This is a genomic window from Salinimicrobium gaetbulicola, assembly GCF_042676025.1.
In the GTDB taxonomy this organism is placed as follows: domain Bacteria; phylum Bacteroidota; class Bacteroidia; order Flavobacteriales; family Flavobacteriaceae; genus Salinimicrobium; species Salinimicrobium gaetbulicola.
Genome location: NZ_JBHTJP010000032.1, coordinates 229683 through 345025 on the forward strand (window position 1 = coordinate 229683; position 115343 = coordinate 345025).

Sequence of the window (115343 nt, forward strand, 5' to 3'; positions counted from 1 at the left end):
CGGAATCATCGGGTTTATTACGGGTGGGGTTAAATTGTTTGTCATCCAATTCCGGGACATCCAGGTCTGCACCTGCATAATCTATAGGTTCATCCCGATCCTGAAAATATTCTCCTTTCTTTTCATCCTTACTTTGATTATTGAGAACTTCTTTATCTTCAGAAGTTATTTCAGGATTAAAAGGAAGGTCTTTAGATGATTTTTGATCTTGATCCTCATTCTTTTTTGGCATTTCTTCTTTCTTTGTCATAACTCAAGTTTTGTTTTAAAATAAGTAATAACAGTGCCTTAGGCAATTAGGATCGGGTTAAAGTGGAGTTAAATACTCGAAGAAGTGGACTATAGTTTTTAGAATCTATCAGAATTATTTCCGGAATTAGTAATTTAGGTCAAATTTTTGATGTCTGTGAGTTTGTATTATTGGACTCAAATTATTCGGGATGAAAAAAAATATTCTTTTTAGTGCCATATTTCTTCTATCTATGTCTCTCATGGGGCAGGTAGACCAATCAACTACTACTGTAAAAGCTCCTGATGGTTTATTGACCTCACCTCAAACAGGTGACGAGAGTAAAAGCCTATTAAGAACTAACGGTAACCACAGCCTGAGTAACAAAAGGGGACTTCTCAACTCCAGTTCGGTAAAACTTGGTGAAGAAAAAGAACCTTCCTTCAGTATGCGTACAGATAACGGTTTAATGACTTTTAAACCGAAAGATTTCGCGCCAAAAGCATTCACTAAAGACAAGGAGATCAAGGCTGAGTACCATAAAGATCAGTATTTGGGCGATCTAAAGACCGGTGGTGGTTTTGTAGAGCTTTACTGCAGGGATCATGAGTATGTTGACGGAGACAGGATACGTATCTATGTAAATGGAGAAATGATCCATAATAATATAGCGCTTGGTGCTGGTTATCATCCAATTTTGGTAAGGTTAAATATGGGGTTCAACAGCATAGAATTTGAAGCCCTTAACCAGGGAACATCGGGTCCAAATACCGCTGAATTAAGGATCTTTGACGAGAATGGAATGGAAATGGCTAAAAAAGAATGGAATCTTATTACGGGAGGAAAGGCTAATTTGATCGTGGTAAAACAGTAAAAAATAAAAAAAACTCCCGGCACTCGGGAGTTTTTTTTATACCTGACCGGTAGGAATATCTTCCATAGATTTGACATTTTCATAAGTTGATCTCATTTCTTTTAATTGTCTTTGAAGCACCTCTTTAATATGAGGCGGAATTTTATGTTTAGACAGTTTATCTTCATATTCCTCGATACTTTGCTTTTCACCCTGTAAACATTCTTTTAATAGCGTTTGATCTGTGTCCTTGCCAATTGAGCTTTTTAAGTTGAGCCAGGTTCTATGTAAGGATCCTGTCAAACTTCCTTTTTCTTTTGGTTTTGCGTTCAATGAGTGAATTAGTTTATCCAGTTCTGTGGTATAATGATCTCTTCTGACAACCTGTTTTTTCAGAAATTGCTTTAAATCATTGTTTTCGGCACGTTCCACTGCAATCTTATAATCTTTAGCTGCGTCATAATTCTTCTCAAGAAGGACCTGTAAACAATGTACTACTTGATCATGACTTCGTTCTTTTGCCGATTCTCTGGTAGTTTTCATGGCTTAAGAATTTAAAAAATAATTAATAGGAAATATACATTTTATATAGGCTAATTAGAATGATAATCGTCATTTTTAGCTTATAATTAACTGAAATACAGATAATAATAACCCGGCAAGTTTGAGGGGTTGTTCCAGATTAAATTTTGTAATTTTAATATAAAATCCAACTCATGAAGAAAGTATTGGTAGCCATTGATTACAATCCTGTTTCTGAAAAAGTAGCTCGTGCGGCACTTGATCTTATTAAAAATATGCCTGCTGAAATATGTCTGATCCATGTACTTGCGGATGTAAGTTATTATGGAGCGGAGTTTCCAACTTTCATGGGGTACGACGGGTATGCAGGGGCAGGACCCGATTTTGAAATGGCATTGGAAATGAGAAAAGTGGCTGAAGACTTTCTTGAAAAAGCGGCAGCGCATATTGATCACCCAAATGTATCCACCTACTTGGCCGAAGGAGGAACGGCAAATGCAATTTTAGCTTATGCTGAAGAATGGAAAGCAGACCTGTTGGTAATGGGCACACATAGCCATTCAGGACTGGAAAAGCTTCTCATGGGCACAGTAGCCGAAAAAGTAATAGAAAAAACAAAAATTCCGGTTTATCTGGTACCCGTGAAGAAAAATTAAACCTTCATTTTTGGAGACCTTGAGTATCTTCCATTAAATAATTGGCTTATATTCTGTGAAGTGAGAAAAGAAATCTTAACTTTGCGCATATTGTATCTACTGAATACTTTTTTAGGCAAATCTTCTTTCCGGTTTTTTTCCAATAAATTATTTAGTATTTTCAACTAAATCTATTCATTAATTAAAACCTTATAAGTACCGAATGGCTAAATCACAGCAAACATATAACAAAACCGAAAAGGAAAAGAAAAAACTGAAGAAGCGGGAAGAGAAGAAGAAGAAGAAAGAAGAACGCAAAGCCAGTGGAGGCACAACTTCAGAGTTTGCTTATGTAGATCAATTCGGAAATCTTACCGATACTCCACCAGATCCTTCTGATAAAGTTGAAGTAGATCCTGAAAGTATTGAAATAGGAATTCCTAAAAAAGAAGATTCGGAAGAAGAAGAAAACGACTTCAGCAAAGAAGGTAAAGTTTCCTTTTTTGACCATTCTAAAGGGTTTGGTTTTATTCTTGACGATCGAACTCAAGAAAAATATTTTGTTCACGTGACCGGTCTTATTGATGAGATCCAGGAAAATGACAAAGTAACCTTCGAGCTTGAGAAAGGCCAAAGAGGAATGAATGCCGTAAGAGTAAAGAAGCTATAGACCTCACGAAAATATAAAACAAAAAAAAGCGGTGGAATTTCCACCGCTTTTTTATTTTCAATAAAATTCCGAAACTAGGATTTCATCCAGGCATTTCTCAATTCGATTTGCACATCACTTGCATTGAGTATTTCAACAATGCGCATACCGGGAGCCGTAGGTTCTACTATTTTACCTTGTAGTTCTATTTCATCCCCATTCCTGATAACCAGCATATTGATCTCTTCACCCGTTTTCCACTGCATTGACGTAGTGATAAGGTCATAAATATTTTCTCTTGTATATCTTGTACCATTGATCGATTTGATCATATCACCTGCTTGCAGGTTCAGGGCATTATGGAAAGAGTTGAAATCAATATCATTCCTCATGGAAATGTTACCTGACTGGTTTATAGTGATATAAGGAGTTTGATTATCTTTTAAGAAATATCCGGTTTTCACCTGATCTTCCTTAAACTGAAGTCCCACTTTTTCAAGGAATTCATGATAAGGAATTGGAGTAGGCCCACTTACATATGTATCAAAGAATTCCCTTATCTCAGGATACGTCAATTTCACGATCTCATCAATAAGTTGATCATCTTTAAATGGTCTGTTCTTACCGTATTTATCGGTCAGTTTTTTCATTAAATCAAGGATACCCATTCTGCCTTCGCTTAATTCCCTTAGCCTGATGTCAAGGGCCATTCCGATTAAAGCACCTTTTTGGTACACATTGTAATAGTTACTTTCATATTTTTCCTCCAGGATATTTTCACTCATTAGAGTAAAAGGCATGGTGTCATCAAAATTCCTGGCGGTATTTATCTTGTCATTAATACGGTCATAAAAATCCTGTTGGTTTATTAAGCCCTGATTGACCTGGAAAAGATTTGCAAAATATTCGGTTACGCCTTCATACATCCATAGGTGCTTAGACATTTTAGGATCATTATAATCAAAATAATGGATCTCTTCAGAATGTACACCCAGAGGAGTTACAATATGAAAGAACTCGTGTGAAACGATATCGATAAGACTTTCTTCCAGCTCATTTGGTCCCATTCCTTCAGGAAGAACGACCACGGTAGAGGTGTGGTGCTCTAAAGCCCCAAAATTTCCAGCATCTCCATCACCCGGGGTTGGAGACAGGTACAAAAGGATCGCGTATTTATTAGTGTCGTCAATATCTCCTAAAAAGCGCTTTTGAGCAGATACCATTTTCTGCATGGCAGGTTTAATATCTTCTGCAGAAAATACTTTGTTAGGAGAATAAACGTCAAGTAAAACTTCCATTTCACCCACTTTGAAGCTGACTGTATCAGGAGTGGCATACATTATAGGGTTATCTGTAACTTCGAAATAACGGTTCAATTGGTAAACATCAGTAATGAAATTGCCATCTTCCGCAGGAATACTTTGGGAAATATTTAAAGCCGTGCCCGCAATTAAGTCAGCTGGTCTTTTGATCTCCAACCTGTATTTTTCCTCTTTCATGTCTTTGAAATAACCAACAAAGCCATGAAGGTTCAACAGGAAATTTTCATCCTCTAAAATATTGGTTCCGGCCATGGAATAAATTCCGCCTTCTCCGGGAATGTCAAAAGTATCATTAACCCAATAGGTTATCTTATCCAGCTTTTTAGCGTTTGGAATTGTCCAGCTATTCTCGTCAACCTGTACAACTTTCAGTTCATTTCCTTTGTAGTCATAAGCTTTTAGATCCTCAGAATATTTCCCGAAATTGGAAGTTGAGTAGGTTCCTGGAACAGTTTTGGGAATGTAAAAGGTGGTGCTTTCTATAGTGAAAGCGGCTGGGTCAATACTCACCATAACTTTATCGTCCTTAACATTTATGAGGTCAAGGGTAGTGATAATGGGCTGCTCTTCAACAATTCCCGTTTTGGAAGTTTTACAAGAATACAAGGTGGCCGAAAGTGCCAATACATACAGAATTTTCTTCATTTTTCTAATCATTTATTATAGGACTACTTTTTAGGCAGGCCGTTACAATTCCGTTTAAATAATCAAAATTTTCAAATTATCAGGTTTCCAAATATAGTTGAATTCTGCTTTATGATCTTCCTCATATTTTGGACGATAAAAGATTGAAATAGCAAAAAAACATATTAAATATTGATAAATTTATAAGAGTTATTTCTTAAATTTAAGAGACGCGTTAATTGGAAAAATATGGTATCATCTTCTATCCTAAACTATCCTGGTTTCTTTCCATATTTCTGCGGATTCTTTTTAACCCTTGTTCCACTTAAAATTCATAAAGATGAAAATTTACGATGATAAACACATCAAGAACATTGTCTTTGTCGGTGCTCACAACAGCGGAAAGACGACCCTGGCAGAAACCATGTTGTTTGAAGCCGGATTGATCAACAGGCGTGGTGCGGTAGAAAATAAAAATACGGTGTCAGATTACCACGAGATCGAACATGAAAAAGGGAATTCTGTATTTGCTACACCATTACATACCGAATGGCGAAATTATAAGATCAATATCATTGACACCCCTGGACTGGATGATTATATAGGAGAGATCATCTCTTCAATTCGGGTGGCCGATACTATTGTGACCGTTTTAAACGGGCAGTACGGCGTGGAAGTGGGAACAGAGATCATTTGGAATTACATCAATAAATATCATAAACCAACGGTTTTTGTAATTAACCAGATCGATCATCCAGGGATAAATTTTGAGGAAAGCTTTAAGAGCATTCGCTCCCTGGTGGGCAATAATGCCGTTAAGATCCAGTATCCTTTAATTGTAGATGGCGCACAGTGCATCATTGATGTCCTCAAAATGAAAATGTATAAGTTTTCTGCGGAAGGAGGGAAGCCACAAAAATTAGCTATCCCCAAAGACCAAATGGAAACTGCGAATACCCTGCACAACGAACTGGTAGAGAAAGCGGCTGAAAATGATGAGGAATTAATGGAATTGTATTTTGAAAAAGGCACTTTGAACGAGGATGAAATGAGAAAGGGGATCAAGGCCGGAATGCTGAATTACGATCTTTTCCCTGTTTTCTGCATGTCTGCTCTGAATGATATGGGCAGCGGAAGATTAATGGGCTTTATTGATAATGTGGCACCCTCTGCAGCTGACCTAAAATCTGAGCAAAGTGTGCAAGGAAAAGAAGTACTTCCCGATAAAGATAAATCTCCTGTTTTGTTTGTTTTCAAGACCGTACATCAACCAAACCTTGGTCAGATCACCTTCTTTAAAGTTAAAAGCGGAGAAGTTAAGGTAAATGACAAGTTGGTAAACCAGAGGAACGGGGAAACTGAAGTTTTGAACCAACTTTTTATCATGGACGGGAAGGAAAGAAACCCGGTGCAAAAACTTACGGTTGGAGACATAGGAGCAACCTTGAAGTTAAAATACACAGAAACCAATGATACTCTCGGAGTACAGGATGCGAATGTCACCGTAAAACCAATTCAGTACCCTCAAACAAGAATAAGAAGAGCAGTTTTTGCTGAAAACACCAAAGACGAAGAGAAACTAAGTGATGCTCTTAAAAAGATCAAAAGTCAGGACCCAACCGTAGAATTATCATTTTCAAATGAATCCAGGCAAATGATCATTGCCTGCCAGGGAGAACTTCATTTAGCCACTATTGACTGGCTTCTTAAGAATATCTACGGAGTAGAAGCGCGGTTTGAAAAGCCTAAGATCTCGTTCAGGGAAACTATCCAACGGGCTGCTGCTTCCAATTACAGGCATAAAAAACAATCAGGAGGTTCAGGACAATTCGGAGAAGTTCACATGAAGATCGAACCATGGGAAGAGGGCATGCCTGAGCCTGAAGGATTTAATATCCGAGGGAAAGAAGAAATTGACCTTCCATGGGGAGGGAAACTGGTCTTTTATAATTGTATCGTGGGAGGAGTGATCGATCAAAGATATCTGCCATCCATTATGAAGGGTATATTAGAAGTTATGGAAGAAGGTCCTTTAACAGGATCTTACATTAGAGATGTTCGCGTGATGGTCTATGATGGTAAGATGCACTCGGTTGACTCCAATGACATTTCCTTTAAGATCGCTGGGGCACATGCCTTTAAAGAAGCCTTCCTTAATGCCAATCCAAAGCTTTTGGAGCCAACACTTGACCTTACGGTAAAAGTTCCTGAGGATATGGTTGGAAATGTCATGACGGAACTACAGACCAGACGTGCGATCATCCAGGGGATTGAAAGCTCAGATAATAATCAGATCCTTAAATGTATTGCTCCTGAAGCTGAACTATATGGTTTCTCAACAGACCTTAGGTCACAAACCAAAGGTAGAGCCACATTCACAACTCAGTTTAACGGATACCAGGCAGTACCACCGAATATTCAAAACGAATTAGTAAACAAGAAAGAACTTGTGAAATAAACTTTTAAAGAATGGAATTTTTCAAAATACTTGACCTCAAAACTTCCGAAGAAGGAATTCAAACCCATTTGACCCTGGAAAATCTGGATACATATAGCAGTGATCTGTTTCCGCTTCAAAGCTCAGAATCAGACAGGGTTCAAATAGGAGGGATCTGGGGTGAGTTCACCCTTTTATACCAGACTATTGCCGGGGGAGTGCGTTTTGCACTAAAAGAGTGTCCTAATGCGCTAGCCTGGACTGTGACTACCGGTCTTCCACCTGAGAAAGACAAGGTAGTTATCCATTTAACGGTTAACAGGAAAGAAAGAGAGCCGGAATTCTTAGAAGAGATTCAGGATTTCATGGAAGATCTTTCCGAAGGCCTTTTAAAAACCTTTAGCAAATATGAAACTACGGTAACATCTTAAAATATCCTATACCTTACAATAGGATTTAATAACCCGTATCCTTGCAAACAAAGATGCGGGTTATTTATTTTCTCTAACTTCCCTCAAAATATAAATAAATGACTCTGAACTTAAATTTATTACAGGCTCAACTGAACGAAATGAAGCAATATATCTCTGAAAAGGATGTGAAAAAGCCCTCAGTTTCAAGTGCGCCGGTGGACTGGCATCTTTCTCACAGCCTCAAGGTGATCAACAATATTATCACAAATTTAGAATCATCTGATCCTGAAGATTTCAAAAAAGAATTCAGTTTTTGGAAAATATTGATATTCCTTACCCGAAAAATTCCGCGTGGGAAAGCTCGGTCCCCTAAAGTGGTACTTCCTCCGGATGAGATCACTGTCAAAGACCTGGAAAATGAATGGACAAAGGCAAAACAAAATGTTCACCTTCTAAATACCTTTCCCAGGAAAGCACATTTTGAACATCCATATTTTAAACATCTCGACAGGAATCAAACCAAAACCTTTTTAGAGATACATACCGAACATCATTTGAAGATCATAAGAGAAATTCTGGAAAAATAGATCAATAAAAAATGGCACCTGATAAAGTGCCATTTTTTAACTATTCCTTTTGGTGACTTAACTTGGGATTAAGCTTATAGAGATAAGACCAGGCGTCATCTACAGACGATCGGAATTTAGATCTCATTTGTTCCATTTTTTCTTTTCCGTGTGCTTTTTCATAAACTGACCACGGAGCATCAAATGGCTCATCCAGTTGTGAAAAATTCTTGTAAGGTGTGGCCACCATATAATCTGGTGAATCCATTCCGCCACCCACAAAGTCATACCAAACTCCCAAGGGTTGTCCTTTTTCATTTTTGTATGTACCGGAAACATCCTTCACAACATCCATAAAATCTGTGGAATTGTTGGTTCTGAAAAAGGTCACCCAAACAACCGAAGTGCTGTCTGAAGCAGTTCTACTGTATTCGGGCATGGTCCATGAAAGATTAAAATTCATATTCTCAATGTGAGGGAATACATCATTCTTAAAAATACTCATACAAGCTTTATCAGCTTCGGTTTGGCCTTCATCCATTTCTGCCCATTTATCCATGGTATAGGTAACTGCTACCACGCCCGATTGTCCCTGCATGCGATTCCACACATTCCACGTGTCGGTACCTTTATTTGAAAGGTAGCAATCCTTCCATTTTTGCATACCATCGTTGAATTCCTGTTGATGATTCATTTTGACGGTCAATTCGACCATGTTTAAAAGTTTCTTGTTTGTTTCCTGTCCTAGAGAAAGTAACGGGAAAAGGATCATTAAAATAAATACTCTTTTCATTATTTATAGGGTTTGGTTAATACTCAAATTACTTCGGAGGGAGGAAATTGGAAGGGCAGGGGGAGGATTCTACCTTTATAAGGTACTACAAACCAGTCGAAAACGGAAATTTTTGCGACTATAGACTAAAAAATCTGTTAAGTGGTAATTTTCAAATGGCGGCTGAGAGATTTCCATAAAAAAAGCAGCTCGAAAGAGCTGCTTTTTAAGGTTATTGGTTGAAATAGATATTAGAAAATATAACGTAATCCAACCTGAGCCTGCCATCTTGATTCCAGGCTAAAGTCATATCCAAAGGTTCTGGTTTGATCAGTTCCGAAGGAATAAACTGGAACATTATCATCTCCAACAGTAACACCAATTGGCTGATCGTTCACTGGCATTTCAATTACACCCCAATCAGAATTCAATAGGTTTCCGAAGTTAAGGATGTCTAAACTTAACTGGATAGTGTTTGTTTTTTGACCAACCTTAAAGTTGTAATCCTGAAGTAACTTCACATCCCATCGACCTCTCCATGGGCTAAGGATACCATACTTTTCAGCATAGTTTCCACGATTCTCGCTTAGGTAATCGTCTTGCTGGATGTAAGCCTCCATAGCCTGTCTTTGAGCTTCCTGCTCTGTAGCATCACCAGTGAAAGTATACTGCTGTAATTCAGTTGGAGTAGGAATATAGATTAGGTCATTTAAAACAGACCCGTCATTGTTGATGTCTCCTGAATATGTGTAAGTGAATCTACCACCTTTTGCATACTCATAGAAAGCTCCGATTGAGGTACTCCAACGGTCATCTTTTCCATAAGTGAACTGCTTGTTCAATTGTCCAACAATACGATGCTGGTCACCATATCTTGACGGAGTTAAAACTGCTGTGTTCACGTTTCCTAAAGCAGGGTTTCTGTCAAATGCGTCACTTGAGATCTCTGCATCTAAAGAACTGGCGTCTTCAGCTTTCAAATAGTTATAAGCGATACTTACGTAGAAGTCTCTCATAATGTTCTTGGCTGCTTTAACAGACCAGTTATAAGAGTATCCTTTATCTGTGTTGGTGAACACATACGCATTGGTTGTTCCTCCAAAGTCATTCACAGCCTTGTCTGAATCTAGGTAGATCAAGCGGTTATCAACACCTTCCAGGTTTCCGGTAGGAGTTCCTAAACCGTAATTTCTAACGATCTGAGCATTCGCGTCTTTCGTGTAGATATAATCTGAAGTAATGGTAAGACCATTGTCAAATCTATAATCAATTCCGAAGCTGGTTCTCCATACCTGCGGGTATTTGAAATCTGGAGCAGTGGTCTGGTAAAAATAGAATGCTGGGTTAGCAACCTGGTTTCCGATCCATACGAAAGGAAGTCTACCGGTGAAGATACCTGTTCCTCCTCGAACCTGAAGGCTTTTGTCTCCTAATGCATCCCAGTTGAATCCAAGTCTTGGAGACCATAAAAGGTCATTTGCAGGAAGTTCTAAACTGTTCAGTTTTACAGGCTCACCATTCTCGTTATAATAAGTGATGTTAGGCTGGTAATCACCTACACGATCAATATTTTCCTGGATCTTATCTTTTGTATCAAAGTACAATGGCTTGTCAACCCTCAGTCCGTATGTGAAAGTAAAATCCTCAGTCAATTTCCATCTGTCCTGTGCATAAAAAGCAAGCTGACCTACATTGGTTTCAGCTAATGCCCAGCTTCCTTCAGCGTTTCTGGTGTCAAACACATTTTGAGCGTTTGCAAGAGCTTCAGATAAAAGGCCATTTTCAACAGCTTCCTGGAAGCTACCTCCCAGATTTGCTGGGTTAGTTCTTACGCTTGTGAAATCAGGTCCAAATACACCAACGCCACCGTTCTCATTAAAGTAAGTATAAGCACCTAAGTTGAAAGAGTTATCAAACTCAAAGCGCTCAAAACTACCTCCCAAAGTAAAGGTGTGCTTTCCGGAAGTGATGGTCAGATTGTTTGTAACCTGGTAAACATTTTGCTCTAAGCGGTTATTGATAGAGAAAGGTTCATGACCAGCAATGATGTATCTTACACCATCTTCCTGAATGCTGATAGCAGGAGCAGGAGATGAAAAAGGATCACGGCTGTCGTCAAAGAAAGTATAACCAGCCTGGAACTTGTTTGAAACATTATTCCCTAAGGAAGAGTTCAATTCTACTAACCAGGAGTCAATGTTGTTATTAATGGTATATCCTGAATTTCTAAACTGAAGGGTAGTAAGGTCTGGACCTCTACGACCAATAGCTTCAGGGTTTGCCGGAAGATCTCTGGATGCATTCAGGAAGTTATAGATAACTGCCAAACGGTGATCCTGGTTGATGTTCCAGTCTAGTTTTATAATACCTTTAGAAGATTCTGTATTGTGAGTATACCCTTCGTAAGGACCTGTTTCATAACCTAAAGTTCTTAATTGGGTCGAAACATAATCAAGGTCTTCCGCAGAAACTCTTGAAACGTTTTCTCCGGTTAATCCCGGACGGCTGGCTACGAAGTTCGAACCAAGATCTGAACGGTCATCACGCTCATAGTTTGCGAAAACGAATAGTTTATCTTTAATGATAGGTCCTCCAACGCTGAATCCGTACTGAGCTTGTTTAAGGTCCGGTACAATGATCTCATCACCGGCAACTTCGTCTCCGGTCATTTGCTCATTACGGTAGAAACCGTAAACAGTTCCTTCTAATTGATTGGTACCACTTTTTGTAACCGCATTTACTGAAGCACCGGTAAACCCTGCCTGAGTAACATCATAAGGAGCAGTAGAAACCTGGATCTGGTCAATAGCATCCAAAGAAATAGGCTGCGCATTGGTTTGACCTCCAGGAGTAGCTGCATCAAGTCCGAATGGGTTGTTGAAAATAGAACCATCTAAACTAAAGTTGTTGAACTGGTCATTTCTTCCTCCAAAAGAACCATTACTGGAAGCAGTTGGTTCTAAACGATAAAAATCGGCTGCAGATCTTGAAATGGAAGGAAGAGTTTTTAACTCTTTTCTACCAATATTGGTTTCTGCTCCTGTACGCTCACTATTGATCACCTGATTCTTTGAGGTAGTGATAACCACTGCATCTAGCTCTGTAGCATCAGCAATCAAAGAAAGTTCAATATTATAGGTTTGTCCAAGATTCAAATTGATTCCTTCCAGAACAGCTGTCTGGAATCCAACATAACTTATTGTTACTGTATAAGGTCCACCAACTCTAAGGTTCAAAAGGTTGAATGCACCGTCAAAATTTGTTACCGTACCATATTGTGTTCCGGTAGGGGTGTGAACAGCAGTAACGTTTGCTCCGGGTAATGGAACGTTTTCCTGATCAAGGATAACCCCGCTAATTTCGGCAGTCGTAACCTGGGCTCCGGCTGTCAAAATGTTGATAAACGCTACTACAAATAGTAGGAGAAATTTTTTCATGTTTGCTGTGTTTGTTTGTGTTAATTGTTCTTAAAAAAGTTGTGCAAAAATACCTATTCATTACTATAATACAACCATTTAGAGGAATTTTTTTGATTGTCTGAATGCCACTATCGAAAATTACTATGATTTATGTCATTTTTTGATCTCTAAAAGTTAACATAATCGGTAGATGTTCATTTTTTTCGTATTTTAAAAGCCTGAAATACAACCGTTTAAAGAGGTTTCAATATGAGAGGTTTACTGATATTTTTTTTAGCCCTATTTGTAGGAGGATGCCAAAATAAAAAGCAGAAATCCTCCGGAAATGGTGCGGAGAAAATTAATGTAACCTCAAAATATTCCTGTGTACCTGCTATCAGCGATACTTTATGGTATACTTCCGAAAATAAAGCACCATTATTTAATAACCTCGGTGATCACCATTTTCCTATAACCACTAAAAGCGAATTAGCTCAAAAGTATTTTGATCAGGGTCTGGTACTAGCATATGGGTTTAACCATGCCGAAGCCGCCAGGTCCTTTTATTATGCTACCAAACTTGATCCCGATTGCGCGATGTGCTACTGGGGTTATGCTTATGTATTAGGACCTAATTATAATGCCGGAATGGAAGAAGGAAATTATGAGAGAGCCTATAAGGCCATTGAAAAAGCCGAAGAACGAGCAGGCAAGGTCACTGAAAAAGAAAGGTCTTTAATAAAGGCACTTTCCAAAAGATATGTAAAGCTACCTATTGAAGATCGGTCTTCATTGGACGAGGCATACAGTGCAGCCTTGAAGGACCTGTCAAAGAAATATCCAGGTGATACCGATATTAAAGTTTTATACGCTGAATCCCTGATGGACCTGCATCCATGGGATCTCTATGATAAAAAGGGAGATCCAAAAGAATGGACTCCGGAAATCGTGAACTTGCTGGAAGAGATTATTAAAAATAATCCAAGGCATCCCGGAGCTCATCATTTTTATATTCACGCTACTGAAGCTTCCAAAACACCACAACTGGCCTACATTTCAGCCGATGCTTTTGACAAAGATCTTGTGCCCGGTGCCGGGCATTTGGTACACATGCCTTCTCACGTATATATAAGGACAGGTGATTATCATAAAGGAACACTGGCGAACTTAAGAGCGGTAAAAGTTGACAGTAATTATGTTACGCAATGTCACGCCCAGGGTGCTTATCCTTTGGCATATTACCCTCATAATTATCATTTTTTAGCGGCAACCGCGGCTTTGGAAGGTAACAGGAAATACGCGATGTTAGGCGCTAAAAAGGTTTCCGAGCATGTGCATCCAGATCTTATGAAAGAGCAGGGATGGGGCACTCTGCAACATTATTATGTCATTCCGTTCTATGTGATGGTAAAAATGGGGGATTGGAATGGCATTTTAGACTCTGAACTACAAACCTATGACCTTCCATATCCTGAAGCAGTACGTCATTATGCCCGCGGAATGGCATTTCTAGGGAAAGATCAACCGGGGAGAGCAAAAATGGAATTGGAGGCCCTAGAAAGAATTTCAAAGAACCCGGCCCTGGCTCAAGTGAACATCTGGGAGATTAATAGCGTTGATCATTTGGTGCAAATTGCCCGTCGAGTTCTGAAAGCTGAAATTATTGCTTCGGAAACATCAGATTATGAAGCAAGTTTTGCCCTTCTAAAGGAAGCTGTTGAGATAGAAGATGCATTAAATTATGATGAACCTCCTGATTGGTTCTTTTCTGTTAGACATCACTTAGGCGCGGTACAAAATGAAGCGGGCAATTACGAAGATGCTGTAAAAACCTATTTTGAAGATCTTGAAAAACTTCCGAAGAATGGTTGGGCTTACCATGGTCTTGCGAGAGCCTATAAGGGATTGAATGACCCGGAAAAATTAACTGAAATTCAAGAGCATCTTAAAGAATCCTGGGAATATGCCGATATACAAATCGATAATTCCAGGATAAAATGAAGATCGCAACCTATAACGTCAATGGTATCAACGCGAGGTTACCCGTTTTACTTAGATGGCTGAAAGAATTTAAACCAGACATTGTTTGCCTTCAAGAGTTGAAAGCTCCACCCGAAAAAATACCTGAAGATGCAATTTCTGAGGTAGGATATAATGCCATCTGGCATGGTCAGAAAAGGTGGAACGGGGTTGCTATCCTTGCGAAAAATCTCGAAATTGAAGAGATCCAAAGAGCGCTTCCGGGTGATCCTGAAGATGAACAAAGCCGATATATTGAAGCATTAGTTCACGGTCTCCATATTTGTGGACTTTATTTACCGAATGGTAATCCTGCTCCTGGACCTAAGTTCGATTATAAAATGCTTTGGATCAAACGTTTCAAAAAAAGAGCTAAAGAACTAATAAAGGAGAATAAGCCGTGTATACTCATGGGGGACTTCAATATCATTCCTGCAGAAAAAGATGTTTATAAACCGGAACGTTGGGTAGATGACGCATTGTTCAGGCCAGAGGTGCGTAAAGAATTTGAAGAACTTCAAAAACAGGGCTGGATTGATGCCATTCGGTTTCTTCATCCGGAAGAGACAATATATACGTTCTGGGACTACTTTAGAAACGCATTTTCCAGGAATGCAGGATTAAGGATCGATCATTTTTTGCTGAGTCCCGGACTTGAAAAGCAGGTTAAAAGGGCAGGGGTGGACCTCGAAGTTCGGGGCTGGGAAAAGACCAGTGATCATGCTCCGGTATGGATGGAACTGGAAAAGAAGTAGGGGACGGACTATTCAAAACTTCATTGACCTTATCCTTCATCAGTCATAAATGGCCTTTTATCTTAAACCTTAACTTCCTGTAGTTTAATTGAAAGCATTACTCTAATTTTAAAATAGATTGTAAATCAAATGTTTAAAAAGCGATGCGATCTATTTAATTTCTTTTTACTCCCTCCATTTCCTCCCAAGTCCATAATATCCGGATCACCGATCCAAAATAGAATTATTGATAAAAATTTAAAAAAATGGCACAAAGAACGATTTACGTGAGCAGGTTAAATTCAAATTCCACTCAAATTAAATTAAGGGATAGCGAGGGGCACAATCCTGGAAATGACCAATTAACTACCCTTGTCGATACAAATGACACGGTAGTGTGGGAACTAGATACTAACAGTGGTTTAACTGCACTTACCCTGGTAAAGAAAAAATCAAATTCCCCTCATGATCTTTTATCAATTCATCCCCATCAAAATACTGATGGTACTTGGTCTGCTACAGTAAAGTCTACTTCACCTGGCATTGGAAAAAGAGAAACCTATAAAATAAAGTATACCATAGGTAATGAGGAATATAAAGATGATCCGGTCCTTCAAATGAAAAATTAATATATGTTTAAATGGAAAAAGGCCTGTTTGATTACGGGCCTGTTTTACTTTTTATTTTTTTCAGCAGCCTCCCAGAATAGGGAACGGGTCAATGAGCTTATTAATCAAATTTCTTCGGATAATGATCTGGAAGAATTAGTTATCCTGAAAGAAAAAACAGAAAAAGAGGTCAATCCTGACTTAAGACTTGAATATGCGGAATTACTGATTAAAAAAGCCGCTGAAGATTCACTGTTGAATTTCCTTCACAGCGGATATTTACAGAAAGGGAATGCCCTTCAGTTAAAAGGTGATTATGCCAAAGCGCTTGAAGCCTTCTTTCAAAGCCTGGAATTAGCTTACAAGATAGGTGAGCCTAAAGGAATTGGGGCCTTGATGGTATCCATTGCCGATACTTATAATATGTCGGGAAATTCTACGACCTCACAACAATATTATAAGAAAGCAATAGGCATATTACGCACCACAAATGATTCAGTCACCTTAGCTTCAGGCTTATTAAATGCGGGTGATGCTGCTTTTACTAATAAAGATTATGCGAAGGCTTTAGAATATTTTGAAGAATCGGGCCTGATTTTTAAAGAGATAAATTATCCATTGGGAATTGCATACAATTTAGGCAATGTGGGAATGGTGTATGCAGAGCAGGGAAAACATGAATTGGCGAAAAATAATATAAATGAATCCATAGCAATCCTGGAGGAACTAAAAGATTATTACCCCATCTCTGTTTTTCTAAGATATATGGCAGATATCTACGCGAAACAAAATGATTTACCAACCTCATTTTCTTATGCTGAACGCAGTTTGGATTTGGCCATCTCTAATGGTTTGAAAGATCAAATAAGTGAATCAAATCTGCTTTTGGCAAATCTTAGTTCACAGGCAGGAAATTATGAGAAAGCCTACAACTTTTTCAAAGACCATATCACATATAGAGACAGTATAACAAATGTGCAAACTGTCCAGCAAATGGCCGAATTACGTGCTGATTCTGAAGTGTCCCAGAAACAGGCAGAAGTAGACTTACTGGCACAGCAAAAAAGAACACAAAATATAATAGTATTGGCCATTGCAGTAGCCTTATTTCTTCTTTCACTTATTGCCCTGGGATTATATCGGCGTAATAAATTTGTAAATAGGACCAAGAGAGTTATTGAAAAGGAAAAAAAACGCTCAGATCTTTTACTAAGGAATATTCTTCCGGAAGAGACCGCTCAGGAATTAAAAGAATATGGAAAGGTAAAATCGAAAAGATTTGAATCTGTCACAGTCTTGTTCACTGATTTTAAGGATTTCACCATGTATGCCGAGACCGCAACTCCCGAAGAATTGGTAGAAAGTGTGGATTACTATTTTTCCAATTTTGATGATATTATAGATAAATATGGATTGGAAAAGATAAAAACCGTTGGGGACGCATATATGTGTGCCGGAGGTTTGCCGTTTCCTATAAGAGATCACGCATTGAATGTAGTACTGGCAGCACTTGAAATGGTAGAATTTGTAAGCCGTGCCAAACAAAATGTGGAAAGAAATATTCTAAAATTCGATATAAGAATTGGTATCAGTTCAGGTCCGGTGGTAGCCGGGGTGGTTGGGAAAAAGAAATTCGTGTATGATATCTGGGGTGACACTGTAAATATTGCCTCACGAATGGAATCAAATTGTGGTACCGGGCGGGTCAATATTTCAGAAAACACATTTGAATTAATTAGGGATCATTGTCAATGTGATTATCGAGGAGAAATAAAAGCTAAGAATAAAGGAATGATGAAGATGTATTATGTTAGTGGGATTGAAATAAAAAAGGATGAAAGCCATAGTATCCAAAGCCCAATAACGGCATGAAAGTTAATGTATACCCGGACACCCCTCAGGAGACTCTGGGACCAATAGGCCGGTCCCTTTAATTAAAAGACCTTTTTAGAGACCTTCTTTTAATACCAAAAACTACTTCAATTTTTATTTTTCTATTCTCAAAAATTCCCCTCAAAATGAAATGTAATACCCTTGGCCAAAAATGATCCTGAAATTGCCTGTAGATTGCATTTTAGCGGAAATGTTTAATAAATAGGATTTATAGCTACCTTTAATGATAATGGAATTTTATTAAAAATTAATAAATCAAAGGATCAGGTTATATGCTAAAAAATGTTTTATTGGAACGCGAAATATACGCATCAGAAGAACATAAAATGATGCAAAAGATGATCCGGGATTTCATCAATAATGAGATCCTGGATCAAACAGAAGAATGGGAAAAAAACGGTATGGTTAACCGAGAAATCTGGTTGCGAGCCGGAGAATTGGGTTTGCTATGTATCGATATGCCTGAGGCCTATGGCGGCGGTGGTTTGGATTTCAGTTTTAGCGCTTTGTTCATTGAAGAACTGGCGAAAAAGGGAGTTACAGGACCAGGTTTTTCATTACATTCAGATGTTGTTGCTCCATATATCTTAAAGTATGGTACAGAAGCTCAGAAGCAAAAGTATCTACCTGCCATGGCTGCCGGAGAGATGATTACTTCCCTTGGTATGACGGAGCCAAACTGTGGTAGTGATCTTCAGGCTATCACAACAGCGGCAGTAGACAAGGGTGATCATTATTTGGTGAATGGACAGAAAACCTTCATCACAAATGGTTATATGAGTGATATGTCAATAGTAGCTGTCAAAATCGGGAAAGGAACAGAGAAAGAAGGCGTGTCTTTATTAATAATAGAAAGTGATTCTGAAGGTTTTGAAAAGGGAAAACCCCTCAAAAAAATAGGGATGAAAGCCCAGGATACCAGTGAATTGTTTTTCGATAATGTAAAAGTTCCGAAAGAAAATTTATTAGGAGAAGAAGGATCCGGTTTTAAAATTATGATGAAAGAATTGGCCAGGGAGCGTTTAATCGTTGCGCTGAATGCTATTGGGGGTGCAGAAGGAGCTATAGAAAATACGGTTGAATACACTTCTACACGAACCGCTTTTAAACAACCGATAGCCGGTTTCCAAAACACACAATTTAAACTTGCCGAATGTGCTACACAATTACAGCTTCACCAGGCCTTTTTAGATCGCTGTACATTGTTATTATCAGAACATCAACTAACTGCCGAAAGTGCTTCAATGGCGAAATATTCAGCAACAGAAATGCACAGTAAGGTAGTAGATGAATGCTTACAGCTATTTGGAGGTTATGGTTATATGTGGGATTATCCAATTGCCCGAATGTATGCAGATAACAGAGTTGCCAGAATTTATGCCGGAAGCAATGAAATAATGAAGTTGTTGATTGCCCGCGGTTTGTTCAAAGAATTGTTTCAACAAATGAAAGCTAATAGAAAAAAATAAAGCAGGAATTAAACTACTTGTACATTTAATTCTGCATAACCACGTAACGTAGATCTAAGAAGACTATATCTATATTTATGTAAATGAGAACAGAAATTGTTCTAATCACCATTTTACTATATATCATGTTTGCACTATAATTTATATTATGTAAAATAGAATATTTAAGAAAACACCCACCACCGATAAGATTACCTTTGCAAACAGAATTCTATAACCTCCCTTCCCGGGTATATTTGCTCAAAATAAAATTCTTTTCAAGAATAATCCATTCTAAAGAATCATACCTGTGTAAAATAAGCTCAAAGAATATGAATTCTATTTCTTATTCTCTGGTAAGCTTCTCACAATACCTCTATATGAAATTGAATTACGGGCAGAACTGTTTACGCTGGTATTCGCGTTCCCATTTGAAAAAAGGACAATCCTGAAATCAAAACTCTCATTATCCTTAGACACTTTAAATTCAATATTAATTCTTTCTTTGACAGGATCTTCTTGAATATCCAGGTCTTCTACAGTTCCCTCATATTTAATTCCACCATCACGTCCTCCATAATCAACTCCGGAATGCTTAACACCAAAATACGGGAGATATATTTTGATACTGTCGGCTTCAAACCGAATTCGGTTCGTATTACCAATCAGATCGATCATACTTCCATTCAAAGGCACAGCCCATTGGTTCTCAATTTCATAGTCCCCTGAATTAACCAGGGCTTTCAGCTCTTCAAAATTATCAGGAGACTCCCCTCTCAAGTTTTGTTGTGTAGCGCAGGAGATGGTTAAAACCAACAGTATAATAGACAATAACCCGCTGTATTTCAGCCACTCACACCTTTTCATTCTGAGCCTTATCATAACTTTTAATTTTCTAATTAAGATACAAAATATCAAAAAGACATAAAACTATTTGATTTATACAGGATATTAAATCCTTCATAAACATAAACTCCACAAGCCTGTTTCTCTTTAAAAATTGTAATTTCAATAAAAACTAATTTTATGGCAGCAGGTGGATCTAACATTGCAATTTATGGAGCAATAGGAGCAAATACTTTAATCGCGATTAGTAAATTCATCGCAGCAAGTTTTACGGGCAGTTCTGCTATGATGGCTGAGGGAATTCACTCTTTGGTTGATACCGGGAACGGTCTACTGCTCCTACTGGGTATAAAGAGATCTAAACAAAAGCCTGACAAAATGCACCCTTTTGGATATGGTAAGGAGGTATATTTTTGGAGTTTTGTTGTTAGTGTGCTGATCTTCGCACTCGGTGGTGGATTTGCCTTATATGAAGGTATTCACGCTATACAGGATCCTCACGTGATCCAGGATCCGACCTGGAACTATGCTGTTTTAACCGCTGCCATTCTTTTTGAAGGAACCGCTTTATATCTTGCCCTGAAAGCCTTCAATAAATCAAGAAAAAATAAACGTAACCTGGTTCGGAATATTATAAAAAGTAAGGATGCGGCTACTTTTGCCGTTATTATTGAAGATACCGCTGCGTTAATGGGACTTGCCATAGCCTTATTAGGGGTGTTCCTTTCTCAGCAACTTAATAATCCGTATATAGACGGTATGGCTTCTGTAGTAATTGGCCTATTGCTTCTAAGCGTAGCAACTTTCCTAGCCAGAGAAAGTAAGGGATTATTACTGGGTGAAAGTGCTACTCCCGAGACCATATCTGAAATAGAAAAGATCCTTTCAAAGAACATAAATATTAAGGATTGGAATTTGCCTCAAACAATGCATTTTGGACCCAATAATATTCTTCTTGTTGTTGAGATAGACCTTATAGATAATCTAAACCTGGAACAGGCTGAAAGAACCATGGAGAGTTTGCGTTTAGAAATAAAACATAAACATCCTAAGATACAGCAGGTTTATATACAAACCACAGATCTCGCAGTCTAAAAAAGGCCGGTAATTACCGGCCTTTGATACTTCAAAATTACTTTATTTGTTCCCGTTCGTTTCCGGTAACTGTATTCTTGTCAACAGCATTGACTTCTTTATTCTTTAATTGTTCTTTGAATTCATTGATAATCCCACCTTTTAAAAGAATCTGTATTTGCCGGTCACTTAAGGAATGCTTTGTTTCGATTTCTATACATTTCTTAGGATCATCTTTCTTTTGAATGAGCACTTTTATATTATTTCGGTTAGTTATATCTTCTCTTAAGTTCTTAAAGTGCACCTCGTCCCCTTGATCTATTTTCTCATAATCAGCAATATCTATGAACTCCAATGGTAAAATTCCGAAGTTTACAAGGTTCTGCCAGGCGATCCTCGCATAAGAATTTGCGATAACCGCTACCTGTCCCAGGTATTTTGGTGCTAAAGCCGCATGTTCCCTACTTGAACCCTGCGCATAATTATCTTTTGCAACCACAATATGACCACCGTAATTATCTTTCGCCTTTTGAGCCCTGTCATAAAAAGAATCATCAATTACGGAAAAAGAGAATTTACTGATCTCGGGAAGGTTACTTCTGAAAGGTAGTACCTCTGCTCCTGCTCTCAGGATCTCATCGGTAGAAATATTATCTCCCATTTTTAAAAGTACGGGTACATCGTAACAATCATGGAGCGGATCAATATATGGCAATGATTTGATGTTTGGTCCCTTTTTTAATTCTACTTTAGAACCATCCTCTGGCGGTTTAACTAACATCATGGAATTAATGAGTTCGGTTTCAGGATACTCATATTTTGGATACTTCATATCATACAGTTTCTCAAGATCTCTGGGATCAGTGATCTTCCCTGTTAATGCTGAAGCAGCTGCCGTCTCTGGACTACATAGGTAAACCTGGTCATCTTCTGTACCCGACCTACTTGGAAAATTACGTGGCATGGTCCTTAAACTGATGGTATCTGATGCCGGAGCCTGTCCCATTCCTATACATCCCATACATCCGGATTGGTGAAAACGAGCTCCCGCAGTGATCAGGTTTGCAAATGCTTTATTGGCGATCAAATTTTGAATAACCTGGCGTGAAGTTGGGTTAATATCAAAAGACACTTCTTCTTTAGTAGCTTTCCCTTCTACGATAGCACCGGCTATCCAAAAATCCCTTACTCCGGGGTTGGCAGATGATCCAATCACAACCTGCCCTATTTCCTTTCCGGCGACTTCACTTACAGGAACTACATTTCCCGGGCTGGTTGGTAAGGCTATTAAAGGAACCAGATCATCCAGAATTATTTCATCTTCCAGATCATAGGAACAGCCTTCATCTGCTAATAATTCCGTCCAATCTTCTTCTCTTTTCTGACTTTTGAGAAATTTCCGGGTTTCTTCATCACTGGGGAAAACGGTTGAAGTGGCACCAAGTTCGGCTCCCATGTTGGCAATAACATGTCTGTCCATAGCGCTCAATTCCTTTAATCCGGGGCCATAATATTCAATGACCTTCCCTACTCCTCCTTTTACGTCATATCGCCGAAGCATCTCCAGGATCACATCTTTTGCGCTTACCCAATCAGGTAACTTTCCGGTAAGTTTAACTCCCATAACCTGTGGCATTTTCACAAAATAAGGTTGTCCTGCGATTGCTGCAGCCACGTCCAAACCACCGGTACCAATGGCTAGCATTCCCAGGGAACCGGCTGCCGGGGTATGACTATCTGAACCAACCATGGTTTTTCCGGGTTTCCCAAAACGCTCCATATGTACCGGGTGACTTACTCCGTTTCCTGGTCGACTGTACCACAGTCCGAAGCGTTGTGAAGCCGATAATAAAAATGCGTGATCATCGGCATTTTTAAAATCTGTTTGCAACAGGTTATGATCTACATATTGTACAGCCACTTCTGTCTTAGCTTTGTCAAGGCCCATTGCTTCCAGTTCCAATTGAACAAGGGTTCCTGTAGCATCCTGAAGCAACGCCTGGTCTATCTTGATCCCTATTTCTTTTCCGGGAACCATCTCCCCGCTCAATAAATGCTCTTTTATTAATTTCTGAGTTACGTTTAATTGTGACATCTTATGTTATTTGTTTTCAATAATTTATCAAAATTCAGACAGAATGCAGGTTGGTTTAACAATATCTTAGCCTAATTTAAAATGGAAACTTCTAATTTCAGGACACTAACCAATTTCAAGGAGATCTATGACCATAATTAAAAAACGAGCTATCCTTGGCGGATCCATTTCGGCTGTTATAATGTGGGCGGGAACTTTTATTTTAGGTGAGGTTTCAGGATATGAAGCAAGAGCCTTGTTATCCTCTTCCTTGTCTGGAGTTAATATGCTTTGTAACACCATTATTCTGGGCTCCTCAACCATTTTGGCCTTAATGCTTACCTTAATAAGTTTAAGCCGGTCTGCGGAATCAAAACTTTCCAAAGCACATTACAAGCACGTTCTTATGGTAGCCCGAACAGATACGGTCCTGATCATCGCTACGGTCATTACTTTTTTATTGTTGAATTTACCTATAACAGAGTCTAAAGAACTGCCTGCCTCCTGGTTTTCAACCATCTATTATATTAGCCTTGGTATGGCTGCACTTCTTGGTGGAGCATTTATAACGGTGATAACTTTACTATACGGTACCATCGAAAATGTCATTCAGATCATTGGTTTTAGAAGAACAGATCACCCTTTGGTAGAACAGGATGACAAACAAAATGATTCTGAAGAACCGGAACCCAGGGATGCATCGAAAAGATTTAAATAAAAAAAGGACTATCCGAAAAGCAATTTCCTGGCCGCTGGCCGGGGTTCTCCTCAAACATTTCCGAAGAAACTAAAAGACCGAAGTCAACGCGAAATTACTTCAGGGATAATCCTGTTCGTATATCCATTAAAATACCCGGAAATATTATTTACAGGTTTCCGGAGATTTTAAAAGAAAAAAGATAGGGGCTTATATCCTGCTGTATTATTTATTATTACCCAACCTCAGAATGAAATCTGTTTGTTCACCCTCTTCCAGGTTGAAAACAGGTTTTCCTTTATAAGGAAAAAAGTACCTGAACTCCCTGGTATATGTCCTCCAGGCTTCAGCCAGGCTTGAATTTTTATTTTCGCTGCCGGCATCGGTAAGTTTTACCTTATATCCATCCTCGTCATAAGAAGCACCCGTAGCACTGTTGGCCGCGAATACCATCCCCTCATTAATGTCAGTAAAGATCACGGTATTTTCACCAGAAGCAGATGGAAAATCATCCAATTCTATTGAGAAATGGTCGAAAATCTTGTTTTTAGAGGTAATATCCTTAACCGGGAAACTGGAATCATTTACGTTCATAGGATGTGAGAAGATCGGAGCTCCCCCTGCATCTTCAGAAATTGTCTTGAGAGTATCATAAGTATTTCTCATGGCCTCCTTGTTGGTGACTAGGATAGCGTTGATCTTATAGCCTTCTTCCACGAGATGTTTCACTCCTTTTTGCGCCCCTTTTCCAACGGTGTCAATCAATATAAAGTCTTTTCCATTCAGGTGCCTGATAGCATAGCCCTGCGCACCATTTTCCATTTTAATAATGAATGTATCGGAGATCATCTTCAAGAACTTCCCTTCTTCTCCTTGTTGAATAAATTCGGCCGACTGGCTGCTTATTACTTCTTTCTTATCTACTGACTTCATGTAATGTGATTTTTCGGTTCAAATTAAATATACGACCACCCCAAAACCTGCCCAAAGCTTTTAGGAGTGTTTAACCTGTATTTAGGAGATTCTTAACGACACCGAAAAACCACTGTATCTCCCGTGGTCACTGAAAGAAAAATCTGTGAAGAAAGATTTGTTTTTGTACTGTATATAAGGGATCCCAAGCTTGTTGCTATGAAATGAAAGTTTTGAATAGTGAACTGAAAAATGATCGCTGATTTGTTTAAGAAGTTGCTTTTTAGCTCCTTCGGAAGGACCTTCAAAAAGCACATTTTGAAGAGGTGTCTTATTGTCTTTTGCTGCCGTAGTATGAATGTATTCTGAAGTGATCAAGGAAGAAGTAAAATAGTTTTTACCATTGATATTCACTTCACCGGAAGCTGAAAATTTGGTAAGGGAGGTAAGCTTGCATTTTTGCCGAAGCCAATTCAAAATAGGCGGATGCCCATATAAGCGTTGATGAGCCTTGTAGGCCGCTTCTTTAAAACTCCACAGCAACCAAACCATCTGACCGCTGTTTTGAGCTGTAAGGACCATAACTTGTTCTTCCCTTGAAAACACCTTTTCGAGGAATCCTTTTCGTTCCCAGTTACTTTCGCGACCGGCTAAGGAAAGATCAATTATGTCATTACCTATCACTCTCCTCCTGCTTAGATTTTATAATATTAACCGCATCGTCTACCGTGACCATTTTGTCCATAGAGTCATTATCAATAGCTATATTGAATTCATCTTCTACATCCAGGACGATATCTACCAGGTGAGCCGAATTGATCTCAAGGTCCTTGATGAAATTCGTGTTTCCATCAAAATCCTGTAAAGCGAGGTCATTTTGAACGTATGGTTGAACGATCTTTTTCAAACAATAAATAATTTCTCTTGTTTCCATGTATTAATTTGATTTAAAGGGCTATTAAAGATACTATTCAAATTTTCTAAATACAACTACCGCGTTCACATCACCAAATCCAAAACTCGCTTTCACTACGGTATTGACACTTCGCTCTAATGAAGTCACCGGAACTTTTTCTCTGGTGATCACTTTTTCAATTTCAGGATGAAGATCTTCACAGTTAAGATTCCCGAAAATGAAATTCTTATTGATCTGTAGTACCGAAGCTACACACTCTATACTTCCGGAAGCACTAAGGCAGTGACCTGTCAGACTTTTTAAACTATTTATAACAGGAAATTCGTGTCCTTTTAAATCCAAAGCCTTGCTCCAATTCATTATTTCGGTGGGATCCATTTGGGTGGCTGTCAAATGACCGTTAATAGTTTCAATTTCTGAAGGCTTTATTCCCGAATCCTGAACAGCTTTTGTTATGCAATTTCTAACCCCTTCTGAATTTGGTGCCGTCATACTCCCACCCTGCCGTTGCCCGCCACTATTGAGGTGTCCTCCCAGGACTTCGGCATAGATCTTGGCTCCTCTTTTCTGAGCAGATTCCAGGTCTTCCAAAACCATTGCTCCTGCTCCACTTCCAGGCACAAATCCGGCGGCCGAAGCACTCATTGGTCTGGAACCAGCTCCTGGGTTTTCATTATATTGATGCGGAAGGATCCTCAAAGCTTCAAAACCACCCCATACATAAGGCCCGCTGTCACTACAACTTCCTGAAAGTATCCTGTCAGCCTTTCCTGATTTAATGCGTTCATAGGCCATTAGAACAGCTTCTGTTCCGGTTGTACATGCTGAAGAGTTGGTGGTAACTATATTTCCACAGCCTATTTTAGAATTCAAATAGGCGCTCACCCCGCTGGACATGGTTTGAATAACAGCGGTGCTTCCTAACCTGCGGGTCTTCCCTTCGTCAATTAAATGAATGGCTTCCCTGAATTTTTCTACTCCCAGGGTTCCAGCTCCAAAGATGATCCCACTATCCCAGTCTGTTTCTTCAGTGTCAAGCGGTATTTCTGCATCGCTCCACGCTTCGAGACCGGCCAAAACTCCATAGATTATTCCGGTAGACCGAAGTCCGCGCAATTCCAGGGAAGTAAAACAGTTTTCCAAATGAGCATCGGTTATTTGGGGCTCCCCGGCAATCTGGCAGCTAAAGTTCAGTGCCTTCAGCCCGGGCTGGAATTTAATTCCGCTAATACCATTCCGCAGGGAATTTTCAAACTCGGAAAGCCCCACCCCATTAGGTGCTGCCACGCCCATCCCTGTTATCACTACCCTCCTACTCATTGGCCTTTATCATTCCTGAAATTTCACCTTTACATACCAGTTTGCCTTCTTCATTACGCATCTGGACTTTACACTTCAATTTATCGAACCTGAAATACTCTTTTTCTGAAGTTACCGTGACTTTTTCCCCCGGAAAAACGGGGAGAAAAAAATCAATATCCACATTGCTCATGGCAATTTGAAATTTGCCGAGATCCTGTTCCTTCAAAAGATAGATACCCAGAGATACGACCCCTATCTGTGCCATACACTCTGTCAGGATCACCCCGGGCGTTACCGGGTTATCCTTAAAATGACCCTGGTAATAAAAAGAACTTTCAGAAAAAGTATAATGGCCCTTAATTCCATTTTCATGAATTTCTTCCAGGTCATCTACGAACAAAAAGGGATAAGAAAAAGGTAATTTTTGAATGATCTCAGTAGGTTCCATATAAGATCTGGTTTATTTTAAATGTTCCCCGCCATTGACCGGGATCACGGTACCGGTGATCCAACTTGCTTCATCCTTGCTTAATAAATATACTGCGTTCGCTACATCTGCAGGCGTGGTCAATCTTTTAAACGGATTTCTTTTAATGGCATGTTCCCTTAAGGTTTCATATCCTGGAATCATTTGAAAGGACCGGGTAACGGTAACCCCGGCCTGGATGCAGTTCGCCCTGATACCTTTGGGAGCAAACTCCAGGGCTATACTGCGAGTGATAGCTTCTAAAGCAACTTTTGCAGCAGAAACGGCCGCGTAATCCTTCCATGCCTTTGTATTCCCTTCACTGGTAAAAGAAAGTATTCTTGCATCTTTTGCGAACAACTCCTCGTTATAGATCAATTTGGTCCAGTCATAAAGACTGATTGCCATTGCATCTATTGTTTGCTGAAAATCATCGTTTCTAAGAGTTGGTTCTTTACCTAACATCGATTTTAAATTCCCTTTGGAAATGCTGTGCAAAAGTGTTCTTATTTTCCCTTTTTCGCCCAGAAGGGCTTTAATTTCATGAGCCATTTCCTCTCTTTTATCCTTTCGGGTGGCGTCGACATTAAAAGTGTGGATCTTGACGCCAAGCTCCTTGATCTTGGAAAAAGATTCCTTGATCTCCGGCAGGTCATCTTTGCGATCCCTGTGAACGATAATAATATTCATGCCGTGCGTGGCAAGTTTCTTTGCTGAAGCGAATCCCAGGCCACTACTTCCGCCCAGAATAAGGCCCCAATAATCTGAATTTTCAAAGTCTTTTACCATTCTAACAATATTTTTTGTGCAGAAAATCCGGGCCCAAAGCTTAACATGAGACCTTGTTCTCCTTCCGCAATGTCTTTCTCCAAGAACCGCTCTAGGACATACAGTACCGTCGCGCTGCTCATATTCCCGAATAACCGAAGGATTTCCTTCGTATCATCTATATTCTTTCCTAAGTTACCAAAAAGATCCTCAACAGTTTGCACTATTTTCTTTCCGCCGGGATGAAAGATCAAATGCTGGAGCTTTTCAATACTACTGCCGTGTTCTTTGAGGAAAGGATGGACGATGTGTGGAAAATGATCTGCTATGGTTTGTGGGACTTCAGGAGCCAGCACCATTTTTAAACCGGAATTGGAAAGTTCAAACCCCATCATATTTTCGGAATTAAAAAAATGATACATGCCTTCTCCTATTATTTCGGGCCCTGGGGCATCTTCTTCCGAAGAAAGCAACACACAGGCCGCGCCGTCACCAAAAATAGCAGCACTCACCATATTGGCCATAGAAAAATCATTCAGTTGTAAGGTAGCGGTAGGGCTTTCTACAGCGATAACTGCAGCACGTTTACCTATTTCGGTTTTCAGGAATCGGTTAGCATAGATCATTCCTGAAATTCCTGCAGCGCATCCCATTTCAGTTACAGGTAATCTCACTATATCCTGTCGCATTTCAAGGGAGTTAACAAGGTAAGCATCTAAAGAAGGGATCATGATCCCTGTGCAACTAACAGTGATAATATAATCTATAGAATCTGCTTCCCAACCGGCCTTATTTAGTGCTTTTTGAAGTACCTTTTTGCCCAATTTCTTAACCTCCCTGGAATAGATCGCGTTTTTTTCTTCAAAAGAAGTAGCTGTAAAAACCTCTTCAGGGTCCATTATTGAATACCTTTTGTCAACCGCGGCTCCCTCAAAAATTTTGACGACCTTTCTTTGAAAACGCTTCTCCTGACCTTCGAGCCAGGTTTCCACATATGGAATCACTTCTGAAGTTTGCCGGGTAAATTTCGGGTTTTGGGTGGCTACAGTATTAACTTTTACACTCATACGATCATTCTATTTTAAAAGTATCCATTGGTATCTAAAAGCCCATTTCCAGGTGATCATTTGATCCCGTACATTGAGATCTCTACCGTATTCTATAAGATCCTTTTTCTTAAAGCTTCTAAGAATAGAAGTAAGTCCGTCTTTCCTGGCGATCTCATTATCAATAAAAACAGTACAGAACGCCTTAAAAAGATAATAAGCGATCCTGGTCCTATGAAGATCGTTGATCACTATTCCCATCATAGCATTTTTCACAAAATTCCGCAGAATCTGTTTTATCTCAGCATCTGTAAAATGATGTAAGGTCAAGTTACATAAAATTAGATCAACTTTTTGAGCCCGAAACTGTTCCGAAAAGATATCTAAAGCCTGAAAGGTTATTTCAGGAAAATCTATTGTATTCTTCCTGGCCAGCTCTACGGCGTGATGATTTGCATCGATCCCTAAAAGCCGCATTTTAATACCATTTTTTCGCCCGTATTCCGCAACTTCTTTTAACAGGCTGCCATTTCCGCAGCCCACATCCATGATCGAAACGGGCTGGGCATAACACGCACTTTTAAGCACCTTCTCTACTCCTTCAAGGGTCACCTTATTTCCACCCAGCCATTTATTCACCTTATCAAGGTCTTCAAGGGTCTTTTTAAGTTCTTTTCCCTGAAGTTCAAAATCATCCATGATCTCGCGTTGGCTACTACGTATTTTGGTGTTCATAGGATTCAATTTATGGCATGACCATGGGTTTGCTTAATGATAGCCGGTAATAAGAACGGCATTTTTGTAATGATTGATTGAGATATTGAGGTGAATGATTCATTTAATAATATCTTCTGAAGCCATTTCCCCACCATCATTCTTCTGTGGAATTGAGTTTTCCAGGCAGCGACATATTCTCTTTCAAGATCTTTTCGATCTGTTTTTAACTGAAGGTGTTTCAGCAAAGATTCAGAAGCGATTTTGGCACTGTGAATAGCCATGGCCATTCCGTTTCCGCATAAAGGATGGATCAACCCTGCGGCATCTCCAAGCATAATTACATGGTCTTCTACCAGGCTCTTTTGACTGAAGCTAACCTGTGCGATCGTCAAAGGTTTGTCAAAAAGATCCTCCGCCTCGGTAAAGAACCTGTCTAAAAAGGGATTTCTCTGGAGTACAGATTCCTTAAAGATTTCGGGGTTTTTGTGTTGTTTAAAGCTTTCATAAGTAGCCAAGTAGCAAACGTTTACTGCCTCGTTCTCTGTTTTTGACAAACCGCAATAACCTCCTTTGAAACTATGTAAGGCTACGAGATATTCGGGAAATGATTCATGATGATAATGGCTTTTAACTGCCACCCACGGGGAAGGTTTTCTAAAGAATTCCCGGCCTAAATCATTATCCAGAACGGCTCTTTTCCCATATGCACCCAAAACATACGACGCCTTATAGGTTCCTTCTGAAGTTTGGATTTCATGAAGGTCATCGTTATAAGAAATTGAATGAACCTTTTCATGTTTGAAAACCACTCCTTGTTCCTTTGCCTTTCTATATAAGATAGTATCCAGTGCATACCTACTGATGCCTAAACCTCCAAGGGCCAGAGAATTTTCTAAGTATTTACCGTTGTGGGTTGAAAAAAAGAGTTTGTCAATCATCTTTGGGTTATGCTCTAAAACCGGAATTTCTAAACTTTCCATATATGGCAACACCTCCCTTGACAAATATTCTCCGCACACCTTGTGATGCGGATAAGTTTCCTTTTCAAAAAGAGTGACAAAAAGATCATTTTTGGCCAAATGTATAGCTGCTGTCAATCCTGCTAATCCACCTCCAATGATTATGACCTCTTTTTGGTTCATCAGTTTTATATTAGGGTACAAAAAAACCCGGCGAACCGGGCTTTAATGATTACCAACAACAACTTATTCTCCAGTTTTTTGTTTAGCTTCTTCGATCAGTTCTTCATTAGCTACGATCGCAAGCTCTACCCTTCTGTTTTTGGCACGGCCTTCAACAGTAGAGTTGTCATATTTCGGCTGGCTTTCACCATACCATTTAGTGGTGATCCTTCCTGAGGAAATACCTTCATTCACCAAAAAGTTGGTCACTGCCTGAGCTCTGTTTTTTGAAAGAGTCAGGTTATAAGCATCACTTCCGGTACTGTCTGTATGACCTTCCACAAGGATATTAGTATTAGGATATTCCTTAAAGATACCTGCTAATTTCAGCAAGGCCTCTCTGGATTGTCCTTCGATATTATACTTTTCGGTGGCGAAATACACACCGCTTTTTTCATCAAAGGTAACGTTGATCCCTTCTCCTACTCTTTCCACTTCAGCTCCCGGGATCTCTTCTTCTATTCTTTGGGCTTGTTTATCCATGCGGTCGCCAATGTAAGCTCCAGCTGCTCCACCAACTACACCGCCAATAATGGCTCCCAGTGCAGTATTACCTTCACCAACCTGGTTACCTACTACTCCACCAACCACGGCTCCTCCGGCAGCTCCAATTACGGCTCCTTTTTGTTTGTTACTTGCATTCTTGGTCGCTTCACAACCAAATAACATGGTTGAAGCAATTAATACGGCAAATATTCTGTTAATCGATGTTCTCATTGTTTTCAATTTATTATTCTATTGTTTATAAAAGTTCATTCTGATTGTAAAGGGCTCTCCTTCAAAAGTTATAGTTTGCTCCCAGACCATCTGGTTTCCATCAAGGTTTGTAAGATTAATTCTGAAACCTTGATCTGTAGCTGATTTATAATCTTCATCTGTTGGTTTCAGCATAAAATCATAGTTTCCTGCTTCAGCGTTCACTTCTTTAATGGACCACCTGAAAAATCTCGTTTCATTTCCGCAGTTCATCCCAGAGAGAACGTATGAACCAGTATTATTATTGGACACAAATTTCCAACTACTGTTTTCAAGACATTCTGAAGAAACATCATTGAACAAAGTCACTTTGAAAGCAGTTTCATTTCCGGGATAAGTAATACTACTTAATACCCAGTCTCCTTTCATCGTGGCATTTGCTTCTTTTACTACTGCGCTGGTACCACAGGAAACCAGGGCTCCCAGCATAAATAACATTAAGGCAATTTTTTTCATTTTTTTGATTTAGGATTTAAAAAAAATCCAATGCCGGTCCTACTTAGTAAAGCCAACATTGGATAAGGTCTTTCTACAATTATCTTCTGAATAGTCGGCTAATTAAGGCTATAACAAGTAGGACAAGGAAAATGTAGAAAATGATCTGTGCAATATCTGCGGCTCCTTCGGCAATTCCACCGAAACCAAAAATGGCCGCAATAATAGCAATGATCAGAAAAATTACGATCAGACGTATCATAATACAAAGTTTTTAGTGATTAGTTACTCTAAATTACATTTCGAGTTTCCGCCAGACAAAAGATTATTAATAATTTAACAATCTTTTTGTAAAGGATTACCAACAACTTTGAATTAGGCTTAAATTTTTCTTAATACTGCAATAAATCCTGTAGAATCGCTGAGAACCGGCTCTTCGGCAAATACCCGTCTTCCAGGGCTTTCGCAAAAGGAACAGGCGTCTCCAAACTTCCCACTCGTTTCACGGGTGCATCAAGATATTCAAAACACTCCTCATTGATCATGGCTGCAATATCTGAACCAATACCACCAAAGACGGAATCCTCCTGAAGAATGATCACTTTTCCGGTCTTTTTGACCGATCTAAACATTGCCTCTTTATCCAGAGGCTGAAGGCTGCGAAGATCCAGTAGATCGGCATCTATTTCAGGATTCTCCTCAAGAGTTTTTAGAGCCCAATGCACGGCTGCCCCAAAACTGATTATGGTAACATCATTTCCCTCCTTCATTAATGCAGCTTTGCCAAAAGGAATGGTAAAATAATTTTCAGGCACTTCCTGACGTATGCTTCTATATAATGCCTTATGTTCAAAAAACAACACCGGATTCGGATCATTGAAAGCGGTGTTCAGCAATCCTTTTGCATCATAAGGAAACGCCGGATAAACCACTTTTAAGCCCGGAGTCTTGGTAAACCAAGCTTCATTAGTTTGGCTATGGAAAGGACCTGCACCTACCCCAGCTCCGCAAGGCATACGTATTACCACATCGGCCTTTTGGTTCCATCGGTAATGCACCTTTGCCAGGTAGTTCACAACTGGATTGAACCCTGAACTAACAAAATCGGCAAACTGCATTTCGACCATAGATTTCATGCCTTTTATAGATAAGCCCATTGCAGTTTCTACGATCGAAGATTCACAAATTGGCGTATTTCTAACTCTCGACTTCCCGAATTCTTCTACAAAACCTTCGGTGATCTTGAAAACTCCTCCATATTCAGCGATATCCTGTCCCATTAAAACAAGGTCTTGATGGCGTTGCATAGATTGTTTCAATCCTTCAGAAATGGCATCAATCATCCTAAGCTCTTTTGAAGTCTCTCCGGGATAAAACTCCTGATATTCAAAAGCATGGTATACGTCACCTAATTCTGTGCTTTCATCGAATTCGATCGAAGCTTCTAAATTCGCTTTTTTCAGGTCTTCATTAATTTCAGTCTTAATTTCCTGTCTGTACGCATCCTCGATCTCTTCGGAAAGTATCCCTTCAGAAAAGAGGAATTGGCGATAATTATCGATGGGATCTTTTTTAGCCCATTCCTCCATGAGCTCATCCGGTACATATTTAGTACCGCTGGCTTCCTCATGACCGCGCATTCTGAAGGTCTTAAATTCGACCAGAACTGGCCGCGGATTTTTTCTCATGTCCTGAGCCAGTTCAGAGATCGTATTGTACACCTCCAAAATGTTATTTCCGTCGATGATCACAGATTCCATTCCGTAGCCTTTAGCGCGATCGGCAATATTTTCACATCTGAATTGTTCTGAAGTTGGCGTGGATAGACCATAGCCATTATTTTCAACACAAAATAACACCGGAAGATCCCAGACAGACGCCACATTCAGAGCTTCATGAAAATCGCCTTCACTGGTACCTCCTTCTCCGGTAAACACAGCGGTGATGTTATTCTCTTTCTTAAGTTTATGCGCAAGGGCAATCCCGTCGGCCACACCCAATTGCGGACCCAAATGGGAGATCATTCCAACGATCTTAAATTCCTGTGTTCCAAAGTGAAAGCTACGATCCCTGCCTTTGGTAAATCCGGAAGCTTTTCCCTGCCATTGGCTAAACAACCTGTAAAGAGGAATATTACGACTTGTGAATACACCCAGGTTTCGGTGCATGGGTAAAATGTATTCTTCCTCTAAAAGGGATTTTGTAACCCCTATAGAGATTGCTTCCTGTCCTATTCCGCTAAACCACTTTGAGATCTTACCCTGCCGCAACAGTACCAGCATTTTCTCTTCGATCATTCTAGGTTTAAGCATGGACCGGTAAAGATCCAGGAGTACTTCAGCATTTAAACCTTTGGTGTTATAAGATATATTTTGAGCTTTTTGAGACATTTCTACTTCCATAAAACAAAAATTTCTTCTTCAAATGTACTTAAAATAGGTTTCCTGTGTATTAAGAAATCCATAATCCGCGCACAACTCTTAAGAAATTATTTAACTTTGCTTTGTAATAAATAAAGCAGTTATGGAAATGAATAATATTCCTAGCGTGAACTTGGCAGATTTTCTGTCTGATGACCCGCAAAGAAAGCAGAAGTTTGTAAATGAAATTGGAAAGGCTTACGAAGAGATAGGTTTTGTAGCTTTGAAAAACCACTTTTTAAGTGATGAACTGGTAGAAGAACTCTATAAAGAAGTAAAAGCCTTTTTTGAACTTCCGTTAGAAGTAAAGGAAAAATACGAGATCGAGGGTCTTGCTGGTCAACGCGGTTATATTTCCTTCGGAAAAGAGCATGCCAAAGGAAAAAAAGAAGGGGACCTTAAGGAATTCTTCCATTTTGGACAGGAGCCTACTGCAGATGCAAATCTAACCGAAGAATATCCTCCAAATGTACATGTAGATGAACTGAAGGATTTCAACCATATTGGAATGGAAGCCTACAGGATGCTTGAAAAGACCGGTATTTATGTGCTTAGAGCTCTTGCTTTATATATTGGAATTGATGAGCACTATTTTGACCATTGGGCCAGTAATGGGAACAGTATCTTGAGACCTATCCACTACCCTCCAATTACCGAAGAGCCTAAAGGTGCCGTACGTGCAGGAGCTCATGGTGACATTAACCTTATTACTCTATTAATGGGAGCTTCTACAGGAGGTCTTCAGGTATTGAGAAAAGATGGGGAATGGATCGATGCTATCCCGCAAGAGGATGAACTGGTGATCAATGTTGGAGACATGTTAGAGCGTCACACAAATAATAAACTCCGCTCTACAATTCACCGAGTAGTGAATCCGCCAAAAGAGCAATGGAGCACCCCAAGGTATTCAATTCCTTTCTTTATGCACCCACGCAGCGAGATGCCGTTGAATTGCCTTGAGGAATGTATTGATGCAGATCACCCAAAAGCATATCCAGATATTACAGCTGGAGAATTCCTTCACCAACGTTTAGTTGAGATAGGGCTTAAAAAATAAGCTTATGGCTAAGAAAAAACTTGGACTTGAAGATCTGGGTGGATTTGTTTTTTCTACAGATAATGATTTCGACCCTGATCAATATTCCGATGGTGACCGACAGGAAACTTTAAAACCTTCGGAACAAAGACTGGAAGCCCATTATAGCTCAAAAGGCCGTGCAGGCAAGACAGTAACCGTGGTTAAAGGTTTTGAAGGAACCGACGACGACCTGAATAGCCTTGGGAAAGAACTCAAGAAAAAATGCGGAGTCGGAGGATCAGTGAAAGACGGTGAGATCATAATTCAGGGCGATGTAAGGGATAAAGTAATGACCTATCTTACAGAAAAAGGATACAACGTAAAACGCGTTGGAGGTTAAACCAACTTACAGTTTATGGAAGAGAAAAACTTATTGCATATCGCCAATGGAGATGACCTGTCTGAAAAAATAGGGGAATTAAACCTTTCCGGTGATATTATCACATGGCGGGAAATGTTATGTGAAGGACCAACTTGCAGAGAAGTTGGCAGTGATGAGTTTTTTGATCTTCGTCAAAAATTTCTGAAATCAAATTACGGTATCTCATCTGAAGAATACCGGGAAAAATTCATTTCAGAACTTAATAAGCTTGCAGCAATCAACACATATGACGAGATCGTTCTCTGGTTTGAGTTCGATCTCTTTTCTCATATGAACATGCTGGCATTGATAGCTTTTTTGGGGCAGCATAAAAAGGATTATCCAATGTCCCTGGTTTGTAGCAGAAAATTAGAAGGAGAACTGGAAATGATTCCACTTTCCGAACTTTCAGAAGAGCACCTGGAAAAACATTACGAAAACAGGATCCCACTTACCGATGAGGACGTGTATACCGCCGAATTCATCTGGGACCTTTACTGCGGTAAGAACCCAAAGAGACTGATTTCGGAAATTACCAAGACCACCAATTTTGAATATCTTGCCAGCAGTATCCGAGCGCATATCGAGAGATTTCCCAATGCGGAAACCGGCCTCAATAGCCTGGAAAGAAATGTTTTGAAATTGATCGATCAGCACCAGATCACCTCTGTTCATCATTTACTGGGCTATGCCCTCAAATACCAGGGGTATTATGGTTATGTGGCTGCACAAATGCAACGCGTGATCGATAAACTCCAGGATTTTTACACCGTAAGTGAAGATGGAGTTATCCTGAACCAGGAGGGGCATAATGCCCTGGAAGGCTCCAAAAATTACTACCAAAAATTAAAAGACCAAGAACACTTGGGGGGCGTTGGGAAATATGATTTCCTGTATGACGCCGCCGGTCATGACCTACTAAAATTATAATATGAATCATTTAGCAGCTTCAGAATTAATTCTGAACGAGGACGGAAGTATCTACCATCTTAATTTACGTCCTGAACAAATAGCCGAAACCGTAATACTTGTCGGCGATCAAAACAGGGTCGATAAGATCACCCAGTATTTTGACACTATAGAACATAAAGTTCAAAAAAGAGAATTCCATACACAAACCGGTACTTACAAGGGAAAGAGGATCAGCGTTCTTTCTACCGGAATTGGAACAGATAATATTGACATTGTATTGAACGAACTTGATGCACTTGTAAATATTGATTTTGAAACCCGCCAGATCAAAGAAGAGAAGACCAGTCTTAATATAATTCGTGTTGGGACATCAGGTTCTATCCAGGAAGATATTCCTGTAGATTCTATCGTGATAAGTAACCTGGGAGTTGGGTTTGATACTGTGATGCATTTCTACCAAAGTGAAGAAATTCAGTTACAGGATTTCAATAAGGCCCTGGAAGAGCACCTTCAAATAAACCCACGAAACAGCAAACCTTATGTGATTGAATCTGATGCTTCATTGGCCTCTCATTTCAATTCTTCTGAAGTTTATGAAGGCTTCACAGGTTCAAATGTTGGATTCTATGCACCGCAAGGCCGGGTGTTGAGATTGCCTCTTTATGACAACTCCATGAAGGACAAGATCAACTCTTTCAGCTTTAAAGGAAAGAGGATCACCAACCTGGAAATGGAAACTTCTGCCATCTACGGACTAAGTAAATTATTGGGTCACAAAGCCTTATCGGTAAACGCTATTATCGCGAACCGTGCTACCGGTAATTTCACTAAGGACGGAGCCAAGGCTGTAGACAACACTATCAAATACACTTTGGAAAAGATCGCCACGTTTTAAAGATTTCATTTAACAGAATATTAAAATCAGGAGTACTTCATATTTGTATTTTTGAGTAAATACCGCTCTATGCTGAAGCCTGAAGATATACAAACAAGGCACCGTGATCTAAATTGGTTAAGTTTTAATGAAAGAGTACTACAGGAGGCACAGGATCCTTCCACTCCCCTATATGAAAGATTGAAGTTTCTGGCAATTTTCTCCATGAACCTGGACGAATATTTCAGGGTTCGGGTTTCGCAATTGCGCCAGATGAAAAGGGTCAAAAAAAGCATCCGTAAAAAGCTTGCTTTAAAACCCAGCAAGACCGTAAAGGAGATCCTGGAGATCGTTAAGGAACAACAGAATAGATTCGGAAAGGTCTATACTCAGGAGATCATTCCGGAATTGGAAAAAAAAGGGATCTTTCTCGTTCATGGAAAGGATTACGATGAAAAACAGAAGGAGTTCGCCAGGAAATATTTCCATAAGATAAAAGAATGTGTGAAGCCTGTTCTTGTGGAATATGAAAATGGTGGAGATTTGTTCCTGAAGAACAACGCTTTATACCTGATGGTGACCTTTGAAAATGAAGATAACTTCGGGATCGTAAATGTCCCGGTAGAAGAATGTAACAGGTTTATTCACTTCACCACTAAGACCGAAGACCACAAGATCACCTTTCTGGATGATATAATTAAAGCCAATATGGCTGATATCTTCTCAGACCATAAAATAGAAGGTATTTTCGAGATCAAACTGTCCAGAGATGCAGAATTGTATATAGACGACGACCTGGACGGAATCCTTGCCGAAAAGATCTATGAATCCCTGAAACAGCGTACAGATGGGCAACCAACCCGTTTGCTGTATGATTCAGATATGCCAAAGGATGATCAAAGGATCTTAAGGAAAACATTAAACCTTGGTAAGATTGATATGATGCCCGGCGGAAAATATCACAATTTCAGTGATTTTTTCTCCTTTCCCGATCCCACAAAGAATTCCGAATTACATTTTGAACCTCTTCCTTCAATAAAGCATAAGGTTTTAGAGACCTCCAAAGACTATTTTGAGGAGATCTCTAAAAAGGATCTTTCAGTGCATTTTCCATATATGCCATTTGATTATGTAGAACGATTTCTTCAGCAGGCAGCTGAAGATAAGGATGTGAAGGAGATCAAGATCTCAATTTATCGAGTTGCCGAGGAATCGGTAGTAACCACTGCCCTACTTTCGGCATTGGAAAAAGGCAAAAAAGTAACGGTTTTTATTGAAGCCAAAGCCCGTTTTGATGAAAAGAACAACATTGACTGGGGTAGGAAATTTGAGGAACACGGCGCAGAGGTCATTTACAGCTTTCCGAAGATAAAAGTCCACTCCAAGATTCTGTTGGTAACCAGGGAGGAAAATGATAGTATTAAGAACTACGCATATATTGGAACCGGAAATTTCAATAGCAAGACCTCCAAGATCTATTGTGATCATGCCATTTTTACGGCTCATGAAAAGATCACCGCAGAACTTGCACGTGTTTTCCAGGTTTTAGAAGGTGAATTGATCATTCCACGTACCAAACACCTTTTGATATCGCCCTTTACTACAAGGAAAACCTTTAGTGATATGATCAATCGCGAAATTGAAAATGCGCGACTTGGGAAGAGTTCAGGGATCACGGCTAAAATGAACAGCCTCGAAGATAAGGAGATCATCGAATTATTATACAAAGCCAGTGAGGCTGGAGTTAAGATCAGGTTACTGGTAAGAGGATTTACCTGCCTTATTCCCGGAGTTAAAGGCATGAGTGAAAACATTTATATTACCAGTATTGTAGATCGTTTCCTTGAACACGGAAGGATCTATGTTTTCGAAAATGACGGAAAAGAAGAGATATTCTTTGGAAGTGCCGACTGGATGACCCGTAACCTTGACCGAAGAATTGAGGTGATCGCTCCTATTTATGACAAAGATATCGCTAAGGAATTCAAGGAAATTTTAAACCTGCAGCTCAATGACAATGTCAAAGCCAGGATTCATGACGCCGAAGAAAGCAATCAGTTTGTGCAGCGAAAAGATGATGAACCTGCAATAAGATCACAATACGCGATCTATAATTATCTTAAAAAGATCCATTCATGAAAACGATTCGAGTGGGCGGTGTCCCGGAACATTTTAATCTACCATGGCATTTGACCATTGAAGATGGTACTTTTGAAACCAGGAACTTAGATGTGCGGTGGCGCGACTTCCCTGATGGTACAGGTGCCATGTGTAAGGCTTTAAGGAATGAAGAGATCGATGCGGCGGTAATCCTTACAGAAGGTATCGTAAAAGACATTCTGAATGGAAATAAGGCCAAAATAATTCAGGAATATATTGCTTCCCCGTTAATTTGGGGAATCCATGTTGATAGTCATTCAGATTATCGCGAATTGAAAGACCTGGAGAACAAAAAAGTCGCTATAAGCAGATATGGTTCGGGTTCGCATCTTATGGCCTACGTAAACGCTAAAAAAATGGGATGGGACACTTCAAAACTCCAGTTTGAAGTAGTGGGAGATATTAACGGTGCTGTGGAAGCTCTTCGTACTGGTAAGGCTGATTATTTCATGTGGGAACACTTTACCACAAAACCACTGGTTGACAATGGTACTTTCCGTCGGTTAGGAGACTGTCCAACACCCTGGTCATGTTTTGTGGTTGCTGTTAGGGAATCCTTTTTAGAAGAAAATAAAGCTTCCGTCCAAGGCATGATGGAGACTCTCAATATGGTAACGGAAAAGTTCAAAGACATTCCCGGAGTCGATATCGCATTAGCCAGCCGCTATGATCAAAAAGAAGAAGATATTGAGCAATGGCTTAAGATTACCGATTGGAGTCAAAAGCAAATCTCTGTCATCGAGATCGGAAATGTGCAGGAGAAGCTCTATGAATTGGGACTTATCACAGAAAAGAAACCTAACTCTTTCTTTCTGGCAGATTATTAATTACCACTCAATAGGCTTTTCTCCTATTGATTTCAGGTAATCATTGGTCTTACTGAAATGTTTGTTACCAAACCAATATCCTCGATTCGCTGATAAAGGTGACGGGTGCCCGCTTTTAAGTATGTAATGTTTGGAAGCATCGATCTTTCTACCCTTTTTTTGGGCTGGACCACCCCATAAAAGAAAGACTATATTTTTTTTCTCTTCTGATAGTATGTGGATCACTGCATCTGTAAATTTCTCCCAGCCCTTCCTGAAATGTGACCCGGCCGCCCCAGTTCTCACTGTCAAAGTAGCATTTAAGAGTAAAACTCCCTGTTCTGCCCAGTGAATTAAATTTCCATGATCAGGAATAGGTTTCCCAAGGTCTTCGTTAAGTTCCCGGTAAATATTCTTTAAAGATGGCGGTATTTTCACATCGGGCTGAACCGAAAAACAAAGACCGTGGGCCTGCCCTTTTCCGTGGTAAGGATCCTGTCCAATAATGACCACTTTTGTCTCTTCAAAAGGGCAAAGTTCAAAGGCCTTAAATATGTTTTCCTTTTCAGGATAACACTCGTTATTAAGGTATTCGTGCTGCACAAAGCTTAGAAGTTCCTTAAAATATGGCTTTTCAAGTTCTTCATTTAACTTTTTTTTCCAATCTGAAGGTAGGTAGGCCGTCATAATATTAATTAAATTGCGGGTTCCCAAAAGTAGGGATTTATTATATGATTAAAATTACACCTAAAACTCTTTCTGACCTGGAATTTCCAACCGTTTGCCAACAGGTAAGCAAGTATACCGTAACGGGACCGGGAAAGGAAAAAGCCCTGCAGATCACCCCATTTCCCAGTTACGACAAAACCCTTTTTGCTCTTAGACAAACCAATGAGTACGTATCTTCCTATCAACAGGAAAGCAGGATTCCAAACCACGGTTTCGATTCCATCGACATGGAAATAAAGATGCTGGGCATAGAAGATACTCTCCTGGAAGCTCCAAGCTTAAGGAAAATAAGCGCTATTTCAGAAACAACGAATATTCAGATCAAATTCTTTGAGAAATTCGAAGAAATTTATCCTACACTAAGGGTAACCACTCAGGAAATTGAATATACTTCTTTATTGATCGAAAGGATCAATAAGGTAATTGATAGGTTTGGCGAGGTCAAGGATGATGCCTCTCCCCTTCTGGAAGGGATTAGAAGAAAGATCAACCACGTTAAAGGACAGATCAATGCCAGCTTCGGAAGCGCGCTCACTCATTACAATAATCTTGGTTATCTAGATGAGATCAGGGAGACCGTAGTTGAGAATGTGCGTGTACTTGCGGTGACAGCAATGCACCGAAGAAAGGTCAAGGGGAGTATCTTGGGGAATTCCAAGACCGGAAGCATTGTCTACATTCAGCCGGAAGCCACCCATAATCATACCCGGGAACTCAACAACCTGGAATATGAGGAAAAGGAAGAGATAAAACGTATCCTTAAGGAAGTCACAAACTTCATAAGACCATTCAGGACACTTTTGATCGAGTATCAGGAGCTGTTAAGCGATATTGACGTGATAGCGGCAAAAGCGAAATACGGAATGGATATGGACGCAGTAATGCCTAAGGTATCCAAAGACCGGGAGCTGGAATTGATCGACGCGTATCACCCCTTACTGCTTCTGAATAATCGCAAAAAAAAGCAAAAAACTTTTCCGCAGACCATTGAACTGACTAAAGAGAAACGCATAATCGTCATTTCAGGACCTAATGCCGGCGGAAAAAGTATTACCCTTAAAACAGTTGGCCTTTTACAGGTGATGCTGCAAAGCGGGATGCTTATTCCTGTTCATGAATACAGCCGGGTTTGCCTTTTCAATAAGATCCTTACAGATATTGGTGATAACCAGAGTATCGAAAATCACCTGAGTACCTATAGTTACCGCCTGAAGAACATGAATTATTTTCTTCGGAAGTGTGACGATAAAACCCTCTTTTTGATAGATGAGTTTGGAACCGGTAGTGATCCGGAACTGGGAGGTGCTTTAGCTGAAACCTTTCTGGAAGTGTTCTATGAAAAGGAATCTTTTGGGATCCTTACCACTCATTACGCGAATTTAAAGATGCTGGCCAATGAGCTGCCAAATATTATAAATGCCAATATGTTGTTCGATTCCCGCACTCTGGAGCCTTTATATAAGCTTCATATGGGAGAAGCGGGAAGTTCCTTCACCTTTGAAGTAGCTCAAAAGAACGGAATTCCTTACAGTCTTATCAATAGATCGAAAAAGAAGGTTGAACGGGGTAAAATAAGATTTGACAAGAGTATTGCGGACCTTCAGAAGGAGCGCTCTAAACTTCAGAAAACTACCACTTCCTTACAAACCAAAGAGCAAAAAGCCGAACTTGAAAAGAAAAAGCTGGAAGAGACCAACGCGAGAATTCAGCAAAAACTGGAGAACTTTCAGGAGTTATATGACAGCAACCAGCGACTGATCTATCTTGGGAACAAGATCAATGATATCAGCGAGAAGTACTTTACCAATAAGAAAAAGAAGGAGCTTATCGGTGAATTTTTGAAGATCGTGGAAATGGAGAATTCCAAACGCAAAAAGCTTTCAGCTAAAGAGAAGAAGGAAGTCAAAGCTAAGGAAAAGAAGGTTCAGCAAGAGGCAGAGAAGAAAGTCGAAATAATAAGAAAAAAGAAAAAAGAAAAGCAGGAAGCTCAGAAAAAAGAAGAAATTGCTAAACCAAAACCTGTTCTGAAGGTTGGGGACAGGGTACGAATGCAGGATGGAAAAGCTGTTGGAAGTATTGACAGTATCGAAAAGGGAAATGCTAAAGTGAATTATGGCATTTTCACTACTTCTGTATCTGTAGACCAGTTAGAGCTTGTGCAACGAAAGAAGTAGAAAAAGAAAATTATGGTGAATTTCCCAGAAAACAAGAAAATTATCCTATTTGACGGCGTGTGTAATCTATGTGACAGAACCGTCCAGACCATCATTAAGAACGATAAGGAGGATGTCTTTAGATTTGCTCCCTTACAAAGTGATATTGGCCTCCAGATAGTCAACGAAAGAGGAATCGATACTGAAAAGCTTGATTCGGTAATTCTCATTGAACCGAGTGTGGCCTATTATAATAAATCTACCGCGGCAATCGAGATCGCTAAACATCTTAAAAAATACAGGTGGTTACGATTTTTCAAACCCTTACCGGAAGGCTTCAGGGATCTTGTTTATGATTTTATAGCAAACAACCGCTATAAATGGTTCGGAAAAAAGGAAAGCTGTATGATCCCAACCCCTGAACTGAAAGATCTTTTTCTAAAATAACACTTAAAGCTTTACTTTAGGTTGCTCAGCATAAACTCCAGCTTATCATTGGTGTTCTTGTTTTCACGGAAAGAGTGTGTGTAAAATTTATTCTTTTCAGCAAGCCCTTTTGCCTGAAGATGTTTGATAAGATCTGCATCTTCCAAACCAACCTTTCCGGTTAGCAAAACCCCCATCTCTTTTCCTGAGGTGTAATAATCATATACCTTTTTAAGGCCAGAGAGATACTGATAATCTTTTGTGAACCCTCCCCCGCGGTGTGCCCGCAAAGTGATGGACCATGCAGTTTCCTTATCCAGTTTATACTGGCTGAAAAGAAGGTCGAAGGTATCTGAGAAAGAATAGCCCTTAATAAGGCTGTCTGCTGCAAGAACCCGGTATGCAAATTCCTTCATTCGCTTAAGCGTCAAACTGTCGCTCATATACTCGCTGAATACCGCTAATCCTGCCTGGGTGATGTTATTGTTAGCAAATCCGTGGGAAAATATGCGTAACGGCTGATTAAGTCCGTTAAAAGTGGTTAGCATATTCACTCCTATCTCGTGATTTGAAAGTATTTTAAGGTCGTTATCACTGAATTTCCGGTTCTTTTTAACCACTAAGGTCTTGGTGGTGTTTAGGGCCATTGCCGCAGCAGTGATACTGTTGCTTTGTTTTATTTTAAACTGGAATGGATATTTCTCCCCAAATGCCTGAAAATATGCCTGTGCCTGATCTGCATTATAGCGAGGGACCATTTCTTCGGCGTCCTCTTCTTTGTGAAAATGAAGGATGAATTTGGCATTTTTGACATCCTTTTCCTGTGGAGTTCCAAAAACACGTAAAGAATTATAAAAAAATTTATTCTTTTGTCCAACAGATGCTATACACTGAACCAAACCTGAATACTCATAAATAGTATCATGGTACAATTTTCTGATCTCCTCGTCTGGAATATCCTCAAGTCTCTGACTGAAGAATTGACGCTGAAGATTAAAAGGGTTGAACTTAACTTTTCTGTAATTAAAAACCGGATCTATTGAAAATTTAGAAGCGAAAAACCGCTTTTTCTCCAACTCAATATTTAATGGATTGAGGTAGTTTAAAACATCTATCTCCCTGACAAGACGATCAAGGTTCTTATCGATCTCTAAAAGGCTGGAATACGGGTTGCGCTCTTTCTCACTCATCACTATCAACTTTCTAAAATACTTGCAAAAATTTCAGGCAAATACACTTAAATAAATTCACCTATCCAAAACTTTCCACTATTAAAAAGAACCTATTTAGAGGCCTTAGGCATATGGTCGTTCCAGTTCTTTGCAACCGGTTCTCCAAGTTTGTCCACAGATTTTGCCACCATCATGGAAACTGCAGCATCTCCAGTAACGTTTACCGTAGTACGGCACATATCAAGCGGGCGGTCAACAGCAAAGATCAAAGCAAGTCCTGCTTCAGGAATTCCCGCTTGAGCCAGAACAATAACTAACATTACCATTCCCGCGCCGGGAACCGCAGCAGATCCTATCGAAGCTAAGGTCGCAGTAGCAATGATCCCTAATTGAGCCGATAGACTAAGATCCATCCCGAAGGCCTGAGCGATGAAAACTGCAGCCACTGCCTGGTATAAACTTGTTCCATCCATATTAATGGTCGCTCCAATAGGAAGAACAAAACTTGCTACTTCTTCTTCCACGCCAAGGTGCTCTTCTACCCTTTCCATAGTAACCGGAAGGGTTGCTGCACTGGAACTGGTTGAAAATGCAAGTAATTGCGCCGGTGCCATCCCATTCTCAAAGAATGCAGGGGACTTCCCGGTAAATATCCAAACGATCAATAAATAAACTCCAATCATAATTGCCAAACCACCAAGAACGGTAACAGCATACATAGCCAGTGCCTGGAAAAGGTCTGTACTAGGTGATTCTACCACCAGGGCTGCCAATAGTGCGAAAACGCCATAAGGAGCAGCCAGCATGATAATATCTATGAGTTTCAGAATCACTTCATTAAAGCCGTCAAAAAAAGCTTTTACGGGTTTCGCTGTTTCTTCGGGAATAAGGATCAGGCCAATTCCGAAGAAAATAGCGAAAAAGATAACCTGTAACATATTAGAATTGTCGCCTGCTGCCGCAAAAATATTACTTGGTACAAGATCTTCAAGGGCTTGAAGCGGACCGGCCTCTTTTTGTTTAGCTGCATCAGCGATCCTTACCGAAGCATCTCCTTCATAACTCGCGATCAATTCATTTCGGGTTTCTTCAGAAATGGCACTTCCGGGCTTTATCAAATTTACCATACCCAGTCCTATAGATACAGCGATCACTGTGGTTGCAATATAAATTAGAATGGTTCTGGTCCCCATTTTAGACAGTTTCGAGATGTCCTTCAGGTCAGATATCCCTTTGATAAGAGAAGCCAGGATCAACGGCACTGCTATCAATTTTAAAGCGTTGATGAAGATATTCCCGAAAGGTTTTATCCAGTCGCCAATAAATTCAGCTCCCCATGAAAAATTGGTCATTAGAAGGGCGAAGATCACCCCGGCAGCCATTCCTAATAAGATCTGCCAATGCAGTGCGAGTTTTTTCATAATTTAAATAATCTGTAAATATTAAATTTTTGAAGTTTTGTTCAGTAAATAAAAGTCAGCCAGAACCAAAGCAGCCATTGCCTCAACAATAGGTACTGCCCTGGGCACAACGCAGGGGTCGTGACGTCCTTTGCCTTGCATCTCCACCTTTTCCCCTCCTGAGTTGATCGTATCCTGTTTTTGCATGATGGTAGCAACGGGTTTGAAAGCTACTTTAAAGTATATATCCATTCCGTTGGAGATTCCACCCTGGATCCCGCCACTATAATTGGTTCTGGTAGATCCATCCTCGTTAAAAAGGTCATTGTGTTCACTCCCTTTCTTTTCCGCACCTTCAAAGCCACTTCCGTATTCAAATCCTTTCACTGCATTGATGGATAACATGGCCTGTCCTAACTTCGCGTGAAGTTTATCAAAGACCGGCTCTCCAAGTCCGGCGGGCACGTTCGTGATAACACATTCAACCACGCCTCCAACCGTATCTCCCTGCGAGCGTATCTCCTTGATATAGGTTTCCATCTTTTCGGCAGTTGCCCCATCAGGACATCTTACCGCATTTTTTTCTATTTCATTAAAATCGAGTTCACTATATTTTTTTTCAAGCTTAAGCTTCCCCACTGCCGAAGTAAAAGCGGTGATCTTGATGTCTTTTAATAACTGCTTGGCAATTGCCCCGGCTGCCACACGACAGGCGGTCTCTCTCGCAGAAGATCTTCCGCCTCCTCTGTAATCGCGGTTGCCGTATTTTTGGTCATACGTGTAATCTGCGTGAGAAGGGCGGTAAACATCCTTGATGTGTGAATAGTCTTTTGACTTTTGATTGTCGTTCTCGATCACAAATCCTATCGGGGTGCCGGTAGTCCTGCCTTCGAAGATTCCGGAAAGGATTTTTACCGTATCAGATTCTTTTCTTTGAGTTACAATAGATGACTGGCCCGGTTTTCTCCTGGCCATCTCTTTTTGGATCTCCTCCAGATCGATCTCTACACCTGCGGGACACCCGTCAATAACACCCCCGATGGCCTCTCCGTGAGATTCTCCAAAAGTGGTAAGTCTAAAAAGTGTTCCGAAAATATTGCCGGCCATAAGGTGGGATTTTGAGCAAATGTAATTTTTTAAGCCAAGATTAGAAAATGTTTATTCCTGTTACAGAAGCGCTTCAGCCATGATCTGGACCGGATGAAGGGCTTTTCTGCCTGTACCGTCAAAGATCTGGTGACGACAACTTGTCCCGGGTGCAGCGATCAAAGTTTCTTCGGAAGCTTTGCGTACCGCCGGAAACAACGTCTGTTCCCCTATGGCCATACTCACCTCATAATGTTCTTTTTGATACCCAAAGGAACCGGCCATCCCGCAGCATCCGGAAGGTATTATGGTTACCTCATAATTCTGCGGAAGATTGAGCATTGCAAATGCATTTTCCATTCCCGACAAGGCTTTTTGATGGCAGTGCCCATGCAGCTTGATTTTTTTCTTTTCAGAAGAAAATGAAGAAGCTGAAATATTTCCTGCCAGGATCTCCTTTTTGAAAAACTCTTCAAACAGCAGAGTGTTCTTAGCAAGCTGTTCAGCGGCCGGCCTGTCATAAGCCAGCCTTAAATATTCGTCCCTGAAACTTAAAATTGCCGAAGGCTCCAGGCCTATTAGCGGTGTATCTTCTGAAATGAGACTTCTAAAAGTGGTGATATTTTCATTGGCTACTTTCTTTGCCTGCTCCAGAAATCCTTTGGAAAGGAAAGTTCGGCCGCTTTCGGAGTGGTCCAGTATCTTTACGTTATAATTCAGGGCAGTAAGTAACTTCAGCGCCGCTTTCCCTACTTCAGAATCCAGATAATTGGTGAACTCATCATTGAAAAGATAAACCGTTTTTATAGGATTGGTTAAAAGCTCATGGTGTTTACGGTAATATTTTGAAACTGTTTCCTCGGCCACCAAAGGCATTTCCCTTTCAGGAGCAATATTCAACGTCTTTTTTATGAGACCTGAAGTAAATTTATTTTTAAAAACTGCATTTGAAACATGCGGAAAATGAGATGCCAGTTTATTTAGTCGGGTATTATAGGCAAAAGCTTTGGTACGTAACGAAGAGCCATTCGCTTTTTGATATTGGTATTCAAATTCGGCTTTATAGGCTGCCATGTCCACATTTGAAGGACATTCACTTTTACAACCTTTACAGCTGATACATAATTCCAAAACCTGTTTTAACTCTTCCCTGTCAAAACGATTCTCTTTATCCGAATGCGTTAAAAACTCCCTTAAAGCGTTCGCCCTGGCTCTTGTGGTATCTTTTTCATTAAGTGTCGCTCGATAACTGGGACACATGGTGCCACCGGCTTCGGCTGGTTTGCGGCAATCTCCGCTCCCGTTGCAGTTTTCAGCTCCTCTCAGGATGCCCTGAGAATCTGAAAAGTCCATTAAAGTTTGGATTTCCGGCTCCTGTCTTCCCGGTTCATAACGCAGATCCTCGTCCATTGGCGGCGCATCGATGATCTTTCCGGGGTTGAAAATGTTATTAGGATCAAAGATATTTTTAACCTTTTTAAGCAGGTTGTAATTCTCAGCACCTATCATAAACTCAATAAATTCAGCCCTTACCCTGCCGTCGCCATGTTCTCCGCTAAAAGAACCACCGTATTTCTTCACAAGTGCAGCAACATCTGCAGTGATCTTTCTGAATAAGATCACATCTTCTTTCTTCTTAAGGTTTAGAATAGGCCTCAAATGAAGTTCCCCTGCCCCAGCATGAGCGTAATAAACCGCTTCCTGCCCATAAGACTTCATCAACGCGGTGAACTCTGTAATATATTCTGAAAGATCTTCTACGGCCACGGCAGTGTCCTCTATACAGGCAACAGCCTTCCTGTCCCCTACAATATTCCCTAACAGCCCCAGCCCCGCCTTTCTAAGTTCAAGGGCAAGGTCAATAGTGTCACTACGTAGCACAGGTAAAGCATAAGCAAGCCCTGACTCATTGAGCGTCTTCAAAAGTTCGGCTGTTTTATCTGTCAATTCAAGTTCTTCTTCGGCTCGCAGTTCCAACATCAAGATCGCTGCAGGATCTCCTTCAATAAAGAACCTGTTCTCTTTATATTTCAGACTGTTCTTAGTACAATCTAAAATAACTTTATCCATCATTTCACAGGTAAATAAGGAATGTCGCATTGCAGGAACAACAGCCTGCAGGCATTTTTCAACGGTATCAAAATGAGCCGCGATCATAACGGCATTTTTCGGTGGAAGCTTGTCCAATTTTAAAGTGATCTCTGTGGTGAAAGCCAGAGTTCCTTCACTTCCGCACAGAAGATCGGTCATACTGAATTGCTCGGTAGAGTCAGAGAAAATTTCCGAATTGATCAAACTGTCAACAGCGTATCCGGTATTTCTGCGATGAATGTCCTTTTTAGGAAATCCAAGGTTGATATTGTTCTGGACTTCTTCCGGAATTAAAACATTATATAACTCGCTGTAAATACCTCCTTCCCTGGAAGTTGTATTTTTTTTAGATTCAAATCCTTCCGAAGAGATCTTTGAAAAAACGGCTTCGGAAGCATCTGACAACAACACCTTCATTTGCTTCACCTTATCACGGGTCACCCCGTATTTTATAGAGGTGGTTCCACTTGAATTGTTTCCAACCATACCCCCGATCATACACCGATTGGAAGTAGACGTGTTTGGACCAAAGAACAAGCCATAGGGTTCTAAAAACCTGTTGAGATCATCCCTTATCACACCCGGCTGAACGGTCACTGTCTTCTCTGCCTCATTCACTTCGAGAATCTCCGTGAAATATTTTGATACATCTACCACTATCCCTTCTCCTACACATTGTCCTGCCAGGGAAGTTCCTGCGGTTCTAGGGATCAAAGAAGTTTGATTTTCAGAAGCAAATCGAATCAAATTTTTAAGATCATCTACATCTTTTGGGTAAGCAACAGCGAGAGGAAGGGATCTATATACAGACGCATCTGTAGCGAAAATGCTACGCCATAGGGAATTAGTATGCAGCTCCCCTTTTAAGCTCCCGGCGAGAGCTTTTAATTTTTCTTTCATCCTTGTAATAATCAACTAATAATCAGACCACTTCACGATTTATGCAGAATCTTAACATTATATTAATAAAATCCTTAGATTGTAGAATCGCAGAAAATCTAATTTTGCGTAAAACTAATTAAAAGAGAACATATGAAAAAATTGATTTTACTGACCATTTGTGTATTTGGTCTTGGATTTAGCTCCCATGCTCAAAGCATTGCTAATCATGCCCTTGGATTACGATTAGGAGATAATGACGGATTTGGAACAGAGATCTCTTACCAACACGGACTTTCAGAAAACAATCGTTTGGAATTGGACCTGGGATGGAGAAGCCATGACAACGCTGACGCTTTCAGACTTACCGGATTATATCAATGGGTTTGGAATATTGACGGCGGTTTCAACTGGTACGCCGGTGTTGGTGGTGGTATAGGTGCTGTGGATACAGACTATACAGACAGTGAATTCTTTGCACTTGTTGCAGGTGATGTAGGTATCGAATATGATTTTGATTTCCCTTTATTACTTTCACTTGACTTTAGACCTGAAATAGGTTTTAATGACTATTATGATGACCTGGATTTTGATATCGCCTTGGGGGTACGTTACCAGTTCTAATCAATTTTAAAATAAAATGAAGAAAGCTGCTAAATTAGATTTTAGCAGCTTTTTTTTGTTCTTTCAGGTCCTCTACAGCCTTTTTATAAAGGTTTTCATACAGAGGGACAATTGTTTGAATATCGAATGTGAATGCCTGGTTTCGGGCGTTTTCTTTAAATCTGGCAAGATTGGTTTTATCCTTTAAGATCGAGATCGCATTCTTTGCCATTTCAGAAACATTCCCCACTTCACTTAAATACCCCGAGAAAGCCTGCCTGTTAACTTCCGGAAGTCCGCCGGTGTTGGTCGATATTACAGGTACTGCGTTAACCATGGCCTCTAAAGCTGCAAGTCCGAAACTTTCATTTTCTGAAGGCAACAGGAATAGATCTGAAAAGCTTAGAACCTTATCTATTTCATTCGATTCTCCAAGGAACAGGACTTTATCTTCTATTCCAAGTTCAGCCACCAGTTCTTCGGCCATTTCCCTTTCGGGTCCCTGCCCAACCATGATTAGCTTGGATTTTATTTCTTTCTGGATATTATAGAAGATCATCACCACATCATCGATACGTTTCACTTTTCTGAAATTACTCACGTGTGTAATGATCTTTTCATCCCCCGAGGCGAGCATTGAACGCTGACAGTTACTTACAGAATTAACGTACTTAGAAGTATCTATGAAATTCGGGATCACCTCGATCTCCTGGCGTACTTTAAACAGTCTAAGCGTGTCTGCCTTCAAGCTTTGGGAAACCGAAGTCACCACGTCACTATTGTTAATACTGAAGGTAACTGCCGGTTTATAAAAGGGATGATTTCCTACCAGCGTAATATCGGTACCGTGGAGGGTCGTCATCATAGGAAGAAAGATCCCTTCTTCCTCCAACATTTTCTTAGCCATGTAGCCCGCATATGCATGAGGAATAGCGTAATGAACATGAAGCATCTCGATCTTATGCAGCTTCACCATATCCACCAGCTTGCTACTAAGAGCAAGTTCATAAGGCTGATAATGGAACAAAGGATATTCCGGAACATTTACCTCGTGAAAATGAATATTTCCCGATAATTGTTCCAAACGAACCGGCTGTTTGTATGTAATAAAGTGAACTTCATGGCCTCTTTTTGACAGGGCCATTCCCAATTCGGTGGCTACTACTCCACTTCCGCCGAAAGTGGGATAGCAAACAATAGCAATTTTCATATTTTAGTCAACTATAGCTTCGTAAATAACTTCCTGAATCTTAGTACGAATCCCTTCCGTGATCAATTTTTTTTCTTCCGCGGAAGGATGTACACGATTGGATAAAAATACGTAAACTATTTCTTCATGAGGGTCTGCCCAGGTTAAAGTTCCTGTGAAACCGCTATGACCGAAGCTTGTCATGGACACACAACCACAAGTGGGGCCTACTTCTTTTAACTGAGGTTTATCAAATCCTACACCTCTACGCACCTCGTCTTCACAGTAATAGCAGGTATTGAACTTATCTATGGTTTCTTGTTTCAAATATCTTTTCCCGCCGTATTCACCACCATTTAAATACATCTGCATTATTTTGGCAACATCATTGGCATTTGAAAAAAGTCCGGCCTGTCCACCAATTCCGCCTAACATAGCCGCTCCCTGGTCATGGACATAGCCGTGCAATAACTGTTTTCGCCAGATATTGTCATTTTCTGTAGGTACGATCTTTTCCTTCGGAAATTTATTCAGAGGCAAGTAGGTAGTGTTATTTGCGCCTAAAGGCTCCAGAAAGTGATCCTGGGTAAGATAATCTAAAGAAGTTCCGTAGGTGTTCTCCAGGTAAGCTTTTAAAAGGTAGTATGGTAGATCACTGTACTGATATTCCCTTTTCTTATTCAATTCACTTTTACGGATCACATTTACGATAGAATCGCGAATATCATTACGCACGTACATGCCTTCCGCAATTTTGGTGTTATAACCAGGAAATTCCTTATCCCGTAGATACCTTTTGTCCTCTTTGCCTGTCTCATCGTCTATGGTGAGATTATGGAACGGAATCCAGGCTTTGAAGCGCGCATAGTGGGATAGCATTTGCAACAAGGTGATATTCTCCTTATCGGTCTTTCTGAATTCGGGGAACATCTCCCCAAGGGTGGTATTGAAATCAAGTTCGTTCTTCTCTACCAGTTCCATCACAAGCGGCAAGGTCGCTAGAATTTTAGTAAGAGATGCGATATCATATACGTCTGTACCTTTAACTGGCGTTTCTTTTTGATAAGTATGGTGTCCCGCATAATTTTCATAGATCACCTTACCTTTTCGGGCCACCAAAACCTGTACTCCGGGTGCCATTTTTTGATCGATCACTGCATTTACCAGAGAGTCGATCTTTTTCAATTTATAGGAGTTCATCCCAACCTGCTCGGGAAGTCCATAAGACAACCTTTCCAGGTCACGTGTATAGAAACCGCTACCTACCGGAAACTCTCTTCCTGCACGTACCGGTAACTTTCCTTTCGCGCCAAGAGCACCAAAAATTACTTCTGCAGCCTTTTCCTGTCCCAGACGGCTATTTTGATATGCGATCTGTATGGCTTCAAAATTAGCAGTGGTCTTCAGGTCTAAAAGCGAATAAGGACTGGTAAAGACATTCAGAATTACCCTGTTTTTGCGGGCGATCTCATACAGCCAGGATTGATCCTTATTACTCATTTTATAATTGCCCCAGGGAGAATCATTGGATTGGTGATAACCGATAATGACCAGATTATAAGATTCCAGTTCATCAAGCAGTTCATTTAAATTTTCAGCAGAAACCTGGTCCACTTTAGCATAACTATTCAGTCTGCTGAAGAAATTATCTCCACTATCTTCTCCAAAATGAACATAGGCGATCTTATTCTTTTCAAGATCCTTCACAGGGAACAAGCCTTTGTCATTTTTAATAACGGTCATCGCCTCCTCATAAAGCTTTTCTGAAAGAACATCATTGTTAATGCTATTCAGGTCTTCAATCAAATAAGTATCATCTATAGCTTTGTACTTATGAAGCCCGGCTTTATACTTGGCATAAAGTATCTTTCTAACTGAATGTTTTAGGCGGTCTTCAGTGATCAAGCCTTCATTATACGCCTTTAATATTTTCTCTGAAGCCTTCGGTACATCTTCAGACATTAACAGGATATCATTACCCGCTAAAAATGCGGCCAGGTCAATTTCCCCGGGCTCGTCAAAATCTGACACTCCTTTCATATTAAGGGCATCAGTTATTATAAGTCCGTTGAATTCTAATTCTTCTTTTAAAATTCCCGTAACGATCTCATGTGATAAAGAAGAAGGAAAGTCAGAGCGTCTCTCCAGACTTGGTACGTTCAAATGTCCAACCATTACACTACTAACACCTTCATTTATGACCGATAAATAGGGATACAGTTCCTCACGATAGATCCTGTCTTTGGAAAAATCAATAGTAGGAAGCGTTTTATGAGAGTCCTTTTCGGTATCCCCGTGACCCGGAAAATGTTTTGCACTGGATAGAATATTGTATCTCGACATACCGCGAACAAAGGCAGATGCCTTTTTAGCAACATTCTCTTTATCTTCTCCAAACGAACGATTCCCGATGATAGGATTTTCAGGATTGGTATTGATATCTACAACAGGAGCAAAATTAAGGTGAACCCCTAACCTTTTTGAATGTTTGGCTATTTGTGCTCCTACCTCTTCGGCCAGTTCCTCATTTTGAATAGCCCCAAGGGTCATATTCCATGGAAAAGCATATGTAGAATCCAATCGCATGGCAAGCCCCCATTCGGCATCCATCCCAATCAACAAGGGAGTTTCAGAAAGCTCTTGAAATTCGTTGGTAAGATGTGCCTGGCGTTTTGGCCCACCTTTAGAAAAGATAAGACCTCCAATTTTTTCTTCCCTGATCAGGGTTCTTATCTTTTCAAAATCCCGGTCAGAACCATTGGAAAAAATATCAACCATGAATAGCTGGCCTACTTTTTCTTTTAAAGTCATCTTCTCATAGATGCTATCCACCCACTTCTTTTGAAGCTCATGATCATCCACGATCAACGGCCGACTCTGGGAGTGAGAAAATTGAAAGAATAAAAAAAACAGGATCAGTAAAAGGTAGAAATTGGAGCTCTTTCTTGAAATCATTAATTAAGGAAACGCTTATGCCAGCTTTCAGAAGCGGGCACTTCCCAATCTGAAAGATATTCGGCTTTGTTAGTGACTAAATTGTTGAACACGATCGTCTTTGGTGATACGGCACGATCTTTTGCCATCTTTCGGAAATCTGTAAGGGTCTTATACGCGACAAAATCTCCTTGTTTATAGGAAACATTCATCTTGTCTAAAAGATCAACACCATACTGTTTTTCCAGTTCTTGAATAAAATGAACCGAAGCATCAATCGAGCAACCTGTGGCAGCATTCATTTCCTGATCAAGGGCCAGAATTATAAAGCGTTTATACCTTACTTCAAAAGAAGCTTTCAGGTCAGCACCGTGGGCTGTCCATTCTTTAATGAATTGTTCCAGCTTTTCCTGGATTTCAATTTGTTCCTGCTCTGTGAATGAGCGGTTAGCCTGATAGATCCAAACTCGGGAGCTATCCGGTAGACTTTCAAAAGGGACGAACATTTAAATGTGGAATTTTAATTTCTACAAAACTAATTGATTTGCAGCTTTGTTCAAACCGCAGCTAGTTAAAACTTAAATAATATATTCTGAAAATGAAAACCTGACGAACATCATAGCACAGCACTCCCCTGTCCTTAATTTTGCAGTATGAATCCGGATTACATTAAACTTTCAGAATTAGCCAAAAAACTGGGTTGTAAAGACACCGGAAACAACATCTATTCGGTGAGAGACTGGCTGCGGGACGAACACCAAATTCATGTTGAAGTAGGAAGTATCTGGAATGAAAAGACCAATTTTGTGGAATCTTATTTCTACAATGTTACCGCCCCTATTTATATTTATTACATCGAACCTGTTTATTTCAGTTCTTCCGATTCTCATTCTCAAGTGCTTTATCTGGGAGTATGGGAAGGCTTAAAGATCCTGAATGATTTCAGAAATCAACAACATCTAAAACCAGAGGATGATGACCTGGTGGTAGCTTATTTAAAAGGCTACGCCGATAAGAATAAAAAATCCTCAAAAAGCCCTTATAGCTCCAATATTGAGACTTATGCTTATCTAATGGGCAAGCAGGGAGATTATATCGAAGAAGGTTTGACCGATGATGACATCGCAGAACTGGTCAGAAATTATCCTGAAGAAAAAGAACAATACAGGTTAAATTAAAAAAGGCTGTTGAATTCATATCAGCAGCCTTTTTAATCTTATTATTTAATGGATCTATAGATCTTCAGCGTTGGCGATCATCTCAGCAATATCCATTACCTCAATTGCACCTTCCTTATTTTTAGCTTTAACACCGTCTGTCATCATGGTGTTACAGAAAGGGCATCCGGCGGCTATCACTTCCGGTTTAACTTCAATCGCCTGCTCTGTACGAGCCACGTTAACTTCTTCCTTGCCCGGTTCCGGCTCCTTGAACATTTGAGCTCCCCCGGCGCCACAACACATGGCATTGGTCTTGCATCTTTTCATTTCAACGAGTTCCACTTCCAGCTTTTTCAAAAGGTCACGAGGAGCTTCATAAATGTCATTTCCGCGCCCCAGGTAACATGGGTCATGGAAGGTAATTCGTTTTCCTTTGAATTTACCACCTTCCACAGTCAGCCTTCCCTCTTCCAGTAAGGACTTCAAAAAGGTAGTGTGGTGCATAACTTCATAATTCCCTCCAAGCCCGGGATATTCATTCTTGATAATGTTGAAACAGTGCGGACAGGTGGTTACGATCTTCTTAATCTCATACCCGTTCAAAACTTCAATGTTACCCACTGCCTGCATTTGATAAAGAAATTCATTTCCGGCACGTTTTGCGGGATCTCCCGTACAACTTTCTTCAGTTCCCAGAACGGCAAAGTCTACGTTAGCTTTATCTAAAAGTCTTACGAATGCTTTGGTGATCTTTTTGGCACGGTCATCAAAACTTCCGGAGCAACCTACCCAAAAAAGAACTTCGGGTTTCTTGCCTTCTGCCATATATTCTGCCATGGTTGGCACTTTGATATTTTCAGCCATGAATTTTATATTTTAAGAAGCCGGCGGCTTTCTATTTTTAAATAATTTGATAGATTAGTTTTCGTTTGCCCAGTTTAGACGGTCCATTTGGTTATAAGGCCATGGGGCACCATTGTTCTCAATATTGCTCAGCGCGTTATTAAGATCTGCAGGACCGGCACTTTGCTCCATCATGAGGTAACGTCTCATCTCCATAATAATGGATAGAGGGTCGATCCCAACCGGACAGGCTTCCACGCACATATTACAGGTTGTACAAGCCCATAGTTCTTCTCTAAGAATATAGTCGTCCAACAGTTGTTTTCCGTCATCCTGAAATGAACCATTCTTATTGATATTTTCGCCCACTTCCTCTAAACGGTCACGAGTATCCATCATGATCTTTCTTGGAGAAAGTAATTTCCCTGTATTATTTGCAGGACATTCTGAAGTACAACGTCCACATTCAGTACAGGTATACGCATTTAGCAGTTGTACCCTGTTAAGGTCAAAAACATCTGAAGCACCAAATTTTTCGGGTTCTCCTTCTTCCTCTTCCGTTTCAGTGGGAGCTGCAAAAGGATCGGCATCAGGGTCCATCATCAACTGTACTTCTTTGGTAACCGCATCAATATTGTCAAATTCACCTTTAGGTCTAAGTTTTGAGAAATAGACATTAGGGAAAGCCAATAGGATATGAAGATGTTTTGAATAGTATAGATAATTCAGAAAGATCAAAATACCGATAATATGCAACCACCAGGCTGCTCTTTCAATGATTATCAAAGTAGATGTTTCCATCCCCTCAAAAAGAGGCAACAGGAAACTACTTATAGGAAAGGATCCTGCGATCTCTCCACTTGCCATAGCATAATGCTCGGCACCCGTTAACTGTAACTGATGATCTGCCGCATTCATCACAAGGAAAAGCAGCATCAACACCATCTCGAAATAGAGAATATAGTTGGCGTCATTCTTAGGCCAGCTAGTCATTTCACGGGCCATGAAGCGATAGACGTGAAGTACGTTTCTTCGAACCCAGAAAATGATCACTCCAATTAATACCAGGAATGCAAGTATCTCAAAAGCGCCAATCAGGAAATTATAGGTAATTCCCGCAAAGGCAAAAATACGGTGTGTCCCAAAAATACCATCAATGATGATCTCCAGAACTTCGATATTAATAATAATAAATCCAAGGTAGACTATAATGTGAACGATCCCTGAAACAGGTCTGCGCACCATTTTATACTGGCCCAGTGCGATCTTGGCCATTTTCTTCCAGCGTTCGGCCGGGTTGTCATTACGGTCGATCTCTCTCCCCAGGTTAATGTTGCGGATCATTCTCCGAACATTACGTACGAAAATGCCAATTCCCACTATAAAAGCGAGAATGAAGGCTATTTGTGCGATAATCTGCATGGTTGGTTAGTTGGTTGGTTACTTGGTTACTTCAAAGAATCCTTTGGTGGCGAATATGGTCCAGGATTTTTTCCGAAGATAGAAAAATGAACATATCGCTTAGGATTAAGTTTCACATCCTGAATTAGCTCATCTAATTGATTTGTTGCCCTTTCCAGGTTATTATACACTGTCGGATCATTGATCAATTTTGCGGCGGTACCTTCACCATTGGTGAGTTTATTGGTCACATCTTCAAAGTTGGCTACCGCTTGCTCAAGATCATTGGTCATTTTCTTGATGTTCACCTTAGAAATGGTATCTGAAATATTATTGAGATTGGTTGACATCTCGTCCAGATTGGTAAAAGTTCGTTTCAACTTAGGAGCGTTCTCAGAAAAAATATTATCGGCGCTCTGGGCTGTACTCTTCAGTGAAGCAACAGTCAAAGAAAGATCTTTAAAACTCTTTCGAAGATCCTTGCGAGCCTCCTCATCCATCACCTGATTAAAGGCGTTAATTAAAGAATCTGTACTTACTATCACTTTTTCTACCTTCTCCTGAAGTGGAGTCAGGCGTTCATTTACAAGTTCCAAAAGCCCTTCTTCAATCTCACCTTGTAAGGTGTCACCGGATTTGGCTAGATTTCCCTGCTCATACTCTGGAAGTATAGCAAGTGATTTACCACCTATAAGTCCCCCGCCGTAAACTTGCGCGATACTGTTTTTTGAAAACGGAAAATCGTTCTCCACACTGAAGGTTACTAGCAACTTTCCTGAAGTATCCAAAAATCCAATACTGCTTACGTTCCCAACTTCAAGACCATTGATGGTCACCGGCGAAGATGGAGTAAGTCCTTCCACGTCATTATATACCACATAAAATGTCCTACTGGAATCAAACCAGTTTTTTCCTTTTAAGAAACTATATCCAAAAATGAAAAGGAGAATGGCGACTAGAGCCAAAAGAGCGGTTTTAACCTCTTTAGTATATTTCACAAAGAATTCTTATTGATGAAGCACAAATTTAAAAATAAATATAGAAAAGAGCCTTTAATTGACCTTTGTTTTTAGCGCCTCATTAACACTGATCTTATCATCGTTCTTAAAGGCAACGATATAACTAGTATCATAGCCTTTCTTCTTCGCGATCTCATGCAACTCCTGGATCTTCACATAACTGGAAGTAGCGCCATAATAGTACTTGTAAAGCTTACCCTCTTTATTCCTGAAAATATTATTTAAACCTTTGAAATTCCGGGGGGTAGGATCCAACTTTTTACCCGAAGCAGCTAATTGAACCCTGAAGGTTACGTCCTTATAATGATCATTTGGCTCAAGTGCCTTTCCGGAATCTACTTTTAACGGAGGTTGTTCAGCGATCCCTTCAAGGATTTCAAGATTGATACTGTTTTTATAGTGTTTTACAGCCTCGACGATAGCCGCCGACATTTTATCCTGGCCACCACGACTATTCAAAAAGGTACCTTCTCCTCTATTTGTAAGAAATCCTGTTTCAACCAGAACACTTGGCATATAGGTTTGTCTAAGAACCAGGAAACCGGCCTGTTTCACGCCTCGATTTACTCTTTTAAGTTCATTGGTGAAATTCTTCTGAATAAAATCAGCTAAAAGTATACTTTGGTCCAGGTATTCTTCCTGCATTAATGTAAGTCCAATATAAGATTCCGGGGAATCGGGGTTAAAACCACCGTAAGTCACTTCATAATCTTCCTCGAGGTAGATCACCTGGTTTTCCCTCATCGCTACTTTTAAGTTGTCCTCGTTACGGTGAAGTCCCAATACGAAAGTCTCAGTTCCAGAAGCCTGGGAGCTATGAGCATTACAGTGCACCGAAATAAAAAGATCGGCTTCGGCTTTGTTGGCAATCTCTGCACGACCTGCCAGGGTGACAAAAACATCGGTTTTACGGGTATAGATCACCTTGACATCTGGCAATTTTTCCAGTTCAGCACCAATATTCAGAACAATATTCAGCGCAATATCTTTTTCATAAAAACCATTTCCGCGGTTACCGGGATCCTGACCTCCGTGACCGGCATCGAGCACCACCACAAATCGCTCGCGGGGCGGCTCACAGTCTGAAGCGAATGCTTCCGAAGAAATAATAACTGAAAAAATAAAAACTAAAAGGCTAAGTAAGTTCGTTCTCATACTGAAATAACGATTCATAAAGGCGGTTATTTTATTTTTTGATAAACCCAAAAGGTAGCTTAAAAAATATATGTAATTTTGAGACTTCAAAAAACAAGCCACACTCACAAAAATAGAACATCTGGGATTGCGAACAAATATACTTTACATACTTTCCTGCAGTATTTTTTTGATCATTAATTTCACAAAAATCTCTGCCCAGGAGATCAAGACTAAAGAAGGTATGCGCATTCCTGCCGAAAGGGATAGTGTGGCACCGGTTCAGGATTCCCTGAAGATCACCGCTCCCGTTCCCGAACTGACTGAAACGACACATCAAACGGCGCAGGACAGTGTCAAACCAAAGAATAAATTCCTTACAGACCAGGTTACCTATACAGCTGAAGATTACATGCGGCTTAGTCCTCGTGAGAACCGTATGTACCTATATAATAATGCCGAAGTGACTTACGGTGATATTAATATCACAGCGGGGAAAATAATATTAGACAACGAAAAGAACGAAGTGTACGCTTACGGAATTCCGGACTCTACCGGGACCTACACTCAAAAACCAGTTTTTACTCAGGCTCAAAGCGTGGTTAGGCCCGATTCCATCAGGTTTAATTTCGAAACCGAAAAAGCCCTTGTGTTCAATTCACGAACCGAACAGGGAGAATTCAAGGTTTTCGGAGCAATTACGAAAAGGGAAAATGATTCGGTCTTCTATATGAAGAACGTGAAATTCAGCACTTCTGAAGATGAAGAGAACCCCGATTATTATTTCTATGCCCGAAGGATAAAGTTCGTTCCGGACAAAAAGATCGTTTCAGGATTGGTAAATATGTATATCGCCGATGTACCCACTCCTCTTGGATTACCTTTTGGATATTTCCCGATGACCGATGAGGAAACATCAGGATTTATTATTCCGTCTTTTGGAGAAGATAATAATCGTGGTTACTACCTTCAGAACGGAGGGTATTATTTCGCAATCAGTGATTATGTTGACCTCACCACCTTAGGAGATTATTACACGAACGGTAGTTACGGTTTGCGTCTGGAATCTTCTTATGCCCTTCGGTACAGGTTCAGAGGAAACCTGAGTTTCAGGTATGAAAAGCTTATAACCAGTGAACGGGGGTTCCCTGATTATGCCGAAGGTTCTGTTTACAACCTTAGATGGTATCATACACAGGACCAAAAAGCCAATCCAAGTTCAAGATTTTCGGCTTCGGTAAACCTGGGAAGCAGTGATTATTACCAGGCTTCTACTAATCAAAGTAACGCCGGAAGCAGGCTTACCAATACTTTAAGTTCCTCTGTTTCCTATTCCAAAACGTTCCCTATCGAGCCGCAGGTCAACCTAAGTATTACCGCGACTCACAGTCAGAACACCAATACAGAACAGATCAATATGACCCTTCCAACGGTACAGGCCAGCGTCGCAAGGATCTATCCTTTTGAACCCAAGATAGGTGCTAAAAAAGGAGTTTTTGAAAATATTAACCTGCAATATAATTTTAGAGGGGAAAACAGGTTCACCACCACCGATTCGCTTTTCTTTACAAAGGAAATGTTTGAAAATGCTGTCGTGGGCGCTCAACACACCGTACCATTGACCACTAACTTCAAGGTTTTTAATTACCTGAGTGTAAGCGCCGGAACCAATTATACCGAAAACTGGGTTTTCAAGACTTTTGAAAGGTCGTACGATGAAGAGCTTCAGCAGGAAGTTGTCGACACAATTAAAGGTTTCGACTCCTTTAGAACCTATAACTTCAATGCAAGCGTAGGAACCACTATTTACGGGATGGTTAACTTCGGAAAGGACAGTAAATATCAGGCGATACGGCACGTGATGCGTCCTTCTATCAGCTACAATATTAATCCCGGATTTGATCATTATTATGAAACCTATCTGGTTCCTGAAACTGCCGGAAGAGAAGAAAGGGAAGTTGAATATTCTCGTTTTCAAGGAACACTTTACGGCCCTCCGGGAAAGAATTTCTCAAGTTCCTTAGGGTTTTCTCTTAGCAATACTTTTGAGGCCAAGGTTAAGGATTCTACAGATGCCGAGCCGCGAAAGGTGACGCTATTAAATAACCTGAATATAAGTACTTCTTATAATCTCGCGGGAGATTCATTAAAGCTTTCACCTATCAGCGTTCGAGGGACTCTTCCCATAATAAAGAGTAAGCTGGATATTAACTTCGGAACCAACCTTGATATCTACGCCCTGAACAACGATAACCGCAGAATTGATAAATTGAATATTAATAACGGTGGAAGTCTTTTCAGGATGACAAATGCCAACGTGAGTTTTGGTTACTCCTTCTCCAGTCGAGATTTTACGGGTGGAAAGGAAAACACAAACCGAATGAGCAACGAAACCTTCAGAAACGGAGGTCGACCTGATGATCTTTTCGGAAAAGGAATGGAGATGGACGGCACTTTCTATGACGAAACTGAAGAGGACGTAGCCAATGAAGAAGAAGGCCCTGAAAATGCGTGGTACAACTTCAGTATTCCCTGGGATCTAAGACTGGCTTATACAATGAATTATTCCAACAATGCAAGGCAGAATGATATCTCTTCGCACTCCCTCATGTTCTCAGGTGATATTGAACTTTCACCACGTTGGACGGTTGGAGCATCTTCGGGTTATGATTTTGTAAACCAGGGATTCACTCATACCCAGCTGCGTTTCGCTCGTGATCTTAAGAGTTGGAGAATGACCTTTAACTGGACTCCTTTCGGAAGATATGAGCAATGGAATTTCTTTATAGGTATCAAATCAGCATTATTGCGTGATATCAAGTATGAGAAAAGAAGACAAAGAGACAGACAACTTTAAATCATTCGCTATGAAAAAGATCATACAAACAGACAACGCCCCTGCCCCTATTGGTCCATACAGCCAGGCTGTACTCACCGGAAACACTTTATATACCTCGGGGCAGATCGCTATAAATCCTGTGAACGGAGAGCTTGAAATGTCAAGCATCCAGGAAGAGACCGAGCAAGTTATGCGAAATCTAAAAGCTGTTTTGGAAGCTGCGGAAATGGACTTTGAAAATGTCATTAAATCCTCCATTTTCATCAGTGATATGAACAACTTTAGCGAGATCAACGCTGTTTATTCAAAGTACTTTGATGAGGCGACTGCTCCTGCAAGAGAAACTGTAGAAGTTGCCAATCTTCCAAAATTCGTGAATGTGGAGATCAGTATGATCGCTGTAAAATAGTTTTCTGAAAACTTTTTTTGAAGCTTAATTATCCTCTCCGGGGAACCTGATATAATCTGGAGCCAGATTCTCTACTGGCTCTTCTTTTTCTTTTTCGTCTTCCCTTGCCGAGACCGAAACCTGCTTATCCGTTATCTTTCTGATCAATTCTTTGAAGGTATCAAAATCCACCTGGTAAGATAATCCAACTCCTTGCGTAAAGCCAAGCTCCTCGCCTATATACTGAATGTTGTTCTCTCTGTTGAAGATCTTCGCCCGAAGATTTCCCTCTTCGTTCAATAAAAATTCAATCTCAATATTCCCTACAATTACAGTTTCCGTGACTCCTCCAACCGGAACTCCCACCTGGCCGTTTATGAGTACACGTTCACTGATCTGGGTTGATAATGTAACACCGAATCGGTCGGCTGTGGATTGTTCAGGGGTTCTCGAACCTTGCTCATAGTTCAGTCCTACTTCAAAGACGCCACTTTCATCACCCAATAAACTACTAAACAGTCCTGATGACGCGCTCTGGAAAACTCCTCCCAGCAAGGCGCTTCCCGCATTCCCGCCAAATACATCGGGGGTATAGAATTGGCCTAACGCCAATAATGAGAAAGCCTGAGCTTCGGTATTTCCGGAAGTTCCGATCTTATACTCTAGTTCAGAACGCACCGCTGATGTAACATTCGGGTACTCCAGATCAAAAGAAATATCGGGTTGCACTAATTCCCCTTCAAGATTGATTACAACATCTACAGGGATTCTTCGGCTTACACCTGGATTATCAAGAATGATTGCCGGGTTAGCATGGGCCTCATACACAGCGCTCATATCAAGATCTGCCTGCGCAGGGCTTCCACTCCAGTTTATACTTCCACCGGGTCTTACCGCGAATCGCTTCTGAAGGGCTCCATAATTAAAGATATATTCTCCTGAGTTGGCGATAAAGTCACCCCACATATTGAATTTCCCAAGGGTATTGATCTCGATCAATAATGTACCTGCTCCCCTTCCCCGAAGGATACTTCCGTCAACGTCAATTTCCACCAGGGCATCACTTGTAACATCCAGGTCAAAATTAAGTTCCAGACCTTTTACTTCCTGAAGTTCAATTTCCTGACCGGCCAGTCTCGCAGCTTTTTCTTCCGGGCTTAAAAAGTGAATAAATGAATTATCCCCGATCGCTTCGGTGTCTGAAATTGGAATTTTAAATACCGTTCCCCGGCCGGTTGTACCAACCACATCAATTACCAGTTCTGAAGTTGGCCCGTAAATAGAAGCGTTACCGCCCATAAAAGCGGTTCCGTAGTAAAGTGCGTCTTCATCTTGCTCGGTATCAAGAACAAGCAAACGGTTAGTAGAAATATTAAGACCTAAGATCCATTTTTGAAAGTTCTGATGAGAAATAACGCCGTCCAGGTTTCCTTTTGTGCCATATTTTGTATCAGTCAGTTCTATATCGTCGAAATTAAACTGCTGTTCGGTGAGATTGACAACCGCATCTTCTTCAAAAGCGTAATCCACCTTTAAATAAGGAATGCTTAATCCTGCTTTTTTCAAGCGTAAACGACCTGAAATATCAGGGTTTTTGTAATTTCCGGTAACATCGGCGTTCCCGGAAACCAAACCGCGAATATTTGTGATCACTTCACCCCCTATTGGACTGAAAGCAGACATGTCAAAATTCCGGAGACTAACCTCCAGATCGATCTCTGAAGCATTTTTTTCGACCACGATCTCACCAATAGCCGACAAGGATTCAAGGCCTTTATTTCTCAACGTTGTATTTACGTTATAAAAACTCAGATCCTTATTCCCCATTACGTCAAGATTCAGGTTCCCAAGCGGAGTGTCGTTGATCACCAGATCCCGAATAGTAAGCGAAGTATTAGGATAATAAGCCCCTTTTTGCTGAAGAAGATTCAGATTCCCGTTGACGATACCTCCCATGGCCAGTTTGTCGATATCCGGAGTGATCTTATACAGATCCACATTCTCAAACTGCATTTTAAAATCCTTATAAGTGGAATCTCTCATTTCCCCTGTAAGTCTTATTTCTTCTTCCTGGTGGCTTAATACTAATGAATCAACACGTACATTTTGGAAGCCTTTATCAAAGATCACACGATTGGACCTGTTGTTCGCCTCATTTAAGTGCCAGGTACTTTCCTTGAACTTGATATCTGATTTTTGTAAACCTACCACAGAATTATTATTCTCATTGATCGTGTGGTACATGTTCAAATTAAACTCATCGTCATTCTTAGGCCCTCCACGGAATTCAGATCTTATGAACAAGGTATCGTTGAGAGTTACGTTGATCAGGTTGAAATCTGAGACGCTATAAAATCCGGTTGACACACTATCGATCTCTACGAACGTATTAAAAAGCGGGTTGGAATTATCCACCTGAATATTGACCTCTTTAAAAAGGTTTTTGAATGCCTTGATCTCTGGCGATTTGAAAGCAAGCCTGAACTCAGATTCATCAGATTCCACGCTTCCCCGAATTCGGGTATTTGGCGCAAGCGTGATTTCAGGAAAGAAAACTTCCACTATCTTGTTATAAATGTCAAAATCGAATGACAGATACTGATTTGTCGTGATCTTGTTAGGGCGATAATTGGTGTACAGGCTTCCTACCGCATTTTCTACCAATGCCGGAACTTCTTTAATATCAAATACACCTTCCACGCTACCATTTATGACATCAGGAGAAACAACTTCAATTGTTCTTACGGGCCCGTCAAAAGAAGAAGTTACTTTTAGATCTCTGAAAACATAAGAGTCACCTTCATTTTTATATGAAGTATTCAAAAGAAGGATAGTTCCTGCTACATTGTTCAGGTTACTTCCTTTCATGTTCATGATCACATCACCCATAAAAATGGCCGTGCTGTCACGCTGCACCAAATTCAAGGCATTCAGGTCGGCATATCCCACCGAGGCTTCAAAATCATAAAGGTAGGTTTCCCTTGAAAAATCTGCTAACCCGTTGAACTCCATTCTAAGGTTAGGATCCAGTGAAATGAAATTTCCATTGAAAACAGGTGCTTTCAGCGTACCTCTTAATTTCAAATTATTATACGCGTAATCTTTATATACCAGTTTTGATACACTTCCACGAACCTCGGTATTAAGGCTTTCACGAGTCAACCCTTTCCCGTTAAAATTGATATCAAAGGAAGTAGTACCGAAAGACGGAGAATTGAATAATTTTCCGAGGTTAAAATTATTAGCTACCAGTTTTCCTTTATAACTTGCTCCTGAGGTTTCAGAATAATTGGTCATCTCCAAATCAACATCAGCCGTGCCTAACTGCGAAAAAAGATCAGCTTTCACATTTAAAAGATCGGCTGAAAGCAAAACATCTCCACGTATTTGAACATTACCAAATTCCTGTAGTTCACTTGGTAATTTCTCTCTTAATAGCCCAGGCAACAGATTTATGAGGTCATAATAATTTGTAGCAAGTTCATCAAGATCAGCGTGAAGGGAAAACCTGCCCTCTGCCCCCGGCATGGAATTTTCAATAGTTAGTTCGCCATTTAGCCTGGTGCGATCCAAACCTTCCATTTCTAGATCTGAAAGGGTAAATTCATTCAGGCGGCCTTTAAGCTCAGTAGAAAATTCAATTTTTTGATCAGATCCAAATTCAGAGTAAAAAGGCTGAAGATCGTTAGTAGAAACCCGTGCCAATTTAAAATTGGCTGTAACCGGTACCGAGTTGGCAAAATCAGAAAAACCTTTACTGGTATCGAAAATTATATTCATACTGACCTCAGACTCCGGAGTTCTTAGTTCCAGGTTGTCCAAAACCATATTTTCCTTTGTATAAGAGAAGTCAGTACTTAAAAAGTCTATTTCCAATCCTCTTTTTTCAAGACCTGAAAGTTTCCTTATGTCTACATAGATATCAGAATTCTCCAGAAGGAAATTACTGGCATTAAGATTTAAATTATCAATAATTACAAATTCAGGATTTGAGGCATTCTCATTTACATAACTAAATTTGCCCCCCAGCACTTCAAGATCATCGATAGTCAATAAGAAGGATCCTGCTTCCTTCTTTTTTTCTGACTTTAGTTTATTAAGGAAGATATTTAAGTTATCTCGGTCTTCTCCTTCATAGATCTTTAAATAAAATTGAAGATTTCGTGCGTTGGTAGATCCTAAAGTAGGATTATTATTGAGCAAACTTCTAAAGCTGGTAAGCGATGTAGCGACTTGCTGGGAGTAAATAAGAGTATCTTCGTGATGATCCCTTATAAGTACATCTCTTAGGTCCAGCTTTCCTCCATAGGTGATCCCTACCTTCCCAATCGTGATGTCTACATCCTTGGATTCCCTAAGGGAGTTAGTGATTTTTCGGGCTACTGAAGTCTGGACAGCAGGAATAGAAAATACTATCAGTAAAATGATAAATAGCAGCAACAATGCAAGCACTGTTTTACCAAGTATTTTCCAGAATTTTTTGATAGGTTTTTATGTTATAACTTTGCGAACAATATTAACAAATTTCAGGCCTAAATCATAAAGATGGCTTCACAAAAAATATATATTCTCGGCATTGAATCTTCCTGTGATGATACGGCCGCAGCTGTTTTATGTAACGGCGAAATTTTATCTAACGTGGTTGCCACCCAGGAGATCCATAAAAAGTATGGCGGAGTGGTACCAGAATTAGCTTCCAGGGCGCATCAACAAAACATTGTGCCCGTGATACATGAGGCTCTTAATCAGGCTAATATCACTAAAAATGATCTTTCCGCTATCGCTTTTACCCGAGGTCCCGGACTTATGGGTTCACTTTTGGTAGGAACTTCATTTGCTAAATCTTTGGCCCTGGGATTAAATATTCCCTTACTGGATGTCAATCATATGCAGGCCCATATTCTCGCACATTTTATTGATGAAGAAGGCTTCGACAAACCTGAATTTCCATTTTTAGCCCTGACAATAAGTGGTGGGCACACTCAAATTGTAAAGGTTTCCGACTATTTTGAGATGGAAGTTATCGGACAAACGCTTGACGATGCGGTAGGAGAAGCTTTTGATAAAAGCGCAAAAATACTCGGACTTCCTTACCCGGGCGGACCATTGATCGATAAGAATGCTCAAAAAGGTAATCCCAAGGCTTTTCAATTTCCGAAACCTAAAGTGGGAGATCTTGATTTTAGTTTCAGCGGTTTAAAAACTTCTATCCTCTATTTTATTCAGAAGGAATTAAAGAATAATCCGGAGTTCATTAATGAGAATCTGGAAGACATCTGCGCTTCCATCCAACATACCATTATTGAAATTTTAATGGATAAGCTGAAAAAGGCCGTTAAAAAGACGGGAATCAGGCAAATCGCTATTGGCGGTGGAGTTTCAGCAAACAGCGGAATTCGTCAAACTCTTAAAGAGGCGGAGAAAAAATACCAGTGGAAAACTTTTATTCCGAAGTTTGAATACACCACAGATAATGCCGCCATGATCGCCATTGCCGGGCATTACAAATACATTTCGGGAGATTTTGCAGACATGGGAATCACCGCGAAAGCACGAATAAAAATGTAATTCTATGCAACTGTTCTATCATCCGGAAGTTTCCGAAGGAGACAAGGAAGTAGTATTCCCAAGAGAGGAAAGCAAGCATATCTTTAAGGTGCTTCGGAAGAAGGAAGGTGATCAACTTCATCTTACTAATGGTAAAGGGTGGATGTTTGTTACCGAGTTGATATCAGCCGGACCAAACAGTTGTGTCGCAAGGATACTTAGTTCGGAAAAAGAGGAACCTGCCCCTTATTTCCTGCACATGGCGGTGGCTCCAACCAAAATGAACGATCGTTTTGAGTGGTTCCTAGAGAAAGCAACTGAAATTGGGGTTCAGGAAATCACCCCTGTAATTTGCGATCACAGTGAACGCAAGGTGGTTAAATTGAATCGATTTGAAAGGGTATTGCAAAGCGCCCTGAAACAATCTTTACACACCAGGTTTCCTGTGCTGAATGAGCCTCTTAGTTTTAAAGAGTTTCTTGAAAAAGATCATTTGGGGCAAAAATTCATTGCTCATTGTGAAGATGATGCCCACAAGAATTTGCTTTCAAAAAGATTGGAGAGTAAATCTCAAGCTACCATCTTGATTGGTCCCGAAGGTGATTTTTCTTCCGAAGAAATCAATCTGGCTAAAGAAAAAGGATGGGAGCCGGTAAGTTTAGGCCATAGCCGCCTACGGACAGAAACCGCAGCGATTGTCGCTTGCCACACCGCAGCCCTTATAAATGAAAGCGAATAAAACAAAACGGCTTTTAATTTCTTATTTTTAGCAAATGAATAGGGTCTTTTTATTCTTACTTCTATCTCTTTTCTCCTTGTCAGCAACAAGCCAGGAAATCGCTGTTCTTAAGTACAAGGGCGGCGGCGATTGGTATGGAAACCCTACAGCCCTACCAAATCTCATCGTCTTTTGCAATGAAAACATTTCAACTTCAATAGAAACAAAACCAGAAGTGGTTGAACCGGGAAGCATTGATATTTTCCAGTTTCCGTTCGTTCATATGACAGGTCACGGGAATGTCTTTTTTAACGAGGATGATGCCGAAAATCTGCGGAGATATCTCTTAAGCGGCGGTTTTCTTCATATTGATGACAATTACGGAATGGATCAATTCATTCGGCGAGAACTGAAAAAGGTTTTTCCGGAAAAAGAATTAACCGAACTCCCCCCCTCCCATCCAATTTTTAAAGCCGAATATTCTTTCCCTAAAGGATTGCCCAAGATACATGAACATGACGGTCAAAGACCACAGGCATTTGGAATTTTTGAGAACGGCCGGTTGGTGTGCTTATACACTTATGAAAGCGATCTGGGAGACGGATGGGAAAATGAACAGGTACATAACGACCCCCTGGAAGTACGATTAAAAGCGCTTCAAATGGGAGCAAACATCATTAAATACGCATTCGAAAATTGATACAGTCCACCCACGATAATTCAGGTTTTAAAGAAATGAAATTCCCCCTCACCCTTGTTCTGGATTCAGTGACGAGTCCTGCAAACCTTGGAAGTATTTTTCGGTTAGCCGATGCTTTCAATGTGGAAAGAATCATTTTCTGCGGGCCTACACCCCCAGACCTCGAGAGTAACCGGTTAAAAAGAACGGCCAGGTCTACCATAACTTCTGTTTCACACGATTATAAAGAAGATATTCTGGAAACCTGCAAACAACTAACTCAGGAAGATTACCGACTGTTTTCCCTTGAAATTGCTTCCGGCAGTAAAGCCATTAACAGCCTTAGTTATTCAGGTTTTAAAAAGGTCGCATTGATCCTAGGAAATGAAAATGCGGGAATACAGGAAGAAGTTTTGAAAATTTCAGATCTTAAACTCCATATTAACATGTTTGGAAAGAACAGCAGTATGAATGTGGCGCAGGCAACAGGGATCGCCCTTTTTGAAATAACAAAAAGCCTGCAACCAATTGCTGAGAATTAATATATTTACTTCGTGAACGAAAAACAATTATCCTACGGAATTTTAAGAGCTATTGCTATTTTATTGGGAACAGCATTTTTGCTGTATTTCCTTTATGAGATACAATCGGTTCTTATTTATATCGCAATCGCGGGAGTTATCTCGTTAATTGGTCGCCCGGTCGTGATCTTCCTTCGCAATCGCTTGAAAATTCCGAATAAGATTGCAGTGGTAATTGTACTTTTGTTAGTGGTCTTTATGTTCATCGGACTAATAACCATCTTCATACCTATCGTTGTAGAGCAAAGCAAAAACCTTGGACAAATAGATATGGATGCCTTTACCCGTGATCTAAATGAGTTGAACACGCAGATCAACAATTATCTGGGGGTGGAAGAAATCGATATTATTGAAGGTATCAAACAAACAGAATTTGTCAGAAACTTTGATATCACCACGATCCCAAGATATCTGAATCACTTCTTCGGAATATTAGGTGCAGCGGCGATTGCCGTTTTCTCTATTATCTTTATCTCTTTCTTTTTCTTAAAGGACAGCAAATTAATGCTGAACAGTATTCTGGTTTTTGCGAACCAGGGGCATGAAGATAAGTTCCAAAGGGTTTTCAACAAAATTAAGGTCCTGCTATCCCGTTATTTCGTCGGGTTAACGCTGCAAATCACTGTACTCTTTGTGCTTTACAGTATCCTGCTATCCATCTTTGAAATCGACAACCCCATAGCGATCGCATTCATTTGCGCATTCCTGAACATTATTCCATACCTGGGCCCAATAATCGCAGGAATCCTGGTTTCTCTTTTTGTTATCTCCAGTAATCTAGGAGCAGACTTTCAGACCATTATCCTGCCGCAACTCATCTATGTGATGTCTGGATACATAATTTGTCAGTTGATCGATAATTTCGTGAACCAGCCATTAATATTCGGTGCGAGCGTTCGGTCTCATCCATTAGAGATCTTCCTTGTAATTCTAACTGCAGGTCTCCTTTCCGGAATCACAGGAATGATCGTGGCTGTGCCGTTCTATACTGCCATAAAAGTGATCGCCAAGGAATCGTTGAGCGAATACAAGATCGTAAAACGCTTAACAAGGGATCTCTAAGTTGAATAAAGCACTTCTACATAAAGAAGTACAGGATTTCCTGGAGACGAACTACAAAGAGGAGATTTCAAAAATACTTTTTAAAGGAAGTCCTTTTCCAGAGGTCACTCCTCAGGAACTCGGTATCCAGTTAAGTGGAAAAAAGAAGGTTGAAAAGAAACTGCCCACCTGGTTTAATACCCGTGGGATCATTTACTCTCCAACGCTGAATCTTGAGCAGACTTCTTCTGAAAAAACAGCTGATTACAAGGCTTCATTGATCAGCGGAAACTCTATAGTGGATGTTACCGGCGGCTTCGGAATTGATTCCTATTTTTTCTCGAAACGTTTTGAAAAGGTAGTGCATTGTGAACTCAATGAGGAACTTTCAGAAATAGCGTCTCATAATTTCGAGGTTTTAGAAAGACCAAATGTTCAGAATTTTTGCGGTAATGGAATTGAGTTTATAAAGAACTCTTCGGAAAAATTTGACTGGATCTATATTGATCCTTCCAGAAGGGATGACGCCGGTGGCCGTGTTTTTCATTTGTCCGATTGTCTCCCCAATGTTCCTGAACATCTCAACATGCTTTGGGAAAACACAGATAATATACTCATTAAAACCTCTCCTCTCCTCGACATTACAGCAGGGATAAGGGAGTTGGAAAATATTGCGGAAATTCATGTTGTAGCCGTAGAAAATGATGTCAAGGAACTTTTATGGATTTTAAAGAAGGATGCTTCCCAAGAAATAAAGATCAAAACGATCAATTTCAGAAAAAGCGGGGATCAGGTATATGAAAACAGGCTTCAAAAAGCCACTCAGCCGGCTTTGAGTCAACCTTTGAGGTTTTTGTACGAACCTAATGCCGCATTGATGAAGAGCGCGCTATACGACCAATTGGCTAGCGAACTTGACCTATTCAAATTACACCCCCATACACATCTTTACACTTCTTCTCAGATTACAGATTATCCCGGAAGGCGATTTGAGATCATTGAAACTATCCCTTTCAAAAAGAAAAGGATCAAGGCTGCACTAACAGTCAAAAAAGCACATATAGCCACCAGGAATTTTCCCGAAAGTGTAGCCACTTTACGCAAACAATTTAAACTGAAGGACGGTGGTGAAAATTACCTTTTCTTCACAACTTCATTAAATGACGAGAAGATCTTGTTGATGTGTGAAAAGGTATCAAACTAACCGCGATCTCTAACTCAAACTAGAAACAAGTATATGGTCTGGATCAAAAAAAAAGCCCTTCACTTTCGTGAAGGGCTTTAATTGGTCGGGGTGGCAGGAATATCTCCCTGCGGTCGGTGATCCTGATTTTGATGTTGCTCATCAAAATCCAACCAGGCTTCGCCCTTTGTCTTTTTTGTTTGTTTCGAATCCCGAAGTAAACTTCGATTTTCTCCAAACGAAAAAAATCCAACCACTTTGTGTGATTGGATTTTAATAGTCGGGGTGGCAGGATTCGAACCTGCGGCCTCCTGCTCCCAAAGCAGGCGCGATAACCGGGCTACGCTACACCCCGAAAACAACAATCGTTGTTTTGCTAGCGGAGAGTGTGAGATTCGAACTCACGCGACAATTGCTCGTCGACAGTTTAGCAAACTGCTCCATTAACCACTCTGGCAACTCTCCTTTAAAAATATATGAACTTGCAAATATTTTGCGGTTGCAAATCTATGCTATCTCATAGTTCTATGCAAGCCTTTTTTAGGTTTTTTCCTGCACTTTCGGCCAAGATATTTTGCATCAGTTCATTAGAAAAATAAAAAAAATGAATAACCATAGGATCCTAGTTTTCTTCGGAAAAAACCCTGCACATTTGAACTTTTACAGATATCCTATTAATTCCTAAAATATTCCTTAAAAAACAGGGCTTTCCGAAGCGAATAAATACGAATTAATTATCTTAGAAAGTAATTCTTAAATCTAACCACTATGTCCCTTCTACCTGAGAATCTAGTTCGCTATCAGAAATTTTTGAGCTTTATGCTTAAATATTGGAACAGTGATCTTTTGAACGATACTACTTCGCAGGCGATGGATGAAGAAACGGTTAGTTCATTTTCCGAATACGATCAAAGTCCTGAAGAATTGGTGGAAGATCTAAAGCAAATGGGGCCAACCTACATCAAATTAGGCCAATTGCTCTCTACAAGACCCGATCTTTTACCAGATCGTTATTTAAAGGCCCTGGCAAGCCTGCAGGATGATCTCCCTCCTATTCCTTATGAAGAAGTAAGAGAGATCGTGGAATACGAGATAGGAACAAAAATTTCAAAGGCTTTTAATTCTTTTGATGAGGATCCTGTTGCAAGTGCTTCCATTGGACAGGTTCATAAAGCGGAATTAAGATCTGGTAAACAAGTTGCCGTGAAAGTTCAAAGACCGGGAATCAGAAAAAAATTTCTGGATGACCTTAAAACCCTGGAAGAAGTAGCCGCGCTAGCCGTAAAGCATACCCAAATCGGGAAACAATACGGTTTCGATGATGTCTTCGCCGAACTGAAACGGATTATGCTCCAGGAACTGGATTACCTAAGAGAAGCGAGTAATCTTGTCACTTTAGGAACAAATTTGAAAGAATACAGACGCCTGATCGTACCACAACCTATTCCCGATTATACGACTTCTAAAGTGCTAACCATGGAGTATGTAAAAGGTAAAAAGATCACCTCGGTTTCTCCTTTGAAAAAGACAGAGAACGATTATACTCCCCTGGTAGATGAATTGGTACATGCTTATTTAAAACAAATTGTGTCTGATGGTTTTGTACATGCAGATCCTCATCCGGGAAATATACATCTTTTAGAAAATGATAAGATCGCGCTCATGGATCTTGGAATGGTGGCAAAGTTTTCAAATAAAATGCAGGATTTTCTTTTACGTTTATTGCTGGCATTAAGTAAGAATGACGGGGAAGAGATCGCTGATATTTTACTGGAGATGAGTGAGCAACAAAAAGATTTTTCTGAAAGCGCTTTTCGGAAGGACATCTCTGTTATTGTAGAAAACAATCGCAATAGTACAGCCAAAGACCTTCAAACGGGGCGTTTACTTATTCAAATGAACCGCAGTGCCGCTAAAAATGGCATTTATCTACCGGTTGATGTGAATATACTCGGAAAGATACTATTAAATATGGATCAGATAATCGCTTTTCTAGCCCCTGAATACGACCTGCAAGAGGCTGTAAGGAAATATATGGATAAGCTCGTTCAAAATAAGATGATCAAAGAATTGGCTCCTGAAGAGCTTTTTAGTGTATTACTGGAATCAAAAAATCTATTGGAGCATTTGCCTTCAAGATTCAATAAGATCTCAGAAAACCTTGCAAACAATGAGTTTAAGGTGATTGTCGACGCGATTGATGAAAAACGATTTACAGATGGTTTTCAGAAAGTAGCCAATAGGATTACATTAGGGCTTATCATAGCTTCCATGATAATAGGAGCCGCTATGCTAATGAGCATCCCTTCCTCGTTTACCATTTTTGGGTATCCCGGCCTTGCCATCCTGTTCTTTTTGCTTGCAGCGTTTGGTGGAGTTTATTTGAGCTATACGATCCTTTTCAAGGACGAATGATCAAAATTGTTTGCTCACCCGTAACCCGACTCCCAGATTTGAAGTTTCATTTAAATCAATGTCGACTCCTACAAGAAGGTCCACATCAACTACATCTTCTAAAAGTTTAGTGTTCAAAAATGTGGAAATAATCTGTTCCTGGGGTTTATCTGTTCCGCCCTTAGCACCATAATTCTCCCTGAAGCTTAATAGAAATTTATAAGGGTACATATAAGCTAAAGTACCTTTCAAACCAATATGATGAACCCTTATGCTGTTATGTTCAATTCTGAATCTATCTTCATCAAGCATAAAAAACGGAGCTCCAAGGATCTTTTTTTGATAGGTCCACCCTGACCTATATAGATTATTATTGAAATAATTATCCTTGCCATCTCCGGTTGGAGTATTCTTACTTTGATCACGCGTATAATAGAACTCATACATGAATGCTTCCACCATTTTGAAATCATCGTCCTGATCTTCAATATAGACACCATAACGACCATCTGGGGTATTGCCAAGAACTCTTCCGGAATTATCTTCGAAGAGCGTATTATAGATCAATTTTACATCATAATGAGAAAAGGAAGTATTCAAGTATACTTCATAACTCCCCAGATGATTTCCAAGGGCGTTAGCCTCCTGTCCCTGCACATCATCCCTGCCTTCTTTTCCCACAAAAACATTCAGGTAGTCATGAAATGTCTGGGGCAATTGTCCATAATCGGGAGAAGATCCTCCCCACTGGGCAAAATGCTGTAGTCCCACGATCAATTCCCAGTTCCTTATCTTATTAAAAACTAAGTAAAAACTCTTATGATGCACCTTCACGTTCTCAACGTAGCGTTCCTCATCTAATAAATATTCTTCCCAACTGGCTTTAAATCCCAAACCACCTTCTTTCCATAGCACAATAGGTCTTTTAATCTTAAACCCCACTCCCGGCATAGGACCGGTATTCAAAGACCATAAAATATTCTCATTGGTTGCGCTTAAACCTGAATACAGTTCTTCACGCTGCATTTTCCCAATAAAGACAGATATTTTCTCATTTTCGAAGTTCAGGAAATATTCATCTAATTGAAATTTATCATCATACCCATCCTGATAAAATCCACCAATTCCCCCAGTAAAAGATTTATTGGAATTAATGCTGTATTTCGCAATAGTATTGATCCAACCGCTCAAATGGGTGGTTTGATCCACACGGCCTCTTTGGTTGCTATAAAGCCAGAATGGCGATGATTCTTCGGAAAAATGCACACCCTGAACACTGATATCAGCCGAATATTCCATGTTCTGTGCATGCATAATCGGAAAGAGTATCAAAAAAAGCCAGGGTAAAATTCTCCTCATAGAGTTTAAAATAGTTAGATTTAGAGCAATAAAGTGGTTAACAGCCGTTATAGAATAATATATTCTGTAATTTTACATCCCAAAAATTATCATAAATAATGTTTTCCATTTTTAAGAAAAAATTCTTTCTTCAAGACCTTCTTGAAGGAGCAGTTGATATCCACAATCATATTTTACCAGGCATTGACGACGGCGCTTCAGAAATAAAAGATTCCCTTGCTCTTATTGACAAATTTGGAGAATTGGGAGTCAAAAATTTCATAGCTACTCCACATGTTATGAATGACTATTACCCCAATACTCCAGAGACAATCAATAATGCCCTCTCAAAACTTAAGGAGGCTCTTCATAACTCAGGTAAAAATGACATCAATATCAAAGCTGCAGCTGAATATATGATGGATCATTCTTTTATGGAATTAATGGAAAATGAGGATCTCCTTTGTCTAAATCAAAACCTGGTGTTGGTCGAGATGTCTTATTTCCAGCCACCCATTAACTTGAATGAGATATTATTTAAACTTCAAACCAAAAAATACAAACCTGTTTTAGCTCATCCTGAGCGATATGCTTACTTCCATTCTAAAAAGCTTGAAAAATACCATGAATTAAAACAACGTGGGTGTTCTTTTCAATTGAATATTTTAAGCCTGATAGGTCATTACGGGAGCAATATCCAGGAGGTTGCATTGATGCTTCTAGATAACGACATGATAGATTTTATTGGTTCAGACACCCATCAACTTCGTCATTTAGAAAAGCTTTCTACAGCAAAAATTTCAGAAAAGAGATTCAATACATTAAAACCTATTATTGAAAATACAAAACATGCATTTATGCCTGCTTTTTCCTCTTAAAAAATTTTTTTAGTCCCTTTTCTTCATCGACTCCATAACCATATCCGTAGCCATAGGCATAACCATATTTGGCTCCATATGAGAATTTCTTGTAATCAACATCATTTAAAACGACTGCCAAGCCTTTTAATTTACCCTGCTTTTTTAATTCAATTGGAAACTCTAATAATTTTTTCTCAGTGTACCCTGCCCTGGTTACATAAATGGTAGTATCGGCCTGGGGACTTATCAGTAAGGTATCTGTCACTATCATTGTCGGCGCTGTATCTACGATCACGTAATCATAACTTTCTTTCACCTGGTCGAGGAATTTCGTCATCCGATCATTCATGAACAATTCTGCCGGGTTTGGCGGAATAGCTCCTGAAAACACCACATCTACCGGAATATCATCCTGGCGTGTTGATAGTATAATATCACCAGGTTGTGTATCAAAATCATACAGAAAATCTGAAAGTCCCTTTGTTTCCAAAGTTTCCTCTGAGTATTTATGAAGCTTGGGATTCCTGATATCCCCACCAATCAGCAAGATCTTTTTACCTGTGCTCGCAAGGGTGCGGGCCAGGTTAAAGGAAACAAATGTCTTTCCTTCTCCTTTAATCGTCGAGGTGACAAAAATTACTTCGGCTTTTTCACGATTTCTGGATTGTACAAAGTATGCAAGATTGGTTCTTAATATTCGGAAGGATTCTGCCAGAGGAGATCTATCATTCACCTGAATCACTTCATTTTGATCACTTGCGACCCTTGGTATTTCTCCCAAGAAAGGAATCTGATCTGTAAGTGGTTGGAGATCTCCTTTGTGATGCACTTTTGTATCCAAAAAGTTTATGACGAAAACTACCAACAGGGGTATTAGAAAACCAATTACAGCTCCACCTGTCAAAATCACCCATGGTTTAGGATCTACCGGTTGGTTATAAGTAAATGCAGGATCAATCACTTTAGCAACAGGCGAAGTTGCAGCAAAGGAGATCGCAGATTCCTCACGTCGTTGAAGTAAAAATAAGTACAGCTGCTCTTTAATCTGCTGTTGTCGTTCTATACTTCTTATACCCTTTTCCAGCCCCGGAAAGGTACTGAACTGTCCATCAGCGCTTCTTTCCAGCTGATTTAACTCTCTTAACTGGATTTGAATAGACCTCTTGGTACTTTCTATATTTTCAAGTAAATTTTCTTTTAAAGCGTCTAATTCTTCAGTAATACCAATTATTACCGGGTTCTTTGGTGTAGAAGTCTTCAGATAGGCATTCCTTTCCAGTACCAAGGTGTTGTATTCTGAAATAAGAGAACTTATACCACCTTCAGATGTTCCCATGTTCGATGGTAGCAATCTATAAGGTTCAGCTGAATTCAGTGCATCCTTAAGAGCATCCAGGATCATCCTTTCAGTTTCCAATTTAAAAATCTCTCCTTCTGCCTGATAAGATTTGGACATATACTCTCCTGCACTACTGGAAACGTCCATAATTCGATTCTCCCTTTTAAAATCGGCTATTCCTCCCTCAACAGAATCAAGTTCCTGAGAAATGATTTCCAGCCGTTCCTGAATAAAAGCAGCCGTGTTTTCTGCTACCTGACGTTTATCGGCCACACCATCAGCATTAAAATGGAACATTAGGCTATTCAGGAAATCCTGTGATTTTGCCGGGACCGCTCCGTGAATAAACAATGTTAGGATATCATTTGCCTTACCTTTTGGGTAAATTGTCATTTTGTAAACCAGTTCATTTGCAACATACCTCAAAGGTTTTACCTGGATATTCAAAGTATTCTTTGTTCTAACCTCCTCTTTTCTGGGTTTAATTACAAATTTCAATCCGTTCAACTCAATAGGCTCTCCATAATTATGAACTTTCGAGTATTCAAGATCTTCTTCTACAAGAGTAAACGTGTCAGCCGTTTCGGGAGTCACATTAATATTTAGGTAAGATTCATGAACTACTTTCTCTGGAGATAAAAATTCGATTATTAAAGGTGAGTTCTTATATACCTCTACGGCGATAACGTTTCCTTCTTCAAAATACGATACATTGAGATCCAGTTCATCAACAACTTTTTCTACCAGCCGTTTAGACTTCAAGGTCTCTATCTGGTTATCTAAAGTATTCTCGGAAAAAGCTAAAACTGAAGCTCCCCCGGAAGGCAAAGCGCCTACAACATTATTCTTTTCATTGCTAAGTACCATCATAGAAGATTCTGTAGCAAATTCAGGAATGGTGTAGCGATTATATAAATATGCAATTGCTAAACCCAATAGACAGCCTAATACCAACCATTTCCAATGGGCCAGATATTTATAAATTTCAGCCTTTAAGTCGAAATTTGATTCTTTCTTTTCAGAAAATTCATTTAATTCTTCCATAAACTATCTTGTAAAAAGTACAACCAAGCCAAAAGCTGTAGTAACAATTGAGACAATGCCCTGCCAACTTGTGATAAATCCGGCTGATTTTACTTTTCTATATGTAGGTTCTACGTAGACAATATCGTTTTGTTTTAAATAATAGAAGGGGTTTTTAAAGACATCTGCACTGGTGAGATCAATTCTTCCGTAAGATAATTTCCCATTGTTGTCTCTAATTATAAGGATATTATCACGTTTTCCGTCATAAGTGACATCTCCGGCCATTGCAATGGCTTGCGGTACAGAAATACGTTCATCTGGTACATCTATCACACTACTTCCCGTTTCACCAAGAACGGTGATTTTAAAGTTTACAATGCGCACCCGCACTACCGCATCTGTGACATACTCTCTTAATTGGCGTGTGAGGTCTTCTTCTAATTGGCTTCTGGTTAAGCCTTCAACCTTGATCTTCCCTAAAACAGGAAATTGAATACTCCCATCCACATCTACTAAATAGCCTTGAAGTGAGGCATTATTATTTCCAGTATTCCCAGCGCCTGATCTATTTCCAATATCCATTCTAAAGGGTTCGACAACTTCATCATTTAATGAGGAAACATTGATGTTAAGCACATCGTTCACCTCAATTCTAGGTTCAAATTGCCTGATGGAATCAAAGCTTTTAATCCTATCAACATCCTGGAAATAGACAATCTCTTTACGGGAGGAACAACTTGCAAACAGCAGGAGGCTTAAAATAACATACAAGAATTTCTTCATAATGGTGAATTGGTAGCTAACTTTAAAGTAGGTTCTAACTTATTTTTTTCTGAGGTTCGACATTTGACGGCTCATTCTCGTTTAACGGCTCATCATCTAAACTTTTGGTTTTATCCAGTTTTTCGAAAGTTGAATTATTACTTCTAAATTCGGGTACAAGACTTTTTAATTCAGCTACTACTTTTTGAGCTTTTAACCTTTCTGCAGCACTTATGATTCCTTCAATAGAGTTTTTAATTTGCTCATAATTACCCGGGTGGTCCTGCGCGATCATAATTTTCTTATGATGCGTAGGAAGGGTTTTACTCTTGTCGCTCAGTAATTCTTCATATAATTTTTCACCCGGACGTAATCCTGTGATACGGATGCCAATATGTTTATTAGGAGTAAAACCTGCCAGTTTTATCATTTTTATAGCAAGATCCATAATTTTCACTGGTTCTCCCATATCAAAAATGAAAATCTCTCCTCCATTTCCCATAGCCCCTGCTTCCAGAACTAACTGGCAAGCTTCAGGTATGGTCATAAAATAGCGAATGATATCTGGATGGGTTATGGTTACCGGTCCTCCTTTTTCAATTTGCTTTCGGAATAACGGAACTACAGAACCGTTCGACCCAAGTACATTTCCGAAGCGGGTAGTGATAAATTTTGTCTTTATATCACTTCCGGAGTAACTGTGATAAAGAGATTGAACATACATTTCAGCCGCCCTTTTAGAGGCTCCCATCACGTTACTTGGATTTACGGCTTTATCTGTAGAGACCATTACAAAATGTCCCACATCATATTTCACTGCCAGGTCTGCCATATTCTTGGTTCCCTGAATATTTACAAATACCGCTTCGTGGGGATTCTCTTCCATCAAAGGAACATGTTTGTAAGCAGCAGCATGGTAGATCACATCAATTTTATACCTTTTGAAAAGGTGATCCAGTCTATTCCTGTTCCCTACATCACAAATTATACACTTGAAATTTAATTCCGGGAATTTTGCCTGGATTTCAAGACGAAGATTGTGTAAAGGAGTTTCAGCCTGATCCAATATCAACAGTTTCAGAGGCTGGTAATCTGCAACCTGCCTAACGATCTCACTTCCAATAGAACCTGCTCCCCCCGTAACTAAAATTGTTTTCCCGGTTAATTGCTGGCGTTTATTCTCTTTATTGAGTTGGATGGGCTCTCTATCCAAAAGATCCTCAATCTGGAGGGATTTTACCTTATTCGATAATGTAGCCTCATCTTCGTAATTGGAAACAATTGGCGCATTATAGACCTGAATATTATGTTCAAGGCAATCTTCAACAATAGAGAATTTTTCTTCCGCAGTAAGCGAATTTCCAGAAAGAATTAGCGCTGTGACGCCCAAGGAATCCAATTCCTTACTAACTTTCAATCCGTTATAAATCACCGGTTTATCAAGGATTCTCACATTTCCACGAGAACTATCATTGGTAATAAAACCTTTAATTTTAAACCGTTTGGGATGCTCAATTTCAAGTGCCCCGGCAATAGAGATTGCGTTCTCATCGGCTCCAAAAATAAATGCGTCTTGGAGATTTCCTTCTTCCTGGGTACGTTTAAAGTATTCATATACCTGCTTCACTGTTAGCCTAAAGAGAAACAGCATTGAGAATGATATCAGGAAATAAAATATGAGAGCAGCTACCAGATAAATTTTCTGTCCTATAATAGCGTAGGTAGTATAATTTATAAATAATAAGCTTAAAAAGGTACAGAAACAAGCCAGCATGATCTTTAAGGCATCCAAAAACGAGGAATGTCTTATAAGACCGGCATAAGTGTGAAATACAAAGAAATAAAGAATGTTCACGAAAACTACTAGGGACATTCTCACAGGCAGACTCAAAGTGTCATAAAACCGTTCCGTAAGGTCATTTAAGGCTATAACCGTGAGTACGGCTGATAGGATAATGATCGAGGTGTCGATCGCTAAAATAGACCAACGCGGAAGATACTTGATGTTTCTTATGTCAAGCTTATTCTCCTTTGCTAAGATCTGCTGTATAGCTGAATTAAATTTTCTTCCCATCCCTCCTATGTTTGTAGCCCTACTTTTTTCTGTTCAAAATAACCGTTTAAAGCTTTAAATATCCGGTCCTTTTCTTCCCTGGTCAGATTGGAACCTGATGGCAGGCAAAGACCTGATTCAAAAGCTCTCGAGGCTACATCTCCTCCATAATATGGTGCCTCTTTAAAAACCGGTTGCATATGCATAGGTTTCCAAAGCGGTCTACTTTCAATGTTCTCTTTTTCTAGGAAAACTCTTAAACTTTCCGCAGAAAATTCATTGTTTTCTGAAAACCGTATCACCGTAAGCCAATGATTGGAAAAGATCCCTTCCTCCGGCTCTGATAGTACTTTAACATTTTCTGAAGTTATAAAAAATTCTTTATAAAGGTCGTGCATAGCCCTTCGCTTCGCTACATGATCATCAAGAACTTCCATCTGACCCCTCCCTATTCCGGCACATATATTACTCATGCGATAATTATAACCAACCTCACTGTGCTGATAATGGGGTGCCTGATCTCTGGCCTGTGTAGCCAGGAAGATCGCTTTTCTTTTGACCTCAGGATCTTTGGACACTAAGGCTCCTCCTCCGGAAGTTGTAATTATTTTATTCCCATTAAAAGAAAGAATGGCAATATCACCAAAGGTTCCACACTTTCGTTCCTCATATGAACTTCCAAGAGCTTCGGCACTATCTTCTATTACAGGTATCTCATACCTAGTTGCAATCTCCTGAATTTCCTTTACTTTATAAGGCATTCCGTAGAGATGTACTGCTATGATCGCTTTGGGCTTTTTTCCTTTACTTAAACGATCTTTAATAGCTTCCTCTAAATAAAATGGACTAATATTCAAGGTGTCCTCCTCACTATCTACAAAAATGGGAGTTGCTCCCTGATAGACTATTGGATTGGCAGAGGCCGCAAAAGTGAGGCTTTGGCAAAGAACTTCATCCCCTTCTTCAACTCCCAATAGAATAAGAGCTAAGTGCAAAGCAGCGGTACCAGAGCTTAAGGCGGCTATTTCCCCCTTACCGTCCTGGAACAAATAATTTTTTATATCCTCCTCGAATCCGTTAACATTAGGACCTAAGGGAGCTATCCAATTTTGCTTGAATGCTTGATCTATATAAAATTGCTCTTTACCCCCCATATGTGGAGACGACAGCCATATTTTTGGTTGGTTCATTCCCATTAAAATCTTCTTTGAAAATTATAGATATTTTTCACTCTTCTTCCTCTTTTTAACAATTCGTGCAGGTACCCCATAAGCGACAGAACCGTCTTCAACATTTTTGTTGATCAATGCCCCTCCACCAATTACACAATGGTTCCCTATAGTTTTGCAATGAAGGATATTGGCTCCAATTCCTATAGCTGAACACTTTCCTATACTTACTCTTCCACCAGTTGTAACGCCTGGACTTAAGCTAGAGTAATTTCCGAGTGTAGAATCATGATCCAATGAAGATCGTGTCAATAATATACAGTGGTCGCCTACCCCGGAATTGTTATTTAGTATAACACCCGGCATTATTAACGAACCTTTACCAATCCTCACATTATTTCCTAAAATGACCGAAGGATGAATCGCATTTACAAATTGAAACTCGGGATACAAATTTTCGATCTCTTTCACCACTTTGCGCCGTGTAAAATTATCACCTATTGCCACTATGCCACCAATAAAATCATCATTGGCCAAGAGATCTTCAATGACCTCCAGGTAGCCCAGGATAGTGTATCCGGCAAACCGCTCCCCTTGAGAAAGGTTTTTATCCAATACACCCAGGATCTCATAAGTCTTAGACTGTTCAATAACATCTATTGTACAGCGACTTTGGTCTGAAGCTCCAATGACAACAATTCTCTTCATGGATTAGTTAAATAATCAATTATTGAATTTATTCGGTTAATTATTTCCGTTATATGGTTCTGTGGTTGCAACGTTATCCATATTTATACCTTCTGATTTAATAACTTTTAGAATGGTTTTTCTTATTATTTTAAGATCCAGAGAAAAGGAAATATTCTTCACATACCATACATCATATTCAAACTTCTTTTTCCAGCTTATAGCATTTCTACCGTTTACGGCAGCCCACCCTGTAATACCCGGCTTTACCTGATGTCTTTGTTTTTCAAAATCATTAAAGAGATCAAGATATTCCGGCAACAGAGGTCTTGGCCCAATTAAACTCATATCTCCTTTCAGAACATTTAATAATTGAGGAATCTCATCTAAAGAAGTCCGTCTAATAAATTTCCCTATCGGGGTTAATCTATCTGAATCTGGCAATAAAGTCCCATTTTCATCTTTTTCATTGGTCATCGTTTTAAATTTGATGATCTTAAATAATTCTCCATCCTTTCCCGGTCTAACCTGTAGGAAAAAAGGGTTTTCTTTATGCACTATAAAGAGTATTACAAAAACAAGGATGAATACCGGTAAAAACACAATAAGTGCTATAAACGCTACCGTTATATCCATGAGGGGCTTAAAAAACTTTTGATACACTATTAACGCTTTAAGACAAAACTAAGGGATTTCTTACGAAGCCCCCACGTAAAGTTTTGTTAAAAATTCTTACAGAAATTCAAGTTTACAACCTAATTTACAGAGGTTTATATTTTAGATTTATCGGGAAATAATGGGATCTATCTTATTCTTTCTGTGATGGTTCGGTCCTGATGTTTGAAGGCAAAATTATTTCCTGGAGACTCCAATATTATGTTAAGAGTGATTTTTGGTATGTTAATTAAACTTTAATCAAGAATTTCGAAATTCCCAATCTTAAGGAATTTCATCCCCTGGTTTAGTATTTTCAACTGATTTAACCTCTTTTATGCAGGATAAACTCCAAGTTCTTACTTTTTCCGAAATCCCCTAATAGGAAGTCAATAATCGCCTGCCATTGGACCCTGAAGTTTTGTTTACCGTAAGATAGTCCATGTCTGAAACCGGCTATTGATTTCAAAACAGTTTTGAAAAACAGGAATGTAAAGGCCATAAAAAACTTATTGTCTCTATAAAGTAAAAACAAATTACGCGTACTGTAATAGCTTCTCCACAGTGTTTCAGGGTTACCGAAAGAGGAACCTCTCCACCTGTACTCTGGCGAAAGATTACCTGCCTCTACATGATCTTTGATCCATTCTTCGGTATCTATCACTATACTAAACCCGTTATTTTGAACTCTTAAGCAAAAGTCAAGTTCCTCAAATCCGAAGAATAATTTTTCATCAGGTAAAATTTTATTCTTAACCACCTGGGAATTCACTATCATGGTATGTCCTCCCGGCACATAATCTACTCCCACTAAAGAAGCTTTTTTAAGCTGTTTGTTATTAAGTGACCTGATTCTGCCAGTTATTTTGTTTAGGTTTCCTCCTCTACCTCCAATTACGCCAATTGGATATTCCAGCTCATTGGAATGTCGTTCCATCTTTGAAAAAAGGTGCTCAAAGAAGGTATTATTTTTTGGAGGGTTATCATCATCACCCCAATAGATCCACTCAAATCCCTGAGATACCAGTTTTTCCAAACCAAATTTTGCCGCTCCTGCAGGACCTGAATTATAGCCTACTCTATAATACCCAAGGTTTGGATCTTCTAATTTCTTTATCAGGTTTTCCGTGTTTTCAGTTTCACTATTGTCGATTATCAGAATATATTCCGGAGGAAAACTTTGATTTTTTAAGTTCTGAATAGTGCACTTTAAAATTTCGGAGCGCTCATAGGTCATAATGAACGCACCAAAATATTTTGTCTTATTTGCCCCCTTATAATTCAATTATCCTAAAGATTTTGAAGTGCCGTCATTTCTTTGAACTCTTTCGATCTTTCCATCAGATCTTTATAACTACCAACCTCTTGAATCTTACCATTTTTAAGAATTACAATTTTATCGGCATTTTTTATAGTTGCTAAGCGGTGAGCAATAACTATTATGGTAAGACTCCCTTTTAATTTCTCAATATGTTGCTGAATAATGGCTTCGGTTTCCCCGTCAAGAGCAGATGTTGCCTCATCCATTAGTAAAAGATCGACTTCTTTATATAATTCTCTGGCAATCGCTAATCTTTGTTTTTGTCCTCCACTTAGATTAATCCCATTATTTCCGAGAAGAGTTTCTTCTTTCATTGAGAGTTCATTAATGAAGGAATCTATAGCCGCCTTTTTTACAGCGGTCTCATATCTTTTAAGATTTTCGGAGGTCTTCTCTGCCCAAAAGGTAACATTATTAAAAATGGTATCATTAAAGACATTAACATCCTGAGAAACATAACCTATCCGTGATTTTAAGGAAGATAAATTAAGATCTGTGAGAGCAGTCCCGTCAATTAAGACCTCACCTTTACTGGGTCGAAGTAATCCGGAGATAAGACCTATAAAAGTGGATTTTCCTGAACCACTCGGCCCAACTAAAGCTACTGTCTCATTTTTATCAATATTAAGGTCAATGTCATGAAGAACTTCTTTTCCGTCGTAATTGAAAGAAACCTTATTGAAGGAAATGGTTTTTTGAAGTCCTATAAAATTAAGGTTACCATTAATTTCTTTTCCGGCTTTTAATTCTTCGGAAAAATTTTCCATATTCTCCAAAGATCCCGAAACTCCCAGGAAGAAATTCCATTGTTCCTGAGTGCTCATAAAAAATGTCAATGCCCTGTATAAAAGGAGTAAGCTTAAGATAACAAGGCCGGCATCATTTGAAAAATAACCCACCTGTAGATAGATAGCTATGGCAATAATTAAAACCACAACAGGTTCCCGAAGTGCAGCAAGAAGGGAATCAATTATCCCGATACGCAATTGCAATCTTTCCAATACTTTCACCTTATTTTTGAGCATTCTTCCGAAGGCATCATTTAATCCGGTCGTTTTTAAATATTTAAAAAATGCCACTTTTTGGATAAGAAGATCCTGGAATGTGTGATTTTGAGAGGTTAGTTTCCTGGAAAAATATTTGGTTCTTTTATAAAGTTCCTTAAAAAGAAAATTGACGAGAATCCCTCCAGCAACCACCATGAAAGAAAACAAAGGATCGGCTATGAAAGCCATGATCACATACACCAGTACCAGCACTCCATATTGAAAAGACTTAAAATAATATCTCAATGCCGTATTCACTTTACTCACCTCCCCGGTGAAGGTATTTTGAATTCTACCAACATCTGCCTTAACGAAATGTTTAAACTCATACGAGTTCAAAAGATCAATGTTTGAGATCCTTAACCTACTCATAAAGTATTGCTGATATTTCACCCTGATATACCCTTCCAGAAATTTAGCAATCCCTTTTAAAGAAAAAAAGATTAAAATCAGGCCAAGAATATTGATCAAAGTAGGAAAAACCCCTAAATAGCTCACGACAAATTCACTTACGGGGTCTTCTCCCGAAGGATCGCCAGTTTCACCATTGGTCACCAACTTCAATAAGGGTAAAAACAATGCCAACCCAATTCCATCCAGAAGACCCACGAATAAACTAACGAAAAAAGTAATCCAGAGGCGGTACCCCAAATACTTGTAGAAATAAGAAAAATACCTGAATTTGTTTTTCACACGAACCTTTGTTTGGAGCTGTTGTTTCTCAAATCTACGAAATTACAGCAGATAACGATTTTCTCTTAAATAAGTATATTGATAAACTACTTGAAAGACAATACTCTTAGGTAGACTTAAGTTCTTTTTCCAAGACTTGATACTCTTCCAAAATGGCTTTCCAGATCACATCTCTTTCATAATCCTCTTTGATCATTTTCCGGGATTTTGATTTCATGTATTCCCGCTTCTCCTCCTTTAAGATCATCATTTTCATGGCATCGTAAAGTGCGGCTTCATCCCGAATCGGGATAATCGTCCCGTTCTCTCCTTCTTTGATTATTTCGTTACATCCGTTAATATCTGTGACGATAGACGGTAATCCCATTGCTCCAGCCTGCAAAACAACATTCGGAAAACCTTCCCGATAGCTGGGAAAAGCCAGTACATCTGAGCAGGCCAGAAAAGGTCTCACATCATTCTGATATCCTACTTCGTGGATATGAGGATTTATCTTGATTTTTTCTAAAGTTGAATCTTTAAGGGGGTCTAGTCCGGCTTCATAAGGACCAACCAGTATCAAAGAAGAGTTTGAGAACTCTTTGTTCAGCTCCTGAAAAGCTTCTACCAGTTCATTAATTCCTTTATCTCTTACCAACCGGCCTACAAATATATACACTAAATGTTCTTCAGGAATATTGAGTTCTTTTCGAAGCCTAAGTCTATCCTCTTCTGTATATAATTCAGGATCAAAATATAAAGTATCTATACCATTTGAACTTCCTTTACCTATAACCTTGAATTTTTTAGATGGCCCGAAATTATTTTCAATAAGAAATTCCTTTATTTTGTGAGAGTTAGGATAAACTTTAGTTGCGCTTGCAAATGTGATCTTTTCCACCGCCTCCAGCATCTTCCTGGTAGTTCCTTTTGCCTCAAGAAGTGGCAAACCTGCTACAGTATGCAACCTTATGGGTACCCCTGCCATTTTAGCCGCAAGCATCCCTGCAATCCCTGCTTTAGGGGTATGAGTATGAACGATCAAAGGTTTTTCCTTTTTAAAAAGCTTAAATAGTTTAATTACCGAACTGAGGTCTTTAAAAGGAGTTATTTTCCGGGTCATTTCTACGGAAAATGTTTCGACCCCAAGAGATTCACCCAACTTTTTAAGTTTTTTTTCCTCTGAAGCAACTGCCAGCACCCGATAATGATCCTGCATAAAATTCAATTGCCCTTCAAGTAATTTTTCAAGTGATAATGGAATAGTAGTTATGCGGATTAAAGTATTCATTCAATTAAGTTTGGTTATGGTTAAAAGTTGGGACTTACTAGTTTACTAAGGCTGAAAGATCCTTCATGGAAAGAGATTTAAAGCCATACTTTTTATTGCATTCCCTGTAACAGGAAACGATCTCTTTTAATTCTTCCATACTTCTTTCAGGGTCGCTTCCAAAATTATGAGGATGCCACCATAAATGATATATCTCCTTATTTTTTGCCGCGTGGATCATTTCAGATTTAATTCGCTTAATTTTAAGTTCGTTCATAAATGAAAATCCAGATACCGGTCTTAACAACCTACTTGCAGGCTGCTCAAGAGGTTTTCCGGTTACTTTTTTGATCCTGGAAATTGGATAGGATTTGTCATTTTTCCCAAAATAGGCGTCTCCACTTCTAAATAGCTTTTTTGAAAAGGTAGAATCCTCGGTATCTCGCCAGTACCAGCTGGAAGGATTGGATCTAACCGAGGTTATCCCAAGGTTATGACATATCTTCAAATAATCTTCGTTTAACTGGTTCCTGGGGAAAACAAGAGATTTTAACTCAATACCCATCTCTCTTGCTTTAGAAATAGCCATTTCCAGGTCCGCTTTAAAAGCTTCAGGAGTTTGACCTTTTTCTGAACAATAATAATGGCTATAGGTATGGGTCGCTAGTTCTTGCCCGGGGGTATTACTGATTTTTCGGATCAATTCCGGAGCAAAGCACAATGAAGCATTTTCATTGGAAGCTATCGACCTTCCGAAGTCATAAGCATTAAGGTTTGCATTGTCATAAGAAGGTAATTCTTGAGGAAAACTTTGGGACCATTCATTCCAGTTCTTATTAAATAACATTCCAACGGTAGCCCAGGTGCAGGAGATCCCATTCTCAGAAAAAACCTCTAAAATTTGAGGAATCACCTCCCGTGTATTCTTAAAATAAGTCACTTTTTCCTTGTGATCGACCTTATCAAAAACTCCCCATAAGAGTTCAAAATCAAGCGAGATCACTAAGTTACCGTTATCCATTCTGGCTTTATTTATATAATAATTATTAGCAAGCTTCAGCTTTTAGGGCTTCCTCTTTTGCCTTTTTCAACCTTCTCAGCTTCATGATCCTGTCATATTTCTGCTGTGCCAAATAATAGAAGATCACAAAGAATAAAAAGTACATCACCATCGATTTTTGACGCATGATAATCCCCAGATTAGCCATGACAAAGGTTAATGCCAGTGAGGAAAGGAAAAATACCGTCAGGCTCATTTTTACGCTAATTGGTGATTTTCTGATAAAACTGATGAAATCTTTCTTCAGGATCTTAAAAAATAACAGTAGGTAAATAAGGTTTTCAAAAGATACGATGATCCCCAGAAATCCCGGAGCATCAAAGAACAGAGGCCTGAACCAGAAAGTAAATAGTTTAAGAGGTAAAGGATAAGATGCCATGTCTACTCCTGATGTTGATTTACTTAATTCTGAAGACCTGGTTTCTGAAAAATTCTCAAATTCTTGTATGATATCCCCGGACCCATCCAACCCAGCCATTTGTAAAATAGTGTCTTTTGCCAGTACCAACCCGATGATCATTACTGATGTGATCATCAATTTTCTGGAAAGGGAAATTTGTTCTCGCCCGGTCAAATAGCCGAGAATAGTTCCTACTGCCACGAAAAGAAATACGTGAGGCCTGATAAAATAGATGAGAGCTGATCCTAATGTCAAAGTGAACCAACGCGATTTTGCATCTTTAAGAGCATAGGCATACATCATTAAACCCAGAAAAATAGGTGCGCCTTTTCCAAGGGAGGCGGTCCAGAAATGCATATTGGGAAGGAACATGAGAAGTACTAAAAGATCAACTTTAAATACCTCGATTTTAATAGGAATATTTTCTCTAAAAAATAAATACGCATATACAAACCCAAGGAAGCCCATATACGCATACAGTAACATCATCATTTCATAGTTGAAACCAAGGAAATTGATGAAAGGATAAGATAGAAAATCTATAAAGGTAGTACTGGTTCCGAAGTAATCTGTCCAGGCCCAGCCATCATATTGAGGTCTTTCAAAATATTTCTTGGAATCGGATGGGTTAAATAAAGCATAGGTATAATAAACAATCGCAAAAAAGAGATGGTAGAAAAACAACGTATTCATTAACTTTTTAGAAAAGAAACCATGCTTCCTTTCAAACCCGTTAAAAATTGCCTGGGTTACCAGAAATAAAAAGATCAATAATACGAGGGCTCCTATCATTTAAAATAATTCCAGGTCCCCTGTGCTATATGCCCAGGAATCCAGATTTAAAAATTTCTGTTTATCATTTTCGGCTAATGCCATATCACGAAAAGTAAGCACCGGTCCAAATTTACCCGTTATGGAGCATGTGAAATCCAGCCCTGAGTCCGGACTGCAACTAATAACCTGTACGCCATATTTCTTTGCCCAATTCTTCACTTCCCGACGAAGTATTTTCTCTGGCAATCCGGGCGATTTTAAAGCTTCGGAAATACGCAACTCCCTGAATTTACCCTGATCCTTTACATATCCTGCCAGAAAATAATCGGGAGTCGCTTCCACATGATAGTCCTGTAACGGATTTTTCACATAGCGCCAACAAAGATATTCTAGGTTTTTGGGAGTGAATAATTGTCCCGTCGCGGCTTTCTCTTCCTGCAAAGCTTTCAGAAAATCCGGGGAACCGGATTTATTCCACTTTGTTGGATAAGTATATTTACCGTTTCTTCCTTTCCAAAAGAATGGATTTACGGGCCTCAAAGAGACTTTCAATTTATCAACTTCCTTCCAGCCCATTTTCAGATATCCAGGTTTGCTCTGGGAGTTTGGGGTATTAAAAACAAAATTATCTCCGCGTTCTTTCCCGATCTCCAGGGCTTTCAACGTTAATTTCTTAAAAATACCTTTTCCCTGATGGTCCGGATGGGTAGCTGTATCTACTGCTCTAAAAGCTGAAAATACCTCCTCGCCTTTCTGCCATTGCCAACGCATAAAGGCTCTTACACCAATGACTTCCTCATTCTCTAATGCCAATAAAACCAGGGATTCACCAAAAGGATTATCGACATGTTTAAAACGCCAAACATTTTCAGTTTTCCTGGAGGAAGTCTCTCCCAGGCTTGCTTTCAATACCTTTAAAATACCAGGGATATCCTTATTTGTACCTTCTCTAATTTCCATGTAGTTCTGAGGTCTTAATTGGTTACAGTTGGTTCAATTCGAATTGATTTTTTAATATTTTGAGCATAGGTTGTATAATATCCCTCCAACTCCTCTACCATACGTTGTAAACTGAAAGCCTCCACTACTCTTTCTCTTGCTGCAATTTTCAGTTTTTGTAATTGCTCCGGGTTATTTATTAGTTTCTCACATAGAGGAACCAGTTCTTTCCAATTTTCCACTTCGCAGGTCAATCCATCCACTTCATTTCTTATCACCTCTTTAATACCTCCCGCATTGGTAGCAACCACAGCACACTCCATACTCATTGCTTCTAGGAGAGCTATGGGAAGTCCTTCAAACTGGGAACTCATCATGAAAATATCCATGGCTTCGAAGTAAGGCCTTACCTCGGTTTGCAATCCCGGGAAAAAAACTGAAGATTCCAAGTTCAACCTTTGCAGTTCTGCTTTTATTTCATCTTCCAGGGGCCCAGCTCCGACTATTATTCCATAAATCGATGGATTGTCTTCCTTTAGTTCCTTGAACACCTGTAACCATTCCACCAATCGCTTCTGAAAACGGAATACAGCCACATTGCCAATTACCAGGGCATCTGCAGGTATTCCCAGTTCACTGCGCACTGCAACACTCTCGTTTCGTTTAAAACGATCCGTGTTGACCCCGTTCAGGAGTGTTTTTACCGGGATCGAAGGTTTTATATTCGTATTAATTGAGTCGGTCACATCTTGAGAAACCCCAAATGCCAATGTTTGGGAATTAAAACTTAATTTATTGATCGTTTTGGTAGCGACATGATAGCGCTCTTGCATATTATGTTCAGTGTACAAAACAGGTATACCGGTTTGCTTATGAACCCATCTTCCTAAAAATCCGGCCCAGGGCAAATGACAGTGGATTAGATCTATCCCATGGTCTTTACAGTATTCTATCACTTTATTTCCCTGAAGGATCAACCTTATGTTGTTCTTTGCTTCAAAGCAAGTGACTTCTCCTCCGGCTTTTTGAAGGCTCTCGACCATCTGATCTTTCCACGGAAGAAAATAGATATAATGAAATTCGAAATTGTTCTTATTGTGAAGCTGAAGAGATTCTGGCAATAACATCTCTGCACCACCACGGCCTAAGGATTTTATAATATGTAAAATTTTGGTTTTTACCATAATAACATTAAAAAGGTCTAAAATGAATCAGATTACATCGTAATAAGATTTGATGAATTTGTCAACCAGGTTTTTATTCAAAAAATGAGTATTTACCTGATCTTTTGCCAGGGTGATTTTTTTAATGGGATGATTTTCAAAAATATTTTTAATTGAGTTCATAAATTTTTCCTTATCTCCATAAGTTACAGGAAATCCTGTATTTTCATTTAAAATTTCACTTATTCCTCCCACTGAATAGGCTACTACAGGAGTTTTATAAAACATAGCCTCCAGAATGACTGCAGGCAGGCCCTCAATCATACTTGGGAGCACAAGGATATCGCTGTATTTTATAAAATTCACAGGATCCTTAATCTCACCATGAAGTTTAACTTTATCTGTGAGCAGGAGTTTGTTGATTTGAAATAAAATTTCCTTTCTTAATGGTCCTTCACCAATTATATGCAACCTTGCTTCCGGAAAGGAATTCACTACCTCTTTAAAAATTAATAAAAGGTCTTTATGGTTCTTTTCCTTGGTCAGGGAACCCACATGAACTATATTCTTGGATTCGGAATGATCAAAAGGATCATGTAACTCTCTGGTATCCTCTTCTACTCCAATCGTAATAACCTCACTTTTATTGCGGGTAAACGGGAAAAACTTGTTAAGGTCCTTTTTTGACCAATGTGAGACAGAAATGATCTTATCTACTCTTTTCATAAGCTCCCGGTTCCACATTTTGGAAGCGACATCTTTGATGTAATAACTGGAAACACTGGCATTCCTATATACAATTGGGGTTTTCCAACCAAAAAATGTCTTGGAGAAAACAGTATATTTTAAAGTATCAGAAGCATTAGCCTGGACAATATGGGGATTGAAATCTTTAACTACCTCGGCAATGGATTTCCAGCCTTCCATATCTATATACCTGCTGGTTTTATCCCTATTAAATGAATTAATTTCACCTTCAAAAGGCAGTTCTGCCTGCCCGCCATATATACTAAATACTTTTACCTCGTGGCCTTTTTGAATTAAATGATTGGATAACTGACAGCTAAATATTTCAGCTCCTCTGTATTGTTGTTTTTGAATGATTTGAAGGATGCGTAACTTTTCCGGTTTTTGATCAACCGGCAACTTCCCTGAATTTTCCCGAATTAATTGATTATATAAACTTTCGAATTGAACGGCATTTTTTCCTGAGTCAAATTCTTCTCGCACCAGATTATATGCATTCTTCCCCAGCCTGTTCCTAAGTTTTTCATCCTCAACTAATTTAAGAATGCTCAATCTAAATTCTTCTTTATCGAAATCATCAATAATAATTCCAGTTTCATTTTTCCTGATAACTTCAAGCACTCCACCCACATTGGTTGCAATCGAAGGCTTTTTCTGTACTGCAGCTTCCAGGATCACTCCCGGTACACCTTCTACAAGGCTCGAAAGAACAAAACAATCACTTCCTGCCAGCAGTTGAGGAATGTCTTTACGGAAACCTAAAAGAAAGACAGTATCTTCAAGATTACGACCTATGATCTCTTTATGGATCACAGAGAAAGTGATCCCGTTTCCAACACATACCAGTTTAACATTAGGATGTGATTTCTTTATTTCTGAAAAAACATCAAGTAAAAAGGAATGATTCTTCTCAGGACTAAAATTCCCAACATGAATGATAATATGGTCTGTTGGCTCTAATTGTAACTCTTTTCTCAATTTTGCTCCTTCAACCTGAGGATCAAACTCTTTAAAAGGAATTCCTCTTCTTATGACTGCTGTTTTATCTTTTGGATAATTAAAGGTGTCAATAAGATCATTTATTGATTCATTTCCAACTGAGGTGACAAAATCTACCTTTTTAAATATCTGTCGGTAAATTTCCTTTTTCAAACCGGAATTCAACCATTCACTTATTGTACTAATATTTCTATAAACAATTGGGACTTTGGGGACAAAATATGACGCAGAGACCATATATTTTAAGGTGTCGCTACCATTACACTGGATCACATCAGGCTTTTCGGTTTTGATTAGTTCAATTACCCGAGAAACTAATTGGGGAGAAATTCCTTCACTTTTTTGTTCCACCAAATCAATATTGGTCGCTCCTTCAACAGAAAGGATGTTGTCACCATTGGTATAAAGACCGGCAAATATTATCTCATGATCCAATTTAAGAAGTTCTTCACTTAAATTCGCCGCAAAAACCTCTGCACCTCGATATTGCCTTTTAGTAACTAGTTGAAGGATCTTCATTTAAATTATCGATTTATAGAAAAATAGAAATCTTCATATTTTTGAGCTATTCTAAAAATATCGAATTCGTTTTCTGCTGTTTTCCGTGCGTATTCTCTTAAGTGCTTCAATGAACTTTCATTGGTTACAGCGTAATTTATCTTATCACTTATATCTGAAATATCACCCACTTTAAAAATCACTGCCGATTTATCATTCACACATTCCATATTTTCAGGAATGTTTGAGCAGGATATTAATAAGTTACCCATCATGGCTTCTATCAAAGCCCCCGGAAGGCCTTCAAAATAAGATGGAAAAACAAACACATCGGCAATAGAGATCAATTCCGGGACATCTTCCCGCCTGCCAAGAAGGAAAACATTATTTTCTAAATTTAGTTTTTGAATAGTGCTTTCTAATTCTGTTCTAAATGGTCCTTCTCCAACAATGAATAGCACAGTATTAGGGTGTGCTTTCAAAATACCGGGCATTGCATATATTAAGTCCTTTTGCCCTTTTCTCTCTATTAATCTACTAACATTGAGGAGGATCTTTTTATTTTCTGCTTTTAATTCCTTCCGTAAAGAAGTTGTTCCGCCATTAGAAATATCTCCATTGAACCGACTAAGATCACGTCCTCGAGGAATCACTTTTATCTTATCAAGGGGAACATTCGTTGCTTTTGCTTTTGCTTGCTTAATTGTATTAGAATTGGATATAAAATAATCAACCTTTTTGGAAGAAACCGTGTCTATCTTTTGAATGAATTTGAGTTTTATGCGAAGACCCAAACCAGATTGTTTAAACCTCATTGGATGATATGAATTGTTTACGAAACTACTGATAAGAGGGACTTCTGGAAAAACCTTTTTCAATCTCCTGGTTACCAGATCTGACCTGAACAATGTTGAATGAATAATATCCGGTTGTTCCTTCCTGTATATTTCTGCAAGTTTTTGTTCGGCTTCTTTAAAATTCCAACTTCCAGAAAGATTCAGTGAGTATGTAGGTATACCCTTTTGAATAAATTCATTCTTAAGGGAATCTCCTTTATAAAGATGTACAAAAACAGGATCTATCTGGCTGAATTTACTGGTTATTTCTAAAAGACTTCTTTCCGCCCCTGATTCTTCAAGGGTGTCTATTACATAAAGTACTTTGGGGTTCTTTTTCATAATGGGGGTTCAAGATAATTTTCTATGAAGGGAGATCGCTTTGTCTCGTTTAAAGACACTAAAAAGCAAAAATAAAAAGGATGGCTTTATACTGGAAAAGATAATTTTCCTAAAAGCCTTGTGAGCTAATCTTTGATCACCATCATATAAAGACAACCAAAAAAGTTTATAGTACCATTTAAACCTTAAAAATTTATCTTTATCTATCACATGTTTGTGTTTAGCAATTATGATGTTATACGATTTCTTTTTTTCAGAATAATTGGTTCTAACACTACCTTCCTGGGAGTTTATGGTAACAACAATATCTTCTAATACTGTATAATTATATTTTTGGCGCAACCTGATAAGAAAATCTGTATCAACTGCTGTTCTAAGGTTTTCGTCAAACCTTAAATCATCAAAACATTCTTTTTGAATTAGGAATCCTCTACCAATTCCCACATGCAATTCATATAAAAACTGATTGGGTACTTTTTCAGTTTTGGGGATCCATATAAAATCAGACTGGGATCCATCAACGGCTACAGTTTTTGTTCCTGACCATAAAAATGCTGTGTCTTTCCCCGCAGAATTCAAGGTTTTCAATGCCTTTTCCAGATAATCAGGGTGATACTCATCATCACTGTCTAAAAAAGCTATAAAATCACCTTTAGCTGTATCCACTCCAATGTTCCTGGCAACAGCATTGCCACCATTTTTATCACTTTGAATAAACTTAATTCTAGGGTCAAGATAACCTTTGACAACCTCAGGAGTATTATCTGTAGAAGCATCATCAACTATTAGAAGTTCCCAATTATCATAGTTCTGATCCAAAACACTGTTAATAGCATTTGCAATTAAATGTTCCCTGTTATAGGTTGGTATTATTATGGATATTAATTGATTGTTCATGTTAATTTTTTAAAAGAAGAGTTTAATAAGCTTATCCAAAATATTCTACTTTTTTTGGACCGCACATTTCCTCCAAAACTTTAAGCTGATCATCTGTATATTCAAATTGAGTATAATTTTTCTTGTAACGTTTATGAGCTTTATTTTTATGCTCGGTCTTGAAATGAAAATCAGAAATACCTATAAACCTTTCCAATCTTTCATTCTCACTACTTAACTTATCAATATCAATCTTTATCCACCTGTCTTTATCCAACTTTGATAGTAGATTTTCAATTTTTGCATTCCAGAAGCTCCAGTACCAGCAACACTTTGCAAAAGCATCGAGGTCGTTCCATTCTGTTGTGGTAAATTCACCCACTTTATCACCTTCAACCCTACAAGCCCTGGAAGAATATAGAGGGTCCATTATCAAACGACCTTTGTTATCAAATTTATTTTTCTCCTGATACCAGCCACGAGTGAAAGCAGACTTTACGAATTTCTCAGGTTTTCTGATACACCAGATGAATTTTGAATTCGGGAAAATTTCATTAAGAATTGGAACTAAATTTGAAAGTTTTTGGTCAGATTCTGCATAAATATGGTTCACCGGAATTAAACCAGGTTTACTATAAATCTCTTTTAAATAACCGGTAAGTTCTTCCTTAGAAATTATACCATATTCATATTCCGTACTTAACTTAAATAATTCCCAATGTGGTTCATGTTGTCCTTTAATTTTAGGATGTTGGTCTAAAACGGTAGCTATACTTTGTGAACCCGCTCTTCCTGTAGATAAAATAAAAACCTGTTGTTGACATTCAGAAATTGGAACAAAAAAATCATTTACTATTTCCTCTGAAAGCTTGATCCCACTTTGGCCACCATATATTTTTTTAGCATTTAGATTATCATAATGTTCGAAATTACGTGTAGAGACCTGTTTAAATCCCGTCTGAACTATTATTGATCCGGGTTCAACACTTTTATTTAATACTACTCCTATCCCTATTATTGAACCTTCCCCTATTGTAACTCCCGGAGCTATTGAAACATTCATTCCTATCCATACGTTTTTACCTATTACGACCGGTTTGGTTTTCAATGTTTGGTCATAAGGCAATGCTTCCCCTTCATAATTATGAGATGAACTATAGATTGAAACATTCCTGGAAATATGAGTATTGTCACCTATTATAACTCCTCCTTCGGCATTAATAAACGAAGTTCCACCTATATGCACATTATTCCCAATGGTTAACCCTCTAAAATTAGAGACCTTTATTTTTCCGTTGATTTTAACGTCTGCGCCAATATTAAACGCTTTCTTATATACAAGACTTGTATAATATTCCCTGATAAACCTATTAACATATAAGTTTTTAAATTCTAAGAAGATGAAAACAATTTTTTTTAAGATCCTAAATAATAATGATTTCATTGTGTTTTGATTTGGAGTTGGAATTTTATTCAATAAGCAGGCGCAATTCTATCCACCTCCTTTACGAAGTTTCAGAAAATAGAATATTTTATTTTTGTAAAAGAAAAAAGTAAAAACCGAAATTAGTATTAATAAAAGCACAATTTTTAATATCAATGCCTCCTTTAGCACATTAGACACCATTAAAAGGTAAATCAACGCAGCCGCCAGGAAAGATGGCGCTAGACCTTTTATGAATTCTAATAATACCTGGCCAACATTAAAATTAAGCACAATTTTCATCAGGGAATAATCCAGGATTAATTCTATTAATCTAAATGCAACCACAGCAATAGCTGATCCGACAATCCCATATTTTATTATCCCAAAATATACCATCGGCAAGTAGAGAACAAGAACCTTAAATAATTGAAATTTGAATTCTATGTTTACCTTATTGTTTGCTCTCAAAACACTTGTGATGTTTATAGAGCCGCCATTAATAATAATAGAAGTTGCCACAAGCTGAATGATAATAGTACTTTCTACCCATTTTTCCCCAAAAATCCTGGGGATAATGTCCACTCCCAGAATGAAGGCAACCATAATAGGAGTTATTAGTAAAGCATTAAAAAAAACATTATTACTGTAAATGAATTCTTGTTTCTTTTTATCAGATTGGAATTTCGAATATATAGGATATAATACCTGATTAAGAATCGATTTCACCTGAGCTCTGATAGAGTCGGTTAAAATAAAACCAAAGGAATAGAGCCCTAATTCCGTTTTCCCAAGTAATTTCCCAATTAAAAAATAATCTCCCTGTGCCATTATTTTACCAACCAATGCTGATAAGGTTGTAAAAAATCCAAATCCGAATAAATCTTTAAAATATTCCCTTTTCCACACCCACTGAGGTGTCCAGCCTGTTGCTTTAAAAAACAAGGGTACAGCTATAAAAGTGTTCGCTACACTATTAAATACAAGTGCCCATACTCCGGCACCATAATATGCCATGACAAGCGCTATAACACCAGAAGTTATATTGCTGAAATTATTTATGACCGTTAACCTCTTGAAACTAAGAGATTTTATTAACTGAGCGCGATGCACTAAATTTAAAGGGCTTGCAAGTATCCCTAAACTTAATGCAGGTACTATATAAAGAAGTAAAGGCTCATCATATAAATCAGCAGTAAGGGGACCAATAATAAAGCTTACAATTAAGAATATCAAAACTGACCAGCCTACACCAGTCCAGAAAGCCGTGGAAAAATATTCTTTATTAAGCGACTCTTCTTTTCTTTGGATAAGTACAGCTCCAAATCCTAAATCTGTGAATACCTTTATAAAACTAGTAAAAACGACTGCCATCCCAATCAATCCAAAATCTTCCGGAAAGAGAATACGAGCCAGAACGATCTTGATAATGAAACCGAATGACCTGTTTATAATTGTCTGAATGGATGTCCATTTAACTCCTGTTATTATATCTTTTGCTGTTTCTCCCAAATTATACTATCCGTTTCAGTTTTTTTAAATTGTGTAATACTTTAAAGTGACCCCTTTAAAAACATATATCTAAAAAGCCTTATAAAGGCCAAGAAATCTACAGGATGATTTTTTATGGCCGTCCATTGCCATTTACAGGCATCTATTCTTTTTCCCAATTTAAAAGCATTATAGGCAGTGATTTCTGCGAACATTTTTAATATTTTGTTTTCAAAATTCAACCTCTTATATTTTTTATACATATGAGGAAATGAATCATATCTTCCCTGAATACGTTTTTGTTTTTTACCCAAAGTATTCTCATTGAAATAATGCAAGGTGGGAAAATCCTTTGCAATGATTTTATAATTATTCTTAGCACAATAATCTGTTATCCTAATAAAAAGTTCCCAGTTTTCAGAATGAGTTAAAGTCCTGTCATATCCTCCAACAGCCTCAAATACCTTTTTATTAAGAATACAAGAACCAGATAAAATATTGAGGTAATAATTATGAAAAAGAGGTCCTTTGATTCTCGGCGAATATAATTTCTTAGTTAGGCTATTGTAATATGAACCTGAACATATTCCCAAATTATTCTGTTCCTCAATAACATTTAAAAAATCCTTTATAGCATTTTGATATAACTGATCATCACTATCTAAAAATAATAGGAAGTCCCCCTTGGCCTTTAAAACTCCTATATTTCTGGCGCTACACACCCCCTCCTTTTCACGATAAAAATATTTAATACTTCTATTTTTGATAAAAGGTTCAATTTCAGTTTTGCTGTTATCAATACTCCCATCATCCACAATGATCAACTCCCAATTAGAGGAATCTTGATTTATTACGGATTCAATAGTGGCTCTGATAGTACGGGCATTATTATGTGTTGGAACAATTATTGAAATCATACATTAATTTTAATTTCCTTAAACAATCTATTTTGTAGGGAATTAAAATCAGGCAGGGTAGCAGCATTTAAAATTTCTTCAAAAGAAACACCGCTAGTACCCGGAATTATAGGTTTTACTTTTATATCTACGCTTTGAAAATAGTCATCGAACTTAAAATTTCCTCCAGCTATTTTTTCACTCAATTTAATCCACACAGAAGGAATACCATAAGCGTGAGATAGAATCACTCCATGAAGGGAACTTGAGAACGTATATTCACAAGATTTAAGGTCATTAACAAAGGTTTCCAGATCTGAATACACATCAATAAATTTCACATCAGGTTTATTTTTCCATAAAGTAATTACTTCTGCATCATGGTCAATGTAATGTGGTATAATTCCAAATTTATATGTCTTTTCTACATCGGGATCAAAGAACATCGGTAATAAAATTGCAGGATCTCCATATATTTCAGGCACGTCAACCACACCGGCTTTTAATAATTTATTCCGAGTTAATGGACCTCTACAAGCAACCACTTTTTTTGGTTTTACAAAAACCCTGGAATCTTCGCGTTTAAATCCGGAACCAATAACCGTTAAATTCCTTACACTTGAATTATCTAACACACTGCCAATAAATGAGTAGACCGGTTTAATTCCAAGATTTAAAACTTCCTGAAGGTTGACTACCTTTTTCTCCGTTATTTTTTCAAACAAAAAGGGATTCAAAGCATCTCCAATATTTTTTTTGGTAATACCCGATGCCGACCATTTTAAAATACATGAATCCTGATCAAGTATTTTTGTAAAATATTTCAAATATCTATTTGTCATGATCTGTCAATTTTACCCAATCTGGATGTAGGGTCCATTTGACTGAATTCTGCAAATTATATTTCTATCTATCTTAAATTACATTTGAAGACAAATAGATTTTTATTAAACTTTATAATACTCTCTATACCACTCAATAAATTTTTTAACACCTTCTTTTACAGAAGTGGAGGTTTTATACCCATAATCTCTTTCCAACCCGGAGCTGTCAGCCCAGGTAAGGTTTACGTCCCCGGGTTGCATAGGCATCATTTCCTTTTTGGCTGTAATCCCTAATTGCTCCTCGATTTCCTCAATAAAATTCAATAAATTAACTGGACTGCCATTTCCAATATTGTATAGAGAAAAGTTAGTCTTAGAAGTATCACTTTTTATTACCTTAAACACGCCCATAATAATATCATCTATAAAGGTGAAATCCCTCTCCAGGTTGCCTTCATTAAAAACCTTGATAGGTTGATTTTTGGATATAGCATCAGTAAACAGAAACATTGCCATATCTGGTCTTCCCCAAGGGCCATATACAGTAAAAAACCTTAGACCCGTAGTTTTAAAACCATATAAGTGGCTATAGGTATATGCCATTAATTCATTGCTCTTTTTGGTAGCTGCATATAAACTTATTGGGTGATCCACATTATCTTCAGTTGAAAAAGGAACCTTTTTATTTTGCCCATATACACTCGAACTGCTTGCATATACAAGGTGTTCTATTTTAAAATTTCGGCAACATTCAAGGATATTTGCAAAACCTACCAGGTTACTGTCAATATAAGCTTCAGGGTTTTCAATACTATATCTCACCCCTGCCTGAGCAGCCAGATTACATACAACGTTGAAATTTTCTTTTTCAAAAATTACAGGAAGATTTTCTCTGTCCTGAAGGTCAAGTCGAAAAAAATTAAATTCAGGATATTTAGAACTTTTAATTTCTGAGTTATAGAATTCGGTTTTTAACTTATCTATCCCTAACTCATTTAATCGATCTAGCTTTAGATTGACGTCATAGTAATCGTTTAAATTATCAATACCCACAACTGTAAATCCTTCAGCTAAAAGTGTTTTACAAAGATGGAATCCTATAAAACCTGCAGCGCCAGTAACTAATATTTTTTTATTCTTCATTAAAAAAGATTTCTTCAGTTTTCTCTAGCTCATTATACTTAATTATCAAGTATAAAATTTAAACAATCATCCCCGCGGCTACGGTTTCGTTCGTATTCTCATCAATTAGTATTATGCTACCAGTATTCCTGTTATCCCGGTAAGCATCAGTCATTAATGGTCGGGTACAGCGAATTTTTACCCGCCCAATGTCGTTCATGGTAAGATCCTTATCGTCATTTATACGGTTATAGGTATTTATATCCACCTTATAGATCACTTCTTTGATCATCGCTCTCTGCTCATTAGAAGTATGCATAATGGTATACTTAGCCCTTGGTTTGGCGGCTTCATTATTTAACCAGCAAAGCATCACATCAAATTCCTGGGAGCTTTCAGGCTGATTGTTCTTTCTTACGATCATATCTCCCCTGCTCACGTCAATATCGTCCTCCAATGTTATGGCCACTGACATTGGTGCATAGGCTTCCTGAACCTCCTGTTCACCGGCATTGATAGATTTTATGGTAGAAGTAAATCCCGAAGGTAAAACGGCTACTTCGTCTCCTACCCGGTAAATCCCACTTGCTACCCTACCGGCATAGCCCCTGTAGTCTCTAAATTCATCACTTTGAGGCCTCAAAACGGTTTGAACCGGGAAACGGGCATCGATCTTATTAATATCACTACTGATGTGTAATGTCTCTAGAATATTTAATAAAGTTCCTCCCTGATACCAATCCATTTCAGTAGATCTGTTCACCACATTGTCGCCTTTTAAGGCACTTATAGGAATAAACCGGACATCCTTGACCAGGAGCTTTGAAGAAAATTCCTCAAATTGTCCAATGATATCATTGTAAACCTCTTCGGAATAGTCCACAAGATCCATTTTGTTTATACAAACGATCAAGTGTGGAATGTTTAATAGAGACGCAATAAAAGAATGCCTTTTAGTCTGTTCGATAACTCCATGACGGGCATCAATCAAAATTACTGCTGCGTTTGCCGTAGAAGCCCCGGTCACCATATTACGGGTATATTGAATATGCCCCGGTGTATCTGCGATTATGAATTTCCTTTTGGGAGTAGTGAAATATCGGTAAGCTACATCAATAGTGATCCCTTGCTCTCTTTCATCTTTTAATCCGTCTGTGAATAAGGCTAGATCTACACCATCATGCCCTTTTTTGGCGCTAGTCGCTGTTACCGAATCGAGTTGATCTTCAAAGATAGATTTGGAATCATATAGTAATCTTCCTATTAATGTACTTTTCCCGTCATCTACACTTCCTGCGGTGGTAAATCTTAGAAGTTGGTTATTATTTATTTCCATTTGAATTGTAAGCTTTAAGAAGTATCTAATTTTAAATTTGATGCAAGTCGATTAAAAATAACCCTGTTTCTTTCTATCTTCCATCGCGGTTTCTGAACGCTTGTCATCTGATCGGTCGCCTCGTTCGGTTTTTCGCATAGCTGAAACTTCTTCAACTATTTTCTCTAACGTATCGGCTTCTGATTCAATCCCTCCGGTGATGGTAATATCACCAAGTGTTCTGAATCGGATCTTTTTCTTCTGAATTTCTTCTCCTTCCTCTAATTTTAAAAATTCAGAAGTAGGGATCCATGAATTATTTCTCCAAACCACTTCTCTTTCGTGAGCAAAGTATAAGGAAGGAATACTGATGTTTTCCCTTTTTATGTAATTCCAGACATCCATTTCGGTCCAGTTACTTATAGGGAAAGCACGGAAGTGCTCACCTTCAAACTGTTTTCCGTTTAAAAGGTTCCAAAGCTCAGGTCGCTGGTTTTTCGGGTCCCATTCCCCAAAGTCATTCCTGTGAGAAAAGAAACGTTCTTTTGCACGGGCTTTTTCTTCATCTCTACGGCCACCGCCAATAGCACAATCAATCTTATTATTTTCAATTGCATCCAGCAAAGTGGTAATTTGAAGAGCATTCCTCGTAGCGTTCTTACCTCTCTCTTCTGCTACTCTACCATTGTCAATAGACTCCTGAACAGATCCTACAATGAGTTTTACACCAAGCTCCTTAATTAAATCATCCCTGAATTTGATGGTTTCTGGAAAATTATGACCGGTATCCACATGCATTAAAGCAAAAGGGATCTTGGCAGGATAAAAAGCTTTTTTTGCCAGATGGGTAACTAATATGGAATCTTTACCTCCTGAAAAGAGAATTACAGGATTTTCAAACTGAGCCCAAACTTCTCTTAGGATATATATAGCTTCAGACTCTAATTCATCTAAGTAATTCAAATAATATTTACTCATTGTATTCTAATTTTGCTTGTAAAACTTTGAAGATCCTTTCTACAGACTCTTCGATACTTTCATTTTCAGTTTTCACCTCTATATGAGGATTTTCAGGCTTCTCATAAGGAGAAGAAATACCGGTGAAATTTTTTATCTCGCCCTGTCGTGCTTTTTTATAAAGACCTTTTACGTCTCTTTGCTCACACACTTCCAAAGGTGTATTTACAAAAACCTCAATGAAATTATCGGCACCTATAATTTCTTTAGCGTGTTTCCTGTCAGCTTTCAAAGGAGAAATAAAAGCAGTAATGGTAATGATACCAGCGTCTATAAATAATTTCGCTACTTCAGAGATCCTCCGGTTATTTTCAGTACGATCTTCTTCCGTAAAGGTTAATCCTTTATTCAAACCACTGCGGATGTTATCTCCATCCAGAGAATAGGTTCGGAGGCCCATATCAAAGAATTTCTTTTCCAACTGGTTGGCGATAGTCGATTTCCCAGATCCCGATAGTCCGGTAAACCAGACTACAAAGGAATTATGGTTATTCAAACGGTTCCTGTCCTCTTTTGAAATATGATAGGTATGTTTAATTATATTTTTCAAATCATTTTTAATTTCTGAATAGCCGGCGGTTAATCCACCATTTTTTCATTGTTAACAGACTTTACTTGTGGCTCAAGTTGAGTTTTTCTTTCTTCAGCAGTTCGTCGGGAAGGTAATCCGAAATCAATTTTATACCAGGTACGTTCATGCAAATAATATAATACCATTTTAGTCACTACTTCTGCTGCACCAATTTTAAAACCTGTCATTGGATTTCCTGAAATGATCCAGGCAAGAACCATGGTATCTAATGTACCAATGAACCTCCAGGAAAAAGTTTTCGCAAGGTGTCTTTTTTTACTGTCATGCCCATTCCTTTTAACACCCATTTTAACTTTAAACCATGCTCTTTCGTGGAGATAATACAGGACCATCTTGGTGATGACTTCGGCAACTCCCACTTTAAGTCCGGTGGAGGGACTACCCGAAATGAACCACGCCAGCAGAATAGTATCAATTGTTCCAACTATTCTCCAGGTAATGGCCTTGGCAATATGTCTTTTATACGTTTTATCTTTCATAAGAAACTGAAAAATGACCGTTTAAAAGATCTTTTCTGTTATAAGTCATTGGCTCTCCCGATTCTTTGAAAACACATTGCAACCCTACCGATTCACAAATAGCGTGACCGGCCGCAGTGTCCCACTCCATGGTCGGAGCAAATCTGGGATATATATGAGCCTCTCCTTCTGCTACAAGGCAAAATTTTAAAGAACTTCCCTTAGAAACAATTTCTATATTCTCTCCATGAGTCGATTTCAATTCTTCAATAAACTGTTTGGTCTCCTCATTCATATGAGAACGACTTCCCACTACCTTTAACTGCTCCGAGGAACTGGCAGGCTTAATTTCTTCCGCTTTTTCAAGAATTTGATCAACATCCAATTCGTCTCCGGAAATTTTAAACCTAAAAGCTTTAGAATCGGAAACCATTCCGAAGTAAAGTGTATCCAAAGCGGGAGCGAATATCACTCCTAAAAGTGGTTTCCCTTGTTCTACCAATGCGATATTCACGGTAAATTCATCATTCTTTTTAATGAATTCCTTGGTGCCGTCCAGCGGATCAACAATCCAACATTGCTTCCAATTTTTCCTTTCCTCATAATCGAGTTGCCTGTTTTCCTCACTTATAATGGGAATGTTATGAGGAATAAGAAACTCATTGATTATTTCATTTGCCTTTCTATCTGCTACTGTTAAAGGAGAGTCATCCTCCTTGTTTTCTACCTGAAAATCATTCCCATGGTAAATTTCCATTATGGAATTACCTGCTGCTATTGAAGCTTTTATAGCTGTTTTTAATTCTTCTCTCATCATTTATTTTTTTCAAGATATTCCAGGGCTTTCTTCAGTTCGATATCCCATGTACTTGTTTTTAAAATTTTATCCTTGCCGTTTGCAGCGATAATCTTTCTTTTCTCCTCTTCTTTAATCAGGAAACACATTCCTTCCGCAAGGCTGTTAATATCCCCTGAATTGAATAGTTTGAGTACATTTTCGTCCTCAAAGTTCTCAGGGATTTCCCCGGCATTGGGTGCCAATACCGCTTTGCCGGCTGCCATATATTCTCTTAATTTAAGGGGAGAATAATGAAAACCTTCTCCACTTCGCGCGCTCACTACCGCAATATCAAACAATGAGACATACTTTGGAATATTCGAAAATTGAATTCTTCCTGTAAATATTACTTTTTCCTGAATCCCTAATTTTCTTACCAGTTCTTCGCAATCCTTTCTTTCTGAACCATCTCCTACTAACATTAAAATTGTTTCCGGTGACTGATCTGAAACTTCTTTGAAAGCCTTGATCAAATGATCCAGACCATGGAATTTTCTGAAACTTCCCGTCCAGCCAATCACAGTTTTCCCGGTTAAGTTCAATCTGTTTCGCAATTCTGACGCTTTCGTGTGAGCAAAAAGCTCTGGTTCAACTGCCATGGGAGATATTAAAATCTTTTCTTCTGAAATTCCCATTTGCAATATCTTTTGTTTCACTTCTTCTGAAACCACAGCTACCAAATCTGCCTTTTTCAAATTTCTGGCTTCCACACTTTCCAGCCATTTTCCCCACCAATAACGTTTCACTCCCCATTTGGAGGCTTCCCATACTACAGGAGCATGGACATAACTTATAAATGGTACATTATATTTAGTTGCCAGGCTTTTTCCCGGTCCTACGAACAGATCATGCTTTTCCCAAATAAAGGCCGGCTTTCGACCCTCCAGGTTCAAATTTTCTAAAACCTTCCAATTCTTAAGATTCCACCAGGTAAACAGATCATTGATCAAAATTTTTAAAAAAGCCGGAACTAACGAAAATTTCCTTCTTTTTGCCTTTCCATTTTTATCAGGTAAAAGCGGATAATTCCAAACTTCATGCGGCGCAGCGATCTTGTCTGATGTGACCACCACCGCATCTCCCAAATTTCTTTTTGCTGCCGAAGCCCACCCCGCTGCTGTTATCCATAATGCTTCAGCTCCTTCCCAGGAGCAACTTGATCTCGGCATTATAAAAACCGCTGTTTTAAAGCTGTTTTTTTGATTCATTTATCATGACGTCTTTTAGCTGAAGGGGTGAATTAGTAAAATTTAATGAATTTAATTTCCAATAGCGTAGAATTCAAAGCCAATTTCCCTTTTTGTAGACGGTTCCAGCAATCTTCTGCCGTCAAACAGGAATGCCGGTTTGAGCATTTGGTCGTACACCATTTTCCAATCAAGGTCCTTAAACTCATCCCATTCGGTTAAAACCGCTACAGCATGAGCTCCCTCACAGGCTTCCATCGGGTCATTGACAACTGTGACCGCCTGACGGTTTGCATCGCCACTTCGACTTCCTAAATAATCCAGGTCTGAATAAATCTGCTCTTCAGTAACCTTTGGATCGTATACTATGATCTCTGCCTGTTCATTCAACAAATAATCGGCAACATAAATTGAGGCTGATTCCCGGGTATCGTTGGTATCCTTCTTAAAGGCCCATCCCAGCATTGCGATCTTTTTCCCTGAAACCGTATTGTACATCGTTCTGACCATATTGGCAGCAAATCGCCTTTTTTGATGGTCATTCATTATGATCACCTGTTCCCAGTAATCTGCGACTTCTTTTAAGTTGAAACTACGGGCGATATATACCAGGTTTAAAATGTCCTTTTGGAAACATGATCCTCCGAAACCTACAGAAGCGTTCAGGAATTTAGGTCCTACCCGAGTGTCCATCCCAACTGCCTTAGCCACTTCGTTCACATCAGCTCCGGTCTTTTCACACAATTCTGAAATCGCGTTGATAGATGATACTCTCTGGGCTAAAAACGCATTAGCAGTTAGTTTTGAAAGTTCAGATGACCAAACGTTGGTTGTTAGAATTTTTTCTCTTGGCACCCAGGAAGCGTATATGTTTACCAGGGCATCCATGGCTTCTTTTCCTTCCTCTGTCTCAATATCTCCACCTATCAGGACTCTGTCCGGATTTTTCAGATCGTCAACCGCTGTTCCTTCCGCAAGAAATTCAGGATTTGATAAGATCTGGTATTTCACCCCGTTTCCGGTACTGTCTAAAATCTCTTTCAATGCCGCTGCGGTTCGCACCGGTAAAGTTGATTTCTCAACTACGATCTTATCGCTCTTGGATACTTCAGCAATTTGACGGGCACAGAGCTCGATCCATTTAAGATCGGCAGCCATTCCTTTTCCAATTCCGTAAGTCTTTGTAGGTGTATTAACCGAAATAAATATCATATCGGCTTCATCAATGGCCTTATCTACCTCAGTAGAAAAGAAAAGGTTCCTTCCCCTGGCTTCTTTTACAATTTCAGAAAGTCCGGGTTCATAAATGGGAATATTCTCGACGTTCTCATCATTCCATTGCTTGATCCTTTTTTCATTGATATCTACAACGGTAACCTTTACTTTAGGGCATTTTTGAGCTATAACAGCCATGGTAGGACCCCCTACATAACCTGCGCCGATACAGCAAATATTCTTGATTTTCATTTATTTATGTTATAATTTCTTGTCGCATTTAGATTTGAGAACACCCTTAACATCATATACCACTGTTTTCTCATTTTTTAGTCTGTCCAGATCCATATCAAGGAACTCCTCATGAGCAACTGCCAGAACTATCGAATCAAATGGCCCTTTAGGTACTTCATTTACAGTCTCAAGTTTGTATTCATGGTGTACTTCAGCAGAATCAGCTAACGGATCATAAATAGTCACGTTCGTGCCATATTCCTTCAAGTGTTTGACAACATCCACCACTTTAGTATTCCTTACATCGGGACAGTTTTCTTTGAACGTGATCCCTAATACCAGAACGTTGGCACCTTTGACTTTTAGATCATTCTTTAACATGAGTTTTACCACTTCACTACTTACGTAATGTCCCATACTATCATTCATGCGCCTACCAGCAAGGATAATTTCAGGGTGATAGCCAATTTCCTGGGCTTTCTGAGCCAGGTAATATGGATCAACCCCAATACAGTGGCCACCTACCAAACCTGGTTTAAATGGAAGGAAATTCCATTTGGTCCCGGCAGCTTCCAGTACATCCTGGGTGTCAATATCCATCATGTTAAAGATCTTAGCCAATTCATTTACGAAAGCGATATTAATGTCCCGCTGTGAATTCTCTATAACTTTAGCGGCCTCGGCAACCTTTATGGTTGGAGCCAAATGAGTCCCGGCAGTAATAACCGAAGCATATAGTTCATCAACTTTTTGACCTACTTCAGGCGTCGATCCGGCCGTTACCTTTAAAATCTTTTCTACGGTGTGCTCTTTATCTCCCGGGTTGATCCTCTCTGGAGAATAACCCACGAAAAAATCCTCATTAAACTTGAGTCCGCTAACTCTTTCCAGGACGGGCACACATTCATCTTCGGTGGCCCCTGGGTAGACAGTGGATTCATAGATCACAATATCTCCTTTTTTTAACACCTTTCCAACGCTTTCACTTGATTTATAAAGCGGGGTAAGATCGGGGCGATTATTTTTATCCACCGGTGTAGGTACGGTTACCACGTAATAATTACAATCTTTAATGTCTTCCAGTTCATAGGAACAATAAAGTCCGTTCTTTTCTGATCCGTCAGAAATTGGAGATTCATGCAAAAGTACATCTTGCAAAACCTCATTTTCAACCTCTAAAGTGCTGTCTACACCTGTACGAAGTTCTTCTACTCTCTTCCTATTTATATCAAATCCTATTACCGGATATTTTGTTGCAAACAGGCGTGCCAGTGGCAGTCCTACATAACCCAGGCCTATTACGGCGATTTTTTTATCTGTCATTATTGAAATTAAGTGTTTGATCAAAGATTCTCCCAGTACCAGCTAACAGCTTGTTTCAGGCCATCTTCAATTTTATATTTAGGGTCATAACCCATTAGTTTTTTTGCTTTTTCTACTGAAGCCAAAGAGTGTGGAATATCACCTGCTCTTTCCGGACCATGTTTCACCTCTACCTCTTTGATCTTAGGGTCAAATTCTGAAAGATATTTTTTCAGTAATTGGGTGAGTTGTACAAGATCTGTCCTGTCTCCTACAGCGGTGTTGTAGACTTCATTCAAAGCCTCTTCATTGGATGTGGTCAACGCTAAAAGATTCATTTGGACCACATTATCGATGTAAGTAAAATCACGGGAATAGGTGCCGTCACCATTAATTACGGGACTTTCATGATTCATAAATTGCATGACGAATTTTGGAATTACCGCGGCATATGCCCCGTTTGGGTCCTGTTTCCTTCCGAAGACATTGAAATACCGCAACCCTATGGTATTAAAACCATATGTTTTATGGAAAATATCGGCGTATAACTCATTTACGAATTTGGTGATGGCGTAAGGTGATAAAGGCTTTCCTATCTCATCCTCCACTTTAGGCAGAGCTTCAGAATCTCCATAAGTAGAGGAACTGGCAGCATACACAAAGCGTTTGACATTTGCATCCCTGCTCGCAACTAACATATTAAGGAAACCGGAGACATTTACCTCATTACTGGTAATAGGGTCATTAATGGATCGAGGCACCGAACCTAATGCCGCTTCATGCAAGACAAAATCTACACCGGCTACTGCACTATGGCAATCTTCCAGGTTTCGGATATCCCCTTCCAATAAGGTAAAGTTAGGGTGTTCCATTATACCGGAAATATTCTCACGTTTTCCCGTGGAGAAATTATCCAGACATACTACCGTTGCCTTTAGTTCTAAAAGGGCTTCACAGAGATTGGATCCTATAAAGCCTGCTCCTCCTGTAACTAAAATTTTTGCAGATTGAAGGACTTCAAACTGAGGGTTGTTCATTAAGACAAATTTGGGTTGGTTAATCGTTCTAAACCCAAAGATAAAATTTCCCTGTAAGGTAAATCCTAATTTAATCTTAAAGATGAAATATTAATCTTTTAAGGCCCTGAGAGTCCTTAATGCTTACTTCTTTTAAGATTTTGATGTAGACTCTAAATGAACCACAAGTGAATCAATAACAACTTCCTTTTTAGAAGGCTCAAGTTTATTGTTTATCCTTTTAGAAAGTATCTCCATGGCAGTTTCCCCAATTTTAGCAGCATTCTGATTAACATAAGAAATAGAAGGAGTAAGAAATTCAGCGATTTCAGAATTTATGAATCCAATAATTTTTAAATCCTGAGGAATCCTTATATTATTTTCATAGGCTAACCGCTGAGTCATTAAAGTACTATCGAAATCACTGCAAAGCAATGCATCCACCTTTTTATTAAGTAAAAGATCTAATAACTTAGCTTTCAAACTTTCAGGGTTTGCCGAGTTTGCGATAAAGAAATCATCTTTACTTTCAAGTGCTTCTTTATAGCCGGTAATCCTTAGCTTCCCAACGCCCATATGATGTATCGTGGTGGCTATACCTATTTTTTTCTTTCCTAGGGATTGTAAGTATTTGGTAGCATCATAAAATATTTTTTGGTCATCAATACCTACTTTATCCACCTTCATATCAAAATCAATACGGTCATATAAAACAACAGGAAGATTATAGTCAATAAGGTTTATTATATGCTCAAAATCTTTTTTACGCTGGGTTTCTTCAGCAATTGCTAAAAGAACTCCATCAACAAAACCTGAAGCCAACATTTCGGTGATCTGCTTTTCCCGCTCATGCGATTCATTTGATATGTAAGTGATAACCTGCAAACCATCTTTTTGTGCCTGAGCCTCGATTCCTGAAAGCACCTTCGCAAAAAAAGAATTTGCAATATTTGGTATGATCACCCCCACTGTTCCACTTTTACTGCTTTTTAGGTTCACCGCAGTAGGGTTTGGCCTGTATTTATGAAGAGCCGCAAGTTCCTTAACCCGAACGATCGTTTTAGGACTAA

General features: G+C 39.2%; 98 protein-coding genes and 2 tRNA genes (2 of these 100 cut by a window edge). 33 read left to right on the forward strand and 67 right to left on the reverse strand.

Going from position 1 to position 115343, the window contains the following annotated elements; genetic code table 11:
* Positions 1-250, reverse strand: the 5' portion of a protein-coding gene (locus ACFQ1G_RS02570; RefSeq protein ID WP_380736707.1) for a hypothetical protein. Its footprint begins 122 nt before the window's first position; only the first 250 of its 372 coding nucleotides appear in the window; its start codon is at positions 248-250; its stop codon lies off the left edge, out of view.
* Between the two features lie 190 nt (positions 251-440).
* On the opposite strand from ACFQ1G_RS02570, the gene ACFQ1G_RS02575 reads away from it, so the two are divergent.
* Positions 441-1103 (forward strand): hypothetical protein, encoded by a 663-nt coding sequence (locus ACFQ1G_RS02575; protein ID WP_380736708.1) that lies wholly within the window; start codon positions 441-443, stop codon positions 1101-1103.
* A gap of 36 nt (positions 1104-1139) precedes the next feature.
* Here ACFQ1G_RS02575 and ACFQ1G_RS02580 read toward each other — a convergent pair whose 3' ends face one another.
* The gene (locus ACFQ1G_RS02580; RefSeq protein WP_380736709.1) at positions 1140-1625 is read right to left on the reverse strand and encodes a ferritin-like domain-containing protein; all 486 of its coding nucleotides are present in this window, start codon (positions 1623-1625) and stop codon (positions 1140-1142) included.
* 173 nt (positions 1626-1798) lie between these two features.
* Between ACFQ1G_RS02580 and ACFQ1G_RS02585 the strand changes: the two genes are divergently transcribed.
* Both ACFQ1G_RS02585 and ACFQ1G_RS02590 read left to right on the forward strand, forming a co-directional pair.
* Complete coding sequence (locus ACFQ1G_RS02585) at positions 1799-2260, forward strand: universal stress protein (RefSeq protein WP_380736710.1); 462 nt, start codon at positions 1799-1801, stop codon at positions 2258-2260.
* Between the two features lie 202 nt (positions 2261-2462).
* Entirely contained in the window at positions 2463-2909 is a 447-nt protein-coding gene (locus ACFQ1G_RS02590) for a cold-shock protein (RefSeq protein ID WP_380736711.1), read from the forward strand.
* Between the two features lie 74 nt (positions 2910-2983).
* Here ACFQ1G_RS02590 and ACFQ1G_RS02595 read toward each other — a convergent pair whose 3' ends face one another.
* Positions 2984-4855, reverse strand: a complete 1872-nt coding sequence (locus tag ACFQ1G_RS02595; RefSeq protein ID WP_380736712.1) for a M61 family metallopeptidase — start codon at positions 4853-4855, stop codon at positions 2984-2986.
* A 319-nt stretch (positions 4856-5174) separates the two neighbouring features.
* Here ACFQ1G_RS02595 and ACFQ1G_RS02600 point away from each other — a divergent pair, with 319 nt between their 5' ends.
* From ACFQ1G_RS02600 to ACFQ1G_RS02610, 3 genes are all read left to right on the forward strand, one after another.
* Positions 5175-7292 carry an elongation factor G gene (locus ACFQ1G_RS02600; RefSeq protein ID WP_380736713.1) on the forward strand — a complete coding sequence of 706 codons (2118 nt, stop codon included), beginning with the start codon at positions 5175-5177 and terminating at the stop codon, positions 7290-7292.
* An 11-nt stretch (positions 7293-7303) separates the two neighbouring features.
* Positions 7304-7702 (forward strand): hypothetical protein, encoded by a 399-nt coding sequence (locus ACFQ1G_RS02605; RefSeq protein ID WP_380736714.1) that lies wholly within the window; start codon positions 7304-7306, stop codon positions 7700-7702.
* A gap of 98 nt (positions 7703-7800) precedes the next feature.
* Positions 7801-8271: a hypothetical protein gene (locus tag ACFQ1G_RS02610; protein WP_380736715.1), complete on the forward strand. Its 471-nt coding sequence runs from the start codon at positions 7801-7803 to the stop codon at positions 8269-8271.
* 40 nt (positions 8272-8311) lie between these two features.
* Here the strand turns inward: ACFQ1G_RS02610 and ACFQ1G_RS02615 are convergent, their stop codons facing one another.
* Complete coding sequence (locus tag ACFQ1G_RS02615) at positions 8312-9043, reverse strand: hypothetical protein (RefSeq protein ID WP_380736716.1); 732 nt, start codon at positions 9041-9043, stop codon at positions 8312-8314.
* 230 nt (positions 9044-9273) lie between these two features.
* Entirely contained in the window at positions 9274-12459 is a 3186-nt protein-coding gene (locus ACFQ1G_RS02620) for a TonB-dependent receptor (RefSeq protein WP_380736717.1), read from the reverse strand.
* A 231-nt stretch (positions 12460-12690) separates the two neighbouring features.
* Here ACFQ1G_RS02620 and ACFQ1G_RS02625 point away from each other — a divergent pair, with 231 nt between their 5' ends.
* The 5 genes from ACFQ1G_RS02625 to ACFQ1G_RS02645 all read left to right on the forward strand — a co-directional run bounded on the left by ACFQ1G_RS02625 (position 12691) and on the right by ACFQ1G_RS02645 (position 19143).
* Positions 12691-14421, forward strand: coding sequence for a tetratricopeptide repeat protein (locus ACFQ1G_RS02625; RefSeq protein WP_380736718.1), 1731 nt, complete (start codon positions 12691-12693; stop codon positions 14419-14421).
* Positions 14418-15194, forward strand: coding sequence for an exodeoxyribonuclease III (xth, locus tag ACFQ1G_RS02630; protein WP_380736719.1), 777 nt, complete (start codon positions 14418-14420; stop codon positions 15192-15194). The genes ACFQ1G_RS02625 and xth overlap by 4 nt, the downstream gene beginning before the upstream one ends.
* A gap of 245 nt (positions 15195-15439) precedes the next feature.
* Entirely contained in the window at positions 15440-15802 is a 363-nt protein-coding gene (locus ACFQ1G_RS02635; protein WP_380736720.1) for a hypothetical protein, read from the forward strand.
* A gap of 3 nt (positions 15803-15805) precedes the next feature.
* A complete protein-coding gene (locus tag ACFQ1G_RS02640) occupies positions 15806-17653 on the forward strand; it encodes an adenylate/guanylate cyclase domain-containing protein (RefSeq protein ID WP_380736721.1) in 1848 nt (615 codons plus the stop codon).
* 311 nt (positions 17654-17964) lie between these two features.
* Positions 17965-19143: an acyl-CoA dehydrogenase family protein gene (locus tag ACFQ1G_RS02645; RefSeq protein ID WP_380736722.1), complete on the forward strand. Its 1179-nt coding sequence runs from the start codon at positions 17965-17967 to the stop codon at positions 19141-19143.
* A 318-nt stretch (positions 19144-19461) separates the two neighbouring features.
* Here the strand turns inward: ACFQ1G_RS02645 and ACFQ1G_RS02650 are convergent, their stop codons facing one another.
* Positions 19462-20004, reverse strand: coding sequence for a DUF4251 domain-containing protein (locus ACFQ1G_RS02650; protein WP_380736723.1), 543 nt, complete (start codon positions 20002-20004; stop codon positions 19462-19464).
* A gap of 144 nt (positions 20005-20148) precedes the next feature.
* On the opposite strand from ACFQ1G_RS02650, the gene ACFQ1G_RS02655 reads away from it, so the two are divergent.
* Entirely contained in the window at positions 20149-21063 is a 915-nt protein-coding gene (locus ACFQ1G_RS02655) for a cation diffusion facilitator family transporter (RefSeq protein ID WP_380736724.1), read from the forward strand.
* Positions 21064-21100: 37 nt separating this feature from the next.
* Here the strand turns inward: ACFQ1G_RS02655 and ACFQ1G_RS02660 are convergent, their stop codons facing one another.
* Complete coding sequence (locus tag ACFQ1G_RS02660; RefSeq protein ID WP_380736725.1) at positions 21101-23137, reverse strand: aconitate hydratase; 2037 nt, start codon at positions 23135-23137, stop codon at positions 21101-21103.
* 127 nt (positions 23138-23264) lie between these two features.
* On the opposite strand from ACFQ1G_RS02660, the gene ACFQ1G_RS02665 reads away from it, so the two are divergent.
* Entirely contained in the window at positions 23265-23834 is a 570-nt protein-coding gene (locus tag ACFQ1G_RS02665) for a hypothetical protein (protein ID WP_380736726.1), read from the forward strand.
* 204 nt (positions 23835-24038) lie between these two features.
* On the opposite strand, the gene ACFQ1G_RS02670 is transcribed toward ACFQ1G_RS02665, so the two are convergent.
* From ACFQ1G_RS02670 to ACFQ1G_RS02730, 13 genes are all read right to left on the reverse strand, one after another.
* Positions 24039-24746 (reverse strand): hypothetical protein, encoded by a 708-nt coding sequence (locus tag ACFQ1G_RS02670; RefSeq protein WP_380736727.1) that lies wholly within the window; start codon positions 24744-24746, stop codon positions 24039-24041.
* Between the two features lie 81 nt (positions 24747-24827).
* Positions 24828-25409 (reverse strand): 4'-phosphopantetheinyl transferase family protein, encoded by a 582-nt coding sequence (locus tag ACFQ1G_RS02675; RefSeq protein WP_380736728.1) that lies wholly within the window; start codon positions 25407-25409, stop codon positions 24828-24830.
* Positions 25399-25659, reverse strand: coding sequence for a phosphopantetheine-binding protein (locus ACFQ1G_RS02680; protein WP_380736729.1), 261 nt, complete (start codon positions 25657-25659; stop codon positions 25399-25401). Before ACFQ1G_RS02680 ends, ACFQ1G_RS02675 begins: the two co-directional genes overlap by 11 nt.
* A 33-nt stretch (positions 25660-25692) precedes the next feature.
* Entirely contained in the window at positions 25693-26961 is a 1269-nt protein-coding gene (locus tag ACFQ1G_RS02685) for a beta-ketoacyl-[acyl-carrier-protein] synthase family protein (RefSeq protein WP_380736730.1), read from the reverse strand.
* On the reverse strand, positions 26954-27391 hold the full coding sequence (locus ACFQ1G_RS02690; protein ID WP_380736731.1) for a 3-hydroxyacyl-ACP dehydratase FabZ family protein: 438 nt from the start codon (positions 27389-27391) through the stop codon (positions 26954-26956). The genes ACFQ1G_RS02685 and ACFQ1G_RS02690 overlap by 8 nt, the downstream gene beginning before the upstream one ends.
* Before the next feature lie 12 nt (positions 27392-27403).
* Complete coding sequence (locus tag ACFQ1G_RS02695; RefSeq protein WP_380736732.1) at positions 27404-28198, reverse strand: enoyl-ACP reductase FabI; 795 nt, start codon at positions 28196-28198, stop codon at positions 27404-27406.
* The gene (locus ACFQ1G_RS02700) at positions 28192-29244 is read right to left on the reverse strand and encodes a type III polyketide synthase (protein WP_380736733.1); all 1053 of its coding nucleotides are present in this window, start codon (positions 29242-29244) and stop codon (positions 28192-28194) included. The genes ACFQ1G_RS02695 and ACFQ1G_RS02700 overlap by 7 nt, the downstream gene beginning before the upstream one ends.
* A 9-nt stretch (positions 29245-29253) precedes the next feature.
* Positions 29254-29958, reverse strand: coding sequence for a methyltransferase domain-containing protein (locus ACFQ1G_RS02705; RefSeq protein WP_380736734.1), 705 nt, complete (start codon positions 29956-29958; stop codon positions 29254-29256).
* A gap of 5 nt (positions 29959-29963) precedes the next feature.
* A complete protein-coding gene (locus ACFQ1G_RS02710; RefSeq protein ID WP_380736735.1) occupies positions 29964-31082 on the reverse strand; it encodes an NAD(P)/FAD-dependent oxidoreductase in 1119 nt (372 codons plus the stop codon).
* A gap of 63 nt (positions 31083-31145) precedes the next feature.
* Entirely contained in the window at positions 31146-31838 is a 693-nt protein-coding gene (locus ACFQ1G_RS02715; protein ID WP_380736736.1) for an OmpA family protein, read from the reverse strand.
* Positions 31839-31856: 18 nt separating this feature from the next.
* A complete protein-coding gene (locus tag ACFQ1G_RS02720) occupies positions 31857-32333 on the reverse strand; it encodes a lipocalin (RefSeq protein WP_380736737.1) in 477 nt (158 codons plus the stop codon).
* Positions 32334-32412: 79 nt separating this feature from the next.
* Positions 32413-32574, reverse strand: a complete 162-nt coding sequence (locus ACFQ1G_RS02725) for a DUF1328 family protein (RefSeq protein ID WP_029033028.1) — start codon at positions 32572-32574, stop codon at positions 32413-32415.
* Positions 32575-32704: 130 nt separating this feature from the next.
* The gene (locus ACFQ1G_RS02730; RefSeq protein ID WP_380736738.1) at positions 32705-34714 is read right to left on the reverse strand and encodes an alpha-ketoacid dehydrogenase subunit alpha/beta; all 2010 of its coding nucleotides are present in this window, start codon (positions 34712-34714) and stop codon (positions 32705-32707) included.
* A gap of 127 nt (positions 34715-34841) precedes the next feature.
* Between ACFQ1G_RS02730 and ACFQ1G_RS02735 the strand changes: the two genes are divergently transcribed.
* The 6 genes from ACFQ1G_RS02735 (at position 34842) to ACFQ1G_RS02760 (ending at position 40944) form a co-directional block, all read left to right on the forward strand.
* Positions 34842-35789 (forward strand): isopenicillin N synthase family dioxygenase, encoded by a 948-nt coding sequence (locus ACFQ1G_RS02735; protein WP_380738439.1) that lies wholly within the window; start codon positions 34842-34844, stop codon positions 35787-35789.
* Positions 35790-35793: 4 nt separating this feature from the next.
* Positions 35794-36150, forward strand: a complete 357-nt coding sequence (locus tag ACFQ1G_RS02740) for a translation initiation factor (RefSeq protein WP_380736739.1) — start codon at positions 35794-35796, stop codon at positions 36148-36150.
* A gap of 15 nt (positions 36151-36165) precedes the next feature.
* On the forward strand, positions 36166-37101 hold the full coding sequence (locus ACFQ1G_RS02745; protein ID WP_380736740.1) for a DUF1835 domain-containing protein: 936 nt from the start codon (positions 36166-36168) through the stop codon (positions 37099-37101).
* 1 nt (position 37102) lies between these two features.
* Entirely contained in the window at positions 37103-37978 is an 876-nt protein-coding gene (locus tag ACFQ1G_RS02750; RefSeq protein ID WP_380736741.1) for a nucleoside phosphorylase, read from the forward strand.
* A 69-nt stretch (positions 37979-38047) separates the two neighbouring features.
* Positions 38048-40096, forward strand: coding sequence for a polyphosphate kinase 1 (gene ppk1, locus ACFQ1G_RS02755; protein WP_380736742.1), 2049 nt, complete (start codon positions 38048-38050; stop codon positions 40094-40096).
* Entirely contained in the window at positions 40093-40944 is an 852-nt protein-coding gene (locus tag ACFQ1G_RS02760) for a substrate-binding domain-containing protein (RefSeq protein WP_380736743.1), read from the forward strand. Before ppk1 ends, ACFQ1G_RS02760 begins: the two co-directional genes overlap by 4 nt.
* On the opposite strand, the gene ACFQ1G_RS02765 is transcribed toward ACFQ1G_RS02760, so the two are convergent.
* On the reverse strand, positions 40945-41610 hold the full coding sequence (locus tag ACFQ1G_RS02765) for a uracil-DNA glycosylase (RefSeq protein WP_380736744.1): 666 nt from the start codon (positions 41608-41610) through the stop codon (positions 40945-40947).
* Between the two features lie 44 nt (positions 41611-41654).
* On the opposite strand from ACFQ1G_RS02765, the gene ACFQ1G_RS02770 reads away from it, so the two are divergent.
* Entirely contained in the window at positions 41655-43826 is a 2172-nt protein-coding gene (locus ACFQ1G_RS02770; protein ID WP_380736745.1) for an endonuclease MutS2, read from the forward strand.
* A gap of 12 nt (positions 43827-43838) precedes the next feature.
* A complete protein-coding gene (locus tag ACFQ1G_RS02775; RefSeq protein ID WP_380736746.1) occupies positions 43839-44252 on the forward strand; it encodes a thiol-disulfide oxidoreductase DCC family protein in 414 nt (137 codons plus the stop codon).
* 11 nt (positions 44253-44263) lie between these two features.
* Here the strand turns inward: ACFQ1G_RS02775 and ACFQ1G_RS02780 are convergent, their stop codons facing one another.
* The 4 genes from ACFQ1G_RS02780 to ACFQ1G_RS02795 all read right to left on the reverse strand — a co-directional run bounded on the left by ACFQ1G_RS02780 (position 44264) and on the right by ACFQ1G_RS02795 (position 50880).
* Positions 44264-45421: a flavohemoglobin expression-modulating QEGLA motif protein gene (locus ACFQ1G_RS02780; RefSeq protein ID WP_380736747.1), complete on the reverse strand. Its 1158-nt coding sequence runs from the start codon at positions 45419-45421 to the stop codon at positions 44264-44266.
* Positions 45422-45513: 92 nt separating this feature from the next.
* On the reverse strand, positions 45514-46824 hold the full coding sequence (locus ACFQ1G_RS02785) for a dicarboxylate/amino acid:cation symporter (protein WP_380736748.1): 1311 nt from the start codon (positions 46822-46824) through the stop codon (positions 45514-45516).
* 21 nt (positions 46825-46845) lie between these two features.
* Positions 46846-47910 carry a chorismate synthase gene (gene aroC, locus ACFQ1G_RS02790; RefSeq protein ID WP_380736749.1) on the reverse strand — a complete coding sequence of 355 codons (1065 nt, stop codon included), beginning with the start codon at positions 47908-47910 and terminating at the stop codon, positions 46846-46848.
* Between the two features lie 60 nt (positions 47911-47970).
* Positions 47971-50880, reverse strand: coding sequence for an FAD-binding and (Fe-S)-binding domain-containing protein (locus tag ACFQ1G_RS02795; protein WP_380736750.1), 2910 nt, complete (start codon positions 50878-50880; stop codon positions 47971-47973).
* A gap of 132 nt (positions 50881-51012) precedes the next feature.
* Here ACFQ1G_RS02795 and ACFQ1G_RS02800 point away from each other — a divergent pair, with 132 nt between their 5' ends.
* Positions 51013-51483, forward strand: coding sequence for a hypothetical protein (locus ACFQ1G_RS02800; protein ID WP_380736751.1), 471 nt, complete (start codon positions 51013-51015; stop codon positions 51481-51483).
* A gap of 34 nt (positions 51484-51517) precedes the next feature.
* Here ACFQ1G_RS02800 and bshA read toward each other — a convergent pair whose 3' ends face one another.
* The 3 genes from bshA to ACFQ1G_RS02815 are packed head-to-tail and all read right to left on the reverse strand — an operon-like array spanning position 51518 to position 56091.
* Positions 51518-52672: an N-acetyl-alpha-D-glucosaminyl L-malate synthase BshA gene (gene bshA, locus ACFQ1G_RS02805; RefSeq protein WP_380736752.1), complete on the reverse strand. Its 1155-nt coding sequence runs from the start codon at positions 52670-52672 to the stop codon at positions 51518-51520.
* A gap of 3 nt (positions 52673-52675) precedes the next feature.
* Complete coding sequence (locus ACFQ1G_RS02810) at positions 52676-55606, reverse strand: glycoside hydrolase family 3 N-terminal domain-containing protein (RefSeq protein WP_380736753.1); 2931 nt, start codon at positions 55604-55606, stop codon at positions 52676-52678.
* Entirely contained in the window at positions 55606-56091 is a 486-nt protein-coding gene (locus ACFQ1G_RS02815) for an ABC transporter ATPase (RefSeq protein WP_380736754.1), read from the reverse strand. Before ACFQ1G_RS02815 ends, ACFQ1G_RS02810 begins: the two co-directional genes overlap by 1 nt.
* A 147-nt stretch (positions 56092-56238) precedes the next feature.
* Between ACFQ1G_RS02815 and ACFQ1G_RS02820 the strand changes: the two genes are divergently transcribed.
* Positions 56239-56763 carry a hypothetical protein gene (locus tag ACFQ1G_RS02820; protein WP_380736755.1) on the forward strand — a complete coding sequence of 175 codons (525 nt, stop codon included), beginning with the start codon at positions 56239-56241 and terminating at the stop codon, positions 56761-56763.
* A 54-nt stretch (positions 56764-56817) separates the two neighbouring features.
* Here the strand turns inward: ACFQ1G_RS02820 and ACFQ1G_RS02825 are convergent, their stop codons facing one another.
* From ACFQ1G_RS02825 to ACFQ1G_RS02840, 4 genes are read right to left on the reverse strand one after another with little or no spacing between them, the layout of a single operon-like run.
* The gene (locus tag ACFQ1G_RS02825; protein ID WP_380736756.1) at positions 56818-57609 is read right to left on the reverse strand and encodes a (Fe-S)-binding protein; all 792 of its coding nucleotides are present in this window, start codon (positions 57607-57609) and stop codon (positions 56818-56820) included.
* A 54-nt stretch (positions 57610-57663) separates the two neighbouring features.
* The gene (locus ACFQ1G_RS02830) at positions 57664-59010 is read right to left on the reverse strand and encodes a 4Fe-4S dicluster domain-containing protein (RefSeq protein WP_380736757.1); all 1347 of its coding nucleotides are present in this window, start codon (positions 59008-59010) and stop codon (positions 57664-57666) included.
* A gap of 26 nt (positions 59011-59036) precedes the next feature.
* Complete coding sequence (locus tag ACFQ1G_RS02835; RefSeq protein ID WP_380736758.1) at positions 59037-59987, reverse strand: MlaD family protein; 951 nt, start codon at positions 59985-59987, stop codon at positions 59037-59039.
* A 54-nt stretch (positions 59988-60041) separates the two neighbouring features.
* A complete protein-coding gene (locus ACFQ1G_RS02840; protein ID WP_380736759.1) occupies positions 60042-61163 on the reverse strand; it encodes an N-acetylmuramoyl-L-alanine amidase family protein in 1122 nt (373 codons plus the stop codon).
* 127 nt (positions 61164-61290) lie between these two features.
* Between ACFQ1G_RS02840 and ACFQ1G_RS02845 the strand changes: the two genes are divergently transcribed.
* Both ACFQ1G_RS02845 and ACFQ1G_RS02850 read left to right on the forward strand, forming a co-directional pair.
* Positions 61291-63999, forward strand: coding sequence for a putative LPS assembly protein LptD (locus tag ACFQ1G_RS02845; RefSeq protein ID WP_380736760.1), 2709 nt, complete (start codon positions 61291-61293; stop codon positions 63997-63999).
* A gap of 10 nt (positions 64000-64009) precedes the next feature.
* Entirely contained in the window at positions 64010-64390 is a 381-nt protein-coding gene (locus ACFQ1G_RS02850; protein WP_380736761.1) for a RidA family protein, read from the forward strand.
* 24 nt (positions 64391-64414) lie between these two features.
* Here the strand turns inward: ACFQ1G_RS02850 and ACFQ1G_RS02855 are convergent, their stop codons facing one another.
* Positions 64415-68821, reverse strand: coding sequence for a translocation/assembly module TamB domain-containing protein (locus tag ACFQ1G_RS02855; RefSeq protein ID WP_380736762.1), 4407 nt, complete (start codon positions 68819-68821; stop codon positions 64415-64417).
* 93 nt (positions 68822-68914) lie between these two features.
* Between ACFQ1G_RS02855 and tsaD the strand changes: the two genes are divergently transcribed.
* Genes tsaD through ACFQ1G_RS02885 form a run of 6 tightly spaced genes read left to right on the forward strand, consistent with a single transcriptional unit; the run spans position 68915 to position 74139 of the window.
* Positions 68915-69937 carry a tRNA (adenosine(37)-N6)-threonylcarbamoyltransferase complex transferase subunit TsaD gene (gene tsaD, locus ACFQ1G_RS02860; protein ID WP_380736763.1) on the forward strand — a complete coding sequence of 341 codons (1023 nt, stop codon included), beginning with the start codon at positions 68915-68917 and terminating at the stop codon, positions 69935-69937.
* 4 nt (positions 69938-69941) lie between these two features.
* Positions 69942-70655, forward strand: coding sequence for a 16S rRNA (uracil(1498)-N(3))-methyltransferase (locus ACFQ1G_RS02865; RefSeq protein ID WP_380736764.1), 714 nt, complete (start codon positions 69942-69944; stop codon positions 70653-70655).
* A gap of 34 nt (positions 70656-70689) precedes the next feature.
* Complete coding sequence (locus ACFQ1G_RS02870; RefSeq protein WP_380736765.1) at positions 70690-71334, forward strand: DUF4159 domain-containing protein; 645 nt, start codon at positions 70690-70692, stop codon at positions 71332-71334.
* 35 nt (positions 71335-71369) lie between these two features.
* The gene (locus ACFQ1G_RS02875; protein WP_380736766.1) at positions 71370-71855 is read left to right on the forward strand and encodes a TrmH family RNA methyltransferase; all 486 of its coding nucleotides are present in this window, start codon (positions 71370-71372) and stop codon (positions 71853-71855) included.
* A 12-nt stretch (positions 71856-71867) separates the two neighbouring features.
* The gene (locus ACFQ1G_RS02880) at positions 71868-72956 is read left to right on the forward strand and encodes an AI-2E family transporter (RefSeq protein WP_380736767.1); all 1089 of its coding nucleotides are present in this window, start codon (positions 71868-71870) and stop codon (positions 72954-72956) included.
* A 1-nt stretch (position 72957) separates the two neighbouring features.
* Positions 72958-74139 (forward strand): class I SAM-dependent methyltransferase, encoded by a 1182-nt coding sequence (locus ACFQ1G_RS02885; protein ID WP_380736768.1) that lies wholly within the window; start codon positions 72958-72960, stop codon positions 74137-74139.
* 259 nt (positions 74140-74398) lie between these two features.
* On the opposite strand, the gene ACFQ1G_RS02890 is transcribed toward ACFQ1G_RS02885, so the two are convergent.
* Positions 74399-74473 (reverse strand) — tRNA-Pro (locus tag ACFQ1G_RS02890).
* Positions 74474-74498: 25 nt separating this feature from the next.
* Positions 74499-74583 (reverse strand) — tRNA-Ser (locus tag ACFQ1G_RS02895).
* Positions 74584-74886: 303 nt separating this feature from the next.
* Here ACFQ1G_RS02895 and ACFQ1G_RS02900 point away from each other — a divergent pair.
* The gene (locus tag ACFQ1G_RS02900; protein WP_380736769.1) at positions 74887-76533 is read left to right on the forward strand and encodes an ABC1 kinase family protein; all 1647 of its coding nucleotides are present in this window, start codon (positions 74887-74889) and stop codon (positions 76531-76533) included.
* On the opposite strand, the gene ACFQ1G_RS02905 is transcribed toward ACFQ1G_RS02900, so the two are convergent.
* Positions 76534-77871, reverse strand: coding sequence for a capsule assembly Wzi family protein (locus ACFQ1G_RS02905; protein WP_380736770.1), 1338 nt, complete (start codon positions 77869-77871; stop codon positions 76534-76536). It abuts the gene before it with no gap.
* A gap of 98 nt (positions 77872-77969) precedes the next feature.
* Here ACFQ1G_RS02905 and ACFQ1G_RS02910 point away from each other — a divergent pair, with 98 nt between their 5' ends.
* A complete protein-coding gene (locus ACFQ1G_RS02910; protein WP_380736771.1) occupies positions 77970-78728 on the forward strand; it encodes a tyrosine-protein phosphatase in 759 nt (252 codons plus the stop codon).
* Here ACFQ1G_RS02910 and ACFQ1G_RS02915 read toward each other — a convergent pair.
* From ACFQ1G_RS02915 to ACFQ1G_RS03065, 31 genes are all read right to left on the reverse strand, one after another.
* Positions 78706-81093 (reverse strand): GumC family protein, encoded by a 2388-nt coding sequence (locus tag ACFQ1G_RS02915; protein WP_380736772.1) that lies wholly within the window; start codon positions 81091-81093, stop codon positions 78706-78708. The genes ACFQ1G_RS02910 and ACFQ1G_RS02915 overlap by 23 nt on opposite strands.
* 3 nt (positions 81094-81096) lie before the next feature.
* Entirely contained in the window at positions 81097-81858 is a 762-nt protein-coding gene (locus ACFQ1G_RS02920; protein WP_380736773.1) for a polysaccharide biosynthesis/export family protein, read from the reverse strand.
* Between the two features lie 34 nt (positions 81859-81892).
* Positions 81893-83911 (reverse strand): SDR family NAD(P)-dependent oxidoreductase, encoded by a 2019-nt coding sequence (locus tag ACFQ1G_RS02925; RefSeq protein ID WP_380736774.1) that lies wholly within the window; start codon positions 83909-83911, stop codon positions 81893-81895.
* A 5-nt stretch (positions 83912-83916) separates the two neighbouring features.
* Positions 83917-85080 carry a DegT/DnrJ/EryC1/StrS family aminotransferase gene (locus tag ACFQ1G_RS02930; RefSeq protein WP_380738441.1) on the reverse strand — a complete coding sequence of 388 codons (1164 nt, stop codon included), beginning with the start codon at positions 85078-85080 and terminating at the stop codon, positions 83917-83919.
* A 24-nt stretch (positions 85081-85104) separates the two neighbouring features.
* Positions 85105-85767 (reverse strand): acetyltransferase, encoded by a 663-nt coding sequence (locus ACFQ1G_RS02935; protein ID WP_380736775.1) that lies wholly within the window; start codon positions 85765-85767, stop codon positions 85105-85107.
* 36 nt (positions 85768-85803) lie between these two features.
* Positions 85804-86409 (reverse strand): sugar transferase, encoded by a 606-nt coding sequence (locus ACFQ1G_RS02940; protein WP_380736776.1) that lies wholly within the window; start codon positions 86407-86409, stop codon positions 85804-85806.
* A gap of 316 nt (positions 86410-86725) precedes the next feature.
* Positions 86726-87685 (reverse strand): glycosyltransferase, encoded by a 960-nt coding sequence (locus ACFQ1G_RS02945; protein WP_380736777.1) that lies wholly within the window; start codon positions 87683-87685, stop codon positions 86726-86728.
* 5 nt (positions 87686-87690) lie between these two features.
* A complete protein-coding gene (locus ACFQ1G_RS02950) occupies positions 87691-89460 on the reverse strand; it encodes an ABC transporter ATP-binding protein (RefSeq protein ID WP_380736778.1) in 1770 nt (589 codons plus the stop codon).
* A 106-nt stretch (positions 89461-89566) separates the two neighbouring features.
* Positions 89567-90730, reverse strand: a complete 1164-nt coding sequence (locus ACFQ1G_RS02955) for a glycosyltransferase family 4 protein (RefSeq protein WP_380736779.1) — start codon at positions 90728-90730, stop codon at positions 89567-89569.
* Between the two features lie 37 nt (positions 90731-90767).
* On the reverse strand, positions 90768-91730 hold the full coding sequence (locus ACFQ1G_RS02960; RefSeq protein ID WP_380736780.1) for a polysaccharide deacetylase family protein: 963 nt from the start codon (positions 91728-91730) through the stop codon (positions 90768-90770).
* A gap of 25 nt (positions 91731-91755) precedes the next feature.
* The gene (locus ACFQ1G_RS02965) at positions 91756-92961 is read right to left on the reverse strand and encodes a hypothetical protein (protein ID WP_380736781.1); all 1206 of its coding nucleotides are present in this window, start codon (positions 92959-92961) and stop codon (positions 91756-91758) included.
* Positions 92962-93903 (reverse strand): GNAT family N-acetyltransferase, encoded by a 942-nt coding sequence (locus ACFQ1G_RS02970; protein ID WP_380736782.1) that lies wholly within the window; start codon positions 93901-93903, stop codon positions 92962-92964. It abuts the gene before it with no gap.
* A 14-nt stretch (positions 93904-93917) separates the two neighbouring features.
* Positions 93918-95066, reverse strand: a complete 1149-nt coding sequence (locus ACFQ1G_RS02975) for a glycosyltransferase (protein WP_380736783.1) — start codon at positions 95064-95066, stop codon at positions 93918-93920.
* Between the two features lie 27 nt (positions 95067-95093).
* Positions 95094-97310, reverse strand: a complete 2217-nt coding sequence (locus ACFQ1G_RS02980; RefSeq protein WP_380736784.1) for a glycosyltransferase — start codon at positions 97308-97310, stop codon at positions 95094-95096.
* A gap of 5 nt (positions 97311-97315) precedes the next feature.
* Positions 97316-98467 (reverse strand): glycosyltransferase, encoded by a 1152-nt coding sequence (locus tag ACFQ1G_RS02985; protein ID WP_380736785.1) that lies wholly within the window; start codon positions 98465-98467, stop codon positions 97316-97318.
* Positions 98468-98476: 9 nt separating this feature from the next.
* Positions 98477-99364 carry a glycosyltransferase family 2 protein gene (locus tag ACFQ1G_RS02990; RefSeq protein WP_380736786.1) on the reverse strand — a complete coding sequence of 296 codons (888 nt, stop codon included), beginning with the start codon at positions 99362-99364 and terminating at the stop codon, positions 98477-98479.
* 31 nt (positions 99365-99395) lie between these two features.
* A complete protein-coding gene (locus tag ACFQ1G_RS02995) occupies positions 99396-100787 on the reverse strand; it encodes an acyltransferase (RefSeq protein ID WP_380736787.1) in 1392 nt (463 codons plus the stop codon).
* 48 nt (positions 100788-100835) lie between these two features.
* Entirely contained in the window at positions 100836-102278 is a 1443-nt protein-coding gene (locus ACFQ1G_RS03000; RefSeq protein WP_380736788.1) for a lipopolysaccharide biosynthesis protein, read from the reverse strand.
* Between the two features lie 41 nt (positions 102279-102319).
* On the reverse strand, positions 102320-103174 hold the full coding sequence (locus ACFQ1G_RS03005; RefSeq protein WP_380736789.1) for a glycosyltransferase family 2 protein: 855 nt from the start codon (positions 103172-103174) through the stop codon (positions 102320-102322).
* Positions 103171-103995: a polysaccharide pyruvyl transferase family protein gene (locus ACFQ1G_RS03010; RefSeq protein WP_380736790.1), complete on the reverse strand. Its 825-nt coding sequence runs from the start codon at positions 103993-103995 to the stop codon at positions 103171-103173. Before ACFQ1G_RS03010 ends, ACFQ1G_RS03005 begins: the two co-directional genes overlap by 4 nt.
* Before the next feature lie 105 nt (positions 103996-104100).
* Entirely contained in the window at positions 104101-105120 is a 1020-nt protein-coding gene (locus ACFQ1G_RS03015; protein WP_380736791.1) for an NAD-dependent epimerase, read from the reverse strand.
* A gap of 58 nt (positions 105121-105178) precedes the next feature.
* Positions 105179-106435, reverse strand: coding sequence for a sulfate adenylyltransferase subunit 1 (locus ACFQ1G_RS03020; RefSeq protein WP_380736792.1), 1257 nt, complete (start codon positions 106433-106435; stop codon positions 105179-105181).
* A 51-nt stretch (positions 106436-106486) separates the two neighbouring features.
* A complete protein-coding gene (cysD, locus tag ACFQ1G_RS03025) occupies positions 106487-107392 on the reverse strand; it encodes a sulfate adenylyltransferase subunit CysD (protein WP_380736793.1) in 906 nt (301 codons plus the stop codon).
* Entirely contained in the window at positions 107385-107981 is a 597-nt protein-coding gene (gene cysC / locus ACFQ1G_RS03030) for an adenylyl-sulfate kinase (protein WP_380736794.1), read from the reverse strand. Before cysC ends, cysD begins: the two co-directional genes overlap by 8 nt.
* Positions 107982-108010: 29 nt before the next feature.
* A complete protein-coding gene (locus tag ACFQ1G_RS03035; RefSeq protein WP_380736795.1) occupies positions 108011-108502 on the reverse strand; it encodes a DUF2061 domain-containing protein in 492 nt (163 codons plus the stop codon).
* Positions 108492-109295 carry a 3'(2'),5'-bisphosphate nucleotidase CysQ gene (gene cysQ / locus ACFQ1G_RS03040; protein WP_380736796.1) on the reverse strand — a complete coding sequence of 268 codons (804 nt, stop codon included), beginning with the start codon at positions 109293-109295 and terminating at the stop codon, positions 108492-108494. The genes ACFQ1G_RS03035 and cysQ overlap by 11 nt, the downstream gene beginning before the upstream one ends.
* Positions 109295-110488 carry a glycosyltransferase family 4 protein gene (locus ACFQ1G_RS03045; RefSeq protein WP_380736797.1) on the reverse strand — a complete coding sequence of 398 codons (1194 nt, stop codon included), beginning with the start codon at positions 110486-110488 and terminating at the stop codon, positions 109295-109297. The genes cysQ and ACFQ1G_RS03045 overlap by 1 nt, the downstream gene beginning before the upstream one ends.
* 90 nt (positions 110489-110578) lie before the next feature.
* A complete protein-coding gene (locus tag ACFQ1G_RS03050) occupies positions 110579-111973 on the reverse strand; it encodes a UDP-glucose 6-dehydrogenase (RefSeq protein WP_380736798.1) in 1395 nt (464 codons plus the stop codon).
* A gap of 9 nt (positions 111974-111982) precedes the next feature.
* Positions 111983-113278 (reverse strand): nucleotide sugar dehydrogenase, encoded by a 1296-nt coding sequence (locus tag ACFQ1G_RS03055; RefSeq protein WP_380736799.1) that lies wholly within the window; start codon positions 113276-113278, stop codon positions 111983-111985.
* 20 nt (positions 113279-113298) lie between these two features.
* Positions 113299-114294, reverse strand: a complete 996-nt coding sequence (locus ACFQ1G_RS03060; protein WP_380736800.1) for an SDR family oxidoreductase — start codon at positions 114292-114294, stop codon at positions 113299-113301.
* Between the two features lie 132 nt (positions 114295-114426).
* Positions 114427-115343 carry the 3' portion of a LacI family DNA-binding transcriptional regulator gene (locus ACFQ1G_RS03065; protein ID WP_380736801.1) on the reverse strand. Its footprint extends 91 nt past the window's final position, so 917 of the gene's 1008 nt are visible here — the last part of the coding sequence; its start codon lies off the right edge, out of view — the gene reads right to left on this strand; it ends in the stop codon at positions 114427-114429.

Coding starts and splice junctions, on each gene's coding strand:
- ACFQ1G_RS02575 (WP_380736708.1), top strand. CDS start 441: ATGAAAAAAAATATTCTTTTTAGTGCCATATTTCTTCTATCTATGTCT.
- ACFQ1G_RS02580 (WP_380736709.1), bottom strand. CDS start 1,625: ATGAAAACTACCAGAGAATCGGCAAAAGAACGAAGTCATGATCAAGTA.
- ACFQ1G_RS02585 (WP_380736710.1), top strand. CDS start 1,799: ATGAAGAAAGTATTGGTAGCCATTGATTACAATCCTGTTTCTGAAAAA.
- ACFQ1G_RS02590 (WP_380736711.1), top strand. CDS start 2,463: ATGGCTAAATCACAGCAAACATATAACAAAACCGAAAAGGAAAAGAAA.
- ACFQ1G_RS02595 (WP_380736712.1), bottom strand. CDS start 4,855: ATGAAGAAAATTCTGTATGTATTGGCACTTTCGGCCACCTTGTATTCT.
- ACFQ1G_RS02600 (WP_380736713.1), top strand. CDS start 5,175: ATGAAAATTTACGATGATAAACACATCAAGAACATTGTCTTTGTCGGT.
- ACFQ1G_RS02605 (WP_380736714.1), top strand. CDS start 7,304: ATGGAATTTTTCAAAATACTTGACCTCAAAACTTCCGAAGAAGGAATT.
- ACFQ1G_RS02610 (WP_380736715.1), top strand. CDS start 7,801: ATGACTCTGAACTTAAATTTATTACAGGCTCAACTGAACGAAATGAAG.
- ACFQ1G_RS02615 (WP_380736716.1), bottom strand. CDS start 9,043: ATGAAAAGAGTATTTATTTTAATGATCCTTTTCCCGTTACTTTCTCTA.
- ACFQ1G_RS02620 (WP_380736717.1), bottom strand. CDS start 12,459: ATGAAAAAATTTCTCCTACTATTTGTAGTAGCGTTTATCAACATTTTG.
- ACFQ1G_RS02625 (WP_380736718.1), top strand. CDS start 12,691: ATGAGAGGTTTACTGATATTTTTTTTAGCCCTATTTGTAGGAGGATGC.
- xth (WP_380736719.1), top strand. CDS start 14,418: ATGAAGATCGCAACCTATAACGTCAATGGTATCAACGCGAGGTTACCC.
- ACFQ1G_RS02635 (WP_380736720.1), top strand. CDS start 15,440: ATGGCACAAAGAACGATTTACGTGAGCAGGTTAAATTCAAATTCCACT.
- ACFQ1G_RS02640 (WP_380736721.1), top strand. CDS start 15,806: ATGTTTAAATGGAAAAAGGCCTGTTTGATTACGGGCCTGTTTTACTTT.
- ACFQ1G_RS02650 (WP_380736723.1), bottom strand. CDS start 20,004: ATGATAAGGCTCAGAATGAAAAGGTGTGAGTGGCTGAAATACAGCGGG.
- ACFQ1G_RS02655 (WP_380736724.1), top strand. CDS start 20,149: ATGGCAGCAGGTGGATCTAACATTGCAATTTATGGAGCAATAGGAGCA.
- ACFQ1G_RS02660 (WP_380736725.1), bottom strand. CDS start 23,137: ATGTCACAATTAAACGTAACTCAGAAATTAATAAAAGAGCATTTATTG.
- ACFQ1G_RS02665 (WP_380736726.1), top strand. CDS start 23,265: ATGACCATAATTAAAAAACGAGCTATCCTTGGCGGATCCATTTCGGCT.
- ACFQ1G_RS02670 (WP_380736727.1), bottom strand. CDS start 24,746: ATGAAGTCAGTAGATAAGAAAGAAGTAATAAGCAGCCAGTCGGCCGAA.
- ACFQ1G_RS02680 (WP_380736729.1), bottom strand. CDS start 25,659: ATGGAAACAAGAGAAATTATTTATTGTTTGAAAAAGATCGTTCAACCA.
- ACFQ1G_RS02685 (WP_380736730.1), bottom strand. CDS start 26,961: ATGAGTAGGAGGGTAGTGATAACAGGGATGGGCGTGGCAGCACCTAAT.
- ACFQ1G_RS02690 (WP_380736731.1), bottom strand. CDS start 27,391: ATGGAACCTACTGAGATCATTCAAAAATTACCTTTTTCTTATCCCTTT.
- ACFQ1G_RS02695 (WP_380736732.1), bottom strand. CDS start 28,198: ATGGTAAAAGACTTTGAAAATTCAGATTATTGGGGCCTTATTCTGGGC.
- ACFQ1G_RS02700 (WP_380736733.1), bottom strand. CDS start 29,244: ATGAGTGTAAAAGTTAATACTGTAGCCACCCAAAACCCGAAATTTACC.
- ACFQ1G_RS02705 (WP_380736734.1), bottom strand. CDS start 29,958: ATGAACACCAAAATACGTAGTAGCCAACGCGAGATCATGGATGATTTT.
- ACFQ1G_RS02710 (WP_380736735.1), bottom strand. CDS start 31,082: ATGAACCAAAAAGAGGTCATAATCATTGGAGGTGGATTAGCAGGATTG.
- ACFQ1G_RS02715 (WP_380736736.1), bottom strand. CDS start 31,838: ATGAGAACATCGATTAACAGAATATTTGCCGTATTAATTGCTTCAACC.
- ACFQ1G_RS02720 (WP_380736737.1), bottom strand. CDS start 32,333: ATGAAAAAAATTGCCTTAATGTTATTTATGCTGGGAGCCCTGGTTTCC.
- ACFQ1G_RS02725 (WP_029033028.1), bottom strand. CDS start 32,574: ATGATACGTCTGATCGTAATTTTTCTGATCATTGCTATTATTGCGGCC.
- ACFQ1G_RS02730 (WP_380736738.1), bottom strand. CDS start 34,714: ATGGAAGTAGAAATGTCTCAAAAAGCTCAAAATATATCTTATAACACC.
- ACFQ1G_RS02735 (WP_380738439.1), top strand. CDS start 34,842: ATGAATAATATTCCTAGCGTGAACTTGGCAGATTTTCTGTCTGATGAC.
- ACFQ1G_RS02740 (WP_380736739.1), top strand. CDS start 35,794: ATGGCTAAGAAAAAACTTGGACTTGAAGATCTGGGTGGATTTGTTTTT.
- ACFQ1G_RS02745 (WP_380736740.1), top strand. CDS start 36,166: ATGGAAGAGAAAAACTTATTGCATATCGCCAATGGAGATGACCTGTCT.
- ACFQ1G_RS02750 (WP_380736741.1), top strand. CDS start 37,103: ATGAATCATTTAGCAGCTTCAGAATTAATTCTGAACGAGGACGGAAGT.
- ppk1 (WP_380736742.1), top strand. CDS start 38,048: ATGCTGAAGCCTGAAGATATACAAACAAGGCACCGTGATCTAAATTGG.
- ACFQ1G_RS02760 (WP_380736743.1), top strand. CDS start 40,093: ATGAAAACGATTCGAGTGGGCGGTGTCCCGGAACATTTTAATCTACCA.
- ACFQ1G_RS02765 (WP_380736744.1), bottom strand. CDS start 41,610: ATGACGGCCTACCTACCTTCAGATTGGAAAAAAAAGTTAAATGAAGAA.
- ACFQ1G_RS02770 (WP_380736745.1), top strand. CDS start 41,655: ATGATTAAAATTACACCTAAAACTCTTTCTGACCTGGAATTTCCAACC.
- ACFQ1G_RS02775 (WP_380736746.1), top strand. CDS start 43,839: ATGGTGAATTTCCCAGAAAACAAGAAAATTATCCTATTTGACGGCGTG.
- ACFQ1G_RS02780 (WP_380736747.1), bottom strand. CDS start 45,421: ATGAGTGAGAAAGAGCGCAACCCGTATTCCAGCCTTTTAGAGATCGAT.
- ACFQ1G_RS02785 (WP_380736748.1), bottom strand. CDS start 46,824: ATGAAAAAACTCGCACTGCATTGGCAGATCTTATTAGGAATGGCTGCC.
- aroC (WP_380736749.1), bottom strand. CDS start 47,910: ATGGCCGGCAATATTTTCGGAACACTTTTTAGACTTACCACTTTTGGA.
- ACFQ1G_RS02795 (WP_380736750.1), bottom strand. CDS start 50,880: ATGAAAGAAAAATTAAAAGCTCTCGCCGGGAGCTTAAAAGGGGAGCTG.
- ACFQ1G_RS02800 (WP_380736751.1), top strand. CDS start 51,013: ATGAAAAAATTGATTTTACTGACCATTTGTGTATTTGGTCTTGGATTT.
- bshA (WP_380736752.1), bottom strand. CDS start 52,672: ATGAAAATTGCTATTGTTTGCTATCCCACTTTCGGCGGAAGTGGAGTA.
- ACFQ1G_RS02810 (WP_380736753.1), bottom strand. CDS start 55,606: ATGATTTCAAGAAAGAGCTCCAATTTCTACCTTTTACTGATCCTGTTT.
- ACFQ1G_RS02815 (WP_380736754.1), bottom strand. CDS start 56,091: ATGTTCGTCCCTTTTGAAAGTCTACCGGATAGCTCCCGAGTTTGGATC.
- ACFQ1G_RS02820 (WP_380736755.1), top strand. CDS start 56,239: ATGAATCCGGATTACATTAAACTTTCAGAATTAGCCAAAAAACTGGGT.
- ACFQ1G_RS02825 (WP_380736756.1), bottom strand. CDS start 57,609: ATGGCTGAAAATATCAAAGTGCCAACCATGGCAGAATATATGGCAGAA.
- ACFQ1G_RS02830 (WP_380736757.1), bottom strand. CDS start 59,010: ATGCAGATTATCGCACAAATAGCCTTCATTCTCGCTTTTATAGTGGGA.
- ACFQ1G_RS02840 (WP_380736759.1), bottom strand. CDS start 61,163: ATGAGAACGAACTTACTTAGCCTTTTAGTTTTTATTTTTTCAGTTATT.
- ACFQ1G_RS02850 (WP_380736761.1), top strand. CDS start 64,010: ATGAAAAAGATCATACAAACAGACAACGCCCCTGCCCCTATTGGTCCA.
- tsaD (WP_380736763.1), top strand. CDS start 68,915: ATGGCTTCACAAAAAATATATATTCTCGGCATTGAATCTTCCTGTGAT.
- ACFQ1G_RS02865 (WP_380736764.1), top strand. CDS start 69,942: ATGCAACTGTTCTATCATCCGGAAGTTTCCGAAGGAGACAAGGAAGTA.
- ACFQ1G_RS02870 (WP_380736765.1), top strand. CDS start 70,690: ATGAATAGGGTCTTTTTATTCTTACTTCTATCTCTTTTCTCCTTGTCA.
- ACFQ1G_RS02875 (WP_380736766.1), top strand. CDS start 71,370: ATGAAATTCCCCCTCACCCTTGTTCTGGATTCAGTGACGAGTCCTGCA.
- ACFQ1G_RS02900 (WP_380736769.1), top strand. CDS start 74,887: ATGTCCCTTCTACCTGAGAATCTAGTTCGCTATCAGAAATTTTTGAGC.
- ACFQ1G_RS02905 (WP_380736770.1), bottom strand. CDS start 77,871: ATGAGGAGAATTTTACCCTGGCTTTTTTTGATACTCTTTCCGATTATG.
- ACFQ1G_RS02910 (WP_380736771.1), top strand. CDS start 77,970: ATGTTTTCCATTTTTAAGAAAAAATTCTTTCTTCAAGACCTTCTTGAA.
- ACFQ1G_RS02915 (WP_380736772.1), bottom strand. CDS start 81,093: ATGGAAGAATTAAATGAATTTTCTGAAAAGAAAGAATCAAATTTCGAC.
- ACFQ1G_RS02920 (WP_380736773.1), bottom strand. CDS start 81,858: ATGAAGAAATTCTTGTATGTTATTTTAAGCCTCCTGCTGTTTGCAAGT.
- ACFQ1G_RS02925 (WP_380736774.1), bottom strand. CDS start 83,911: ATGGGAAGAAAATTTAATTCAGCTATACAGCAGATCTTAGCAAAGGAG.
- ACFQ1G_RS02930 (WP_380738441.1), bottom strand. CDS start 85,080: ATGAACCAACCAAAAATATGGCTGTCGTCTCCACATATGGGGGGTAAA.
- ACFQ1G_RS02935 (WP_380736775.1), bottom strand. CDS start 85,767: ATGAAGAGAATTGTTGTCATTGGAGCTTCAGACCAAAGTCGCTGTACA.
- ACFQ1G_RS02955 (WP_380736779.1), bottom strand. CDS start 90,730: ATGAATACTTTAATCCGCATAACTACTATTCCATTATCACTTGAAAAA.
- ACFQ1G_RS02960 (WP_380736780.1), bottom strand. CDS start 91,730: ATGGATAACGGTAACTTAGTGATCTCGCTTGATTTTGAACTCTTATGG.
- ACFQ1G_RS02965 (WP_380736781.1), bottom strand. CDS start 92,961: ATGATAGGAGCCCTCGTATTATTGATCTTTTTATTTCTGGTAACCCAG.
- ACFQ1G_RS02970 (WP_380736782.1), bottom strand. CDS start 93,903: ATGGAAATTAGAGAAGGTACAAATAAGGATATCCCTGGTATTTTAAAG.
- ACFQ1G_RS02975 (WP_380736783.1), bottom strand. CDS start 95,066: ATGGTAAAAACCAAAATTTTACATATTATAAAATCCTTAGGCCGTGGT.
- ACFQ1G_RS02980 (WP_380736784.1), bottom strand. CDS start 97,310: ATGAAGATCCTTCAACTAGTTACTAAAAGGCAATATCGAGGTGCAGAG.
- ACFQ1G_RS02985 (WP_380736785.1), bottom strand. CDS start 98,467: ATGAAAAAGAACCCCAAAGTACTTTATGTAATAGACACCCTTGAAGAA.
- ACFQ1G_RS02990 (WP_380736786.1), bottom strand. CDS start 99,364: ATGAACAATCAATTAATATCCATAATAATACCAACCTATAACAGGGAA.
- ACFQ1G_RS02995 (WP_380736787.1), bottom strand. CDS start 100,787: ATGAAATCATTATTATTTAGGATCTTAAAAAAAATTGTTTTCATCTTC.
- ACFQ1G_RS03005 (WP_380736789.1), bottom strand. CDS start 103,174: ATGATTTCAATAATTGTTCCAACACATAATAATGCCCGTACTATCAGA.
- ACFQ1G_RS03010 (WP_380736790.1), bottom strand. CDS start 103,995: ATGACAAATAGATATTTGAAATATTTTACAAAAATACTTGATCAGGAT.
- ACFQ1G_RS03015 (WP_380736791.1), bottom strand. CDS start 105,120: ATGAAGAATAAAAAAATATTAGTTACTGGCGCTGCAGGTTTTATAGGA.
- ACFQ1G_RS03020 (WP_380736792.1), bottom strand. CDS start 106,435: ATGGAAATAAATAATAACCAACTTCTAAGATTTACCACCGCAGGAAGT.
- cysD (WP_380736793.1), bottom strand. CDS start 107,392: ATGAGTAAATATTATTTGAATTACTTAGATGAATTAGAGTCTGAAGCT.
- ACFQ1G_RS03035 (WP_380736795.1), bottom strand. CDS start 108,502: ATGAAAGATAAAACGTATAAAAGACATATTGCCAAGGCCATTACCTGG.
- cysQ (WP_380736796.1), bottom strand. CDS start 109,295: ATGAGAGAAGAATTAAAAACAGCTATAAAAGCTTCAATAGCAGCAGGT.
- ACFQ1G_RS03045 (WP_380736797.1), bottom strand. CDS start 110,488: ATGCCGAGATCAAGTTGCTCCTGGGAAGGAGCTGAAGCATTATGGATA.
- ACFQ1G_RS03050 (WP_380736798.1), bottom strand. CDS start 111,973: ATGAAAATCAAGAATATTTGCTGTATCGGCGCAGGTTATGTAGGGGGT.
- ACFQ1G_RS03055 (WP_380736799.1), bottom strand. CDS start 113,278: ATGACAGATAAAAAAATCGCCGTAATAGGCCTGGGTTATGTAGGACTG.
- ACFQ1G_RS03060 (WP_380736800.1), bottom strand. CDS start 114,294: ATGAACAACCCTCAGTTTGAAGTCCTTCAATCTGCAAAAATTTTAGTT.